The sequence below is a fragment of the Saccharibacillus deserti genome (assembly GCF_013618475.1).
Taxonomy (GTDB): domain Bacteria; phylum Bacillota; class Bacilli; order Paenibacillales; family Paenibacillaceae; genus Saccharibacillus; species Saccharibacillus deserti.
Map to the genome: position 1 here is coordinate 576,428 of NZ_JABJVN010000001.1, position 115,343 is coordinate 691,770.

116 protein-coding genes, 1 pseudogene and 1 riboswitch (2 of these 118 running past the window's edge) are annotated in these 115,343 nt (G+C 55.4%); of the genes and pseudogenes, 100 read left to right on the top strand and 17 right to left on the bottom strand.

Annotation, left to right across the window (positions count from 1 at the left end):
- The 5 genes from HOP44_RS02540 to HOP44_RS02560 all read left to right on the top strand — a co-directional run.
- A protein-coding gene (locus tag HOP44_RS02540; protein ID WP_172250266.1) for a TIM barrel protein crosses the window boundary here: on the top strand, positions 1-682 show its 3' portion. It extends 287 nt beyond the left edge of the window; the window shows 682 of its 969 coding nt (coding positions 288-969); the start codon falls outside the window, past its left edge; it ends in the stop codon at positions 680-682.
- A 55-nt stretch (positions 683-737) separates the two neighbouring features.
- On the top strand, positions 738-1,469 hold the full coding sequence (locus tag HOP44_RS02545; protein WP_172250268.1) for a ThuA domain-containing protein: 732 nt from the start codon (positions 738-740) through the stop codon (positions 1,467-1,469).
- Between the two features lie 250 nt (positions 1,470-1,719).
- The gene (locus HOP44_RS02550; protein ID WP_172250270.1) at positions 1,720-2,403 is read left to right on the top strand and encodes a uracil-DNA glycosylase; all 684 of its coding nucleotides are present in this window, start codon (positions 1,720-1,722) and stop codon (positions 2,401-2,403) included.
- A gap of 95 nt (positions 2,404-2,498) precedes the next feature.
- Positions 2,499-2,828 carry a winged helix-turn-helix transcriptional regulator gene (locus HOP44_RS02555; protein WP_216667449.1) on the top strand — a complete coding sequence of 110 codons (330 nt, stop codon included), beginning with the start codon at positions 2,499-2,501 and terminating at the stop codon, positions 2,826-2,828.
- 135 nt (positions 2,829-2,963) lie between these two features.
- Positions 2,964-3,701 (top strand): hypothetical protein, encoded by a 738-nt coding sequence (locus HOP44_RS02560; RefSeq protein WP_172250272.1) that lies wholly within the window; start codon positions 2,964-2,966, stop codon positions 3,699-3,701.
- Between the two features lie 51 nt (positions 3,702-3,752).
- Here the strand turns inward: HOP44_RS02560 and HOP44_RS02565 are convergent, their stop codons facing one another.
- A complete protein-coding gene (locus HOP44_RS02565) occupies positions 3,753-4,469 on the bottom strand; it encodes a Crp/Fnr family transcriptional regulator (protein ID WP_172250274.1) in 717 nt (238 codons plus the stop codon).
- Between the two features lie 584 nt (positions 4,470-5,053).
- Between HOP44_RS02565 and adhE the strand changes: the two genes are divergently transcribed.
- The 12 genes and pseudogenes from adhE to HOP44_RS02625 all read left to right on the top strand — a co-directional run bounded on the left by adhE (position 5,054) and on the right by HOP44_RS02625 (position 22,549).
- A complete protein-coding gene (gene adhE, locus HOP44_RS02570; protein WP_172250276.1) occupies positions 5,054-7,669 on the top strand; it encodes a bifunctional acetaldehyde-CoA/alcohol dehydrogenase in 2,616 nt (871 codons plus the stop codon).
- A gap of 443 nt (positions 7,670-8,112) precedes the next feature.
- Positions 8,113-10,377: a formate C-acetyltransferase gene (pflB, locus tag HOP44_RS02575; RefSeq protein ID WP_172250278.1), complete on the top strand. Its 2,265-nt coding sequence runs from the start codon at positions 8,113-8,115 to the stop codon at positions 10,375-10,377.
- 115 nt (positions 10,378-10,492) lie between these two features.
- The gene (gene pflA / locus HOP44_RS02580; RefSeq protein ID WP_172250280.1) at positions 10,493-11,230 is read left to right on the top strand and encodes a pyruvate formate-lyase-activating protein; all 738 of its coding nucleotides are present in this window, start codon (positions 10,493-10,495) and stop codon (positions 11,228-11,230) included.
- A gap of 212 nt (positions 11,231-11,442) precedes the next feature.
- Positions 11,443-13,851 (top strand): copper amine oxidase N-terminal domain-containing protein, encoded by a 2,409-nt coding sequence (locus HOP44_RS02585; RefSeq protein WP_172250282.1) that lies wholly within the window; start codon positions 11,443-11,445, stop codon positions 13,849-13,851.
- A gap of 198 nt (positions 13,852-14,049) precedes the next feature.
- Positions 14,050-14,514 carry a Fur family transcriptional regulator gene (locus HOP44_RS02590; protein WP_172251527.1) on the top strand — a complete coding sequence of 155 codons (465 nt, stop codon included), beginning with the start codon at positions 14,050-14,052 and terminating at the stop codon, positions 14,512-14,514.
- Positions 14,511-14,804, top strand: a complete 294-nt coding sequence (yidD, locus tag HOP44_RS02595; protein ID WP_172250284.1) for a membrane protein insertion efficiency factor YidD — start codon at positions 14,511-14,513, stop codon at positions 14,802-14,804. The genes HOP44_RS02590 and yidD overlap by 4 nt, the downstream gene beginning before the upstream one ends.
- 387 nt (positions 14,805-15,191) lie before the next feature.
- Positions 15,192-17,291, top strand: coding sequence for a methionine--tRNA ligase (gene metG / locus HOP44_RS02600; protein ID WP_281367773.1), 2,100 nt, complete (start codon positions 15,192-15,194; stop codon positions 17,289-17,291).
- Positions 17,292-17,486: 195 nt separating this feature from the next.
- Entirely contained in the window at positions 17,487-18,503 is a 1,017-nt protein-coding gene (locus tag HOP44_RS02605; RefSeq protein WP_172250288.1) for a metal ABC transporter substrate-binding protein, read from the top strand.
- 39 nt (positions 18,504-18,542) lie between these two features.
- The gene (locus HOP44_RS02610) at positions 18,543-19,313 is read left to right on the top strand and encodes a metal ABC transporter ATP-binding protein (RefSeq protein WP_172250290.1); all 771 of its coding nucleotides are present in this window, start codon (positions 18,543-18,545) and stop codon (positions 19,311-19,313) included.
- Positions 19,314-19,331: 18 nt separating this feature from the next.
- Positions 19,332-20,135 (top strand): metal ABC transporter permease, encoded by an 804-nt coding sequence (locus HOP44_RS02615; protein WP_172250292.1) that lies wholly within the window; start codon positions 19,332-19,334, stop codon positions 20,133-20,135.
- Positions 20,136-20,328: 193 nt separating this feature from the next.
- Positions 20,329-20,754, top strand: a pseudogene (gene mntR / locus HOP44_RS02620) (transcriptional regulator MntR).
- Between the two features lie 208 nt (positions 20,755-20,962).
- On the top strand, positions 20,963-22,549 hold the full coding sequence (locus HOP44_RS02625) for a family 10 glycosylhydrolase (protein WP_172250294.1): 1,587 nt from the start codon (positions 20,963-20,965) through the stop codon (positions 22,547-22,549).
- A 109-nt stretch (positions 22,550-22,658) separates the two neighbouring features.
- Here HOP44_RS02625 and HOP44_RS02630 read toward each other — a convergent pair whose 3' ends face one another.
- Positions 22,659-23,051 carry a hypothetical protein gene (locus HOP44_RS02630; RefSeq protein WP_172250296.1) on the bottom strand — a complete coding sequence of 131 codons (393 nt, stop codon included), beginning with the start codon at positions 23,049-23,051 and terminating at the stop codon, positions 22,659-22,661.
- Between the two features lie 6 nt (positions 23,052-23,057).
- Positions 23,058-24,059: a DUF1385 domain-containing protein gene (locus HOP44_RS02635; RefSeq protein ID WP_172250298.1), complete on the bottom strand. Its 1,002-nt coding sequence runs from the start codon at positions 24,057-24,059 to the stop codon at positions 23,058-23,060.
- Positions 24,060-24,318: 259 nt separating this feature from the next.
- Between HOP44_RS02635 and HOP44_RS02640 the strand changes: the two genes are divergently transcribed.
- The 23 genes from HOP44_RS02640 to HOP44_RS02750 all read left to right on the top strand — a co-directional run bounded on the left by HOP44_RS02640 (position 24,319) and on the right by HOP44_RS02750 (position 45,334).
- A complete protein-coding gene (locus tag HOP44_RS02640; protein WP_172250300.1) occupies positions 24,319-25,389 on the top strand; it encodes a M24 family metallopeptidase in 1,071 nt (356 codons plus the stop codon).
- 52 nt (positions 25,390-25,441) lie between these two features.
- Positions 25,442-25,999, top strand: coding sequence for an elongation factor P (efp, locus tag HOP44_RS02645; RefSeq protein WP_172250302.1), 558 nt, complete (start codon positions 25,442-25,444; stop codon positions 25,997-25,999).
- A gap of 247 nt (positions 26,000-26,246) precedes the next feature.
- The gene (locus tag HOP44_RS02650; RefSeq protein WP_172250304.1) at positions 26,247-27,500 is read left to right on the top strand and encodes an aspartate kinase; all 1,254 of its coding nucleotides are present in this window, start codon (positions 26,247-26,249) and stop codon (positions 27,498-27,500) included.
- A gap of 185 nt (positions 27,501-27,685) precedes the next feature.
- The gene (accB, locus tag HOP44_RS02655; protein WP_172250306.1) at positions 27,686-28,156 is read left to right on the top strand and encodes an acetyl-CoA carboxylase biotin carboxyl carrier protein; all 471 of its coding nucleotides are present in this window, start codon (positions 27,686-27,688) and stop codon (positions 28,154-28,156) included.
- A 32-nt stretch (positions 28,157-28,188) separates the two neighbouring features.
- Positions 28,189-29,541, top strand: coding sequence for an acetyl-CoA carboxylase biotin carboxylase subunit (gene accC, locus HOP44_RS02660; RefSeq protein ID WP_172250308.1), 1,353 nt, complete (start codon positions 28,189-28,191; stop codon positions 29,539-29,541).
- Between the two features lie 83 nt (positions 29,542-29,624).
- Entirely contained in the window at positions 29,625-30,044 is a 420-nt protein-coding gene (locus HOP44_RS02665) for an Asp23/Gls24 family envelope stress response protein (protein WP_172250310.1), read from the top strand.
- 67 nt (positions 30,045-30,111) lie between these two features.
- Positions 30,112-30,651, top strand: coding sequence for an alkaline shock response membrane anchor protein AmaP (gene amaP, locus HOP44_RS02670; RefSeq protein WP_172200332.1), 540 nt, complete (start codon positions 30,112-30,114; stop codon positions 30,649-30,651).
- Positions 30,652-30,663: 12 nt separating this feature from the next.
- Positions 30,664-30,897, top strand: coding sequence for a DUF2273 domain-containing protein (locus HOP44_RS02675; protein ID WP_172250312.1), 234 nt, complete (start codon positions 30,664-30,666; stop codon positions 30,895-30,897).
- A 281-nt stretch (positions 30,898-31,178) separates the two neighbouring features.
- Positions 31,179-31,631: a transcription antitermination factor NusB gene (gene nusB / locus HOP44_RS02680; protein ID WP_172200326.1), complete on the top strand. Its 453-nt coding sequence runs from the start codon at positions 31,179-31,181 to the stop codon at positions 31,629-31,631.
- Between the two features lie 62 nt (positions 31,632-31,693).
- Positions 31,694-32,554 carry a bifunctional methylenetetrahydrofolate dehydrogenase/methenyltetrahydrofolate cyclohydrolase FolD gene (folD, locus tag HOP44_RS02685; RefSeq protein WP_172250314.1) on the top strand — a complete coding sequence of 287 codons (861 nt, stop codon included), beginning with the start codon at positions 31,694-31,696 and terminating at the stop codon, positions 32,552-32,554.
- A 15-nt stretch (positions 32,555-32,569) separates the two neighbouring features.
- The gene (gene xseA / locus HOP44_RS02690) at positions 32,570-33,931 is read left to right on the top strand and encodes an exodeoxyribonuclease VII large subunit (RefSeq protein ID WP_172250316.1); all 1,362 of its coding nucleotides are present in this window, start codon (positions 32,570-32,572) and stop codon (positions 33,929-33,931) included.
- 7 nt (positions 33,932-33,938) lie between these two features.
- Positions 33,939-34,217, top strand: coding sequence for an exodeoxyribonuclease VII small subunit (gene xseB, locus HOP44_RS02695; RefSeq protein ID WP_216667478.1), 279 nt, complete (start codon positions 33,939-33,941; stop codon positions 34,215-34,217).
- The gene (locus HOP44_RS02700; protein ID WP_425501791.1) at positions 34,214-35,119 is read left to right on the top strand and encodes a polyprenyl synthetase family protein; all 906 of its coding nucleotides are present in this window, start codon (positions 34,214-34,216) and stop codon (positions 35,117-35,119) included. Before xseB ends, HOP44_RS02700 begins: the two co-directional genes overlap by 4 nt.
- Before the next feature lie 219 nt (positions 35,120-35,338).
- Positions 35,339-37,243 (top strand): 1-deoxy-D-xylulose-5-phosphate synthase, encoded by a 1,905-nt coding sequence (gene dxs / locus HOP44_RS02705; RefSeq protein WP_172250318.1) that lies wholly within the window; start codon positions 35,339-35,341, stop codon positions 37,241-37,243.
- Positions 37,244-37,305: 62 nt separating this feature from the next.
- Positions 37,306-38,169 (top strand): TlyA family RNA methyltransferase, encoded by an 864-nt coding sequence (locus HOP44_RS02710; RefSeq protein WP_172250320.1) that lies wholly within the window; start codon positions 37,306-37,308, stop codon positions 38,167-38,169.
- Positions 38,170-38,222: 53 nt separating this feature from the next.
- Positions 38,223-38,672, top strand: coding sequence for a transcriptional regulator AhrC/ArgR (gene ahrC / locus HOP44_RS02715; RefSeq protein ID WP_172200315.1), 450 nt, complete (start codon positions 38,223-38,225; stop codon positions 38,670-38,672).
- A 19-nt stretch (positions 38,673-38,691) separates the two neighbouring features.
- A complete protein-coding gene (gene recN, locus HOP44_RS02720) occupies positions 38,692-40,422 on the top strand; it encodes a DNA repair protein RecN (protein WP_172250322.1) in 1,731 nt (576 codons plus the stop codon).
- A 323-nt stretch (positions 40,423-40,745) separates the two neighbouring features.
- Complete coding sequence (spo0A, locus tag HOP44_RS02725) at positions 40,746-41,552, top strand: sporulation transcription factor Spo0A (protein WP_172250324.1); 807 nt, start codon at positions 40,746-40,748, stop codon at positions 41,550-41,552.
- 208 nt (positions 41,553-41,760) lie between these two features.
- Positions 41,761-42,285, top strand: a complete 525-nt coding sequence (locus tag HOP44_RS02730; protein WP_172251533.1) for a YdhK family protein — start codon at positions 41,761-41,763, stop codon at positions 42,283-42,285.
- Positions 42,286-42,416: 131 nt separating this feature from the next.
- Entirely contained in the window at positions 42,417-42,665 is a 249-nt protein-coding gene (locus HOP44_RS02735) for a hypothetical protein (RefSeq protein WP_172250326.1), read from the top strand.
- 64 nt (positions 42,666-42,729) lie between these two features.
- On the top strand, positions 42,730-43,371 hold the full coding sequence (locus tag HOP44_RS02740; protein WP_172250328.1) for an SDR family oxidoreductase: 642 nt from the start codon (positions 42,730-42,732) through the stop codon (positions 43,369-43,371).
- 109 nt (positions 43,372-43,480) lie between these two features.
- Complete coding sequence (locus HOP44_RS02745) at positions 43,481-44,542, top strand: YcjF family protein (protein WP_172250330.1); 1,062 nt, start codon at positions 43,481-43,483, stop codon at positions 44,540-44,542.
- A gap of 162 nt (positions 44,543-44,704) precedes the next feature.
- Positions 44,705-45,334 (top strand): GNAT family N-acetyltransferase, encoded by a 630-nt coding sequence (locus tag HOP44_RS02750; RefSeq protein ID WP_172250332.1) that lies wholly within the window; start codon positions 44,705-44,707, stop codon positions 45,332-45,334.
- A 121-nt stretch (positions 45,335-45,455) separates the two neighbouring features.
- On the opposite strand, the gene HOP44_RS02755 is transcribed toward HOP44_RS02750, so the two are convergent.
- Both HOP44_RS02755 and HOP44_RS02760 read right to left on the bottom strand, forming a co-directional pair.
- A complete protein-coding gene (locus HOP44_RS02755) occupies positions 45,456-45,659 on the bottom strand; it encodes a hypothetical protein (RefSeq protein ID WP_172250334.1) in 204 nt (67 codons plus the stop codon).
- 137 nt (positions 45,660-45,796) lie between these two features.
- Positions 45,797-46,261: a stalk domain-containing protein gene (locus HOP44_RS02760; protein WP_172250336.1), complete on the bottom strand. Its 465-nt coding sequence runs from the start codon at positions 46,259-46,261 to the stop codon at positions 45,797-45,799.
- A 289-nt stretch (positions 46,262-46,550) separates the two neighbouring features.
- Here HOP44_RS02760 and HOP44_RS02765 point away from each other — a divergent pair, with 289 nt between their 5' ends.
- A complete protein-coding gene (locus HOP44_RS02765) occupies positions 46,551-47,471 on the top strand; it encodes a hypothetical protein (RefSeq protein WP_172250338.1) in 921 nt (306 codons plus the stop codon).
- Between the two features lie 177 nt (positions 47,472-47,648).
- Complete coding sequence (locus tag HOP44_RS02770) at positions 47,649-47,789, top strand: hypothetical protein (protein WP_172250340.1); 141 nt, start codon at positions 47,649-47,651, stop codon at positions 47,787-47,789.
- A 98-nt stretch (positions 47,790-47,887) separates the two neighbouring features.
- Here HOP44_RS02770 and HOP44_RS02775 read toward each other — a convergent pair whose 3' ends face one another.
- The 9 genes from HOP44_RS02775 to HOP44_RS02815 all read right to left on the bottom strand — a co-directional run bounded on the left by HOP44_RS02775 (position 47,888) and on the right by HOP44_RS02815 (position 56,786).
- Positions 47,888-49,030 (bottom strand): DNA alkylation repair protein, encoded by a 1,143-nt coding sequence (locus HOP44_RS02775; RefSeq protein WP_172250342.1) that lies wholly within the window; start codon positions 49,028-49,030, stop codon positions 47,888-47,890.
- A 152-nt stretch (positions 49,031-49,182) separates the two neighbouring features.
- Positions 49,183-49,782: an adenylyl-sulfate kinase gene (gene cysC / locus HOP44_RS02780; protein ID WP_172250344.1), complete on the bottom strand. Its 600-nt coding sequence runs from the start codon at positions 49,780-49,782 to the stop codon at positions 49,183-49,185.
- Positions 49,779-50,669, bottom strand: a complete 891-nt coding sequence (locus tag HOP44_RS02785) for an STM4011 family radical SAM protein (protein WP_172250346.1) — start codon at positions 50,667-50,669, stop codon at positions 49,779-49,781. Before HOP44_RS02785 ends, cysC begins: the two co-directional genes overlap by 4 nt.
- The gene (locus HOP44_RS02790) at positions 50,666-52,030 is read right to left on the bottom strand and encodes an STM4012 family radical SAM protein (protein WP_172250348.1); all 1,365 of its coding nucleotides are present in this window, start codon (positions 52,028-52,030) and stop codon (positions 50,666-50,668) included. Before HOP44_RS02790 ends, HOP44_RS02785 begins: the two co-directional genes overlap by 4 nt.
- Before the next feature lie 40 nt (positions 52,031-52,070).
- On the bottom strand, positions 52,071-52,898 hold the full coding sequence (locus tag HOP44_RS02795) for an STM4013/SEN3800 family hydrolase (RefSeq protein ID WP_172250350.1): 828 nt from the start codon (positions 52,896-52,898) through the stop codon (positions 52,071-52,073).
- A gap of 5 nt (positions 52,899-52,903) precedes the next feature.
- Positions 52,904-54,214, bottom strand: coding sequence for an STM4014 family protein (locus HOP44_RS02800; RefSeq protein WP_246369548.1), 1,311 nt, complete (start codon positions 54,212-54,214; stop codon positions 52,904-52,906).
- Positions 54,215-54,255: 41 nt separating this feature from the next.
- A complete protein-coding gene (locus HOP44_RS02805) occupies positions 54,256-55,107 on the bottom strand; it encodes an STM4015 family protein (protein ID WP_172250352.1) in 852 nt (283 codons plus the stop codon).
- Between the two features lie 174 nt (positions 55,108-55,281).
- Positions 55,282-56,382, bottom strand: a complete 1,101-nt coding sequence (locus tag HOP44_RS02810) for a DUF1648 domain-containing protein (RefSeq protein ID WP_172250354.1) — start codon at positions 56,380-56,382, stop codon at positions 55,282-55,284.
- Positions 56,379-56,786, bottom strand: coding sequence for a GntR family transcriptional regulator (locus HOP44_RS02815; RefSeq protein ID WP_172250356.1), 408 nt, complete (start codon positions 56,784-56,786; stop codon positions 56,379-56,381). The genes HOP44_RS02810 and HOP44_RS02815 overlap by 4 nt, the downstream gene beginning before the upstream one ends.
- 210 nt (positions 56,787-56,996) lie before the next feature.
- Between HOP44_RS02815 and HOP44_RS02820 the strand changes: the two genes are divergently transcribed.
- The 5 genes from HOP44_RS02820 to HOP44_RS02840 all read left to right on the top strand — a co-directional run bounded on the left by HOP44_RS02820 (position 56,997) and on the right by HOP44_RS02840 (position 62,498).
- Positions 56,997-57,209 carry a hypothetical protein gene (locus HOP44_RS02820; RefSeq protein ID WP_172250358.1) on the top strand — a complete coding sequence of 71 codons (213 nt, stop codon included), beginning with the start codon at positions 56,997-56,999 and terminating at the stop codon, positions 57,207-57,209.
- Between the two features lie 68 nt (positions 57,210-57,277).
- On the top strand, positions 57,278-58,699 hold the full coding sequence (lpdA, locus tag HOP44_RS02825) for a dihydrolipoyl dehydrogenase (protein ID WP_172250360.1): 1,422 nt from the start codon (positions 57,278-57,280) through the stop codon (positions 58,697-58,699).
- A 357-nt stretch (positions 58,700-59,056) separates the two neighbouring features.
- On the top strand, positions 59,057-60,094 hold the full coding sequence (locus HOP44_RS02830) for a thiamine pyrophosphate-dependent dehydrogenase E1 component subunit alpha (protein WP_172250362.1): 1,038 nt from the start codon (positions 59,057-59,059) through the stop codon (positions 60,092-60,094).
- 1 nt (position 60,095) lies between these two features.
- Positions 60,096-61,079 (top strand): alpha-ketoacid dehydrogenase subunit beta, encoded by a 984-nt coding sequence (locus HOP44_RS02835; protein WP_172250364.1) that lies wholly within the window; start codon positions 60,096-60,098, stop codon positions 61,077-61,079.
- Positions 61,080-61,106: 27 nt separating this feature from the next.
- Complete coding sequence (locus HOP44_RS02840; RefSeq protein ID WP_172250366.1) at positions 61,107-62,498, top strand: dihydrolipoamide acetyltransferase family protein; 1,392 nt, start codon at positions 61,107-61,109, stop codon at positions 62,496-62,498.
- A 154-nt stretch (positions 62,499-62,652) separates the two neighbouring features.
- On the opposite strand, the gene prli42 is transcribed toward HOP44_RS02840, so the two are convergent.
- Entirely contained in the window at positions 62,653-62,748 is a 96-nt protein-coding gene (gene prli42, locus HOP44_RS02845) for a stressosome-associated protein Prli42 (RefSeq protein ID WP_172250368.1), read from the bottom strand.
- Between the two features lie 267 nt (positions 62,749-63,015).
- On the opposite strand from prli42, the gene HOP44_RS02850 reads away from it, so the two are divergent.
- The 18 genes from HOP44_RS02850 (at position 63,016) to glpK (ending at position 81,408) form a co-directional block, all read left to right on the top strand.
- Positions 63,016-64,143, top strand: a complete 1,128-nt coding sequence (locus HOP44_RS02850; RefSeq protein ID WP_172250370.1) for a M20/M25/M40 family metallo-hydrolase — start codon at positions 63,016-63,018, stop codon at positions 64,141-64,143.
- Between the two features lie 29 nt (positions 64,144-64,172).
- Entirely contained in the window at positions 64,173-64,736 is a 564-nt protein-coding gene (locus tag HOP44_RS02855) for an NUDIX domain-containing protein (protein ID WP_172250372.1), read from the top strand.
- A gap of 109 nt (positions 64,737-64,845) precedes the next feature.
- Positions 64,846-65,301, top strand: coding sequence for a ferric iron uptake transcriptional regulator (gene fur / locus HOP44_RS02860; RefSeq protein WP_172196199.1), 456 nt, complete (start codon positions 64,846-64,848; stop codon positions 65,299-65,301).
- 521 nt (positions 65,302-65,822) lie between these two features.
- On the top strand, positions 65,823-66,707 hold the full coding sequence (gene xerD, locus HOP44_RS02865) for a site-specific tyrosine recombinase XerD (protein ID WP_172250374.1): 885 nt from the start codon (positions 65,823-65,825) through the stop codon (positions 66,705-66,707).
- Between the two features lie 54 nt (positions 66,708-66,761).
- Complete coding sequence (locus HOP44_RS02870; RefSeq protein WP_172250376.1) at positions 66,762-67,592, top strand: purine-nucleoside phosphorylase; 831 nt, start codon at positions 66,762-66,764, stop codon at positions 67,590-67,592.
- 152 nt (positions 67,593-67,744) lie between these two features.
- A complete protein-coding gene (gene lysA / locus HOP44_RS02875) occupies positions 67,745-69,079 on the top strand; it encodes a diaminopimelate decarboxylase (RefSeq protein WP_172250378.1) in 1,335 nt (444 codons plus the stop codon).
- A 251-nt stretch (positions 69,080-69,330) separates the two neighbouring features.
- On the top strand, positions 69,331-69,765 hold the full coding sequence (locus tag HOP44_RS02880) for a peptidylprolyl isomerase (protein WP_141450258.1): 435 nt from the start codon (positions 69,331-69,333) through the stop codon (positions 69,763-69,765).
- A gap of 202 nt (positions 69,766-69,967) precedes the next feature.
- The gene (locus HOP44_RS02885; RefSeq protein WP_172250380.1) at positions 69,968-71,080 is read left to right on the top strand and encodes a hypothetical protein; all 1,113 of its coding nucleotides are present in this window, start codon (positions 69,968-69,970) and stop codon (positions 71,078-71,080) included.
- Between the two features lie 168 nt (positions 71,081-71,248).
- The gene (locus HOP44_RS02890; RefSeq protein WP_172250382.1) at positions 71,249-71,512 is read left to right on the top strand and encodes a hypothetical protein; all 264 of its coding nucleotides are present in this window, start codon (positions 71,249-71,251) and stop codon (positions 71,510-71,512) included.
- 368 nt (positions 71,513-71,880) lie between these two features.
- Positions 71,881-72,047, top strand: a riboswitch (FMN riboswitch).
- 421 nt (positions 72,048-72,468) lie between these two features.
- On the top strand, positions 72,469-73,134 hold the full coding sequence (gene ribE, locus HOP44_RS02895) for a riboflavin synthase (protein WP_172250384.1): 666 nt from the start codon (positions 72,469-72,471) through the stop codon (positions 73,132-73,134).
- Positions 73,135-73,195: 61 nt separating this feature from the next.
- Entirely contained in the window at positions 73,196-74,500 is a 1,305-nt protein-coding gene (locus HOP44_RS02900) for a bifunctional 3,4-dihydroxy-2-butanone-4-phosphate synthase/GTP cyclohydrolase II (protein ID WP_172250386.1), read from the top strand.
- Between the two features lie 112 nt (positions 74,501-74,612).
- Positions 74,613-75,083 carry a 6,7-dimethyl-8-ribityllumazine synthase gene (gene ribH / locus HOP44_RS02905; protein ID WP_172250388.1) on the top strand — a complete coding sequence of 157 codons (471 nt, stop codon included), beginning with the start codon at positions 74,613-74,615 and terminating at the stop codon, positions 75,081-75,083.
- Between the two features lie 31 nt (positions 75,084-75,114).
- Positions 75,115-75,906 (top strand): segregation and condensation protein A, encoded by a 792-nt coding sequence (locus HOP44_RS02910; protein WP_172250390.1) that lies wholly within the window; start codon positions 75,115-75,117, stop codon positions 75,904-75,906.
- Positions 75,875-76,534 carry an SMC-Scp complex subunit ScpB gene (gene scpB / locus HOP44_RS02915; protein WP_246369549.1) on the top strand — a complete coding sequence of 220 codons (660 nt, stop codon included), beginning with the start codon at positions 75,875-75,877 and terminating at the stop codon, positions 76,532-76,534. The genes HOP44_RS02910 and scpB overlap by 32 nt, the downstream gene beginning before the upstream one ends.
- 264 nt (positions 76,535-76,798) lie before the next feature.
- Positions 76,799-77,548, top strand: coding sequence for a pseudouridine synthase (locus HOP44_RS02920; protein ID WP_172250392.1), 750 nt, complete (start codon positions 76,799-76,801; stop codon positions 77,546-77,548).
- Positions 77,549-77,588: 40 nt separating this feature from the next.
- Positions 77,589-78,305, top strand: a complete 717-nt coding sequence (locus HOP44_RS02925; RefSeq protein WP_172250394.1) for a response regulator — start codon at positions 77,589-77,591, stop codon at positions 78,303-78,305.
- A gap of 1 nt (position 78,306) precedes the next feature.
- Positions 78,307-79,764 (top strand): HAMP domain-containing sensor histidine kinase, encoded by a 1,458-nt coding sequence (locus tag HOP44_RS02930; protein ID WP_172250396.1) that lies wholly within the window; start codon positions 78,307-78,309, stop codon positions 79,762-79,764.
- Positions 79,765-79,905: 141 nt separating this feature from the next.
- Positions 79,906-81,408, top strand: a complete 1,503-nt coding sequence (glpK, locus tag HOP44_RS02935; RefSeq protein ID WP_172250398.1) for a glycerol kinase GlpK — start codon at positions 79,906-79,908, stop codon at positions 81,406-81,408.
- Positions 81,409-81,584: 176 nt separating this feature from the next.
- Here glpK and serA read toward each other — a convergent pair whose 3' ends face one another.
- Positions 81,585-83,171 (bottom strand): phosphoglycerate dehydrogenase, encoded by a 1,587-nt coding sequence (gene serA, locus HOP44_RS02940; protein ID WP_172250400.1) that lies wholly within the window; start codon positions 83,169-83,171, stop codon positions 81,585-81,587.
- Between the two features lie 832 nt (positions 83,172-84,003).
- On the opposite strand from serA, the gene HOP44_RS02945 reads away from it, so the two are divergent.
- The 3 genes from HOP44_RS02945 to HOP44_RS02955 are packed head-to-tail and all read left to right on the top strand — an operon-like array spanning position 84,004 to position 85,867.
- Positions 84,004-84,594 (top strand): CPBP family intramembrane glutamic endopeptidase, encoded by a 591-nt coding sequence (locus HOP44_RS02945; RefSeq protein WP_172250402.1) that lies wholly within the window; start codon positions 84,004-84,006, stop codon positions 84,592-84,594.
- Positions 84,591-85,040 carry a hypothetical protein gene (locus tag HOP44_RS02950; protein ID WP_172250404.1) on the top strand — a complete coding sequence of 150 codons (450 nt, stop codon included), beginning with the start codon at positions 84,591-84,593 and terminating at the stop codon, positions 85,038-85,040. Before HOP44_RS02945 ends, HOP44_RS02950 begins: the two co-directional genes overlap by 4 nt.
- Complete coding sequence (locus HOP44_RS02955) at positions 85,031-85,867, top strand: metallophosphoesterase (RefSeq protein ID WP_172250406.1); 837 nt, start codon at positions 85,031-85,033, stop codon at positions 85,865-85,867. The genes HOP44_RS02950 and HOP44_RS02955 overlap by 10 nt, the downstream gene beginning before the upstream one ends.
- 110 nt (positions 85,868-85,977) lie before the next feature.
- Here HOP44_RS02955 and HOP44_RS02960 read toward each other — a convergent pair whose 3' ends face one another.
- The gene (locus HOP44_RS02960; RefSeq protein WP_172250408.1) at positions 85,978-86,964 is read right to left on the bottom strand and encodes a polysaccharide deacetylase family protein; all 987 of its coding nucleotides are present in this window, start codon (positions 86,962-86,964) and stop codon (positions 85,978-85,980) included.
- Between the two features lie 385 nt (positions 86,965-87,349).
- Between HOP44_RS02960 and HOP44_RS02965 the strand changes: the two genes are divergently transcribed.
- From HOP44_RS02965 to HOP44_RS03120, 32 genes are all read left to right on the top strand, one after another.
- Complete coding sequence (locus HOP44_RS02965; RefSeq protein WP_172250410.1) at positions 87,350-87,961, top strand: genetic competence negative regulator; 612 nt, start codon at positions 87,350-87,352, stop codon at positions 87,959-87,961.
- Positions 87,962-88,069: 108 nt separating this feature from the next.
- Entirely contained in the window at positions 88,070-88,819 is a 750-nt protein-coding gene (gene prsW, locus HOP44_RS02970) for a glutamic-type intramembrane protease PrsW (protein ID WP_172250412.1), read from the top strand.
- Positions 88,820-89,034: 215 nt separating this feature from the next.
- Positions 89,035-89,676, top strand: a complete 642-nt coding sequence (locus tag HOP44_RS02975) for a flagellar brake protein (RefSeq protein ID WP_172250414.1) — start codon at positions 89,035-89,037, stop codon at positions 89,674-89,676.
- A gap of 191 nt (positions 89,677-89,867) precedes the next feature.
- Positions 89,868-90,572 (top strand): (d)CMP kinase, encoded by a 705-nt coding sequence (cmk, locus tag HOP44_RS02980; RefSeq protein ID WP_172250416.1) that lies wholly within the window; start codon positions 89,868-89,870, stop codon positions 90,570-90,572.
- A gap of 86 nt (positions 90,573-90,658) precedes the next feature.
- Positions 90,659-91,948, top strand: coding sequence for a 30S ribosomal protein S1 (gene rpsA, locus HOP44_RS02985; RefSeq protein WP_172250418.1), 1,290 nt, complete (start codon positions 90,659-90,661; stop codon positions 91,946-91,948).
- Between the two features lie 255 nt (positions 91,949-92,203).
- Complete coding sequence (gene der / locus HOP44_RS02990) at positions 92,204-93,526, top strand: ribosome biogenesis GTPase Der (protein ID WP_172196225.1); 1,323 nt, start codon at positions 92,204-92,206, stop codon at positions 93,524-93,526.
- Positions 93,527-93,580: 54 nt separating this feature from the next.
- Positions 93,581-94,219, top strand: a complete 639-nt coding sequence (plsY, locus tag HOP44_RS02995; RefSeq protein ID WP_172250420.1) for a glycerol-3-phosphate 1-O-acyltransferase PlsY — start codon at positions 93,581-93,583, stop codon at positions 94,217-94,219.
- Positions 94,212-95,252 carry an NAD(P)H-dependent glycerol-3-phosphate dehydrogenase gene (locus HOP44_RS03000; protein WP_172250422.1) on the top strand — a complete coding sequence of 347 codons (1,041 nt, stop codon included), beginning with the start codon at positions 94,212-94,214 and terminating at the stop codon, positions 95,250-95,252. The genes plsY and HOP44_RS03000 overlap by 8 nt, the downstream gene beginning before the upstream one ends.
- A 74-nt stretch (positions 95,253-95,326) precedes the next feature.
- Positions 95,327-95,686: a 2Fe-2S iron-sulfur cluster-binding protein gene (locus HOP44_RS03005; protein WP_172250424.1), complete on the top strand. Its 360-nt coding sequence runs from the start codon at positions 95,327-95,329 to the stop codon at positions 95,684-95,686.
- Between the two features lie 235 nt (positions 95,687-95,921).
- Positions 95,922-96,194 (top strand): HU family DNA-binding protein, encoded by a 273-nt coding sequence (locus tag HOP44_RS03010; RefSeq protein WP_172250426.1) that lies wholly within the window; start codon positions 95,922-95,924, stop codon positions 96,192-96,194.
- 189 nt (positions 96,195-96,383) lie between these two features.
- Positions 96,384-96,608: a trp RNA-binding attenuation protein MtrB gene (gene mtrB / locus HOP44_RS03015; RefSeq protein WP_172196230.1), complete on the top strand. Its 225-nt coding sequence runs from the start codon at positions 96,384-96,386 to the stop codon at positions 96,606-96,608.
- Between the two features lie 94 nt (positions 96,609-96,702).
- Positions 96,703-97,488 (top strand): heptaprenyl diphosphate synthase component 1, encoded by a 786-nt coding sequence (locus tag HOP44_RS03020; protein ID WP_172250428.1) that lies wholly within the window; start codon positions 96,703-96,705, stop codon positions 97,486-97,488.
- Entirely contained in the window at positions 97,488-98,204 is a 717-nt protein-coding gene (locus tag HOP44_RS03025; protein WP_172196232.1) for a demethylmenaquinone methyltransferase, read from the top strand. Before HOP44_RS03020 ends, HOP44_RS03025 begins: the two co-directional genes overlap by 1 nt.
- Position 98,205: 1 nt before the next feature.
- A complete protein-coding gene (locus HOP44_RS03030; protein WP_172250430.1) occupies positions 98,206-99,078 on the top strand; it encodes a UbiA-like polyprenyltransferase in 873 nt (290 codons plus the stop codon).
- Positions 99,072-99,689, top strand: a complete 618-nt coding sequence (locus HOP44_RS03035) for a UbiX family flavin prenyltransferase (RefSeq protein WP_172250432.1) — start codon at positions 99,072-99,074, stop codon at positions 99,687-99,689. The genes HOP44_RS03030 and HOP44_RS03035 overlap by 7 nt, the downstream gene beginning before the upstream one ends.
- Positions 99,671-100,546 (top strand): menaquinone biosynthetic enzyme MqnA/MqnD family protein, encoded by an 876-nt coding sequence (locus tag HOP44_RS03040; RefSeq protein WP_172250434.1) that lies wholly within the window; start codon positions 99,671-99,673, stop codon positions 100,544-100,546. Before HOP44_RS03035 ends, HOP44_RS03040 begins: the two co-directional genes overlap by 19 nt.
- The gene (locus HOP44_RS03045; RefSeq protein ID WP_172250436.1) at positions 100,543-101,517 is read left to right on the top strand and encodes a polyprenyl synthetase family protein; all 975 of its coding nucleotides are present in this window, start codon (positions 100,543-100,545) and stop codon (positions 101,515-101,517) included. Before HOP44_RS03040 ends, HOP44_RS03045 begins: the two co-directional genes overlap by 4 nt.
- Positions 101,518-101,671: 154 nt before the next feature.
- Positions 101,672-102,115: a nucleoside-diphosphate kinase gene (ndk, locus tag HOP44_RS03050; protein WP_172196237.1), complete on the top strand. Its 444-nt coding sequence runs from the start codon at positions 101,672-101,674 to the stop codon at positions 102,113-102,115.
- Entirely contained in the window at positions 102,106-102,933 is an 828-nt protein-coding gene (locus tag HOP44_RS03055) for a CheR family methyltransferase (RefSeq protein ID WP_216667450.1), read from the top strand. Before ndk ends, HOP44_RS03055 begins: the two co-directional genes overlap by 10 nt.
- A gap of 202 nt (positions 102,934-103,135) precedes the next feature.
- Positions 103,136-104,305: a chorismate synthase gene (gene aroC / locus HOP44_RS03060; RefSeq protein WP_172250438.1), complete on the top strand. Its 1,170-nt coding sequence runs from the start codon at positions 103,136-103,138 to the stop codon at positions 104,303-104,305.
- A 1-nt stretch (position 104,306) separates the two neighbouring features.
- Positions 104,307-105,404: a 3-dehydroquinate synthase gene (aroB, locus tag HOP44_RS03065; protein WP_172250440.1), complete on the top strand. Its 1,098-nt coding sequence runs from the start codon at positions 104,307-104,309 to the stop codon at positions 105,402-105,404.
- A gap of 21 nt (positions 105,405-105,425) precedes the next feature.
- Entirely contained in the window at positions 105,426-105,797 is a 372-nt protein-coding gene (aroH, locus tag HOP44_RS03070) for a chorismate mutase (RefSeq protein WP_172251539.1), read from the top strand.
- 476 nt (positions 105,798-106,273) lie between these two features.
- Positions 106,274-107,359, top strand: coding sequence for an anthranilate phosphoribosyltransferase (gene trpD, locus HOP44_RS03075; protein WP_172250442.1), 1,086 nt, complete (start codon positions 106,274-106,276; stop codon positions 107,357-107,359).
- On the top strand, positions 107,349-108,215 hold the full coding sequence (gene trpC / locus HOP44_RS03080) for an indole-3-glycerol phosphate synthase TrpC (RefSeq protein WP_172250444.1): 867 nt from the start codon (positions 107,349-107,351) through the stop codon (positions 108,213-108,215). The genes trpD and trpC overlap by 11 nt, the downstream gene beginning before the upstream one ends.
- Positions 108,212-108,934, top strand: a complete 723-nt coding sequence (locus HOP44_RS03085) for a phosphoribosylanthranilate isomerase (protein ID WP_172250446.1) — start codon at positions 108,212-108,214, stop codon at positions 108,932-108,934. The genes trpC and HOP44_RS03085 overlap by 4 nt, the downstream gene beginning before the upstream one ends.
- Entirely contained in the window at positions 108,934-110,136 is a 1,203-nt protein-coding gene (gene trpB / locus HOP44_RS03090) for a tryptophan synthase subunit beta (protein WP_172196296.1), read from the top strand. Before HOP44_RS03085 ends, trpB begins: the two co-directional genes overlap by 1 nt.
- Positions 110,133-111,053, top strand: a complete 921-nt coding sequence (trpA, locus tag HOP44_RS03095) for a tryptophan synthase subunit alpha (RefSeq protein WP_246369550.1) — start codon at positions 110,133-110,135, stop codon at positions 111,051-111,053. Before trpB ends, trpA begins: the two co-directional genes overlap by 4 nt.
- 163 nt (positions 111,054-111,216) lie before the next feature.
- Positions 111,217-112,314, top strand: coding sequence for a histidinol-phosphate transaminase (gene hisC / locus HOP44_RS03100; RefSeq protein ID WP_172250448.1), 1,098 nt, complete (start codon positions 111,217-111,219; stop codon positions 112,312-112,314).
- 121 nt (positions 112,315-112,435) lie between these two features.
- On the top strand, positions 112,436-113,527 hold the full coding sequence (locus tag HOP44_RS03105; protein WP_172250450.1) for a prephenate dehydrogenase: 1,092 nt from the start codon (positions 112,436-112,438) through the stop codon (positions 113,525-113,527).
- A gap of 467 nt (positions 113,528-113,994) precedes the next feature.
- Positions 113,995-114,342: a hypothetical protein gene (locus tag HOP44_RS03110; protein ID WP_172250452.1), complete on the top strand. Its 348-nt coding sequence runs from the start codon at positions 113,995-113,997 to the stop codon at positions 114,340-114,342.
- Between the two features lie 167 nt (positions 114,343-114,509).
- Complete coding sequence (locus HOP44_RS03115) at positions 114,510-115,235, top strand: DUF4274 domain-containing protein (protein ID WP_172250454.1); 726 nt, start codon at positions 114,510-114,512, stop codon at positions 115,233-115,235.
- Between the two features lie 46 nt (positions 115,236-115,281).
- On the top strand, positions 115,282-115,343 hold the beginning of the coding sequence (locus HOP44_RS03120; RefSeq protein WP_216667452.1) for an immunity protein Imm33 domain-containing protein. Its footprint extends 562 nt past the window's final position; 62 of the gene's 624 nt are visible here — the first part of the coding sequence; the start codon lies at positions 115,282-115,284; its stop codon lies off the right edge, out of view.

The window sequence follows — 115,343 nt, forward strand, 5'->3', positions numbered from 1 at the left end:
TGTAGAACTGGCGCAGCGGTTGGGAATTCCGGTTGTCAATACCTTTTCCGGCTGCCCGGGCGACCACGAGGATGCCAAATATCCGAATTGGCCGGTAGCTCCGTGGCCGAACGATTATCAGGAGATTCTGAAATGGCAGTGGGAAGAGAAAGTCATTCCCTACTGGAAAGAAGCCGGTAAATTCGCGGAAGATCACGGCGTCAAAGTCGGGATCGAACTGCACGGCGGATTCTCGGCCCACACGCCGGCCACCCTGCTTCGTCTGCGCGAAGCGACCTGCGAAGCCGTCGGAGCCAACCTGGATCCCAGCCACATGTGGTGGCAGGGGATCGATCCGATCCAGGCCATCCGTATCCTCGGACGCGCCGGAGCCATTCACCATTTCCATGCCAAAGACATCACGATCGACCGGAACAATGTCAATATGCACGGTTTGACCGATATGCAGTCTTACACGCTTATGCAGGAACGGGCCTGGAACTTCCGCAGCGTAGGCTACGGCCACGAGCTGAAGATCTGGTCCGATATGATCAGCGAACTTCGCCTGCAGAACTACGATTATGTAGTCAGTATCGAACATGAAGACGGTCTGATGTCCGTCGACGAAGGATTCGGAAAAGCCGTTCGAAATCTTCAGCAGATCCTTATCGAAGAGCCTGCAGGAGAGATGTGGTGGGTTTAAAATAAGCGAGCGTATCGCATAAAACAATACAGGAACAACTAAGGGGATGCCGACGATGATCAACGTAACCATCTGGAACGAATTCGTACATGAACGCAGAGATGAAGATGTAAAAGCCGTTTACCCGGACGGTATTCACAAGCAGTTGGAACGCGCATTGACGCCTGAAGGATTTGCTATTCGCACCTGCACGCTCGAAGAAGACGACCACGGTTTGACAAGAGACGTGCTCGATTCGACGGATGTCATGATCTGGTGGGGACATATGGCGCACGAGCTTGTTGACGATTCGATCGCCGAAGCGGTTGCGCAGCGTGTACGCGAAGGCATGGGCCTGATCGTGCTGCATTCGGGTCACTTCTCCAAACCGTTCAAGAATCTGATGGGAACGGGCTGCGATCTGAAATGGCGCGAAGCCGGCGAGCAGGAAATTCTGTGGGCCGTAAATCCTTCGCACCCGATTGCGGAAGGCATAGGCGAGAACATCGTTCTCGAACACGAAGAGATGTACGGGGAGTTCTTCGATATTCCGACTCCCGACGAGATCGTCTTTATCAGCAACTTCTCGGGCGGCGAAGTGTTCCGCAGCGGCTGCACGTTCCGCCGCGGATCCGGCAAGATCTTCTACTTCCGTCCGGGGCACGAGACTTATCCGACTTACTACAACCCGGATATTATCCGCGTTATCTCCAATTCCATTCGGTGGGCTTATCCGGCCGCAGCAGCCAAACCGGTATACGGCAATGCACAGCCGATTCGTTCGCTGCATGCCCGCGAATTGGTATAAGTCCAAGTTTTCTCTGCAAAGTTCACACGAATTCGGGAAACGTTGATGGAAGCCGTCGGATAGACCGCTTTCGAAAAGCCGCTTTTCGCTTTATGCGAAAAAGCGGCTTTTCTCTATAGGATGAAGAGAGCGTTCACAAAATACGGAAACGGCCGTCCGAATGGTTGGCGGCCTATCGATTTTGGGGTAAAATAATAGAAATACCCGTTAACCCTTATCCAAGGCAGGGTTTCAAGAAAGGGGGATGGCGATGAAAGTAGAGTTCGGCAGCGCACCGGTGGCGGAAGAAGTCATCAAAGAATGTCTGCACAGATCCGAAGGGTACGATCTGGAAGGATTTTTGCTGGGGCAAGGTGCCATCCCGGCCCGAATCATGTTTGTCGGCGAAGCTCCCGGTGCCACGGAGATTGTGGAAGGAAGGCCGTTTACGGGACAGGCGGGCAAAGTATTGGAAGAGTATCTGGAAAAGCTCGGTTTGACGCGGCAGGATATTTATATCTCGAGTGCCGTTCGCAGCCGTCCTTTCAAGGACAAAGTCGTCGCAGGCGCAGCAATCGGGGTAATCCCGCGAATCAGCCGTTCGAACCGGACGCCTACCAAGAACGAAGTGCTCGCCCATGCGGCCATCTTGGATGCGGAGATCGAATACGTCCAGCCCGAGGTCATCGTCCCGATGGGCAATATCGGTCTTCATCGGTTGATCGGCAGTCACGAGACTATCTCTTCCCTGCACGGCAGAGCGATCGAAGGTCCGATTCAGCGTTTGGAGGATCCCGAAGATCCCCAGTCCCGCTACATTTTCGGAGAGCGTTCGTATTCGATTTTTCCTTTGTACCATCCGGCCGCCGTCATCTATAACCGTTCGCTCCAAGAGGTGATCGAGCGGGATTTACAGGCACTCAAACATTTTTTGGCGGCAAAAAATAATTCGTAAAAGCATTTTCTTTTTTCGGGAAATGTGTTAATATGAAATAAGCTAACAAATCGTAAGTTTCTCTTCAGAGGGAATCTTCTAAGAGGTGATCATCTATGATAGAGCAAAAAAACGAAATTCCCATGCAGCTTTGTCCCCGATTCGAAAGTGCTTTTTCGTTTTTGGGCAAGCGCTGGAACGGCCTGATCATTCAGACATTGATGAGCGGCGCCAAGCGGTTCAAAGATATTTCCAACCAGATCCCGATGATGAGCGACAAGATGTTGTCGGAGCGGATGAAAGATCTGGAAAGCGAAGGCATCTTGGTACGTCATGTTTATCCGGAAACCCCGGTGCGTATCGAATATGAACTGACTGAGAAGGGCCGCGCGCTTCAGCCGGTAATGCAGCAAATTCAAATGTGGGCGGAATGCTGGGTCGATTGACCGGTGATCCGCCAAGAACCCCTTTGCCGGCAAAGGGGTTCTTTTTTATTTTCCGTACGCCTCGGCGATTTGAGAAAGGCTTCCTCGTTTTGGTATAATAAGAGTGATTACGCTCAATGAAGGGAACGGAAGCCCATGCGGACAAAAATCAAACTTCCCGATCAGCGGGTTTTGCTGTTTGTGCTTGCCATCCTGCTCATTACCGCGGTAGCTGCGATGGCTGTTCTGCTGCGCTCGCCTTCGGCAGATACGGCGGCGGAAGAGGTTGGCAGCGAAAATTTCAAATTGGTGGTGGATGGGGGCATCTACATGCCGAACGAGAATCGTTCGCTTGTCAGTACGTACCGGAAAGAAGACACTATCCGTGACGCCCTGGAACGCAGCAGTATCGTCCGTTTCGACAATGAAGGACGGATTGCTTCGGTCGACGACACGGAGCTTCATTCGGAGCTGAACTGGGCGGTGAAGCAAAACGGCAAAGAGATCCCCGAAAGCGGGTTTGTGACGCGGATTCAGCCGGGAGACGAAATCATGCTGTATATAGAAGCGCCCGGTAACGGCGGCAAGCCGGTCAATACGCTTCTGATTAGCGGCGGCGAAGTGAATTCGTCTCTGGGCGGCTCTTATGCCCATCCCTACAAAGAAGGAACCATGGTCCGGGATGTGCTCAAAGCCAGCGGACTCGTAACCTTGTCGGAGAACGGGCGGACGATTCGTTTCGTTCAGGCGAGTCCCGATAGCCAGGAAGGGTATATGACGAAACCGAGCGAACGCTGGGTATTGAAAGTGAACGGAAAAGAACTCAATGATCGGGGATTCGATATGCAGCTGCAGCCGGGCGATTACGTGGAACTGACGCTTGAAAAGGCCTGACGCGGAAGTCGCAGCCCCGGTAGAACAAAGAACGACAAAAAGGCCGGATCCTCAGATCCGGCATATTTCATTTGGACAAAGTTCGCAGTGGCAGATTTCCTGCAGCATGGAGAGATTGGTAATCACGATCATGCCGTTTTCGTATTCGACCGCGCCTTTTTTACGCAGATCGCTCAGCATGCGGTTGACACTTTCGCGTGTGGCTCCGATCATGTTCGACAAATCGGTATGCGTAATCTTTTTGTTAATGAGCGTAGTGTCCCCGTGTTTCTCGCCGTAGGTGTTGCCCAGACGAATCAGGGTCGAGCAGAGAGCGCCGGGTTTGCCGTACATCATCAGGTCGCGGAATTTGGTCTGCGTCAGACGGTGATGAATCCCCATCCATTTCATGAAATCGATCGCGAAATCGCAGTGCTGGCAGATCAGAACTTCGAGATCCTTATGTTCGATAACCCCGACTTCCGTATCTTCGATCACTTCTGCGGTAAAACTGTGTTTGGTGCTGAAAAAAGGATCCGCTTGTCCAACCATGTCGTCGGATTGGTACATGTAAAGGATGAGTTCCTTGCCTTCATCGGTCGACTTGGTCAGTTTGACCCGGCCCCGTTTAATGTAATAGAGCTTGTCGGCGAGATCCCCTTCCCAGAACAAGTGAGAGCCTTCCGGAATATGACGTTCTTTCATGACGACTTCCAGACGCTTCATGTTTTGGTCCGAGAAACAACCGGTATTGCCTCGATGATTGGTGGCATGGTGGTATACACTCATCATTAACATCTCCTTTGCGCAAGCGCACACTTCGAATAGGTACTTGTTCCGCGAGGCTCCCTTTTCGCAGAGAGCTGCGCCCAAGGTGCGTTTCGCTTCTTTCTTGGGGTGGATCAGAATCAGCGTATTTGAGTTAAGCAAATTTCAGATTAATTATAACCGAAATTTCAAGTTATTGGAGCTTGAGTAAAAGAAAAGATGGCGAAACTTTGAACTTTGTGACTTTTTTCACTTTACTTCTTTATCATGAAGGAAACCGAGAACTTTGTCAATTCTTATTACGAAAATTTTTGTATAAATTTTTAGCTTAATTTAGGAAGAGGGGCTCTGGTGAAAGCTGTTGAAAAAAGACGCGGGAAGCAAAAGAGAAGCGCTTGAGGAAGGAGAATCCGGATGGACAGGAGAAAAGCAAAAGTTTTTTAGGAAGCCGAAAATAGGGCATTAATGAAGGAAAAGCGCCCGAAAGCAAAGGAAAAAAAGAGCGGATTATTTTGTGAAATTTTTCACTTTAAAAAGTGAAAAGCATATGCTATGATCATTCACGTAGAGAAAACAACGCAAACATCTTGAGGAGGATGAGGGAAATGGCAGTGAAAAATGAAGCCGCCCGTACTGTTGAACCAACCGCTGAGCAGGACATTCAAAAGCTGATTGACAACGCGAAAAAAGCGCAGGAAGCTTTCATGCAAATGGATCAACAACAAATCGATACCGTCGTGCAAGCGATGGCCCTGGCCGGCCTGGACAAGCACATGTATCTCGCAAAGATCGCGATTGAAGAAACCAAACGCGGCGTATACGAAGACAAGATCACGAAAAACCTCTTCGCTACAGAGTACATTTATCACAGCATCAAGAATGATAAAACGGTAGGCATTATTGAAGACAATGAGTATGACAGCTTCCAGAAGATCGCTGAGCCTGTCGGCATCGTGATGGGGATCACGCCTGTAACGAACCCGACCTCCACAACCATGTTCAAAGCGCTGATTTCGATTAAGACACGTAACCCTATTATATTCGGTTTCCACCCTTCTGCGCAATACTGCAGTTCCGAAGCCGCAAGAATCCTGCAGGAAGCAGCGGTTAAAGCCGGTGCTCCGGAAGGCTGTATCCAATGGATCGACAAGCCTTCGATGGATAAGACGAACATCCTGATGAACCACCCCGACGTTGCCCTGATTCTTGCAACAGGCGGCGGCGCAATGGTTCGCGCAGCTTACAGCTGCGGCAAACCGGCTCTCGGCGTAGGCCCGGGCAACGTACCGGCATTTATCGAGAAAACAGCCGATATCGATCAAGCCGTAACCGACCTGATTTTGTCGAAATCGTTCGATAACGGTATGATCTGCGCGTCCGAGCAAGCGGTTATTATTGAAGAACCGATCTTCGACCGCGTCAAAAAGAAAATGATTGCAAACGGCTGTTACTTCCTGAACAAAGATGAAATCGCCAAGCTGACTCCAAGCGCAATGAACGTCGAAAAATGCGCGGTCAACCCGGCAATCGTCGGACAGTCGGCTTTCAAGATTGCGGAAATGGCCGGTATTGCCGTTCCGGCAGCGACCAAAATCCTGGTTGCCGAAATCGAAGGCGTAGGTCCGAAATTCCCGCTGTCGGCCGAAAAGCTCAGCCCGGTTCTGGCCTGCTACAAAGTCAAAACGGCGGACGAAGGTATTGCACGCGCTGCAGAGATCGTCGAATTCGGCGGCATGGGTCACTCGTCGGCGATCCACTCCAACGACGACGCCGTCATTCAACGCTTTGCGAATCGTCTGCAAACCGGCCGTATCATTGTAAACTCCCCGTCGACGCACGGTGCAATCGGCGATATCTACAATACGAACCTGCCTTCGCTGACGCTGGGCTGCGGATCTTACGGCCGCAACTCGACTTCTTCGAACGTAACCGCAGTAAACTTGATCAACGTGAAAAGGGTGGCGCGTCGTACCGTGAATATGCAGTGGTTTAAAGTGCCGGACAAGATCTATTTCGAGAAAAACTCCACGCAGTATCTGACAAAAATGCCGGATATCACTCGTGTCGCAATCATTACCGATCCGATGATGGTACAGCTCGGCTACGTGGAAAGAGTTCAGCATTACCTGCGTCAGCGTCAAACGCCGGTTGCCATCGAAGTCTTCTCCGAGGTGGAGCCGGATCCTTCGACAGCGACCGTTGAACGCGGCCGCGCCATGATGGAACGCTTCCAGCCCGACTGTATCATCGCTCTGGGCGGCGGTTCGCCGATGGATGCCGCGAAAGGCATGTGGTTGTTCTACGAATATCCGGATACCGACTTCAACAACCTGAAGCAAAAATTCATGGATATCCGCAAACGGATCTACAAATACCCGCGTCTGGGCAAAAAGGCGAAATTTGTTGCGATCCCAACCACTTCGGGTACCGGTTCGGAAGTCACTTCGTTCGCGGTTATTACCGACAAGGAAAACGGCAATACCAAATATCCGCTGGCCGATTACGAGCTGACTCCCGACGTCGCGATTGTCGATCCGGTATTCGTATACTCGCTGCCTAAAGTTGCCGTAGCCGATACCGGCATGGACGTTCTGACTCACGCTATCGAAGCTTACGTTTCGGTTATGGCAAGCGATTATACCGATGGTCTGGCTATCAAAGCGATCCAACTCGTATTCGCAAACCTGGAAAAATCGGCTTTGACCGGGGACAAATTGGCCCGCGAAAAAATGCATAACGCTTCTACGCTTGCCGGTATGGCTTTCGCAAATGCTTTCCTGGGCATCAACCACAGCTTGGCGCACAAATGGGGCGGGGAATACCACACCGCTCACGGCCGTACCAATGCAATCCTGATGCCGCACGTCATCCGCTACAATGCGAAAAAGCCGACGAAGTTTGCTTCGTTCCCTAAATATTCGCACTTTATCGCCGACGAACGGTATGCCGAAATCGCCCGTATCCTGGGACTGCCTGCCAGAACGACGGAAGAAGGCGTGAAGAGCCTGATCAACGCCATTCGCGACTTGAACCGCAAACTGGGCGTTCCGGAAACGTTCCAAGAACTCGGTTTCGATGCCAAACAGTTCGAAAGCCGCGTCGACTACCTGGCCGACCGCGCATTCGAAGACCAATGTACAACGGCTAACCCTAAGCTGCCGCTGGTTACCGAACTGGCCGATGTTTACCGTGACGCGTTTTACGGCAGATTCGAGGAATAAGAATCGGATCGAAGCTTCGCCTGCAAGATCGAATGTGTTTCTCCTGCTTGGTTTGAACGGCGTCTCCACCTGGTGGGGGCGCCGTTTTTTATAGGCAGCCGGATAAATCAAGAAAAGCTGCTTGGTTGCAAGATTTGAAAAACAGTCATAAAATGATGTGTTATTCAGAAAGCGGGCTTAAAAGTGATAAACATCATAAAAAAATGCGTTTCAGTGATATATGTCACAGTAACTCGCGAAGGAGGGGCGCATAATAAGGACATGAAGATCCCCCAAGACATCGAGAGGCTAATCCGAAGATGGCAATCCTCTACTTTTTCGGTGAATGTGATATTTTTCACCTTGTCGGCACGGCTGCCGGCATCCAGGGATCTTGCAGTGAGATACGGACGCCTCTTCCACCGTATTCTCCGTCAAACACATACAAAAATGGAGGTAATCACATGTCGGTTATCGAAAAAGAAATCACAGGCGCAAACTCGGAAGCATGGAGAGGTTTTAAAGCGGGTAAATGGACGAATCATGTGGACACCAAGAACTTCATCGATGAGAACATCACGCCTTATACAGGCAACGAAGAGTTCCTGGAAGGACCTACACAAAATACAAACGATCTCTGGAAAATCGTATCCCAGCTGTCGAAAGAAGAAAGAGAAAGAGGCGGAGTGTGGGACGTAGACGTCAACACCCCGGGATCGATCACTTCCCACGGCGCAGGTTATCTCGATAAGGCAAAAGAACAAATCGTCGGCGTGCAGACGGATGCTCCTTTCAAACGTGCCATCCAACCTTACGGCGGGATCCGAATGGTTATCGACGCTTGTAAAGCTTACGGCTTCGAAGTGCCGGATGCGATTGTAGATACATTTACCAATATTCGCAAAACCCACAACCAAGGCGTATTCGACGCTTACACATCGGAGATCCGCGCAGCGCGCAAATCGGGGATCGTCACCGGTCTGCCGGATGCTTACGGCCGCGGACGCATCATCGGCGATTATCGCCGCGTCGCTCTGTACGGCGTAGACTTCCTGATGAAGCAAAAACAACGGGAACACAACGAAACGGTCGGAGACGGCATGGATGAGAATACGATTCGGCTGCGGGAAGAAATTTCCGAACAATACCGTGCTCTCGGCGAACTGAAAGAAATGGCGAAAATGCACGGCATGGATATTTCCAAACCGGCATCCAACGCCAAAGAAGCTTTCCAATGGCTGTACTTCGGTTATCTGGCAGCGGTCAAAGAACAAAACGGCGCGGCGATGTCGCTCGGACGCGTATCTTCGTTCCTGGACATTTATGTGCAGCGCGATCTGGCCGAAGGCACATTGACCGAACAAACGGCACAAGAATTGGTCGATCACTTTGTCATGAAGCTTCGTATCGTGAAATTCCTGCGCACACCGGATTACAATGAACTGTTCAGCGGCGACCCTACCTGGGTAACCGAATCGATCGGCGGGATGTCGGTAGACGGAACAACCCGAGTAACCAAGAGCAGTTTCCGTTTCCTGCATACCCTGTACAATCTGGGACCTGCACCGGAACCTAACCTCACCGTTTTGTGGTCCGAACAGCTTCCGGAAGGCTTCAAGAAATACTGTGCCAAAGTTTCGATCGAAACAAGTTCCATCCAGTACGAGAACGATGACCTGATGCGTCCGATCTACGGCGACGATTACGGTATCGCGTGCTGCGTATCCGCTATGCGTATCGGCAAACAAATGCAGTTCTTCGGCGCTCGTGCCAACCTGGCCAAAACGCTGCTGTATGCAATCAACGGCGGTAAAGACGAAAAATCCGGCGAACAGATCGGACCTGAATATCCGGCGATCACTTCCGAGTATCTCGATTACGACGAAGTGATGAAACGCTACACGCCGATGATGGAATGGCTGTCCAAAGTATACCTGAACGCCCTGAACATCATTCACTACATGCATGATAAATACAGCTACGAACGGATCGAGATGGCGCTGCACGACCGCGACATTCTGCGTACGATGGCCTGCGGCATCGCCGGTCTGTCGGTAACAGCCGATTCCCTGAGCGCAATCAAATATGCCAAAGTTAAACCGATCCGCAACGAACAAGGTATCGCGATCGATTTCGAAATCGAAGGCGAATATCCTAGCTACGGCAACAATGACGATCGTGTCGACCAAATTGCCGTACAGCTCGTCGAGAAATTCATGGGCATGATCCGCAAACACAAAACGTACCGCGATTCGATGCCGACCCAATCGGTACTGACGATCACTTCGAACGTAGTATACGGCAAGAAAACCGGTACGACGCCGGATGGACGCAAAGCGGGCGAACCGTTCGCACCGGGTGCAAACCCTATGCACGGACGCGACAAAAAAGGCGCTTTGGCTTCGCTGAGTTCCGTTGCCAAACTTCCTTATGAAGAAAGCCTCGACGGGATCTCGAATACATTCTCCATCGTGCCTAAAGCGCTTGGCAAAGAAGAAGACACACGCAAATCCAACCTGGTTGCCATGCTGGACGGATATTTCGGCAGCAACGCCCATCACCTGAACGTCAACGTATTCGATCGCGAACAGTTGATGGACGCTATGGAACATCCGGAAAACTATCCGCAGCTGACAATCCGCGTATCGGGTTATGCGGTTAACTTCATCAAATTGACTCGCGAACAACAAATGGACGTAATCAACCGTACGTTCCACTCGAACATGTAAACAAGCAAGACCGAAGCGCCGGGCGGTTTTTCGGACCGGATACCTGTTCATTCATAATCAAACATGCGGCGCTCGCGGAACGTGAGCGCCGTTATTATTGAAAGGGTGAAAACGAATGAGTCACAAAGGACGCATACACTCGCTGGAAACATTCGGGACGGTAGACGGCCCGGGAATTCGCTTCGTATTATTTTTGCAAGGGTGTCTCATGAAATGCCAATACTGCCATAACCCGGATACCTGGAATTTCGACGGCGGCAAAGAAATGACCGTTGAAGAAGTGCTGAGCGAAATCGAGCCTTACCTGAATTACTATCGTTCTTCGGGCGGCGGATTGACCATTTCCGGCGGAGAACCGACACTGCAGGCCGCTTTTGTAGCCGAAATCTTCAGGGCAGTCAAAAAGCGCTGGGGACTGCACACGACACTCGACAGCAACGGTTTCAATAATCCCGAGAAGATTCAATACTTGATGGATGTGACCGATCTCGTTCTGCTTGATATCAAACATATCGATAACGGCAAACATAAAGTGCTGACCGGAGTGAGCAACGAGCAAACGCTGCGTACGGCCCGGTGGCTGTCGGAGCACGGCAAGAAAATGTGGATTCGGCATGTGTTCGTACCGGGCATCCATGAAGACGAGAACAATCTGCGGGATCTGGGAAGCTTTATCGGAACCCTGCAAGGTGTCGAGAAATTCGAAATTCTTCCTTACCATCAAATGGGTATTTATAAATGGAAGGAACTTGGCAGAGAGTACCCACTCGAAGGCGTGCCTTCACCGACCGACGAACAAGTTCAGCGGGCCTATAAGCTGATTGAAGAAGGCCGCAGTATGCAGACAATTTGACTTTTTTTCGGATCAAATGCATTAAATTACGAATGTCTTAATTTAAAATGAAGACGATGTAAATGTTATCATATTGTAAACAAAGCGGTTCTTCCTTATATGAGGAAGGCCGCTTTTTTAATAAGTTACAGAAACTTTTAAGGAGTGTTTGCGTCTAATACTATGTGCTTAGTGAGAGAAGGACCAAATTCAGTTATAAAGGGAGTCGTAGAATGAATCTGAAGAAAATCACGATCATCGCTTTGCTTGTTGTCATGCAGACGGCAGCCGTACTGCCGACAGCATCGGCACAAACGGGATCGCCAAGCGAAACGCCGATCGTTGTGCAAGGTGAAGTCATGCAGCAAGAAGGCGCGGCGAAAGAATATACGAAGAAGCTTGCCGCTCCAACGCAAAATGCAGCAGGCCAGACCGAATCCGTAAATCCTGCCAATTCGGCACCGACGCCGAACGCGCAGCCTGCACCTACCCAACCCGCAGCCGATCAGCCGGCAGATCCAACCCTTCCGGAAGGCGAGGAGAACGACGTTCCGCCAACGACGCCTCCGACCGAAGAAGTGCCGACCGACGAAGAAGTGCCGGCAGAAGGAACGGTCGAGCCGGGCAACGTGACACCTTCGGTGAGTCCGAGTACCACTCCGGTGCCGACCAAGCCGGTTACACCAACCAAGCCAACTACACCCGTAGTGAGCATCGATCCCGCTTCCACGCTGGGAACGGATAAACTGATTCTTGTAATCAATGGAAATCAGATGTACCAGAACGGCCAGGCCTATACGGCCGCGCAGCCGATGACCGCCAAGAACGGCGTCTCGTATATTGCGGTGCGTTCGTTCGTCAATCGTGTAGGACTGAAAGTTACATACGATGCGAAAACGAAAGAGACCGTGATTACCAAAGGAGCCGACGAACTGCGCTTCAAGCTGGATAAAGACGTGTATACGGTCAATGGCGTTCCAACCAAAATGAAGGGAACTTCGTTCCAGCAAAAAAACACCTTCATGGTGCCGCTGACTTCGATCACGCAGGCGCTCGGGATTCCTTACAAAATCGACTATAAAGCCAAAACGATTACGCTGAACATTTCTTCGAAACCGACGGCTTCGTTTACGATCGAACCGAAAGAAATCGTGGCGGGCGAGACGAATGTCGTGTATACGACCAAGTCGGAATCGCCAAGCGGATACCAGATCGTGGATGAGCGTTGGGAAGGACGCCAGGATATCTTTACGGATCCGGGCACGTATACCATCACGTATTCCGTACAGGATTCTACGGGACAATGGAGTGATCCATTCAGCCAGACCATTACGGTCGAAGCACCGAACGTAGCTCCGGTTGCACAGTTCACGACCGAAAAAGAGACTTACCGTATGGGTGAGCCGGTCGTTTACACCGATCAGAGTTATGATCCGGACGGCACACTGCCGGAAGCCAACAGCCGGGTATGGGAAAATCAAAAAGGAGCTTACTTCACACCGGGACCGCAAACGATCACGTTGACCGTTACGGATGAAGATGGCGCAACCAATACGTTTACCAAAACGATTACCGTTACGGACGAAGTGCTGTATACGCAGGACGAGTATAACGCTTTGTTCGTACCGATCGGAAGCAAGTTCCTGTTTGACGGGGGCAGCGTGCCTTCGATGCGCAAAGTCGAACGTTTCAATACGTCCGAAGATGTTACGCTTTACCGCAGCAACAGTCCGGAATCCGTATTCAGTACAGGCAAAATGTACGAAGACACGCTGTCGGGCAAAGTTCGTTTCATGGTCCATCATGCCAACTATACCGGTAAAAAAGTAACGATGTATGTGGTGGCCACGAACAACAATGCGACGCCGACGACAATCAAGACGCTGGACAGCGGCTTTGGAGGACCAAGCCCGTTTGCGACTGCGGCAGGCAAAGTGTCCGTACAGCGTTACCACCAATCCGTGATCGACGGAACCAAGAGAGCGGACGTAACTCTGCAGCCGGGCGAGAGCAAAGTGATTCTGACGGAACTGAACGCGATTCCGATGCCGAACAAGTCGGTTATTTCCCTAATCGCGGATGTGACTTCTTCCCAACCGATCACTTACAGCACGCTGATGATCGATCCGGGTCTGGATCCGCTTCAAGAAACGAAGACTCTGACCTCCGCTCCGCGCGATGGCGTGCACAACCGGGGAACTTATCCGCTGGCAACCAAAATCGTCGACGTGTTTGAACCGGTCGGCGGTCCTACGCCAAGCAAACTGATTATTGGCGACAACAACGATGATCCGAACCTCACCGGTATGGATACGCCAAACAACAAAGTGGAATCGAACGCAGGCAACTTCGGCGTTCTGTACAAAATCCATCTGGACAAGGTAGCGCCGAATACGCTGATTACGTTCAACGGACGCGGCGGCAAATATGCCGGCTGGATCCTGGTAAACGGACAGTTGGTCGAATTGTCCGCACAAAGTATGGGCCTTGTCGGTTCCGCGCTTAACACGTCCAGCGAAGCGGGCGTCGTATACCGGACCGGCAGTTCGTCGGAAAGTGTGGATCTTGAATTCACGCCGGCCCCGGGCAGCAACTTGTCCGTTAACCTGATCTTTACGCAGATGCCGGAACTCAAGCAGTAAACGGATTGGCCTCACGGCTGAAAATAACCAAAAAAGCCCGATTTCCCAAAAAGGGGATCGGGCTTTCTGCCGTTGAACCGCGGGTTCGCTTCATTGACTCCGTGTCCGTTTTGGGGCATTATTAATGAAGGGCATTACGAATAACCGAACAATAACCGCAAGGAATAAGCCGGGAACGGCAGGAGGCGAGGGTTGCCGATGCTTTCTATGGAACGCATTATCGAGATTATGGCGGAGCAGGGACTTCGAATTACGGATCAGCGCAAGACGCTGGCGAGATTGTTCGCCGAAGCGCCTGGCTATCTTTCCGCCAAAGACGTTTATGATTATATGGGACAAAAATACAAAGGACTCAGCTTCGATACCGTTTATCGCAATCTGCGCGTCATGCAGGAACTGGGCGTGCTGGAGCAAATCGTGTTCGAAGAAGGCGTCAAGTTCAAGCTGCACTGCAGCGAGAATCATCATCACCATCATATGATCTGCCTGCAGTGCGAGAAAACGTATCCGATTACGTTTTGTCCGATGCAGTTGACGGAATCGCCGGACGATTTCCAGGTCGTCAAACATAAATTCGAAGTGTTCGGCTACTGCAAAAACTGCCAGGAAGAAGCCGCGCAGGAGCCTGTCCAGGCAGCTGCCGGAAAGCGTGAGGCGCGATGAAAATAGCCCGGCGGACGGTTCAGGGGCCGATCCGCTTTTACCGCAAATTCATTTCTCCGCTGACTCCTCCAAGCTGCCGATTCGTGCCGACCTGTTCGGCTTACGCTTTGGAAGCGATCGAGGTGCACGGAGCGGCCAAAGGCAGCTGGCTGGCCGCCAAAAGGATCGCCAAATGCCATCCGCTGCATGCGGGAGGTTACGATCCCGTTCCTCCGCGCCTGCAGCGCGGCCGTCAAACCGCGGGAATAGACAACCAAGAACAAGAAGAAGTCCGCAGCACGCAGGCCTGAGGCTTGACACTGCGGGCTTTTTTTCGGTATATTTTGGTGTATCAATCGATTGATGGTTTGATGCACGATTCAAATGAAAATCCGAGGAACGGATGAGTAGAAGGAAGAACCAGCAGCAGAGAACCGGGTAAGACGCTGCAAACCGGTCTGGAGACTCCTTCGAAGATGGTCCGGGAGGAACTTTGTGCAAGCCGCAGCGCGGCCGGTCCGATACGAGGGGCACCCCAGGGTGCGCGGATGATCGGAAGATGCCGGATCGTGGATGGGTGAGTGCAGAGCGTGTTCCAGCGTTAATGGACGGTCGAATAGGACCGGCAGAGCCTTCGATTCGTGAGAACGAAGGGAATGTGGGTGGTACCGCGCGAGCTTCCGGCTCTCGTCCCATTGATGGGGCGGGGGTCTTTTTGTTGTCTTCCGCTCCGCTGCGCCGTGTGCGGCAAGCTGCGGCAGTATTTTTTTATAAGGAGAGAAGAACACATGACAGAGAAAAAAACGTTCTACATCACGACGCCGATCTATTATCCGAGCGGCAAGCTGCATATCGGACATACGTATACGACGGTGGCGGCCGACGCGATGTCCCGCTATAAGCGGCTTCGCGGCTACGACGTGCGTTTTCTGACGGGAACGGATGAGCACGGTCAGAAAATCGAGCAGAAAGCGGCGGAAGCCGGGCAGACGCCGATTCAATTTATCGACGGAATCGTTGAAGGCATCCGCAGTTTGTGGGACAAGCTCGATATTTCGTATGACGATTTTATTCGTACGACGGAAAGACGCCATATTGACGTCGTTCAGGAGATTTTTGAGCGTCTGCTGAAACAGGGCGATATCTACAAAGGCGAATACGAAGGTTGGTACAGTATTCCGGACGAGACGTATTATACGGAGTCGCAGCTGGTCGACGTCGTGCGCGACGACCAGAACAAAGTGACCGGCGGCAAAAGTCCGGAAAGCGGTCACCCGGTCGAATTGGTCAAAGAAGAATGTTATTTCTTCAAAATGAGCAAATACGCCGATCGGCTGCTGAGCTATTACGAAGCGAATCCGGAGTTTATCCAGCCGGAATCCCGCAAAAACGAAATGGTCAACAACTTCATCAAGCCGGGGCTTGAAGACCTTGCCGTATCGCGGACCACATTCAAATGGGGAGTTCCGGTCAAAAGCGATCCGAAGCATGTCGTGTATGTCTGGATCGATGCGCTGTCGAACTATATTACGGCACTCGGCTACGGTTCGAAAGATCCGGCGCTGTTCGAGAAATTCTGGCCGGCGGATGTGCATCTGGTGGGCAAAGACATTCTGCGCTTCCATACGATCTACTGGCCGATCATGCTGATGGCACTGGATCTGCCGCTGCCCAAAAAAGTATTCGGCCACGGCTGGTTCCTGACCCGCGAAGGCAAAATGTCCAAGTCCAAAGGCAACGTGATCGATCCGGTGAAACTGATCGACCGCTACGGCCTGGACGCGCTGCGTTATTACGTGCTGCGCGAAGTGCCGTTCGGTTCGGACGGACAATTCACGCCGGAAAGCTTCGTCGAACGGATCAATTCGGATCTTGCGAACGATCTGGGCAATCTGCTCAATCGGACCGTTGCCATGGTCGACAAATATGTCGGCGGCGAAGTTCCCGCTTATCGCGGGCAGGTAACGCCGTTTGACGCGACGCTTCAAGAAGCGGCTGCGGCAGCCGTGGACAAGGTAGAGAAAGCGATGGACGGCATGGAATTCTCCGTAGCGCTGACCGCGATCAGCCAATTCGTCAGCCGGACCAACAAATACATCGACGAAACGCAGCCTTGGGTGATCGCCAAAGACGAGAGCCGCAAAAACGAACTGGAATCGGTAATGCTGCACCTGATCGAAAGCCTGCGTATTGCTTCGCTTCTGCTCCAGCCGTTCCTGACCCGGGCACCCAAGCTTATCTGGACGCAGCTGGGGATTACCGGAGACGAAGCGGCCGAGTGGAGAACCTGGGATTCGCTCCGGACGTTCGGCGTGATCGCAGCCGGAACCAAGCTGCAAAAAGGCGATCCGATCTTCCCGCGCCTCGATCCGGAGGTCGAAGTGGCAAATATCGTCGAAGCAATGAGCGGCGGTACACCGGCGGCGGAACAAGCCAAGCCCGCTTCCGAACCGGTCGAAGCTCCCGAAGCCAAAGAAGAGATCGGAATCGAAGACTTCGGCAAAGTCGAACTTCGCGTTGCCCAGGTTATTGCCTGCGAACCGGTGAAGAAAGCCGACAAGCTGTTGAAACTTCAGCTGGACCTGGGCTTCGAGCAGCGGCAGGTCGTCTCGGGCATTGCCAAGTTCTATACGCCGGAAGAACTGATCGGACGCAAAGTGATCTGCGTAACCAATCTGAAGCCGGTCAAGCTGCGCGGCGAAGAGTCGCGCGGAATGATCCTGGCCGCTTCGCACGGCGATCAGCTTACGCTTGCCACGGTGCCGGATTCCATGCCAAACGGCGCGCTCGTCAAGTAATCCGCCATTTCTTGCCGTCTTCCCGGCAAGGGTTCAAACCGCAGCGGGATTCCTTCGGGAATCCCGTTTTTGGTCTGGGTGACTTTAATCGTAAATGTGCCGAAAAAGGTTGACAACATGCAGGCGGACTCCTATAATCGGTAAGGTTACGATTTGAGAAGCCGATATTTTCAATAGGAAACGGAGTGGAGCCCTATGCGAAGTTCCAACAAATACGCCGGACGACTGATGTTCGTACTGGCTTTGGGTGCAATGCTCGTTCTGTCCGCCTGCGGGCGCAGCACGGCAGGCACAATTGTCGAAGATAAAGTGAATGTTGTCACGACTTTTTATCCGATTTACGAATTTGCGTCCGAGATCGGCGGGGAAGATGCGAATGTCATCAACCTTCTCCCTACCGGCGTAGAACCGCATGACTGGACGCCGCGCGGCCAGGATATCGTGAATACGTCAAAAGCCCAGCTTTTTTTCTATAACGGTGCGGGTCTGGAAGGCTGGGTACCTGATTTCCTCAAAGGCCTCGATTCGGAGACGAAAGTCAAAGCGGTCGAGATCAGCAAAGGCGTCGACTTGATTACCACGACCGAGGATGACGGACACGATCACGGAGGCGCCGCGGAAGACGAGCATAACCATGAAGGCGAAGAACACGCGGAAGAAGAACATGCCGAAGAAGCGGCGGACGCCAAGCATATCGATCCGCATACGTGGGTCAGTCCGAAATCGGCTCTGACCATGGCGGGCAATATTCGCGACAGCCTGATCGAAGCCGATCCGGCACACAAAGCGGGTTACGAAGAACGTTATGAGACGCTGATCGGCAAACTGAAGCAGCTCGATGAAGACTTCACCGCGAAATTGGCGGCCGTGCCGAATAAGGAAATCGTCGTATCGCACCAGGCCTTCGGCTATCTGGCCCGCGACTACGGGTTGGACCAGCATGCGATCATGGGACTGTCCCCGGATGCGGAACCGCGTGCCCAGGATATGCTGAATCTTGCCAAACTGGTCAAAGAAGAAAACATTCGCTACATTTTCTTCGAAGAACTGGTATCCGACAAGCTGGCCAAAACATTGGCGGGCGAAGCGGGCGTAGAGACGCTGGTCCTGAATCCGGTCGAAGGATTAACGAAAGAACAGGCGGAAAAAGGCGACGATTACTTCAGTTTGATGCAAAAGAATTTGCAAAATCTGCTGCTCGCCTTACAATAAGAAGAGAAACGAACCGCTTATCAAAAAGGAGGGATCGCCATGTCTGCTATCCCAACCGTAGACTGCCACCAGCCGATGATCGAATTGAAGGATGTTTCTTTTTCCTACAAAGATCAGCACGTGCTGAAAGATTTAAACTTTAACGTGAAGGAGCGGGACTTCGTCGGGATTGTCGGTTCCAACGGTGCCGGCAAAACGACGCTGCTCAAAATGCTGGTAGGATTGATGCCGCCGACAAGCGGAGAGATCCGGATGTTCGGAGAGCCGATCCGCCGTTTCCGCGACTGGGAGCGTATCGGATACGTCCCGCAAAAAAATGCGCTGAACATGCTGTTTCCGGCGACGGTGCGCGAAGTGGTCACATCGGGGCTGTTTACGAACAAGAATCTGTTCCGCCGATTAAACCGGGAAGCCAAAGCCAAACTGGACGACGCGCTGCAGGTGATGCGGATCGAAGATATCGCCGACAAACGGATCGGCCGATTGTCGGGCGGTCAGCAGCAGCGTGTATTTCTGGCGCGTGCCATGATCAACCGTCCGGATCTGCTGGTGCTCGACGAGCCGACAGTGGGGATCGATGCGGAGACGCAGGACGGGTTCTTCGAATTGATCCGTCATATGCATCGGCACCACAATATTACTTTCCTGATGGTCTCGCACGATATCGATCGTCTGGAAGACTATCTGGGCAAAGAACCGCGGCAGCAGAACGGCAAGATCAAATTCTTCGTGCGCCATTCGCATGACGATTTGAACTGCGTGGAAACGGACCTGCAGCATTCGATGCCGCTTGTCCATTCGGCGGAATGAACGTAAGGAGACGGTAACTTGGAAATTTTATTCAGCGACTTTTTTCAGCGCGCACTGCTTGGCGGACTTCTGATCGGATTGACGGCGCCGCTGATCGGCATCTTCCTCGTCCTGCGGCGGCTGTCCATGATCGGCGATACACTGGCGCATGTGACGATCGCGGGCGTGGCACTCGGCTTTCTGATCAATGTCTATCCGCTTGTGGTCGGGCTTGTTTTTGCCGTCGTGTCATCGTTCGGGATCGAGAAGCTGCGCAGAGCGTACAAAGGCTACGCCGAATTGTCGATTGCGGTCATCATGTCGGGCGGGGTAGCCATGGCCTCCTTCTTGTTCACGCTTGGACAGGGCTACAATACCGATGTGACCAGCTATTTGTTCGGCAGTATCTATACCCTCGGCCGTACCGATCTGTATCTGGTTGGCGGAGTGACGGTTGTGGTCGTGGCCGTTGTCATCCTTTTCTACAAAGAGCTGTTCCTGCTTACTTTTGAAGAAGATGCGGCAGCGGTCAGCGGCCTTCCCGTCAAGATGCTCAATATGCTGATCACCGTTCTGGCGGCACTCGTCATCAGTACGGCAATCAAGATTGTCGGCGCGCTGCTCGTCTCGGCGCTGCTGACCATACCGGTCGCCTGCAGCTTGTTTTTGGCCAAAAGTTTCCGCATGTCCATTCTGCTGTCGGTTGCCGTAGCGGAAATTGCCGTGATCGCCGGGTTGGTCGTTGCGGGGATCTGGAACTTCGCGCCGGGAGCCACGATTGTGCTGCTGCTTATTCTGATGCTGCTGCTGACACTGGTTGCGCGCAGGGGATATACCGTCTGACGGGTATCCTCTTTTTTGTGCCGCAAACTTGCCAATAGACGACGAATAAAGGTATCATAGTAAGAGCTGTTTTTTGACGGGCCTATACATATTCGGGCTTTCGTCGGCAGGCGGGATGTCCGTTCATCATCGCCATTCACGGAAAGAACCGACGGTACGGTTTTTCTAAGTCAAGGAAAAGAGGGAAAAGCGGATGCCAACGCCCAGTATGGAAGATTATTTGGAGCGCATCTACCAGTTGATCGATGAAAAAGGCTATGCCCGGGTATCGGATATCGCCGAAGGGCTTGAAGTTCATCCTTCTTCAGTAACCAAAATGATCCAAAAGCTCGACAAGGACGAATATTTGGTTTACGAAAAATATCGGGGCCTGATCCTTACCAGCAAAGGCAAAAAAATCGGCAAGCGCTTGGTGGACCGCCATCAGCTTCTTGAAGAATTTTTGCGTTTGATCGGCGTTGAAGAAAGCCGCATTTATCAGGATGTAGAAGGAATCTAGCATCATCTGAGTTGGGATTCGATTACGCGGATCGAGTCGCTCGTCGAATACTTCGGCCGCGATCCGAAACGTCTGGAAGAACTCAAAATCGTCCAGGACGAAGGAATAAGCGAATTTTAGGAAAGGCGTCTGTGGCCCCGGGGCACAGATGCCTTTTTGTTTGCCGATCGAGCGCTACAATTGCACCCCGGGAAGCGTATAACCGTTAGAAGGCGGGAGGTGGGTAACGAAATCGGCGGTTTGCCCGTCAAAGAGGAGCCATGCAAAATCCGGTTCGCGATCGGTACGGCCGGACGAAATCAAACGGGAAATGAGGGAACACGTAAACATGAAATGGCGTCAAGGATTAATGGTACTGCTGGCAGTGATGCTGCTGCTCCCCGCGTGGAGCGGACTTGCAGGAGGCCGGGCAAATGCGGCTTCCGTGATCTCGATCGTTCTCGACGGACAACGGATTCAAGGAGACGTCGATCCTTATATCGTGTCCAACACGACGCTTGTGCCTATGCGGCTCGTCAGCGAAAATCTCGGCGCGCAGATCCAATGGTCCCAGAGCGAAAAGGTGGTCAAGATCAATCAGGGCGGAACACTGCTGTCTATCCCTCTGGGTTCGAAAACCGCTTTTGTCAACGGAAACTCCGTAGACCTGGAAGCTCCGGTTACCAGTCTGAACGGTCGGATCATGGTTCCGCTGCGTTTTGTGGGACAAGGATTGGGATTAAGCGTCAACTGGAATCAAGCGACGCAGACGATTACGCTGACCACGCCGGACGGTTCGATCAGGGTTCCCGTTCCGGGTGTGCCGGATAACGAAGGAAAACTGACCGCACTTCGGGGCGTATGGATTGCGACCGTGTCGAGTCTCGACTGGCCGGCCTCGAAAAGCGCTTCGACGCAGCAGGCCCAGTTCTCCGCCATGCTGGACCAGCTCCAGGAAACCGGCGTCAACGCCGTATTCGTGCAGGTGCGTCCAAGCGCGGATGCGCTGTACAAATCGTCGCTTGTCCCGTGGTCGAACGTGCTGACCGGAACGCAGGGCAAAGACCCCGGTTACGACCCGCTTGCTTTTATGATCGAAGAAGCCCATAAGCGCGGGATGGAATTCCATGCCTGGTTCAATCCGTTCCGTGCCAGCACGGGCAGCTCGACGGCGAATCTGGTTTCAAGCCATGTCGCCAAGGCCCATCCCGACTGGATGGTGAACTTCGACGGCAAACTGTATATCAATCCGGGGATCCCGGCCGCCCGTCAGTCCGTGATCGACAATGTGATGGAAGTCGTGAACAACTATGATATCGATGGGGTGCACCTGGACGATTACTTCTATCCGTACGGAGAATCATCTTCGAAGAAATTCGGCGATGACGGTACTTACAGCGTGTACAACACCGCCGCTTACAAAAACAAAGGCGACTGGCGCCGCGCGAACATCAATAGTTTCGTGCAGACGCTGGGCAGTTCGATTCATTCCGTCAAACCGGATGTCCGTTACGGAGTCAGTCCGTTCGGCGTATGGCGCAACGGTTCAAGCGATTCGCTCGGCTCTTCGACACGCGCCGGCGTAACGGCTTACGATTCGACGTATGCGGATGCCCGAACCTGGATCAAGAACGAATGGATCGATTACGTGGTGCCGCAAATCTACTGGAGCAGCGCGAACACGGCCGCCAATTACAAGACGCTTGTAGACTGGTGGGCCGACACGGTAGAAGGAACCGATGTCGACCTGTATATCGGAGAAGCCGCTTATAAAGTGGGTACGTCCGAAGCCGGCTGGAGCAGCGCTTCGGAACTGACCGACCATTTGGCTTATACGATTGGACGCAGCAACGTGGACGGCAACATCTTTTTCCGTGCCCAGAACATCCTTTCTTCCAAAGTGAAAAGCACCCTGCAGCAGTACTGGGCGAATTAATCCGGAAGAAAAGAATTTTTCCACAAACAAAGGACATGAAAAAGAGAGAGCGGAAATTCCGCTCTCTCTTTTTGTCGGTCTTTGCTGTAGGGCTCTGCATGAAACTCCTCTAATGGAATTTCGGAATATCGTCCTCGTCTTTGCCTTTTCGCCCTTCGATCACCTGGAACGGATAGTTTTTCCGCTTTTTTGCAGGGGCAGCCGGCGTTTTGCTTTTGCTGCCGCGAGAAGCGGCAGCCTTGGAGGAAGCGGACGAAGACATGCGGGACATCTTCTCCTGGGTACGGGCGGAAGGTTTGATCTTCGGCCGCTGGCCGCCGCTCCCGGAAGAACGGGTACCGCCTGCACGCCGGGTGTTTGGCAGCAGGAAGTACAGCAGGGCAACGACCGCGATAATGCCGATCGGAATCAGCCAGGTCATGGACGGGTTCATCAGGATATTAACGATGCCCAGCGCGGCAAGCGCCAGGATTACGAAACCGGCAACGCCCGGTTTTCTCATAAAGCATCAACCCTCCAGCGGATCGAGTATGGCGTCCGGCACCGAAGCGGGGGCGCCTTGCTTGGCATAAACGGCATCGAGTTCGCGCATCCGGTTGAACGACGCGATCGAAACTTCAACCTGCTCGTCGGTCGGTTCTTTGGTCGTCAGCAGCTGCAGCCACAGGCCCGGATATCCAAGGTAGCGCAGCACCGGCACGTCGCGCAGGGCATTCGTGAACTTCAGAAACTCGAACGATACGCCCATGACGACCGGCAGAAGCAGCAGACGCTGCACCACGCGTTCGATCAGGGAGTCCCAACTGAACAGCGAGTAGATCAGAATCCCGATGATGACCGTCAGCATAATAAAGCTGCTGCCGCATCGGTAATGGAGCCGGGTGTATTTCTGCACGTTTTTCGGAGTCAGCTCTTCGCCGGCTTCGAACGCGCTGATGACTTTGTGTTCGGCTCCGTGATACTGGAACAACCGCTTCACGATCGGCGTCAGCGAGATCAGGTAGAGGTACAGAAGAAGGAGGACCAGCTTGATGCCGCCTTCGGTGAGATTATGGTAGATTTGGTGCGAAAAACTGCCTCTGAACAAAAAGTCTTCGACAAACACCGGGACGAGCGTAAAGACCAGCTTGCCGGCGATAAAGGAAACGATCGCCGCCGCCGTTACGCCGATAATGGCGCCCAGGCCAAGTTTGGCTTCGCCTTTTTTGTTCTTCGCTTTCAATTCTTCGCGTTCTTCCGGCGTCATTTCGTCGTCGGCGTAGGCGTCGAACGAATAGTTGAGATGCTTGGAACCTTTGACGCTGGAATCGATCAGGCTGACCAGGCCGCGAAGCAGCGGAACTTTGCGCAGCGAGCGTACCCAGCCTTTTTCTTCGCGGGGCACTTCGAGAAAAGTGATCTCCCCGCTCTTGCGGCGCACCGCGGTAACGTTGACGTGCCTGCCGCCGAACATGACTCCTTCGATTACGGCTTGTCCGCCGTAGGCGACGGGAGCGGATTTTTCAGACAAAACCTTCACCTTCCTAAACGTTTTAAAGTACCTCTGCGCAGACCGGGCGCGAGCAAATGCCGGTCCGGAGACATTTCTTTTCATTGTATCGGATTTTTCCGGCAAATACCAGCGAACAGGCGGCGTCGGCGCGAAGCCTGCCCGTGCGGGAAAAGGCTTCTCAGAGGGGGTGCCCGTATGATAGAATGTACTGTGGTAATTTCGCTTGAGGTTCTGGAAAATACGAACTGAATAGGTTCACCGGGAAAGAGGAGAAAATATGCAGCAGCGTGTAAACAAATTGCGCGAAGCGATGGCCGCCAAAGGCATCGGCGCGATGTTTGTGGCCAGTGACATTAATCGTCGTTACCTGACCGGATTTACAGGTTCCGCCGGCTATGTGTTAATTACCGAAACGGACAGCTACCTGCTGACCGATTTCCGTTATATGACGCAGGCGCCGCAGCAGGCCAAAGATTTCAAAGTGGTCGAGCATGCGCCGAAAGTGATGGAAACGGTTAAAGAACTGTTGGGCTCTTCGTCCAAACTCGCTTTCGAACAGGAACATGTCACATTTGCGACGTACCAAAATTACCGGGAAGCGCTGGAAGGCGTCGAACTCGTTCCGGTGTCGGGTCTTGTGGAAGGCCTGCGCATTTTCAAAGACGAGGGCGAACTTAACATCATGCGTGAAGCGGCGGCTTTGGCCGACCGGACTTTCAGTCATATTCTGACGAAGATCCGTTCGGGCGTTACCGAGCGCGAGCTCGATTTGCAGATGGAAATGTTCATGCGCGAAAATGGGGCAACTTCGTCGTCGTTCGACACGATCGTCGCTTCGGGCGAACGTTCGGCTCTGCCGCACGGCGTAGCCAGTTCCCGCGTTCTTCAAGGAAACGAATTTATTACGTTCGATTTCGGCGCCCTGCTGAACGGATACTGCTCCGATGTGACCCGTACCGTCGTTCTCGGCGAAGCAAGCGACCGGCACCGCGAAGTTTACGGCATCGTGCTGGAAGCCCAGCTGAACGCCCTCGACAAGATTCGCCCGGGCATGACTGGCCGCGAAGCGGACGCGCTTACCCGCGATATCATTGCATCGTACGGGTACGGCGATAACTACGGTCACAGTACGGGGCACGGGCTCGGCATGGAAGTCCACGAGAGTCCGCGTTTGTCGAAGCTCAGCGACGACATTCTCAAACCGGGTATGGTCGTTACCGTGGAACCGGGCATTTATATTCCGGGCTTCGGCGGCGTACGGATCGAAGACGATATCGTGATTACCGAAACGGGAATCGAGATTATCACTTCTTCGACCAAAGATCTTCTCCTTCTGCCCCTGGCATAAGGCAAACCAGAATCGGCATCAACCAGGCAACTATTCCAAGGAGGAATCCTCTATGATCTCAGTCAACGATTTTAAAACAGGCCTTACCGTCGAAGTCGACGGCGACATCTTTACCGTTATCGAATTCCAGCACGTAAAACCGGGCAAAGGCGCGGCATTCGTTCGCTCCAAGCTCAAAAACCTGCGCAACGGCAATACCGTTGAGCGTACTTTCCGTGCCGGCGAAACGATCGGCCGCGCGCAGATCGAAAACCGCGGCGTACAGTATCTGTATGCAAGCGCCCAGGAACATACGTTCATGGATAACGAAACCTACGATCAGTTCACGCTGAACAGCGACCAGCTCGAATGGGAACTCAAATTCCTGCGCGAGAACATGAACGTGCACATCATCAGCTACAAAGGCGAAATCCTCGGGATCAACCTGCCGACGAGCGTTGAGCTGAAAGTCATCGAAACCGAGCCGGGCATCAAAGGCAATACGGCAACGGGCGCTTCCAAAAGCGCGAAGCTCGAGACGGGTCACAGCGTTCAGGTTCCTTTGTTCATCAACGAAGGCGACGTTCTGCTGATCGATACGCGCGAAGGCAAATACATTTCCCGCGCATAACGTTTTTTTTCGAATACGAATGCTGCCGGAGCCTGCGGGCTTCCGGCAAAACTCTCCGACCGCATCCGCGGCCCGGAGAGTTTTTTTATGCAAAGGAACGTCGGAAAATCTAAACAATGCACGGAAAAAACAATGGAAGCCAGGGGCGTTTTCGTATTATACTCATTTAAAGCGATAAAATAGACCGGAGCCGTCCTATTGCAGGACCAAGCGAATTTCCGGAAACATGCGGGGGAGTGAACACGTTTTGTCATTATTCGTCATGAAATTCGGCGGCAGTTCCGTCGGCGATACCGAGCGGATGCAGAGGGTCGCAAAGCGGGTGGCCGAGAAAAAAGAAGAAGGACACCGCTGCGTCGTCGTGGTATCGGCCATGGGCGATACGACCGACGATCTGATCGATACGGCCAAAAGGTTGAGCGACAATCTTCCGGCACGGGAAATGGATATGCTGATGACAACCGGGGAGCAGATTTCGATCTCGCTGCTGTCGATCGCGATCCAGGCGATCGGGCACGAGGCGGTTTCGTTTACCGGCTGGCAGGCCGGCTTCGAAACGGAAGCCGATCACGGCCGCGCCCGTATTCTCAATATCCGTCCGGATCGCGTCTTGAAGGCGCTCGATGCAGGCAAAATCGTGATTGTAGCCGGCTTCCAGGGGATGAGCGAAGAAGGCGAGATCACGACGCTTGGCCGCGGCGGCTCCGATACGACGGCCGTTGCTTTGGCCGCGGCGGTTCAAGCCGACGCCTGTGAAATTTATACCGATGTGGACGGCATCTATTCGACCGATCCGCGAATCGTCAAATGCGCACGCAAGCTGCCGTCGATCTCGTACGACGAAATGCTGGAACTTGCGAACCTGGGTGCGGCTGTCCTGCATCCCCGGGCCGTGGAGTATGCCAAGCACAACAACGTCCGTCTGATCGTGCGTTCGAGCTTTAATTATAATGAAGGAACCGTAGTGGAGGAGGAGTCGAGCATGGAACAGGGAGTGGTGGTAAGCGGGATCGCTTACGATAAAAATGTGGCGCGGATCAGTATTCTGGGCGTATCCGACGTGCCGGGCGTGCTGGCCGGGGTCTTCGGTTCGCTGGCCTCGGAACGGGTCGACGTCGATATCATCGTACAGAGCGGATCGCAGGACGGCAAAGCCGATTTCTCGTTTACCGTGAACGGTTCGGAAGTCGAACGTGCCCTTCAGGTGATCGAAAACAACCGCGAACGCGTGCCTTACCGCGAGCTGACTTCGGAGTCGGATCTGGTCAAAGTATCGATCGTAGGCGCCGGTATGGTCAGCCATCCGGGCGTAGCGGCGGAAATGTTCCGCGTGATCTCCGACCAGGGAGTCAGCATCAAAATGGTCAGCACTTCGGAGATCAAAGTGTCGTGCGTGATCGAAGGCGAGAAAGTCAAAGACATCATTGCGGCGCTGCATACGGCCTACAATCTGGATACCCAAGAGCAGGTGTTTGTCGGCGGTCCCCAGGATCGGCGGTAAAAATCCCCGAAGCGGGTTTGCCGCAGGGCGAAAAGGGCGGGACTCCCTCCGGGGAGCCCGCTCTTTTTATTTTGTAAGGTTGTGATATAATACATAACGTTAGTTAAACGGCTTGCCTCGCGTTTTTACAAAACGCTGCATGATCTTGCCCGCACAAGCCTGAAAATGTTAAGGAGCGTGCCCGAATGTTTAAAATAAGCGAAATTAAAGAACTTATCGAACTGCTGGACCGGACGTCGGTTCAGGAACTGGAATTGGAAGAGGAAGGCGCGCGTGTCGTGATCCGCAAAGGCGGACGCGTCGAAGCGTCGGCCATGCAGGCTCCGGTATGGGTACAACAGCCGCAGGCACAACCCGCTTCCGCGCCGAATACGGCCGCTCCTGCGGTTTCCGCTCCAGCGGCACCGGATGAGTCTTTACATAAAATCGTCTCCCCGATGGTGGGTACGTTCTATTCGTCACCGTCGCCGGATGCCGATGTTTATGTAAACGCAGGCAGCCGCGTCAACGAGAAATCCGTCGTCTGCATCATCGAAGCGATGAAGCTCATGAACGAGCTGCTGGCCGAAGTCAAAGGCGAGATCGTGGAAGTGCTGGTCGAAAACGGTCAGCTGGTCGAATATGGACAACCGCTGTTCCTGGTTAAAGCGGAATAAGCGAGCCCGAAAGGAAAGGAGGACGTTTCAATTTGGAGACAACGAAATTCAATAAAATTCTGATCGCCAACCGCGGCGAAATCGCTGTGCGGATTATTCGCGCGTGCCGCGAAATGGGCATCTCGACGGTCGCGGTATATTCCGAAGCCGACCGGGATTCCCTGCATGTCCGTCTGGCCGACGAAGCCTACTGCATCGGCCCCACAGCTTCCAAAGACAGCTATCTGAACTTCACCAACCTGATGAGTATCGCGACGCTGACCGAATGCGATGCGGTACACCCGGGTTACGGATTCCTCGCGGAAAACGCGGACTTCGCGGAAATTTGCGAATCGTGCAACATTACCTTTATCGGTCCTTCGCCGGACAGCATCACCAAGATGGGCGACAAAGCAGTAGCCAAATTGACGATGCAAAGCGCGGGCGTTCCGGTTATTCCGGGTTCCGACGGCCTGGTCGAAGATCTGGACGAAGCGATTCAAATCGCACGCGGCATCGGCTATCCGGTCATCATCAAAGCGACAGCGGGCGGCGGCGGCAAAGGCATTCGCCTGGCCGAAGACGAAGACACGCTGCGCCAGCAGATCGTGGCTGCCCAGCAGGAAGCGGAGAAAGCGTTCGGCAACGCCGGCGTCTATCTGGAGAAATTCCTGACCGGGATGAAGCACGTGGAGATCCAGCTGATCGCCGACAAGCACGGCAACGCGGTGCACTTGGGCGAACGGGACTGTTCCGTACAGCGCCGCCGCCAGAAGCTGGTGGAAGAAGCGCCTTGTTCGATCATCTCCGAAGAAGTGCGGACGGCGATGGGCGCGGCGGCGGTACGTGCCGCCCACGCGGTTAACTATTCCGGCGCGGGCACGCTCGAGTTCCTGCTCAGCCCCGACGGAAACTTCTATTTCATGGAGATGAATACCCGAATCCAGGTGGAACATCCGGTAACGGAAATGGTGACCGGCGTGGATCTGATTCAGGAAATGATCTCGGTTGCCGAAGGCAATCCGCTCTCGTTCACCCAGGAAGAAGTAAAGATCAACGGCTGGTCGATCGAATGCCGGATCAACGCCGAAGATCCGGACCGCAATTTCATGCCGGCTCCGGGCAAAATCAGCTTTTATCTGCCTCCGGGCGGACCGGGCGTACGGGTAGACAGCGCGGCTTACCAGGGCTATACCATTCCGCCGTTCTATGATTCCATGATCGCCAAGCTGATCGTCTGGGCGCCGACGCGCACGCAGGCTATCGCCAAAATGAAGCGGGCTTTGGCGGAATTCGCCGTCGAAGGCATCGCGACTACCATCCCGTTCCATCAGCGCCTGCTGAATCACGACACGTTCGTACGCGGCGATTTCGACATCAAATTCCTTGAGGAAAACGAAGTCTGAACGTGACAAACGCCGTTTGTCACATCGGGCGGCAAATGCTATATTTAAGGAATAAATAATCCATAAGGTGGATGGTATCGAATATGAGCAGCTTACCTACAGAATTTGAACGGACGGAGATTGGCGAGATCCAGATCGCGCCCGAAGTGATCGAAGTGATCGCGGGACTGGCTACGATCGAAGTGGAAGGGATCGCGGGCATGAGCGGCGGATTTGCCGGCGGTATCGCCGAGCTGCTGGGACGCAAAAACCTGTCGAAAGGCGTTAAAGTGGAAGTCGGCCAGCGCGAAGCGGCAGTCGACGTATCCGTGATCGTCGAATACGGTTCCCGTCTGCCGGAAGTGGCCGGTGCGGTTCAGCGCAACGTCAAGCGTTCGATCGAAATGATGACGGGATTGTCCGTGATCGAAGTCAATGTGCATGTCCATGACGTGCAGTTCAAGACCAGAACGGTGGAACACCGGTCCGAAGAGCTCGAACTGGGTACGCCCCGGGTGAAATAACGTTCTTTTCCAACCCCCGACCCGAAAAGTCGGGGTTTACTACCGTTTTGAGGGGGCTTGGCTGTACGTGGCAAAAATTGTGGACCGACTGCTGCTGTTCGTATACAGCATAACGATTTTGATTCTGAGTATTTTCGCCATCCTCCTGCTCAGCCGCTCGATCCGGATGCCGGTCGATTTCCGCTTCGATCTGCCGACCCTGTCGGCGGTCATCGCCGGATTGGCCGTGCTGATCCTGATCAGCCTGCGCATGCTGTTCGTCTCGCTGCGGCGCAGCCGCGGCAATCTTCATTCCGTCGATCAGCGGACCGATCTGGGCGATATCCAGATCTCCGTGGAAACGATCGAGAACTTATGCCTGAAGGCGGCTTCCCGCGTACGCGGCGTCAAAGAGCCTCGTACGCGAATCCGCATGACCGAGCCCGGGCTGGATGTCCGGATCCGCACGGTCGTCGACGGCGAATATCCGATCCCGGCGCTGACGGAAGAAGTGCAGCGGGGCGTCAAGGAATTCGTGCAGGAAATCACCGGTATTCCGGTGGCTTCGGTTTCTGTCTATATTGCGGGAGTCGTGCAGCCCCAGGCATTCAAAAGCCGGGTGGAATAGGAGTGAGCGCCGATGAATTGGAGTGAAATCTGGGCCGTGTACGGAGGCCGTTTGGCCTGGACGGCCTGGGGATTGTTTTTCGGCCTCCTGTATCTGCTGGCCGGATTCGGACCCATGCTTGTGGTCCTGCTGCTGACGCTGCTCGGGTATGGGATCGGAAGGCGCAAAGATCTGCGCGCCGGACCGCTTCTCCCCTGGAGCGAGATTCGCGATCGGCTCGTGCAGCGCTGGCGTCCGTTTCGGTAACCGAACCTGAACGGACTGCCGGGCTTACTGCCAAATGGAGCGAAAGCCTGTGAGACGTTTTTACGCCGGGCATAACAAAGGGCTTGCGTCCGTCTTGAGAGCAAGACAGGCGGCGTTTCTCGCCGGAACACGAGGGCGGTACGGCCTGAAAAAAGGCCGGCCGGCCCGTTTTTCGCGAGCAGCGGAGCTTTTGCCGGCGGGAGAAGCGTTTCACAGGTTTTTGCATGTGCAAGAACAGTTGGATTGATCAAAGAACGAACAACAGATTGCGGGAGGGACCCATGAAAAGAAGACTGGGAAGAGAACTTGCGGTACAGAGCTTGTACCAAATGGAAATGAACGAAGTAGCGGCATTCGATGCCGTGTCGATGCTGATTTCGGAAGCCGGGGACGAAAACGAAGGCGAAGTCAAACTGGAAGATGCCGACCGTCTGGCCGAGTATGTGCTGGAACTGGTCAACGGAACGTGGACGCACAAAGCGGCGATCGACGATCTGCTCGGCACGTATCTCAAAGGGTGGCAGATCAGCCGCCTGTCGCGCGTAGACCGCCAGATTCTGCGTCTGGCCGCTTACGAAATGATCTTTGCCGAAGATGTTCCGGCCAAGGTAGCCGTCAACGAAGCGATCGAATTGTCCAAACACTTCGGTACCGACGAGTCCGGCAAGTTCGTCAACGGCGTACTCGGCAAAATGATTCAGGACGCCGAAGAACTGAAAACGAAATTGAAATAAACGTTTGCTTCTTTTTTCATTCGGCATTTTATATAGACTTTTATATTAAAGGAGAGAAAAACATGACGACAGCCCAAATTATCAGCGGAAAACAAGTATCGGACGAAATTCGCCTAAACCTGAAAGCCGAGGTCGAAGCGCTTGTCGCCCAAGGCTGCGTGCCTGGACTCGCCGTCGTGCTCGTCGGAGAAGATCCGGCCTCCCAAGTCTATGTACGCAACAAAGCCAAAGCGTGCGAAGACCTCGGCTATTATTCCGAAGTTCATCGCCTCGAAGCCGATACCTCGCAGGAAGATCTGCTTGCGCTTGTAGAAAAGCTCAATGAACAAGAGAACATCAACGGCATTCTCGTGCAGCTTCCGCTGCCGGGCCATATCGAAGAAAAAGCGGTAATTAACGCCATTTCTCCGGAAAAAGACGTGGACGGCTTCCATCCGGTCAATGTCGGCAATCTAATGATCGGCGATGACAGCCTGCTTCCTTGTACGCCGGCAGGCGTGATCGAACTGATCAAGCATACCGGTATTGAAATGTCCGGCAAACATGCCGTGGTCATCGGCCGCAGCAATATCGTCGGCAAGCCGGTCTCGATGCTGCTTCAGCGCGAGGACGCTACGGTAACGATGTGCCACTCGCGGACAGCGAACATGAAAGAACTGACCCGCCAGGCGGACATTCTGGTCGTTGCCGTAGGCCGCGCCAACTTCGTCGACGCTTCGTACATCAAGCCGGGCGCTGTGGTGATCGATGTCGGCATCAACCGTCTGGAAACAGGCAAACTGGCCGGCGACGTGGATTTCGAATCGGCCAGCTCCGTATCGGGTCCGATTACGCCGGTACCGGGCGGCGTCGGTCCGATGACGATCACGATGTTGATGAAAAATACGCTGCTTGCGGCCAAGCGCGCGCACGGCCTTTCGTAAGCGGGAGGTTCGGGTATGGAGCAGCGCATACTGTCGATCCAGGAGCTGAACCGGTATATCCGCCAGAAGTTCGAAGCGGACCCGCTGCTGCCTGAAGTGTGGGTGCGCGGCGAGATTTCGAATTTCACGCATCATTCGAGCGGGCATATGTATTTTACGCTAAAAGATGCCGGAAGCCGCGTGCGGGCGATCATGTTCGCTTCGCACAACAAACGCCTGCCGTTTATTCCGCGCGAAGGCACACGCGTCATCGCGCAGGGCAGCGTCTCGGTGTTCGAACGCGACGGACAATACCAGATTTATTTGACCCAGATGCAGCCCGACGGTGTCGGCAGCCTCTATCTGGCTTACGAGCAGCTCAAGAAAAAGCTCGAGACCGAAGGGCTGTTCGACGAAAGCGGCAAGCGGAAGATTCCGGTCATGCCCAAAGCGATCGGAGTAATTACGTCGCCGACAGGTGCGGCCGTTCGGGATATTCTGACCACGCTCGGCCGCCGGTTCCCCGGCGTGCCCGTTATGCTGTATCCGGCTTTGGTGCAGGGCAAAGAAGCCGCCGCGTCGATCGTGCGCGGGATTCGCATCCTGAACCGTCTGGGCGAAGCGGACGTGTTGATCATCGGCCGCGGCGGAGGCTCGCTAGAAGAACTGTGGGCTTTTAACGAAGAGATCGTGGCCCGGGCCATCTACGATTCGGCGATCCCGGTCATCTCGGCCGTGGGACACGAGACCGACTTTACGATCTCCGATTTTGCCGCCGATCTGCGGGCGGCTACCCCAACGGCCGCCGCGGAACTTGCGGTGCCGGACCGGCGCGAGCTGCAGCAGCGGCTCGCCGTGCTGCAGCAGCGCCTGCGCGGCGCCCTGCTGCGCCGGGCTGCGCAGGAACGCGAGCGCCTCGCGCGCCTGCAGCGTTCCGCCGTGCTGCGGCAGCCGCAGCGCGCCCTGCAGCCGCACGCGCAGCGGCTCGACGGGCTGACGCGCCGCCTGACGGCGCGGACCGAAGCCCGCTTCGCCTCGGGCCGCGACAAGCATGCGCGCCTGCACGGCAGGCTGTCGCGCTTCTATCCGGGCGCGCAGCTGCAGCTGGCTTCGCGCCAGCTGGGCGGCCTGGACGGCCGTTTGGACGCCGCCATGAACGCCGCTGTCAAAGACCGGCGCCAGCGTCTGCTCGGCAGCGTGAGACAGCTTGATGCGCTCAGTCCCCTCAAGGTCATGGCGCGCGGATACAGCCTGGTCTACGACGAGAGCCAGCAGCGGCTGATCAAGTCCGCACATGAAGTAAGCGAAGGCGACCGGATTGTCGTCCGGGTAAACGACGGAAGCCTGGACTGCCGGGTGATTCAAACGACGGAGGAGGCCAATCGAAGTGGACAATAAGACCGGAATGCAAGCCGATGGAGGGCAATCCCCTCAGGCGGTGAACGCCGAACTGAACTTTGAGCAGGCGATGGACCAGCTCGAGCGAATCGTTTCCGAACTGGAACAAGGCGATGTGCCGCTCGAGAAAGCGATCGATTTGTTCCAGCGCGGCATGCAGCTGTCTCAGCTGTGCGGCCAGAAGCTCGAACAGGTGGAGCGCAAGATCGAAACGATCGTGGAAGAAGACGGTCAGCTCCGGCGCCGGAATTTTGCGGGTGAAGCGGAAAGCGGGGAAGACTTTTGAACAGCGCATTCGAGCTTGAGCCCTATATCAAACAAGTCGCTTCCGACTTGGATCGGTATTTTGCCGAAGCGTTTCCGGGCGAATGGGATATGCCGGCCGCACTGCTGGAGTCCATGCGCTATTCGCTGGATGCCGGCGGCAAACGCCTGCGTCCGCTGCTGGTCGTAGCGGCCTGCGAGAGCCTGGGCGGAAGCCGCCAAGCGGCGATCCGAGTAGCCGCTGCCGTCGAGATGGTCCATACGTATTCGCTGATCCACGACGATCTGCCTGCGATGGACGACGACGATCTGCGCCGCGGCAAACCGACCAACCATAAAGTGTTCGGGGAAGCGATGGCGATTTTGGCCGGGGACGGACTGCTGACGCATGCTTTTTATGTAGTCACGACCCTTGCCAAAGACGGACTGCTGTCTGCGGAAGCGGCGGTATCGATCGTATCCGATCTGGCCGAGTACGCGGGACCCCGCGGCATGGTCGGCGGCCAGGTGGCCGATATGGAAGGCGAACAAGGCACGACCGATCTTGCGCGGCTCGAATATATCCACCTGCACAAGACGAGCGATCTGATCATGTTTTCGCTGCTTGCGGGCGGACGCTGCGCCGGAGCGACTCAAGCGCAGCTGGACGCTCTGCAGACGTTCGGCCGGGGAATCGGGTTGGCTTTCCAGATCCAAGACGATATTCTCGATCTGATCGGCGACGAGAACAAACTGGGCAAAAAAACGCAGAGCGACGTCAAGATGGAAAAAGTGACCTATCCATATTTCCTGGGGATCGATTCGTCGAAGGAAGAAGTGCGGAGGCTCAGCGAGGAAGCCAAATCGGCTGTCCTCGGAGCGGGCCTGCACACGTCCGAGACGCTGATTGCCATCGCCGATTATTTGGTGGAACGGGACCGTTAAATCGGCTCGAACACCAACGATCCGGTTTCGACGCTCGCTTGCTCGGGTATTGAAGAACAGCAGAATCGGCAGCGGGCAGGATCGGAGCCGAAGCTTCGAATTGGCTTTGTTTCCTGAAAAACGATATAATAACCCATACTACGGCGTTCACCGAGATGCCACAATTCAAAATCGTTCGAGACCGAATTCAGGAAAATGAAGGAAAGCGGGGAATAACATATGCTGCTTCCGCAAATTAATCAACCCGGCGATCTGAAGAAGCTGCCGTCCGATCAACTGGCGCCGCTTGCCCAGGAGATCCGTCAGTTTTTGATCGAAAAGCTGTCGGTTACGGGAGGCCATCTGGCTTCCAACCTTGGCGTAGTCGAGTTGACGTTGGCGCTGCATTATTGCTACGAAAGTCCGAAAGACAAGTTTATTTTTGATGTGGGCCACCAGGCTTATGTGCACAAGATTTTGACCGGCAGACAGGACCGTTTCGATACCCTGCGCAAATACAAAGGCCTCTGCGGTTTCGTCAAACGCGTGGAAAGCGAACACGACGTTTGGGAAGCCGGCCACAGCAGTACGTCGCTGTCCGCGGCGATGGGCATGGCGATGGCGCGCGATCTCAAAGGCGAAAGCAACAAAGTGGTAGCGGTGATCGGCGACGGCGCATTGACCGGCGGCATGGCGTTCGAAGCGCTGAACCATATCGGTCATGAGAAGAAAAACCTGCTCGTCGTCCTCAACGACAACGAGATGTCGATCGCGCCGAACGTAGGCGCCATGCACAACTATCTCAGCCGCGTCCGTTCGGACCGTCATTATCTGCGGGCCAAAGACGACGTGGAATCCCTGATCAAAAAGATTCCGGCAATCGGGGGCAAGCTTGCCCGGACAGCCGAAAAAGTCAAAGATAGTCTCAAATACATGATGGTTCCGGGCGTTTTGTTCGAAGAACTGGGCTTCAAATATATCGGGCCGATCGACGGGCACGACCTGCCGACCTTGATGGAGACATTCCGCCAGTCGGATCATATCGACGGACCGGTACTCGTTCATATCGTAACGACCAAAGGCAAAGGCTACAAACCCGCCGAAACGGATTCGCACAAATGGCACGGTATTTCTCCGTACAAGATCGAATCCGGCCAGACGCTCAAATCGGCCGGCAATCCGATGTATACGGAAGTATTCGGCCGCACGCTGATCGAACTCGCGGAACAGGACGAGCGGATCGTCGCCGTTACGCCGGCTATGCCGGGCGGTTCGGGATTGATGGAATTTGCCGCAAGATTCCCGAAACGGATGATCGATGTCGGGATCGCCGAGCAGCATGCCGCAACCCTGTGTGCCGCCATGGCCATGGAAGGCATGAAACCGGTCTTCGCCGTATACTCGACCTTTATGCAGCGCGCCTACGACCAGATCGTGCACGACATCTGCCGTCATAACGCGAACGTCATGTTTGCGATCGATCGGGCCGGATTTGTCGGAGCGGACGGAGAAACGCATCAAGGCGTCTATGATATTGCCTTCCTGCGCCATATCCCGAACATGGTGCTGATGATGCCAAAAGACGAGAATGAACTGCGCCATATGATGAAAACGGCGCTTGATTACGATAAAGGGCCGATCGGCTTCCGTTATCCGCGGGTCAACGGTCTTGGCGTTCCGCTTGACCAGACGCTCAAAAGCATTCCGATCGGAAGCTGGGAAACGGTTCGCGAAGGCGAGAACTGCGCGATTTTGGCTGTAGGTCCCATGGTGCAAACCGCTCTTGCGGCTGCCGAACTGTTGAAGTCGTCGGGAATCCAGGCAAGTGTCGTCAATGCACGCTTCCTGAAGCCGCTCGATGAGCGGATGCTGACCGATCTGGCCGACCGCGGCGTCAAACTTCTGGTTATGGAAGAAGCTTCGCAGGCCGGCGGCCTGGGCGGAGCGGTGCTGGAGTTCTATGCGTCCCGCGGAATCGCCCATGCCGACGTACGCATTCTGGGTGTGCCGGACTGCTTTATCGAGCATGGCAGCATCAAAGAGCAGCAGGAAGAAGCCGGCTTGACAGCCGAACATGCGGCGGACCTCGTACGCGAGAGCGTAACGGGAAGCCGCCTGGCCCTCAAAACGGGACTGCCTTCGTAATTCTTCGTTTCAAGCGAAGCGGCTGCTGACGTGCGTATTTCATACAGAAAGAGAGCCTGATTATGGCCGAGCCAAAAGAGAAAATCGAAAAAGAACGAATCGACGTTCTGCTCGTGGAGCAGGCGTATTACGAAAGCAGGGAAAAAGCGAAGGCCGCCATTATGGCGGGCCTTGTTTTTGCCGATAACGAACGCATCGAAAAGCCGGGCATGAAAGTATCACGGGAGGCCGCACTGCATGTCAAGGGTGCGGTCCATCCGTATGTAAGCCGGGGCGGGTTGAAGCTTGCAAAAGCGCTGACCACGTTCGGAATCGATATGAAAGACCGGGTGATGCTGGATATCGGTTCTTCGACCGGAGGTTTTACCGATTGTGCGCTGCAAAACGGAGCCTCTTACGTCTACGCGATCGATGTGGGTTACAATCAGCTCGACTGGTCGCTGCGAAACGACGAGCGGGTAAACGTGATGGAGCGCACCAATTTCCGGTATATGACCCCGGGAGAATTGACGGGGCCCCAGCCGGATTTTGCAAGTATCGACGTTTCGTTTATTTCGCTCAGACTGATTCTGCCTCCGCTCGTCCAGCTGCTTCGGCGTCCGGCCGAAGTGGCCGCGCTGATTAAGCCGCAGTTTGAAGCGGGCCGGGAAAAGGTCGGCAAATCCGGAGTGGTGCGCGATCGCAAAGTTCATGAAGACGTGCTGAATCAGGTGCTGACTTTTGCCAATGCGCTGGGCTTTGAGATCGGCGGACTGACTTTTTCTCCGATTACCGGGGGAGAAGGCAACGTCGAATTTCTCGCTTACCTGAAACTGCCGGAAGGAGAAAGCGTCCCGCTCGGCGAAGAAAGTATTCGGGAACTGGCGTCAAATACGGCGGCGGAAGCCGCTCGAACTTTTCAAAGAAACTCATCCACCGACCGGTGAGTTTCTTTGTGTTGGATACGTTTAATAACTATTGCTGACCGAGGGGGAGTCCTATGAAGGGACAACGACATATCAAAATCCGGGAGATTATCTCGAGCCGGGATATCGAAACGCAGGATGAATTGGTAGCCGCGCTTCGTACGGCGGGCTTTCAGGTTACGCAGGCCACCGTATCGCGAGATATCAAGGAGCTGCTTCTGATCAAGGTTCCGCTCGACGACGGCCGGTACAAATATTCAATGCCGACCGATCAGCGCTATAATCCGGTACAGAAGCTCAAACGTGCGTTGGTAGACAATTTTGTCCATATCGACCATTCCGGCAATCTCGTCGTCATGAAGTGTCTGCCGGGAACGGCAAACTCGATTGCGGCGCTGCTCGACAATATGGAATGGTCGGAAATCATGGGAACGATCTCGGGTGACGATACGATTCTCCTGATCTGCCGCCAGCCCGAGAACAGCCAGACGGTGATCGGTCAAATTATGGGATTCATTTCCTAAACTCTATTGAGGTGAGTGCATGCTAGTTGCATTGTCCATTCGGAATCTCGCCGTCGTCGAAGCTGTCGACGTTCATTTTTATCAAGGATTCCATGTGCTGTCCGGAGAAACGGGAGCCGGCAAATCGATCGTGATCGACGCGCTGGGACTGATCTCGGGCGGACGCGGTTCTTCGGATCTGATTCGTTACGGAGCCGACAAAGCGGAAATGGAAGCGCTGTTTGAACTTCCGGATGAGCATCCGGTCTGGAAAACGCTCGAGCAGCTCGGTATTTCCGCTTCTTCGGAAGAGCATCTGGTTATCCGGCGCGAAGTGACCGCACAAGGCAAAAGTACCTCGCGCATCAACGGACAGCTGGTCAACCTGACCATGCTGCGGGAAGTGGGCGAGCAGCTGATCAATATCCACGGCCAGCATGAACACCAATCGCTGCTGCGGCCGGAAAGCCATCTGGGCCTACTCGACTCTTACGGAGGCGAGACGATCGCTCCTGCCAAAGCGGCGTATCAGCAGGAGTATTCGGCGCTGGCCAAGCTGGAGAGAGAACTGCGCGAACTGCGCGAGACCAGTCAGAAATCGCTGCAAATGCTCGATATGTACCGTTTTCAGCTCGAAGAAATTCAAGCCGCCAAGCTTAAAGTGGGCGAAGATCTAGAGCTGGCGGACGAACGTTCCAAACTTGCACACAGTGAAAAGCTGATGGAGTCCGTCTCCGAAGGATATAATCTGCTGTACGGAGATCGGGGGATCGAAGCGATCGGTTCCGCTATTTCCAGTCTGGAAGACGTCGAGAATTACGATCCGAAAGCGATGCAGCCGATTCTGGAACAGCTGCGCAATGCTTTTTACCAGCTTGAAGACGCGGCGTTCCAACTTCGGGACTACCGCGAGAATATCGAATTCAACCCGGGACGTCTGGAAGAAGTGGAAGACCGGCTTAATCTGCTGTCGGGACTGCGGCGGAAATACGGAGAAAGCGTCGAGCAAATTCTGGCGTATTACGATCAGATTCACCGGGAGACCGATATGCTGGAAAACAAAGACGAGCGTCTTGAGCTGCTGACCGCCAAGCGCGACAAGCAGCTCGAGAAGACGCTGCGTCTGGCGCGGGAGCTCAGCGCGCTGAGGCGGGAGTGTTCGCGCGATCTGGCCCGCCAGATCGAAGGCGAGCTCAAGGATCTCCAGATGCAGCGGACCTCGATCGAGGTTAAGCTGGAACCGATCCAGGACGCCCGTGGTTTCGAGTTCGAAGGCCGGCGGGTACGCCTGACCCGTCAGGGTGTCGACAATGCGGAATTCCTGATTTCGCCGAATCCCGGCGAGCCGCTGCGTCCGCTGGGCAAGATTGCCTCGGGCGGCGAACTGTCGCGGATCATGCTGGCTCTCAAAAGTATTTTTGCCCGCCACGATAAAGTGCCGGTTCTGGTCTTCGACGAAGTGGATACCGGAGTCAGCGGACGCGCGGCCCAATCGATCGCCGAGAAGCTCGTCAAGCTCTCCCGCGACTGCCAGGTCTTCTCGATCACCCACCTTCCGCAGGTCGCCTGTATGGCGGATCGGCAGTATCTGATCGAAAAGCGGGTAGAAGGCGAGCGTACGATGACACGGGTTGAAGCCTTGGACGAAGAAGGCCGTGTGACGGAACTTGCGCGGATGCTCGGCGGTGTCGAAATTACGGAAAAAACGCTGCATCATGCGCAGGAAATGCTGAAACTTGCAGAAGAAAGCAAAAACGGCCGCGCTTCTTAAGCCGGTCTTCATCTTCCCGAAACCGTATGCAGATCCCGAAAACCGGAGCCCCTCGGCTCCGCTTCGGATCTGAAAAAGTACGATAAACGGCGAATTTCGAAAAGGGATTCGTTCATCGTACTCATTTACGGTTTTGGGATTTTTTGTTTGAATTCGGCCGCTAACCCGATATACTGGTAAAGAGCAAAGATTTGGCGCCGCGGCAGGGATCGGTTCGAACGGTGTCGAATTTTATGTAAGAGATCTGTTGAAGTAAAACAGAAGCGGTTCTGTGAATGACAGAGGATCCGGCTTTGCCGCCGGATGAGGAGGAGGAACAGGCTTTGCCAAACATCGAAGTTATGCTTGCGGACGATAACCGGGATTTCGTTCATATGCTCCAGGAGCATATTTCCGCCCAGGAAGACATGACGGTAACAGGAGTCGCTTTTAACGGGGAAGAAGTGCTGGGACTGCTGCGTACGGCCGAGCGGGCTCCGGATATTCTGATCCTGGATATTATTATGCCGCATCTGGACGGGCTGGGCGTGCTGGAGAAACTGCAGAGCATGAACTTGAACCCCCGTCCCAAAGTGATTATGCTGACGGCATTCGGGCAGGAGAATATTACCCAGCGTGCGGTGGAATTGGGCGCTGCTTATTATATTCTGAAGCCGTTCGATATTGAAGTACTGGTCAACCGGGTGCGGCAGATGCTGAATATTCCGTCTTCGCCGATCACGCAGGCCCAACCGGCGCCTACGCCGAAGCCAAGTATCGGATCGCTGTCCAAAGGCAAAAGCCTGGATGCGAGCATTACGTCCATCATCAACGAAATCGGGATTCCCGTGCATGTCAGAGGCTACAAGTACCTGCGCGAAGCCATTACGATGGTGTATCACAATATCGAAATTCTCGGTTCGATCACGAAGACGTTGTATCCGTCGATTGCCGAGAAATACGCGACGACCCCATCCCGAGTGGAACGTGCGATCCGCCATGCGATCGAGCTGGCTTGGGCACGCGGTTCGGTGCAAAATATCAGCGATCTGTTCGGCTACACCGTCAGCATCAACAAATCCAAGCCAACCAACAGCGAATTTATCGCGATGATCGCGGACAAGCTGCGGATCGAGCATACGGTGAGCTGAAGCAGCGGAGTTATGCGGGTTTGAGATCGTTTAAGCTAAAACAAGTTTGGCTATAAATATCGGAAATTCTCTATTTTAAGCCAACAAACTTCCATGGATCGTACCAACTAATGCCGTTGTTTATTGGATGTGCGATAATCCGGTAAACGGCGGTATTTTTATCTTCCATACTTTAAGCGGAATCGGACAGGAGGAACAAGCGATGAAAATGACAGCAGCGATAAGGGCGGCCTTCCTGGCAGCGATCGTTCTTCTAGCCGGTTGTTCGCAGCCGGCGGACGAAGCCGGTGGACATGCAATGAACCACAGTTCGACGGGCAAACTGCCCGATGGGCTGACAGAAGCGAAAGACGCGGCGTATCCGGTCGGCACGAAGATTACCGTTCATTCCGATCATATGGCCGGGATGGACGGGGCGGAAGGCACAGTGACAGGAGCTTATGATACGGTCATCTACTCCGTCTCGTATACGCCGACCGATGGCGGAGAGCCGGTTGTCGGACACAAATGGGTGATTCGGGAAGAACTCGAAGACGCCGGGGATCAAACGCCGGGGCAAGGCGATACCGTTACGATCGAAGCTGATCATATGGAGGGGATGAAAGGGGCCAAAGCCACGATCGATACCGCCAGTGAAGGAGTGATCTATCAAGTGGATTATGTGCCGACCGACGGCGGAGAACCGGTAAAAAATCATAGATGGGTCACTGAAGACGAGCTGTCGGCGAATTGATCGCCGGCAGCTTATTTTTTGAAGAAGAGAATCGGCGTGTATAAATTTGGTTTCCCCGTGTCGGTTTGAGATAATAGAGAAGCGGGCCGGTTATCGGGATTCCCGCAGAGCCGAAAGGGAGAGACACACTCATGAGAAAGATCCACATCCGAATTTTATACGACAATGGAATCGAGAAAGAATATGCGTTCGACTCGAGCGAAGAACTGACGGCAGCGGAGATGGAAATCGCCATCCGCGAAATCAAGGAAGCTTACATCATTCCCGCTTTTCGCGGCGAAAAATTCGAAAGCGTCGGCTGCCTGACATTCGAGAGTGGAGAACGCGAGATCAGTATCAATTTGGCCAAGGTGGCGGAAATCGCTTTTGCGATCCGGTAGAAAGCAGGGGCATAAAGCGAAGCAAACCCACATACAAGATCACCCAGACCGAGGAGGAACCTTTATGAACGTATTGATTATTGGAGCGAACGGACAAATTGGAAGCCGGCTCATTCGGCAGCTCAAGCAGGAAGGCCGCCATACGGTCAAGGCGATGATCCGCAAAGCCGAGCAGGAAAACGAGCTGCGCGCGGCGGGAGTCGAGCCGGTGCTGGCGAATCTGGAAGACAGCGTAGAGACTCTGGCACAGGCCATGCAAGGCTGCGATGCCCTTGTATTTACCGCAGGTTCGGGAGGTTCGACCGGCCTGGACAAGACGCTGCTGATCGATCTCGACGGCGCGGTCAAAACGATGGAAGCAGCCGAAAAAGCGGGCGTCAAGCGTTATGTGATCGTCAGCGCCATGCAGGCCCACAATCGCGAGAACTGGTCCGAACAGATTAAACCGTATTACGCGGCCAAACATTATGCGGACCGGATGCTGGAATCGACGGGACTCGATTATACGATTGTGCGCCCGGGAGGGCTGACCAACGATCCGGGTACCGGCAGCATCTCGGCGGCGGAAAATCTTGAACCGGGTTCCATTTCCCGCGACGACGTCGCTGCCGTTATTGCGGCACTGCTGGAAGACCGTCGTACGTATCGCCGGGCGTTTGACCTGACCTCGGGCAAGACTCCGATCGGAGAAGCGTTCGGCGTCTAATCCCGGTTTGGCCGGGCGCTCGTTTCAGCGGCGAAACATTCCGGTTAACGTTACCTTAGATACGCAAAGCCTGCGATAAGCAGATGCAGACGGAAAGGGCGGTTGCCAGATGAAAAGCGGAACGGGAAATTATACCGAACTCCAGAAAAACGAAATGAAGCGCCAAATCCGCGCAGCCGCGGATGAAGCTTTCGACAAAGAAATGGCGGAGATCAACGGACAGCTGCAGCAGGAAATTCTGATCGCCATGATCGGGGATGTCAATGCCGGGAAATCTTCGACCATCAACCGGATTGTAGGCGAAGAAGTAGCGGGTGTCGGCGCGGAGCCGGGCGAGACGACCGCTATTCATCCGCATGCTTACAAAGACAAAATCTTTTTTATCGATACGCCGGGATTGAATGATGTGAATACGGAAAATTCGGCGACGACGCTTGATTATTTCCGGAAAACCGATGTGGTACTATTCTTCTTGAACGCAGCGGGAACCGTCTTTTCGGAGAGTGAGCAGCGTTCATTCCGAATCGTGGAAAAAGCCAATCCGAATATCCTGATCGTGCTGAACAAGATCGATGCGGCGGACGAGGTCGATCGGCTGGTGGCCAGAGTGCGGAAGGAAACGGGCGAAAAGTATGAAGTGATTCCTATTTCTTCGCGTACGGGCGAGAATATCGACGGTCTGCGCGATGCCATTCTTGACTTGTTAAAAAAAAACAACAAGGATATTCTGTTCGCACGTACGATCAAAGCCAAATCTTCGACCGCCAATAAATGGATTATCGGAGCGGCCACGTCCGCGGGAGCGATCGGAGCGGTACCGATGCCCGGCGCGGACATTGTACCGTTGACCGCGCTGCAGATCGGACTGCTGACAAGGCTTGCCGTGCTGTACGAACGTCCGATCAGCCGGGAAGCGGCCAAAGAGATCGTCATAACCGCAATCGTGGGCAATCTGGGCCGGACCCTGTTTTCGCAGATCATGAAAATCTTTCCCGGAGCGGGAAGCGTTGCGGGTGCCGGTGTTGCGGGAACGGTAACGCTTGCGCTCGGTTACTCGGTCAAATACGCCTATGAACGGGGAATCGATGTGACTCCCGAATCCGTATCCAAATTGTACAAGACTTTCCGCGAGCGAAAAAACAAAGGCAAGAAACTGCCCGGCGAAGAATAAAAAAATCGACCCGGTATTTGGACCGGAGGCTCCGCGAATGCGGAGTCTTTTTGCTTTGTTTTGCGTTAATCCGCCTGTTCGGCATAACGGTTCAGGTTCTGATATAATGAAAAATGCGAAAAAGGGTACTCTTGAAGCGGTACCGAAAAGGGAGGGGATCGAATGTTTACCGAACGGCTGGAACTCAAGTTTTTTGCAGTGGAAGAAGCGGAAGAGCTTCTGGCGCTTCGATTGGCGAACCGGGAGTTTCTGGAACCGTTGGAACCGATTCGTTCCGACGGTTATTTGACGCTTGCCGGACAGAGAACGGAGATCATGCAGAGCGATCAAGGGCGAATCCGGGACCAAGGCTATATTTACGGTGTGCGGCTGCGGGAAAACGGACATCTGATCGGACGCGCGGCGCTGACAGGCCTTGCACGCGGCCCTTTCCAGAATGCGAACCTGGGTTATTTTCTGGATGAATCGCATAACGGACAAGGGTATATGACGGAAGCGGTAACCGCCGTACTGGAATTGGCTTTTGGCAAACACGGCCTGCACCGCGTTCAGGCGGGAGTCATGCCGCGGAACAGGTCTTCGCAGAGAGTATTGGAAAAAGCCGGTTTCCGGCGAGAAGGGTTGGCGGAACGTTATTTGAAAATCAACGGCGTATGGGAAGACCACGTGCTGTTTGGCATCACAGTCGAGGATCGGGAACAGCTCCAGGGCCGCTCGCAGGGCGCCGCGGCAGAAATTTTGGACGAACAGGCGCAAAAGCTGTCAGCGGCTGAAAAGGTGCGAACGTTTTAAACGGAGCGTGGGGCGCGGGCAGGCGTATCGGCCGAACCGGAAGGTAGACGAAAAAGGCGGACCGCCGGATGCGGACCGCCTTTTTTTGCGACTTCATGCCAGAATCGGTGCGGAGAGCGGCTTACAGCGCCCCGAGGACTTTGCCTTTCAAGAAAGCGACGCCCTGCCAGGTAAGCCCGCCTCTCATGTAGACCCAGACTTCGGCCGGTTCGCCCCATGACAGCAGCACATGTTCCCTATTCATGCAGCTGGAGACGATATGGCCGCGGATGTTGTTCCAAACTTTGCTGCTTCCGGCGGCGTTTTTGAACACGGTCGTGTACAAAACGGCCGGAAGGACTCTCTGTCGCTTTGATACCGGCGACGGTCAGTTTGCTGAAGCGGACGCCGGCTCCGCTGCAGCCGTTGATCCAGTACGATTTGCCGAGCTGCCGGGCAAGACTGCCGAGCTGCTGCTTTTTCTTAAGCCGAGCGGTTTCTTTGGATTCGATCTGCAGCGTAGCAGGACCGAACGCGATGACGGCCTGCCGGAGCTTGGCATCCCAGTTGACGACAGCGCCCGGAACGACCGTCGGCGGGAAAGACCGCCTGGCCGTCGAGCGTCTGGACTTTGCCTTTCAGCGCCACGTCGAGGCCGTTGACGGAAGCAGTGGCACTGCCTTTTTGCAGTTGAATCTTCGTATCCCCGTACTGGATGTTCCAACTGCTGCCGGCGTTCGTTACGGTTGCGCCGAGCGCGGCGAAAACGGAGCGAATCGGCAGATAGGAGCCGCCTCCAATCCGGCCGGCCCCGGTCAAGGGCGTTTTCGATTGGATCATCAACGTCGCTTGGGCAGAGATGCCGTCCGAGGTGAACGTGACGGCCGCGGCGCCGAGTCCGTTGGCCTTGAGACTGCCGTCCTTTTGCACGGAGTAACGCTTCGTCACAACCCTGCTCCCGGCGTTCCGCTCTAAGCATTCGACCCGGCATTCCCGAAATTCTTTTTTACCCTCAAAAAGGATGTAGACATCCTTTATGGAAAAAGCCGGATGAGTTGAAACGCCGACGTCAAAACCGTTACAATGAAAAGAATGCGACGGGAGTCCAAGAAGACAAAATCGGGCCGTAACCACGGCAGATTCGGACGGCGATTATCGCGTTCCAGGTCAAACGGTATCTCCGCGAACGCGGTCAGGACGGTGCGGCTTACGTTTTGGTAAGGAAGGAGGAATCTCGATGATGCATAAGGATGAACGCTCCAAGCCCGATACGGCGGCGGCGGGGATCGAAGAAACCGTTAATTCCGATTGGCGGCCTTCGTCGCTCACGGAAGCGCCCGAACATGCCGGTTCCGTCCGCGACGAGACTCTTGGCTATATGCACGAATTGATCGAAATCGCACGCGACTACGCGGAAACGGAAGAAGATTTCTATGAGGGTGCGCTGCTTCAGCGAATCGCAAATTCTTTGTCGGCCGCCGTTCTGCTGCGCGAAGGGGGATTGGTCGTCGAAGCGCCGGTACAAATCCGGGTCGCTTTCGAACATTCGGCGCGCCTGTTTCAGTACCGGACGGCTCCCGAAACGATCGATCCCGACGCGGCACAAGAAGTGATGGGCAGCAACTTGGGCGTCATGAAATACGCTTATGAACAAATTTCGTTCGAGCTGACGGATGTGTACGGATTTCTGAATATCTTTACCCATCCGGACCGGGCTTCGCTGGAATGGACAAGTCGCGTCAGCGCGGACTCGGTCGATCTGGCGGATATGCTGGCCCTTTACGGAGTCGGCGGTATTTTTCTTATTTTTTCCCATACGTATCCCCGAGACGAGCGGCTGGACGAAGATCGGATGCAGCAGCAGGCGGAGCGGATCGCTTCACGGATTCTCCGGGTCCTGTCGGATTTTGATACGTTAAAAAAGACCGGGGATCCGCATCGGCTGCTTGAAACCTTCCTGCGCGAGAACGGCCGTGTGTTCGGCAAAGACAAATATAATGAACATTTGAAGAAATTTATGCGCTTTGCGTCGGAACATCCGGAAAATACGATGGAACTGTACTTGAAAAGGGAAATGGAATTGGAACAAAGACGCCAGCTTCGGGCCGCGGCCAAGCAAAAAGAGAAAAAAAACCGCCCAAAAAGAAAAAAGAAATAAAAGGATATTATGGAACGCCTACTCAAAACCGATACTTATCAAGGCGGCTCTTCCAAACTTCAGAAATGTATCCGGAACCGCTTCTCCGAAAGCTTAAAAACGGTTTCAGCTTTTGGTTAAAGGTTTAATAATAAAATGGATACGTTATATTAGACTGAAGTAAGGTGAGGAAGAATCATGCAAAATAATCAAAGGCTTCCGCAATTTTCCGATGTGCTGGAAGAAGTCAATTTCATCCTGTACGGTTCGAAGTCCGGCAAGCCCGAAGAAGAAAACGGGGCCGAACGCGAAGAACAAGCGGAAATCTCCATGACGTAACGATAATTGTCCTTGATCCGAATTCCATAGATTTCCGTTTGAACACAAAGCCGCCTCCGATTTTCGGGGCGGCTTTGTCCGTTAGTCTAACCTTTTGTTTATCCTTTTGCGTATGAATCGGAAACCGGAGACGGGGCATGCAGAGTCAGCGAAGTCTGTGCATATTCGGCTCCGTTCACGGTCAGCGAGATCCGGTGCACACCGGGATAATGGCGGCGGGTTGTAAGATCGGCGAAACGGTGTCTGCGAACGATAGAGAACCGTTCTCCTCCGGCGATCGTTTTGTCGCTCAGCCGGAATAGTTTGCGCGAAGTCCGTCCCGAAGCTTTGACGAAGTCGATCGCATATTCAAGCCGGATCCGGTATGGTCCTCCGAGGCGCATCTGCCCTTCGATACGGAGTTCGACGCTGCCGCCTATCGCGATCGAATCCGGTGAGACGGAGATCGAGGCAGCTTCGATCAGCGGGACCGCTTCTTCGCTGCCTGCGGCGGTATAACCGAACAGCGAGAGAACAGCCGGATCGGCTGCACGCAGCAGACCCCGACAGCCATGCCGGACGATCCAGTCGGTCCGCGGATCGCTGCCGTACCAGCGCAGAGCCGTTTCTTTGATCCGATCCGGATGATCTTTGGCTATATCGTTAAGGTTGTTGGCCACGCTCTTGCGGACGTAGAGCGCCGGATCGGCTTTGAGCGTCTCCAGCAGTTCAAGGACCGGCGCCGGATTGCGTTTGAATACCGGAAGGGCCTGTCCCCAGGGCAGACGCGGCCGGCAGCCTTCGCTGGCCAGACGGCGGACATGTTCGCTGCTGCTGCCCGCCCACAAACGCATGCGCCGAAGCGTCCGCTCCGGTTCCCGCAGCAGGAAGAACCGGATAGCAAATTCGGACGACGATTTGGAAGTGAACCGCTCCAGGGCATCCAATGCAAGTTCGAAGTCGGCCTCCGAAGTGCCATGTACTTCGACGAAGTCGGGGAAAAAGAGATAGGGGAAGCCTGTGCACGCCTCGTCGATCCGATAAAGAATACCTAGGGCTTCCGCAAAAGGCAGCGGCAGAAAGCGCCCGAGTACAGACGAGATCCGCCGGATACGCGCTTTCAGTTCAAGAGTCTCCCAGCCTTCGCCCAGAACCTCGTCGACAAATTGCCGGCTCTCAAAAGGCGGATAGACGGATTGAAGCCTGGCTGCGAAAGTCTGCAGAAAAGTTTCGGTGTACATCAATTTCAAAGGTTCAGCCATCGGATTTCCTCCTTGAGCCGCTTAAGCGCTGCAGCTCCTGATACGAATGATTGCTTTTCCAGCCTAACACGCCCAACCGGACAGCTGAATGTCCGGTTGGGCGTGTTTGTTGCGGAGATATTCGTTTTCAAATCGGGCACCGCAGACCTCTTTTATTGGGCGGACGGGGCGAATACATGGATCAGCCGGTTCACGTTTGCCTCGAGCGAAGCCGTATCGGTACGAATCGTGAGCCGGGGAGAGAGCGGAGGTTCATAAAGGTCGGACACGCCTGTAAAAGCGGCGATTTCGCCCCGCCTTGCCCTTGCGTACAACCCTTTGACATCGCGCCGTTCGCATTCTTCGAGAGGACACTCCACATAAATCTCGGCAAATCCCGGAAGCATGCTGCGCGCATAATCGCGCATCCGTGCATAAGGACTGATCATGGAGACCAACGCCGTTACGCCGTGCTTGTTCAGCAGTCCCGCCACATAAACGGCCCGGCGTACATTTTCCATCCGTTCTTCGCGGCTGAAGCCCAGGCCTCCGCCGATCTGTCTGCGCAGCTCGTCGCCGTCCAGCACTTCGACAGGCATTCGCCGCTCCATCATAGCTTCCGCGAGCGCGAGCGCTGTAGTCGTTTTGCCGGAACAGGGAAGGCCTGTCAGCCAAAGCGTACGTGCCGGTGGCTGCGGATTCGAAGAAAACTGCGATTCCGGAAAAAGCTGCGGCTTCAAGAATGCGGGTTGAACCGGATCGGGATGGTTCATCGGACACCTCCTGCATGGGCGGAAGGACGCTGATCCGGCAGTCTCCGCCGTTCCAGCAGACCTTCGCCGTAATAACGGCCGAGATCGAGCTCCGGCATATGCGCATACCCGATATAACAGCCGCAGGTCTTCATGCCGCAGGGGCGCACTTGGGCCAGTTCTTCGAGCTCGCTGCGGTACAAATGCCCGATCACGCGCCGGTCGCTGTAACAGCGTTTGATGATCCCGGGTCCCTGTACGAAAAATACCGATTCCCCGGTCCGACAAGCGCTGCCGAGGCTGGCATAATCCGGAAGGTTAAGCTCGAACAAAGGGTCTACAGCGCGCATACGCTCTATTTCGCCGTCGGTATAATAATTTTTGCGGTCTTTGAAAGCATTGATCCACAGATACACTTCTTCGGGGAGTCCGCGCCGCAGCGATTCGATCGATTCGAAAGCGCTGCGTACCCCGACGCTTCCGACGCTGAACGGAATTCCGCGTCGATAGAGATCCAGGCAGCGCCCAAGAAACCGTTCTTCGCTCGTTTCTCCGGGATGGTAAGTCGCCCAGAAAGCGGACGTGTCGGGATTCAGCCGTTCCGTCCAATCCAGCTTCGCCGACAAATTCGTTTGAATCGCGACTTTGTCCACATGAGCCATATGCGACAATTCGATCATCGCTTCCCGATACCAGCGGTGAACGAGTCCTTCGCCGTACGGATTGAAAAATATGGACAGACGGTGTCCGAGGGCTTCCTGGTCGGCGGCCCATTCGACAAAACGCCGAACCTGAATCCGGTCTTTCGCGAGTGTCTCCGAACTGTCGACCGTCTTGCTGAAGGGGCAGTAAGGGCACGAATAATTGCAGGACGACAAAGAACCGCGGAAATACAAGGTCGCTCTCATGGCAGCACGAATTCTTGCATCCGCCCGCGTACCGGTTCCGAAATCAACCAGTCGCCGATCGAATCGGAGTAACCGAGTCCTTCCCGTCCCATGCGCAGTACCCCGTCTTCGACTGCGGCCAGACCCGACTGGGTCAGCAGGTTCAACTGCGGGAGTTCTTCGAAAGCTCCGGCTCCAAAACGCTCGGCATATTCGTCAAGGTGGAGTCCTTCGCTGTGCAGAATACCTTTGAGCACAAAGCGCAGACGCTGCTCGGCCCGGTCCAGCTCGAAACCGTAGTCGGCATGGTCGTACCGTTCCGCGGCCACATAATCGGCGATAATGCTTTCCGTTGCCCGGCGGCTGACGCCATAACGCGAGGCATAATGCACGTTTCGGGTATAGGAACGGGCTCCGCAGCCGAGACCCATCATGCCTTCTTCCTGACAGCCGTAAGCGATCGGACTTTTGGACGGCGAATGCCCGACCGTACCTTTGCGGGCAAACCGGCGCATGGAGAACTGCTGATAGCCGCATTCTTCCAAACGTTCGCAGGCCGTAAGATAGAGATCCATACGGGGATCGTCCGCGCCGGCAGCCGGCATGTCGCCCGGTTTGAGAATCGTATGCTCCCGTGTATAAAGCGGATAGATGAAGATTTCGCCCGGCTCGTAATGAAGGGCTTCGTTAAGCGAATACAGCCAGGATTCCCGCGTTTGTCCCGGCAGGCCGTAGATAAGATCCAGATTGAGCAGGGGGAAATCGAACTTCTGCAGCAGATTCAGCGCCCGCCGTACTTCGTCTGGATTCTGCGGGCGATAGATCGCCGCCGCCTCCGCTTCGATAAAGCTCTGGATGCCCATGCTCACCCGGTCGACGCGGTGTGCCTGAAGTACGCCAAGCCGCTCGGAATCGATCGTTTCGGGCGATGTTTCTACGGAAATCGAAGCTTGGGCCGGATCCAGTCCCATTATATTTTCGGCGATACCGAACAAACGCTCCAGCTGATCCGGACGCAGCAGGGTCGGTGTTCCGCCGCCGATCGCAAATCGGGCAAAAGGGCGGTTTGCCAGCTCGGCCCACTGCCTTGCCTGACGCTCCAGAGCGTCGACATAACGTTTGTGCACATCTTCCCGTTTGTCCGGCAGCGTGAACAGATTGCAGAATCCGCAGCGCGCTCCGCAGAACGGGATATGCATATACAGGAAGTAACTTTCCGCAGGCTCGTTCTTCCAGAGTTCGGACAGTCGTTTCGGCTGCTCGAACGTACGGTAAGCGGTCTTATGCGGATACGAATATAAATAGGAACGATAAGGAGCGGCGGCCAATTCCTTTTTCCAGGTCTGGACGCGCTCTTTGGGATAGAGGGCCGTTTCGGTCATGGACAATACACTCCTTTCGGGAGGGATTTGGAGAACTGCGTCAAAGCATGAATTCCCGGTACGGGACGGTCCAGACCGTCTCGTGCGCCAAGCGGTGTCCTTCGTAGCCGTCTTCGCCGTAGGCGGTTCCGTGATCCGAGAAAGCCATGCAGAATGCCGGATTGCTGCGGCGCCGCACCGCATCGAACAGGCGGCCCAGTTCCGCATCGGCATAACGCAGCGCGGCGCGCTGGCTGTCGACGGAATCGCGTTTGGCACCGGGCAGGAAAATATGGTTCGGACCGTGCATCGCGGAGACGTTGACAAACAGGAAGAACCGTTCATCCGTCGGAATTCCGTCGAGAATTTTCAGTGCATGATCCACTTGGTGCTTCGTGGACTGCGGATTGGTCACGCCGAAATTCATCCGCCAGAAGCTTCGCTGGAAGTAGCCGGGCAGCACGCGGGCGAGCGGTACTTTTTTGGTGAAAAAGATAACCCCGCCGATACACAGCGTGCGGTATCCTTCGGTGGCCAGCCCGGATACGAGATCCGGTGTATCGAACAGCCACGTATGCGGATGCGTCTTCATGCCGGTATTGCGGGAATGGAACAAGCGGACATGGGAAGATTTGTCCGTATCGGCCGGCGTCGGCAGAAATCCGCCAAAGAACGCATGATGCGCCGCATAAGTGAAGCTGCCGGGCGAATGCCGTTTCTCCCACGGGCCGCTGCCGCACAGATTCGGACAGTTTTCCTGCTCGAGCACGGCGGTATCGTAGCGCAGCGTATCGAGCGTAATCATCAGAATATCGTGCGTACCGACGACTTGGTTCATATCGACGGAGTGTTTGACCGGTATTTTGTTACTTGCGGGGCTGAAGTTCATGGTTCCTATCCTCCTTGAATCATTCCGGCGCCGCGCTTCGAGATGCCGAGCCAGCGGCGCATCTGCCAGGCGTACGGATCGTCTCCGTTTACCTGTACGCGGCGCAGCAGATCGCCGAACGGATTGACGTCGACGACATAGGGACTGCCGGTATTGCGGTCGGTCAGCACATCGATGCCCGCCGAAACCGAGCCGGGAAAGGTCCGCATGGCTGCCAGCGCTTCGCGGGTCGCCGCGGTCAGCGAGCTTTGCGGCAGTCCCGATTGTGCAAGGGAGAGGCGCCGACTGCGCAGATGCAGATTCGTGATCGGCGTCTCTCCCGCCCGAATCACCGAGTGTCCGGCTTCGCCGAACGCGACAAGCTGCCTCAAGTCGAGAGGGCTTCCGTCCAGCGAAACTTTGGGGATCCAGCGCTCCGCGTGGACGCCGTGTCCGCACAGATAGCCGATCAGCGTCCGGATTTTCACGGGATCGTCGAGGGTACGGACCTGCTTCGAATTGTAGAAAATTCCCGGACGCTGAATATAGACTTCGGCATCCAGCGTGGTGGTCGCCCGCTCGGCGCCGGTGCGGGGATTGATCTGATACGCGATCACGCCGGAAGCCGCCGAGCCGAAAGCCAGCTTCAGAAAGACCCGGTGCATCCGCCGATTCAGCATGGCTTCCCGCACGGCTTCGTAGCTGCTTAAGGTTTCCGGTTCGGCCAGCAGATCAGGAACGCGTACTCCCGCTTCGGTCAGCCGGCGATGACAAGCCCGTTTGTCGAACATGACGGCGACCTCCGCCGGGTCGTTCCAGAACGACGCCGTCGGCCAAGATTCGGCCGCTTCCGAACGTATTCGCGCCAGCAGTCGGCAGAAGCCGCGGAACCACTGCGACGGATGCATCAGCCGTATCGGCCGCTCTTCGAGCGCCAGTGCCTGCCGCTCCGGCATCCGGTACGGATCGCGGCGTTCGCGCAGCGGCAGCAGCTCGTCGCCGTCGTCCTGTTCGGGAGAGCCAAGCGCGATCAGCGCGCGTTCCGCGCCGAAATGTTCGCCGGGAGCATCAAGCCGGATTACCGGCACGGTTCCCGCCGGAAGTCCGGCTTCCCGTGCCGCTTCGCCGAGCGGCACGCCCGAGAGAAGCCGCATATACGGAACGACGACCGGCTCGGACAGCCCCGCTGCACGCCGGGCCAGCCGCATGCCTTCGGTGCGTTCGTTTCCGGGGTGGCCGATCAGAATAAGCGGAGCGGTCGAAGGATCGGGAAGAGGGGAATTCCCGCTCATTCGGTCAAAGCTGGCTTCGGCCGGCTTCGTATTGGACTCGCTCATTCGGTCAAAGCTGGCTCTGACCGAGTTCGCGTTAATTCCGCTCATTCGGTCAGAGCGGGATAGCGGTATTCCTCGCCGTTGTACTTATCCGTCTCCTCGCGATCGCTCACGTCGGCCTGCGGCAGCAGCTCGGCGACTTTGCGCGTCATCGCTTCGGACATGAAATGATGATGCAGATCAAGCGCCTGGAGTCGGCGGATTTTCTCGCTTGCCAGCAGGGCTTCCGCGCCCGTGTCGGTGAGCGTGCCTTCGGACAGGTCCAGCGTTTCGAGCTGGTCCAGAATATCGGACTGGGCCAGCGCGGCCGCAATCTCGTCCTGGAGTTCGCTGTTCTTGAGTCCGAGATAGACCAGCTTCGGGAACAGACCCGGCTTAGCGACCGCGAGGATGTATTCAAGGTTCCCATTGAAGCCGTAATTTTCCACGCCTATGTAGAGTTCGAGTTTGCGAAGGGCGGGCAGTTTGGCCTGTGCGACCGAAGCCAATACTTCCGAGGGAAGGCCTCCGCAGATGATAATCAGCTCTTCCAGTTTGGCATGTTCGACTTGGCCGAGCGCAAGGTCGGTACTGCCTTTGATCGTCAGCGACTGCAGATCCGGAAAAGCCGCAAACAGCGGATTCAGGTCGGACTGCATGATCCAGGACACTTCGCATTCTTCGGAGTCCATATCGCCGATAAACAGACTTCTCAGCGCAGGAAAACGGTCTTTCAAGCGAACGAGCGTTTCGACGATGTGCTCCGACGAGTTCTCGTACGTGCCGCCCCAATCGCCGATCACCAGCTTCGAGAGCTGCGCCGCTTCAGGCGTATTCGCCAATTCCTCCAACTTTTGATCCATTTGCTGCCCCGCTTCATACTCGTCGTACCCGATGCTCAATTTGATTTCCGTCATGCCGATCCCTCCCGCAAATAAGTAATCGAATCTAAAAACAACCTAACATCAGCGGCAGCAGCGAGTCAAGTTAAAAACGGGAACGCAGGTTCCCTTTTTCCGTTTTCCAAAAAGGTTGAGGAACGCGAAAAAAGCTGTCCATCCCGCAAAGGGACGGACAGCGCAGGGAACTTGTCAGCTTCCTGCCGTAAAAGCGATCGCGATCGCAGCCGCAGGCAGAAGCAGGACACCCGCCAGGATCAGCCAGCTTGCCGGCCGCGCAAAGTTGAAAGTCCAACCGAGGCCGATTCTTTTTTCCACCATAACGGCGGGATCCTGCGGGTTGCAGTAAAAAGCTCCGCCGCGCCAATACCGGTCTTCGCCGTGATATCGATTGGTTCCCACGTCGTCGAGGCCCCGCTTTTTCAGATAGATGAAGAATGCGGCGAGCATCACCGTGAGCAGCAGCAGAAAAGCGAGTGCGTATCCGATCGGCAGCGTGCCGCGGAAATCGTAGGTGCTGCGAGCCTGAATCCAGCCAAACATCAAGACGACGACCAGGGACAGCGTGTACAGAATGTAAGCGTTGGCCCCGCGAAAAAGTTTTTGCTTGCGCAGAGATCCCTGGGGATCGGCCGGATCGAGATTCTGGCGCGTACGCCCCATAGAGAAATGAATACCGGCAAACAGCCCCGTGAGCAAGATCTGGAACAGATTCAAGGTGAAGACACTCCCCAGCGACTTGGCCGCGTAACGGTCCGGCAGGCCCGAGGCGTCGAAATGCATCGGGACAAGATCGGGAATACGGTCCCAGCTGAGCACGGTCAGCAGGGCGCAAAGAGCGATAATCGCCACATGCAGCAGATAAGCCCAAGCGCGGATACCGGAAGTCTTCCGCATTGGGTCCGTTCCGATATAAGCGGTCCGTTTGGAAGACTCGGGAGCTTTCCAGCCGCGCTGCGCTTTGAGAGCCAGCGCTTGGCGGCGGGAGAAAGCCCAGGCGGCGAGCACGGCGGCGGCTTGGAGAAGAAGCAGGGAAGACAGCGTCCAGCCTTCCGAGCCGTCCGACAAGCGGTAAGCGGCGAATGACAGCAGGCCGCCAAGCAAAGCGCCGGACAAGCTGATCATCAGAAAGCGCAGGCGGATAGTCCGGAGCTGCGGCAGACTGCGCTCCCGCGGCGGAACGTACACGCCCATGAGCATGGCAGTCATCAAGAAAGGCAGGCCAATCAGCGACAGCAGCCAGATCAGGTCGATCACGACCGTAATCCATACGAAAGCGGTTGTGGAATTCATAGGGAAGTGCCTCCTTCGGACGGGGGATTTTGAATACTTCGGTACAAGGTTTGCATCAGTTCGGTCAATTCCTGCTCGTTCATGCCGCGAACCAAAGCTTCGGCCGCCAGCGGACGCAGATCCCGGCGCAGACGGGCCTTGAAAGTCTCATCTGCGGTCGGGAGCGGTCCGGGCTGGACGATTACGCCTTTTTTGCGATGGATTTCGAGAAACCCTTCCTGCTTCAGCGCCTGGTAAGCTTTGTTGACCGTATGGAGATTGATGCCGAGATCGGCTGCCAGCGTGCGGACGGACGGAAGCGCCTGACCCGGAGCGAGCATGCCCGAAGCGATACCTTCCACCAATTGGTCGGCCAACTGCTCGTAGATCGGAACCTCGGACTGCAAATCGAGCTCGACGAACATGCGATCCCTCCCTTATCTATATGTTATATTCATAGTATAACAGATAGAACGATTGGTCAACAGTTTGGAGAAAGAATAAGCGAAACGTGCCCAAGGGCTGCGGAAGAAAAATGCGCGAACTCGTGGTATGCTAGAAAAGACGAGTCGGAAGCCGGGGAGTGAAACCTGCCCGCAGGCGGCTTGAAGCGGGAAACGGAAGGATGAACGTTAATGAAAGAACATATGGGGGACGATTCGGAATATTTGAAACGTCTGCGCGAACGCGGTGTGCTGGAAGCCGGTGAAACCGAGTGGATCGAAAGTCTGCTGCGAAGGTTGGAAGAATCGGAAGCGCGAAACAAGCGTCTGCGCGAAGCTTTGTTAAAAGTGAGCGGGAACAAGCCGAACATGTCGACCAAGCTTCGGGACGCTCTGTACGAATAAGCAGGAATCGGGCAGCAAGAACGGCGGCCGGACGGCCAATACGAATATAAATGGAGGGGAAACAGCGGATGACCATTACATGCGATGTCGCCGTACTCGGCGGAGGAACAGGCGGATACGTGGCCGCAATCAGGGCGGCGCAGCTCGGCAAGGACGTCGTTATCATCGAACGAGGGAAACTGGGAGGCACCTGCCTGCACCGGGGCTGTATCCCGACCAAAGCGCTGCTGCGCAGTGCGGAAGTCTATGCGCTGCTCAATCAGGCGGAAGCCTACGGCATCGAGACGGACGGAGGACGGCTTGTATTTCCGAAAGTCCAGGCTCGCAAGCGCGAGATCGTCGACAAGCTTCACCAGGGCGTTCAGTATCTGATGCGCAAAAACAAAATCCGCGTGATCGAGGGCAGCGGCCGGATCATCGGTCCTTCGATCTTCTCGCCGCGCAGCGGAGCGGTGGCGGTCGAATTTCCGGACGGCGAGATGGAGACGGTCGTCTCGGACAATCTGGTTATCGCGACCGGTTCCCGTCCGCGCGTCATTCCGGGCCTGGAACCTGACGGCAAACTCATTCTCAGCAGCGACGAAGCGGTGGACCTGGACAAACTGCCGGAATCGATTCTGATCGTCGGAGGCGGCGTGATCGGCGTGGAATGGGCATCGATGCTGTGCGACTTCGGCGTCAAGGTCACACTGGTCGAAATGGCCAAGCAGATTCTGCCGGGCGAAGACGAAGAAGCGGCACGGGAACTTGCGCAGCTGCTCAAAAAACGCGGAGTAACGATTTTGACGGAAATCGAACTGAAGCCCGATACGTATGTGCCGGGAGACGGCGGGATTTCGATCTCGGCTGCGCACCGTGGAGAAGAAGTCACATTGGAAGCTTCGCAGATGTTCGTATCGATCGGACGCGCAGCGAATGTCGAAGGCATCGGTCTGGAAAATACGGATATACGCGTCGCGAACGGCGCGATCGCGGTCAATCCGCATTTCCAAACCGGAGAATCGCATATTTATGCGGTAGGCGACTGTATCGGCGGGCTGCAGTTGGCCCACGCGGCGAGTCATGAAGGACTGGCCGCGGTCAATCACCTGGCCGGTCAGGAGAGCCATATTTACGATCCGACTTTCGTTCCCCGCTGCGTGTATACGCATCCGCAGATCGGCAGTATCGGCTTGACCGAGGCTCGTGCCCGCGAAATGGGCCGAAGCGTAAAATCGGCGAAAGTGCCGTTCTCCGCGATCGCCAAAGCGCTTGTCGAAGGTCATTCCGACGGATTCGCGAAAGTGGTTGTCGATACGGAAACGAACGACCTGGTCGGCGTGCAAATTATCGGTCCGCAGGCAACCGAACTGATTGCCGAAGCCTCGCTTGCAGCCGTGCTGGACGCGACGCCCTGGGAAGTGGGCAGCGCCGTCCATGCGCATCCGACGCTGGCCGAAGCGCTTGGCGAAGCCATGCTCGCGATCGACGGAAACGCGATCAACGTCTGAGTCCAACCGAATAGGGCGGCGGGCCGTGCAGGTGTGCGCCGGCTGCCGAATGTTCCGCCGTTTACACTCGCTTCGCTCCGGGCTTCCTGCCGGCGTCGAAGCGGGTTTTCGGCGTATCCGGCCGGCTTTTTGCGTGGATGCGGTAAAGCGGCGCTTTTCTTTTTTGCGGGAAAAGGATTATAATAGGTTCGGGTTCGGAATTAGTACCTGGTTTTAAGACGTTGTGTTAGACAGCGAACGGACAGCCTTTCGACCGAAGAGAAATACGGCCGGACGGGGTAAGTATAGACCGGGGAAAATCCCGAAGAAGGCCGAACAGGCCGAGTACCGTTTAAGACTTTTAAGGAGGTTCACACCATGAACCAGAAAGCAACAGCCGCACCGAACAAGCTGCACCGCGAGGTGGGTCTGGACGACAGCCGCGCAGTCGATCTGTATAAATGTATGCTGCTCGCCCGGAAATTCGACGAACGCTGCCATCTGCTGCAGCGGGCGGGCAAGATCAACTTCCACGTCTCGGGGATCGGACAGGAAACGGCGCAGGTCGCCGCGGCATTCGCCCTCGATACGGGTAAGGATTACTTCCTGCCGTATTACCGCGATTACGGTTTTATGCTCGGGGTAGGCATGACGACGCGCGAATTGATGCTTTCGGCTTTTGCCAAAGCGGAAGATCCGAACAGCGGCGGACGCCAAATGCCCGGACATTTCGGCAGCAAACGGCTGCGCGTTCTGACCGGATCGAGTCCGGTTACGACCCAGGTTCCCCACGCGGTGGGCGCGGCGCTGGCTTCCAAAATGCGCGGCGAAGGCGCGGTATCGTTCGTAACGTTCGGCGAAGGCTCGAGCAACCAGGGCGATTTCCACGAAGGCGCGAACTTTGCCGGGGTACAGAAGCTTCCGGTGATTATGATGTGCGAAAACAACCAGTATGCGATCTCGGTGCCGATTGCCAAGCAGCTGGCCGGCAAAGTGAGCGACCGTGCGCTCGGCTACGGTTTCCCGGGACTGCGCGTGGACGGCAACGATGCGCTGGAAATGTTCCGTGCGGTCAGCGAAGCGCGGCAGCGCGGCGTAGACGGCGAAGGGCCGACCTTGATCGAAGCGATGATGTACCGTCTGTCGCCGCATTCGACTTCGGATAACGACCTGGCTTACCGTACCCAGGAAGAAGTCGATGCCAACTGGAAAAAGGATGGACTTCCGCGCTACAAACAGTACCTGATCGAAGCGGAACTGTGGAGCGAAGAACAGGAAGCGGAATATGTAAAAGAAATCGCCCAGGAACTGAAAGAAGCGACGGAATATGCGGACAAAGCGCCGTATCCGCGTGCGGAAGACACGCTGCTGCACGTCTATGCGGGCGATGGAGACGGACAGGGAGGACTGAACTGATATGCCGATGATGGAATATATCGACGCGATTCGCCTGGCCATGAAAGAAGAGATGGAGAACGATCCGTCCGTCTTCATTCTTGGCGAGGACGTAGGCGTCAAAGGCGGCGTCTTCACGACGACCAAAGGACTCCAGCAACAGTTCGGCGAAGACCGGGTGATCGATACGCCGCTGGCGGAATCCGCGATTGCCGGCGTTGCGATCGGCGCGGCCATGGTCGGCATGAAGCCGATTGCGGAGATGCAGTATTCGGACTTTATGCTGCCCGCGACCAACCAGATTATCAGCGAAGCGGCCAAAATCCGCTACCGTTCGAATAACGACTGGGACTGCCCGATTGTCGTGCGCGCGCCGATCGGCGGCGGCATCTTCGGCGGTCTGTATCATTCCCAGTGTCCCGAATCGATCTTTTTCGGAACGCCGGGCCTCAAGATTATCGCGCCTTACTCGGCATACGATGCCAAAGGGCTGCTCAAAGCGGCGATCCGCGATCCCGATCCGGTCCTCTTTTTCGAGAACAAAAAGTGCTACAAACTGATCAAGGAAGATGTGCCGGATGACGATTATATCGTTCCGATCGGCAAAGCGAACCTGCTGCGCGAAGGCGACGACATTACCGTAATCAGCTACAGTCTGCCGCTGCATTTCGCCATGCAGGCAGCCGAAGAGTTGGAGCAGGAAGGCATCACCAGCCATATCCTTGACCTGCGTACGATCCAGCCGCTCGACCGCGAAGCGATCATCGAAGCGGTTCGCCGAACGGGCAAAGTGCTGATCGTGCACGAAGACAACAAGACCGGAGGCGTAGGCGCCGAAGTGGCCGCCATCATCGCCGAGGAATGTCTATATGACCTGGACGCGCCGATCCGCCGCCTGTGCGGTCCGGACGCCCCGGCCATGCCGATCAATCCGCCGCAGGAGAAGTTTTTCATGCTCAGCAAAGACAAATTGCTGGACGCCATGCGGGAACTGGCTCTTTACTAGTCCCGGACGAATAGAGGAGTGAACGCAATGAGCACAACGAATTCCGCGCAAAAAAATATCACGATGCCCCAGCTCGCCGAATCGCTGGTGTCCGCGACAATCGCCAAATGGCTGAAGCGTCCGGGCGATACCGTCGACCTGTACGAGCCGATCTGCGAAGTGATTACCGATAAAGTCAACGCCGAGATCCCTTCGACGGAAGAAGGGGTAATGGGCGAGCTGCTGGCCGCCGAAGGCCAGGAGATCGCCGTAGGCGAGATCATCTGCCGCATCGTGACCGAAGGCGAAGCTTCCGCGCCGGCCGCGCAGAGCCCGGCCGTGCGCCCGGCTTCGCCGGCAGGCGGTTCCGCCGCGCCGCAGGCCGCGTCCGGCGTCGAAGCGGGCGGCATGCGCGCCCGCTACTCGCCGGCCGTACAGGCGCTGGCCGCGCAGCACGGTCTCGATCCGGCCGTGATTCCCGGCAGCGGCATGGGCGGCCGGGTCACGCGCAAAGACGTGCTTCGGCATCTGGAGCACGGAGGCGCGTCCCAGGCGGCCGCGTCGGCCGCTTCCGCCGCGCCTTCCGCGCCGCAGCCCGCCGCGGCCTCGTTCGCCGCACCGCAACCGCCGATGTTCGCGTCTTCGTCGCTGTCTTCGCAAAACGAAGTGCGGCATTCGGGTCTTCACCTCAGCGAAAATCCGAAGCTGCCGAAGATCGAGATCGAAGAAGGCGGCCGCGGAGCCAACGAGACGTATATCGATATCACGCCGATCCGCAATACGATTGCGACCCGGATGCGCCAGAGCGTATCGGAGATTCCGCACGGCTGGATGATGATCGAAGTCGATATGACCAATCTGGTCAAACTGCGCAATAAACACAAAGACGAGTTCAAACGAAACGAAGGCGTCAACCTGACGTATCCGGCATTCGTGATCAAAGCGGTCGTCAATGCCATCAAAGATTATCCGATCATGAACTCCGTTTGGGCGGTCGACAAGATTATCGTCAAACGGGATATCAATATCTCGCTGGCCGTTGGAACGGAAGATTCGGTTCTGACACCGGTCATCAAAAAAGCCGACCAAAAAAATATCGCGGGTCTCGCGATGGAAATCGACGATCTGGCTCGCCGTACGCGCGAACGCACCTTGAAGATCGACGATATGCAGGGCGGTACGTTTACCGTGAACAACACGGGATCGTTCGGTTCCATCTTGTCCCAGCCGATCATCAATTATCCGCAGGCCGCGCAGCTGACGTTCGAATCGATCGTCAAGCGTCCGGTCGTGATCAACGATATGGTCGGCGTCCGGTCGATGGCGAATTTCTGTCTGTCGCTGGATCACCGGATTCTGGACGGACTGATCTGCGGCCGTTTCCTTCAACGGGTCAAAGAAAATCTGGAAAGTTACTCTCCGGATACGAAGCTGTATTAAGACGGGCCGGCCGGCATCGCAGATTCCGGTTCGGGCCGCCTATTCGCAGAAAGCTTTTCGGTTCAAATCGACAAAAAAGAGCTTCGGCCTGCCCGGTTTCCCGGGTAAGGTCAAAGCTCTTTTTTGTCGGTTCCGGAAGCGGTGGTGTCCGCTTTTATACAAATACCTGCAGCAGACCCAGGAATACCGAACCGACCATTGCGATAATCATCAGCCAGATAAAAATTTTGAACCATCTTTTGTTCTGCATGAAGCCGTCAAACCTCTTTTCGTAAATTGATGAGATGAAGATGCCGGAAAAAGCGTTTGGGGAAACGGCCTGGAGAGTGGACTGTCCCTGCCTGGTCCGCTTCGCTTCGGAGCACTCGGTTGAATCCGCCCGAACGCACCCGGTGCTGCCGCTTTCTCGGCGTCCTTTTTGGATTTTCGCGCAATTCCTTGTAAGATAGAAAAGGGAAAACGGAATAATCCGTTATCAAGTCTATTTTAGCTTATCGGGAAAGCGGAGGGAAGTTTTATGATCGATACACAACGTTTGGTGCATGAATTTCTGGAATTGGTACAGATCGACAGCGAGACCCGAAACGAGCGGCTGATCGCCGATGTGCTTGCGAACAAGTTCAAGCTGCACGGCCTGGAAGTCGTGGAAGACGATTCGGCATCCCGCTCGGGTCACGGGGCGGGCAACCTGATCGCGCTGCTGCCGGCAACCGAAGGAGTAAACGCGCCGAAGCTGTTCTTTACCTGCCATATGGATACGGTCGTTCCGGGACGAGGCATCAAGCCGGTGATCGGCGAAGACGGCTGGATCCGCAGCTCGGGCGACACGATCCTCGGCGCCGACGACAAAGCCGGCGTAGCCGCGCTGCTGGAACTGATCCGCGTGCTGCGCGAGCAGGAGATTCCGCATGGACAGATCCAGTTCGTCATTACGGCAGGAGAGGAATCCGGACTGATGGGCGCGCGGGCGATGGAAGCTTCGCTGCTCGATGCGGATCTCGGGTTTGCGGTCGATTCGAACGGGGAAGTGGGAGCTATCGCTGTATCGGCACCGACCCAGGCCAAGATTACGATGGAAGTCCATGGGAAAGCGGCGCATGCGGGCGTCAATCCGGAAGACGGAATCAGTGCGATTCAGGTGGCGGGCAAAGCGATTTCGCGGATGAAGCTCGGTCGGATCGACAAAGATACAACAGCGAATATCGGCAGCTTCTCGGGCAGCGGCGCAACCAATGTCGTGATCGATTATGCCAAGCTCGAAGCCGAAGCGCGCAGCGTCGTACAGGAAAAAGTAGACGCGCAGATCGCTTCGATGAAAGAAGCGCTTGAATCTGCCTGCGCGGAATTCGGCGCCCGGCCGGTATTCGAGAGCCGGGTCGTGTATCCCGCGTTCAGCCATACCGACGACTCCGAAGTGGTACAGCTTGCGAAAAAAGCGGCTGCGCAGTTGGGTCTCAGCGGCCGGACCTTCCAATCCGGCGGCGGCAGCGATGCCAACGTGTTCAACGGTTTCGGCGTGCCTACGGTCAATCTGTCGGTCGGCTACGAAGATATTCATACGACTTCGGAAAAGATCAAAGTCGAAGATCTGGGCAAACTGGCCGGATTTATCGTCGAAATCGTGCGTCAATCGGTACGCTCTTAACATTCAAAGTACGGGAGGCGGAAACGAACATGGAACCGGGCAAAGAAAAACTATGGGAAACGACGGTCGGCAGCGAGCCGATTTTTGACGGTAAAATTATCAAGGTGCAGATCGATACGGTGGAGCTGTCCGACGGTACCCAGGCCAAGCGCGAGATCGTCAAGCATCCGGGCGCCGTGGCGGTACTTGCGATCAAAGACGGCAAACTGCTTGTCGTCGAGCAGTTCCGCCAGCCGCTCGGCCGTACGGAAATCGAGATCCCGGCAGGGAAGCTTGAGCCGGGCGAAGACCCGCGGGAAGCGGCCGCACGGGAGCTTGAAGAAGAAACGGGTTATCGCGCGCCCGAGCTGCTGCATCTGTCTTCCTTTTACACGTCGCCGGGATTTGCGGATGAGATCATCCATTTCTATGCCGCAGAGAACCTGACCGAAGGCACGCTGCATCCCGATGAAGACGAATTTCTGGAACTGACGGAAATTACGCTGGACGAGGCTTTCGAGCATATCCGCGCCGGCCGGATCAGCGACGCCAAAACGCTCATGGCCGTATACGCGTGGCAGATCCGTACGCTGACGGGAAACTGGCCGATTTGAGCGCCTGAAATGTTTGACTTTAAACCCTGGTAACTTCTATAATAGGGAACGTGAGTTTGACTGGAGAACGGCCGGCAAGAACGGGCATGCTCCGAGGGGGAGGAGAAGCATGGAAGCGCGGATCGACAATATCAAACAGCAGCTGCAGTCCAAGGGTTACAAATTGACGCCCCAGCGGGAAGCCACCGTTCGCGTTTTGCTGGAAAATGAAGAAGACCATCTGAGCGCGGAAGATGTGTTCATGCTGGTCAAGGAAAAGGCTCCGGAGATCGGTCTTGCGACCGTATACCGTACGCTGGAACTGCTCAGCGAAATGCATGTGGTGGAAAAGCTCAATTTCGGCGACGGGGTATCCCGTTACGACCTTCGGGGCGAGTCGAACAAGCATCACCATCACCATTTGATCTGCGTGCAGTGCGGCAGTATGGACGAGATTCGCGAAGACTGGCTGCTGCCGCTTGAGGAGCGTCTGGAGAAGGAATACCATTTTACCGTATTGGATCACAGACTCGACTTTCAGGGAATCTGCCACCGCTGCAGAGCAAAAGAAGACGACAACGCGTAAGCGGCGAAGCAGGACGGAATTCTTTCTTTTTCTATGGCGTACAGGCAGCAGAAGTGTCCGGTCCTTCCGACCGCATACTTGGCCTGTGCGCATAGCCCGGCTCCGGCGGATCGAAAGCGATCCTTCCGGAGCCTTTTTGATGGGCGGGAATAACCTTCTTGTACCGGCAAGTTTCCCGATTCTTGCCTAAGGCTTCGAATACGGAAATTTGCCTATTTGCCCGGCAAGTTTCCCGATTCTTGCCTATGGCTTCGAATACGGAAATTTGCCTTTTTGCCCGGCAAGTTTCCCGATTCTCGCCTATGGCTTCGAATACGGCTCGCCTATGGCTTCGAATACGGAAATTTGCCTTTTTGCCCGGCAAGTTTCCCGATTCTCGCCTATGGCTTCGAATACGGAAATTTGCCTTTAAAGAAGGAGTTTGGGAGGGGTTGTGGAATCTTTAGTCAAACGGGATTCGGCGGCCCGCCCGAACGGGCAGTAAGCGGCTTTCCTGAGGAAAGTTGGGAGGGGGTCCACCAGTGAATACGCATTTGGACGCGTTTATCACCTATATGTCGGATGAAAAAGGGCGTACCGCAAGTACGCTCGAATCGTATCGGCGCGATCTGGTCCAATTTCTCGAGTTCGTGGGCGGAAGAGGATTGACCGCCGTGGACGAAATCCGCAAATCGCATATCGCCGCGTATCTGAACGAGATGAAGCGTTCGGGCAAAGCGTCCTCCACGGTCATTCGCGCTTCGGTCTCGATCCGTTCCTTTTTCCATTATCTGATCCGGCGTTCGCTGATCGTTCAGGACCCGTCCATGGATCTGGAAACGCCGAAACCGGAGAAAAAACTGCCGACCGTGCTGTCGGTAACCGAAGTGGAGCGTCTGCTCGGCGCAGCGGATCGTTCGAACGCGCAGGGCGCAAGAGACAAAGCCATGCTCGAAGTGCTGTATGCGACAGGAATCCGGGTCTCCGAATTGATTGCACTCAATCTGGGAGATATCGATCTGGAGCTGAAATTTCTGCGCTGCGGGGCAGCGGGCAAAGAACGGATCGTACCGATCGGCAGAATGACGGCGGAAGCGGTAACGGCTTATCTGGGGTCGATGCGCGACCAGCTCGTCAAGCGGACCGAAGAACAGGCGTTGTTCCTGAATCAGCTTGGCACCAGACTGACGCGGCAGGGGTTCTGGAAAATCATCAAAAAGTACGCCGTCGCCGCGCAGATCGAAACGGATATTACGCCGCACACGCTGCGCCATTCGTTTGCCGCGCATCTGCTGGAGAACGGCGCCGATCTGCGTTCGGTTCAGGAAATGCTCGGCCATTCGGACATTTCGACCACGCAGATCTATACGCACGTGATGAAACGCAACATGAAAGAAGTCTACGAGTTGCATCATCCCCGCGCTTAACACGCAGGCGGAAGATGGAGCGGCCCGATATTATCCAAACGGAGTGTGCATCCCATGACAACATCGACAACAAACGCAGCCAACATTCAGGAAGCGGCGGATTATATCCGCTCCCAAACGCAACTTCAACCCGAAATCGGATTGATTCTCGGTTCCGGTCTCGGTATTCTGGCGAATCTGATCGAAAATCCCGTCTCGATTCCTTACGAAAAAATTCCGCATTTTCCGGTATCGACGGTCGAAGGCCACGAAGGGGAACTGCTGATCGGCACGATTCAGGGGCGTCCGGTCGTCTTGATGAAAGGCCGTTTCCATATGTATGAAGGCTATGGTCCGGAAGTGACGGCATTCCCGGTACGCGTCATGAAGAACCTCGGCGTATCCGGTCTGCTCGTCACCAATGCGGCAGGCGGCGTGAATACGTCGTTTACGCCGGGCGATCTTATGCTGCTGTCAGACCATCTTAACCTGACTGGCAAAAGTCCGCTGATCGGACCGAACGACTCGGCTCTCGGCGTGCGTTTCCCGGACATGTCCGAAGCGTACAGCCGCAGACTGCGCGCCGTGGCGAAAGAAGCGGCGGCCGGGCAGAACTTTACGTTCAAGGAAGGCGTATACGCCGGCCTGCTCGGACCTTCCTACGAGACGCCGGCCGAGATCCGGATGCTGCGTACCCTCGGCGCGGATGCGGTCGGCATGTCCACCGTTTCCGAAACGATTGTGGCGCGCCACGCCGGTCTTGAAGTACTGGGCATTTCCTGCATCACGAACATGGCCGCCGGCATTTTGGACCAACCGCTGTCGCATGACGAAGTGATGGAAACCGCCGATTTGGTCAAAGAAAAATTCCTCGGACTGGTGCTGGGTATCATTCCGAAGATGTAACCTTGTCCGTCAAGTGACAAAAACACAAATCTCCTGCGCTTTAGTCCATTCAGCGCGCATTCGAGGGTCTGCTATACTGGGTACAAATCCCGGGGCAGGCCCTCTTTGTGCAAGCCGGAGCGGCCGGGCCGGAACCTATCGGAGGAATTCACATGTATCTGCACGGAACCAGCAAGATCAATGCCGCAGGGCATTTGGAAATCGGAGGCTGCGACGTCGTCGAACTGAAACAGACGTACGGCACACCGCTGTATATCATGGATGAGGAACTGATCCGCCGCCGCGCCCGCGAATACCGCCAGGCGTTCGAAGCATCCGGCCTGACGTTCCAGGTCGCTTATGCAAGCAAAGCGTTCAGCACGCTGGCCATGTGCCGCATCGCGGACGAAGAAGGGATGTCGCTCGACGTCGTATCGGACGGCGAACTGTTCACGGCACTGCAGGCCGGTTTCCCGGCTCACCGGATTCATTTCCACGGCAACAACAAGACGCCGAATGAGATCGAAATGGCGCTGGACGCCAAAATCGGCTGCTTCGTGGCGGACAACTTCGTCGAACTGCAGATGCTGCAGGCCATTGCGGCGGATCGCGGCGACAAAGTCAACATCCTGCTGCGCGTAACGCCGGGCGTCGAAGCGCATACGCATGAATATATTTCCACGGGGCAGACGGATTCCAAGTTCGGTTTTGATATCCAGAACGGAACGGCGATCGAAGCGGTCCGCACGGCGGCGCAGCTTCCGAACCTGGAACTGCTCGGTTTGCATTCGCATATCGGGTCGCAAATTTTCGAGACGGACGGGTTCGAGATGGCGGTCGAACGCGTAGCCGGTTTCGCGCGCAGCGTGAAAGAACAGCTGAACGTCGAGTTCAAAGTCGTTAACCTGGGCGGAGGTTTCGGTATTCGTTACACGGAAGGCGATACGCCGCTTGAAGTGGCCGAGTACGTCAAAGCGATCACCGACGGCGTGAAAAAGCACTTCGCAGGTATCGGCGCCGAACTGCCTGAGATCTGGGTCGAGCCGGGCCGCAGCATCGTCGGCGATGCCGGCACGACGCTGTATACGGTCGGCACGAGCAAAGACATTCCGGGCGTACGCAAATACGTTGCGGTAGACGGCGGCATGACCGACAACCCGCGTCCGGCGCTGTATGAATCGCAGTACGAAGCGATGCTGGCGAACCGGGCCGGCGACGCGAACGAAGAAACCGTCTCGATCGCGGGCAAATGCTGCGAGAGCGGCGATATGCTCATCTGGGACGTCGAGCTGCCGAAGCCGAACACCGGCGACCTGCTGGCTGTAGCCTGCACCGGCGCGTACAATTATGCGATGGCGAGCAACTACAACCGGATCCGCCGTCCGGCTGTCGTCTTTGTCAAGAACGGCGCAAGCGATCTGGTTGTCCGCCGCGAAAGCCTGGATAACATCACGGGCAACGATGTCATTCCGGCGCGTCTGGCCAAGCAGGGGGTACAGGTGAAATAAAGCGGAGTCGGTTTATCGAAATCGAATAGTGGAATCGAATAACGGAAAGGGGCAGCTTGCGCTGTCCCTTTTTAGCATCCGTCCCTGGCTTTTCGCAAAGCGTACGTCCCGTTTTTTTCGCGTCAAGTGTTTCGGGTTTTGCTTTGTGCGCTAATTTCGGGTACACTGGTTAAGGTTGCCGAGGCGTCTTTCGAGGCGGAGTTCGGCCGAATCATACAGATATTCATAGAAAACCAAGGGAGATGACTATGATGAAAAAAGGATATATCGAGCTTGAAAACGGCGGCAACGTCGAAATCGAATTTTTGCCGGAAGAAGCACCGAACACGGTAGCGAACTTCGAGAAACTGGCCAACTCCGGTTTCTATAACGGCCTGTCTTTCCACCGCGTTATTCCGGGTTTCGTCGCGCAGGGCGGCTGCCCGAACGGCACCGGCACAGGCGGTCCAGGCTGGCAGATCGACTGCGAAACTTCGACGAACGTAACCAAGCATGCCAAAGGCGTTCTGTCGATGGCGCACGCGGGCAAGAACACCGGCGGAAGCCAGTTCTTCGTATGCTACGGCCCACAGCCGCACCTCGACGGCGTGCACACGGTCTTCGGCAAAGTCACCAAAGGCATGGAATTGATCGATGCCGTTAAACCGGGCGACAAAATGAAAGAAGTCAAAGTCGTAACGGAATAGTATCGTAACGGAATAGTAAATGAACAAACCAAACAGCGGTCAGAGGCTTAAGTGCTCTGGTCGCTGTTTTTTTGTTGTTCACAATGAAGCCGGCATCACGCTAGATCACTGATTTCAAAAATAAAGAATTTATACAAAATATGTAGTATAGTTACTTAGGTCAAAACTCATTATAAATAGAAATAGGGGTTGAATGGAGTTCATGTCAAACGCAAAATCAAGAGGTTTCCTGCTTTTTATTTCGATGCTTGTGTTCCTTTTTGCTTGGAATGCAAAGAGCCATGCATCCAACAACGCATTGGAAGCATCAAAGTATCCGCAAGAAGTCGCTGTATTCGTAAACAAAAAAGTAAGTATCGTTACGCCGAAAGCTTATTGGGCAGATAATGACAAAGTTTACGTGCCCATCAAACAAATCATCAAAATGAAAGGTGTCACCCTTTCGACGAATAACGGAATTACCGTCAAATCTTCCAACGGTTCGTTCAAATTGGATAGATCGAATTCGATCGTTTATAAAAATGCGACATACGTTACTTTTGAAAAGTTCCTAAAAATAACGGGGTATTCAGGACGATTCGAATGGCGTGGGTCTTCTATATTTCTCTGGAACGATTACGCAAATTATGAGGCGACCGTTAAAAAAATAAACGCTTTAAAACCATTGCCGGCCATGATGTATAACTTTATGGGAAGCAAGGTATACCTGTACGAAGGCGATCGCATCGGATGGGTCTCAGGGATAAAGAAAACAGGTTATGGCAGCACGGAGTTTTCGATTCAGATGCAAGACGGAAGCGTGGTTGTAGAAGATGTGTTTGACGAAAGTCCGAACACTTTTTGCGAGTATGCGGATTACCAGGAATTTATGAGCAAGGGCTTTATCAACGACTATGTTTGGGCCAATAAAAACGTGTTACCCGAGTCGAACCCTTTATATAATTTAGAAAAGATAAAAATTTTGAGTGTTAAGGTGAAAAACAAAGAAATCACCTTTATGGTAAGAAGAGCCAGTGGAAAAACGGGATCTTTTAAACTCCCAATTCAATCGTATTTAAACGGAACAGTGTTTAACAATTTTTATACGAACGATCCCAAAAAAGCATACCCTGCCTGGAAAGCCCGAGCATGGGAATTGATTGCGGAACAAAGTATATCCAAAGGCATGACCAAAGATATGGTGCTGATGTCTTGGGGTTCTCCAGACGATACTAGCAGTTACAGTGGCACGTACATCTCGACCGATACTTGGACTTACGGAGATACGTATTTGTATTTCACGAATGGCATTCTCGATTCATGGATGGATCTTTAACATGAAAAAAGGCATTCTCGCATTTGTGCGGGCGTGCCTTTTTTGAACAATGTTTTTCCGATAAAAAGCCGCTTCCTTTCAAAATTAACCGTTTTCGCCGAGCATGGTGTATAGTGAAAGCACTTGAATTTTCGCTGCCGCGATCAATAACCGAAAAGGAGTTTTGATATGCACCGGTTTTTCCAAATCGGCTACGCCGTATTCTTCGTTCTTGTTCTGCTGATGCTGCTGGTTCTGCCATGGCCCAACGGAACCGCCATGTATCCGTTTATGATTCTCGTGATCTGCGCGTGGGGGTTCTGGTATTCGGGGAAAAAGCACAAGCGGAGAGCCGATCCCAAATCGCTTCCGAAGACGCGGCCTTATGCCGGATCGAAACCCCAAGCCAAGTCCAATACCAAATCCAAACCGAATTCCAAATCCAGGCGGTAGATTAGCGCTCCCGTAGAAGCGGAACTGCCGTTTTGTACAAAAAAAGCTTGTCAGGCCGAAGCCGATAAGCTTTTTTGCGTATGGGATTCGGTGCTGCGGATCGGCCGTGCTGCTGCATCCGGCAATGAGGATCCCGATCAGGACCACGGCGGTTTGATACACAGATTTCAATTCGACATCCCCTGTCTGCTGTAGAATAATCTGCTTTTCAGCCGATTCTTTATTTCAAGCATTTTCTTGATTCCTATTTTATCTTGAAATGCAGAAAATGTTTCGCCGTATTTGTTTCACCCCGCCGTTGCATTTCTTTTCCCGCCATGCTACCATCATAAGCAATACCGTATTCCGGTCACTTGCCGGATACACACATACTCTTTCGGGGCGGGGCGCAATTCCCCACCGGCGGTGACGGCACGCGATTCTTTGGAATCGCCGGCCGAAGTCCGTGACCCGAGCCGTTTCCTGTGCGAGACGGCCGGTTGACCCGGTGCAATTCCGGGACCGACAGTTACAGTCTGGATGGGAGAAAGAGAAAACGAACCGTTGTGTTTGCCTTGCATGCGGTTGGAAGCGGCTGGCTGTGCCGGTCGTCTTCGAACATGGCATGCGTATGCGGAACCTGATATTCATCGCAGTCAAAACTGCGGGTCCATGCTTTTTGCGAAGCGGCTCGTTTGTTTTTTCACAGGTGAAAATCGGTTTCCTTGTACCTGGATTCAGGCAGATGCATCCGGCAGGCCGGTGCTGTTTGGCATACCTGTTGGCTGCGCTGCGTAGTTCCGGCAGAGACGCACTTTTTCGCTTTTTAATCCCAGGCCCCGTTTTCGGATAAGTATCCGAGCACGGGGATTTTTTGCATGTGCAGCTTGGACATGTACCGGACGGAGCATACCGGAACGGTAGGCATCTTCAGAATAAGACCAAGATAAGGCCAAGAAAGCAAGGAGGCGGCTCTCATGTTTACCGGCTTGATCGAAGAAGTAGGCAGCCTGCGGCGAGCCGAACGCCGCGGGGAAGCGATGGTGCTCACCCTCGGGGCCAAAAAAGTGCTGGAGCATGTCGCGATCGGAGACAGTATCGCCGTGAACGGCGTATGCCTGACCGTCACCAGCTACGAACGCGATTCGTTTACCGTCGACGTGATGCCGCAGACGTACCGCAGCAGCAATCTGAGCACGCTCGGCAGCGGCAGTCCGGTCAATCTGGAGCGGGCGTTGGCGGCAAACGGGCGCTTCGGCGGACATATCGTGCAGGGGCATGTCGACGGAACCGCTTCGATTGTCTCGGTCGAGCAGGATCAGAATGCCGTCGTGTTCACGTTGAAAGCGGACGATCCGCATCTGATGCGCTATGTGATCGGCAAAGGGTCCATCGCGATCGACGGGATCAGCCTGACCGTGACGCACGCGGAGAACGGCCATTTCGGCGTATCGATTATCCCCCACACGCTGGGAGAGACCGCGCTGAGCCGCAAAAAGGCAGGCAGTTTCGTCAACGTCGAATGCGATATTTTGGGCAAGTACGTTGAACACCTGCTGGGTTTCGGGCAAAAAGATGGAGCGGGAGCGAAGACGTTCTCCGCAATCGACGAAAGCTTTCTGTCGCGCCACGGATTCGCCTGAACGGAGCAGTTCGGCGGCGAATCCGAAGCAGAGCGAAGCCGGAAATCAAGGAGGAAATCAAATGGACGAACGATTTGTATTTGACAAGATCGACGATGCGCTGGCGGACCTCATATCCGGGAAAATCGTGCTGGTCGTCGACGACGAAGACCGCGAGAACGAAGGCGATTTTATTGCGCTGGCCGACCGCGTGACGCCCGAAGTCATCAATTTCATGATTACGGAAGGACGGGGGCTGGTCTGCCTGCCGATCACGAGGGAACGCGCGGCGCTACTGGAACTGGAACCGATGACGACGCGCAACACCGACTTTCACGGGACGGCGTTTACGGTGTCTGTCGATCATATGGAGACCACGACAGGCATTTCGGCACATGAGCGTGCGGTAACGGCCCGGGCGATTACGCGTCTGGAGACCCGGGCGGACGACTTCCGTCGTCCTGGCCACATGTTCCCCCTGATCGCCAAAGACGGCGGGGTGCTGCGCCGGGCCGGCCACACGGAAGCGGCGGTCGACCTGGCACGTCTGAGCGGGGCCGAGCCGGCCGGCGTGATCTGCGAAGTCATCAAGGAAGACGGCACGATGGCGCGTCTGCCCGACCTGATCGAACTCGCCCGCAAATGGAACATGAAGCTGATCAGCATCAAAGACCTGATCCAGTACCGCAGCGAACGCGAACAGTTGGTCCGGCGCGAAGTGGAAGTCCGGATGCCGACGGATTACGGCGAGTTCCAGGTAGTGGCCTACAGCAACAAGGTCGACGACAAAGAGCATCTGGCGCTGGTCAAAGGAACGATCGATCCGCAGTCGCCGGTTCTGGTGCGCGTGCACTCCGAATGCCTGACCGGCGACGTGTTCCATTCGCACCGCTGCGACTGCGGGCCCCAGTTCGAAGCGGCGATGCGCCAGATCGAAGCGGAAGGCTCCGGCGTGCTGCTGTACATGCGCCAGGAAGGCCGGGGCATCGGGCTGATCAACAAACTGAAGGCCTATAAGCTGCAGGAAGAAGGCCTGGATACGGTCGATGCGAATCTTGCGCTCGGGTTTGCCGCCGATCTGAGGGAATACGGTATCGGAGCGCAGATTCTCGCCGATCTCGGGGTACGGCAGATCCGGTTATTGACCAATAACCCGCGCAAAATCAAAGGACTGCGGGGACACGGATTGGAAGTTGTCGAACGTGTCCCGATCCAGATGGCGGAGAATGCCGACAATACCGGATATCTGCATACCAAACAGAACAAACTTGGACATTTCCTGAACTTCGGAACGCCGCTGCAGGGCGAAGAAATACGGACGGGAGAGCTTGAACCGCTGGAGCAGAACGAGCCGCCGATCACGCCGCGGAACGGGCCGCAGCTGTAAAGGCCGAAGAAGCGGCTGCGTGACGGCTGTATGATTCATGAGGAAATTTGTAAAACGAAGGCTACAAACCGGTCAATCTGGTATACAATAGACAAAGGATGGTTGATGACAAATGGCAAATGTATACGAAGGACACTTGGTATCGCAGGGATATAAATTCGGGATCGTCGTCGGCAGATTCAACGAGTTCATCACGTCGAAGCTGCTGTCGGGCGCGCTCGATGCTTTGAAGCGCCACGGTGCGGAAGACGACGATGTGGATGTCGCCTGGGTTCCGGGCGCGTTCGAGATTCCGCTTATTGCGCAGAAAATGGCGGAGAGCGGCAGATACGATGCCGTGATTACGCTTGGAACGGTAATTCGCGGCTCGACGACGCATTACGATTATGTCTGCAACGAAGTGGCGAAGGGCGTATCCGCAATCAATCTGAAAACGGGCGTTCCGACAATCTTCGGCCTCGTCACCACCGAAAATATCGAACAGGCGATCGAGCGTGCGGGAACCAAAGCCGGTAACAAAGGCTGGGATTCGGGGCTTGCGGCGCTTGAAATGGCCAGCCTGAGCCGTCAATTCAAAGGCTGACCGTTCGCAATACGGGCGGAGGGGAAACGGCTTGACTGTACTATACAAACTGGAAACGTTCGAAGGTCCGCTCGACCTGCTGCTGCACCTGATCGACAAGGCGGAGATCGATATCCAGCAGATTTCCATCAGCACGATCACGGAACAGTACCTGCAGTATCTGCGCACCATGCAGGAACTCGAGCTGGAAATAACGAGCGAATTCCTCGTGATGGCGGCGACGCTGCTCGCGATCAAGAGCAAACTGCTGCTCCCCAAACCTCCGGTCATGGATATGGACGAGTACGATTTCTACGAAGAGGAAGAACCCGATCCGAGGGAAGACCTGATTCGCAGGCTGACCGAGTATCGGAAGTATAAGAGCATTGCGGGTCTGCTGCACGAGAAAGAGCACGAGCGAGGCCGCATCTATATCCGCGAGCCGGACGATCTGGCGCCGTTTCTGCCCGAAGAAGACGATAATCCGCTGGAAGGGCTGCATATGTCCGATCTGGTATCGGCTCTGCAGCGCGCTCTTCTGCGGGCGGAACGCAAGCCTGTTGTCGCCCGGATCCGCCGCGACGAAATTTCCGTCCGGGACCGGATGCGGGAGCTGGAAGATGCGCTTCGCGGCGCGGGTGCCGGAGGCAGAATCCTGTTTTCGAGCGTACTGAACGAACGGATGTACAGACAGGAGATCGTCGTGACGTTCCTCGCCGTACTCGAACTGATGAAGATGAAGCAGGTGAGCTGCTATCAGGATCGGCTGTTCGACGACATCGTAATGGAGTGGAGAGGGGAAACGGCGTCAAATGGATTTGCAGACGTTGAAGTCGATTATTGAAGGCCTCCTGTTTTTGGCGGGAGATGAAGGCTTGACCGTGCGGCAGATTGCCGAGATTACGGAGAGCAAACCGGGCGAAGCCCAAAAAGCGGTGGAAAGCCTGCAGCGCGATCTGCGCAAATCGGGACGCGGCGTGCGGGTGACCAAGCTTGCGGGGGCGTACCATCTGGCTACACTGCCGGAACATTCGGAGTATTTCGAACGGTTGGCTTATTCGCCGTCGCGGGCGACCCTGTCGCAGGCTGCGCTCGAGACGCTGGCGATTGTGGCTTACCGGCAGCCGATCACACGCATCGAGATTGAAGAGATCCGCGGAGTCAAGTCCGAACGGGCGATTCACACGCTTACGAACAAGAGCCTGATCGTCGAGACGGGCCGTGCAGAAGCGATCGGGCGTCCGATCCTGTACGGGACAACCAAAGCTTTTCTTGATCACTTCGGGCTGGGCGGTCTGGAAGAGCTGCCGGACGCTTCGGCGTTTGAAGCCCTGATCGTTTCCGAAGAAGAAGAGCCGCTGCTGTTCGGTTCTGCGGCCTCTTCGGCGCCGGAAGCCGGCACAGAGGAAGCGTCCGTGGATTGGAATCCGGACGAAGCGGGAGCGGAGCCGGGCGAACCGCAAGACGAATAGGGCAAGAGCACCGTTCGGATGACCGCGGGGCCGCTTGTGGAGCGGTTCTCCAGCTTGCGGGCGGCGGCTCGGGTTTTCGTTCAGGGCTCTTCCCGGAGGGGAAGGGCCCTGTTTTTCGTTCGAGGCGGCGGATGCGTAGCGGCAGGTACGGACTTGGCATCGGAGCGTACGCAAAAGGTGGCGGAAGCGTGAAAACAGAGCGCGGTTGCGCTTGTGATTTTACGTGTCTATAGGTATGATGAAAGGTGAGGTGACTGGATGACTATGGAACGATTACAGAAAATTTTGGCCCAGGCAGGCGTGGCTTCGAGACGGAAATGCGAGGAGCTCATTCTGGCGGGCAAGGTCGAGGTGAACGGCGAAGTCGTAACGACGCTGGGAACAAAGGCCGACCCGAACGCGGACGAGATTACCGTCAGCGGCCGGGCGATCAAAGCGCAGCAGAAGCTGTACCTGATGTTCAACAAGCCCAAGGGCGTTATTACGAGTGCGACCGATCCCGAAGGACGCAAGGTCGTAACCGATTACATCAAAGGAATCAAAGAACGCGTCTACCCGGTAGGGCGTTTGGACTACGATTCGGAAGGCCTGCTGCTGCTGACCAACGACGGCGATTTGGCCCAGAAGCTTACGCACCCGAGCCATCACGTCCCGAAGACCTATCTGGCTACGGTGGAAGGTATTCCGCACGGCGATTCGCTCGAGAAACTGAGACGGGGCATCCAGCTTGAAGACGGCATGACCGCTCCGGCCCAACTTGAATATTACGATGTGGATCAGCAGAAGAAACAAGCGACGATCCGAATCACGATCTATGAAGGCAAAAACCGCCAGGTTCGGCGGATGTTCGACGCGATCTCGCATCCGGTCAAACGGCTTAAGCGGATCTCGATGGGCAATTTGTATTTGCAGAACCTGAAGCGCGGCCTGCATCGCCCGCTGACGGCAAGCGAAATCAATGAGCTGAAGCATCTTTCGGAAATTAAGCATGAGAGAGAAACGCCGGATAAGTAAGTTCTCCGCGCCATATCGTTGACGAAAGGATTGTTGCATCGTGGCTGATCAAAAAGAGCGAATTCTCGTAGTGGACGACGAAGAACGGATCCGGCGTTTGCTCCGTATGTATTTGGAAAAAGAAGGCTATGAGATCGAAGAAGCGGAGGACGGCGAGAGCGCTTTGCAAAAAGCGACGGAAGGCGATTACACGCTGGTCATTCTCGACGTGATGCTGCCCGGCATCGACGGGGTGGAAGTCTGCGCGCGGCTGCGCCAGGTCAAGTCGACGCCCGTTCTGATGCTGACCGCCAAAGGCGAAGAAGTCAACCGGGTGCAGGGCTTTGAAGTGGGAGCGGACGATTATGTCGTCAAACCGTTCAGTCCGCGCGAAGTGATCTATCGGGTTAAGGCGATTCTTCGCCGTTCTTCTGCGACCGCTTATTTGACCAAGGAGAGCGGAACGAGCAACAACATCGTATTCCCGCACCTGACGATCGAACACGATGCGCACCGCGTCCTGGCCGGAGGACACGAAGTCGGCCTGACGCCGAAAGAATACGAACTGCTGCACTATTTGGCTACTTCTCCGGACAAAGTGTTTTCCCGCGAAGAACTGCTGAAAGACGTATGGAACTATGAATTTTTCGGCGATCTGCGTACGGTGGACACCCATGTGAAGCGTCTGCGCGAGAAGCTCAACAAAGTATCGCCCGATTCCGCTTCGATGATTACGACCGTATGGGGCGTCGGCTACAAACTCGAGGTCCCGAAGTAAGATGACGGTATGGAAAGAACGGGTCGGCAAACTGTGGCAGACGCTGGTCGGCAAGCTCTGGCTGACGATTATCGGGCTCGTCGCCTGCGTGCTGCTGACGTTGGGTTTTTTCCTGCTCCCTTATGTCGATATCGCTTTTGCCAATTCGGCGGCCGTCAAGCGGATGCTCATCTATGTGGGGATCATCGGCTTTTCCATGACGACCGTCTTTGCGCTGTTTCTGCTCAAAAAAATCACCCAGCCGATGCGACAGCTGATCGACGCCGCGGATTCCGTGCGGCAGGGCGATTACGGTACACGCGTCCATCTGGAAGGGCATGACGAGATCGGCGAGCTGGCCAGCACCTTCAACCTGATGGCGGCCAGACTCGAAGAAAATATCCGGGATCTGAATATTGAAAAAGAACAGTTGGCCGGCGTACTGCGCAGTATGAGCGATGCGATGATCACGTTCGACCGGGAAGGCGCCGTACAGCTTACCAACCCGGGCGGAGAACGTCTGTTGGAAGACTGGAAGGAAATCAGCTGGATGGAAGAGGAACCCGGCGAATCGCCCGATTCCCGTTCCCTGATTCCCGAACCGCTGTATCCGCTGTTCGAAGAAGTTCGCAGGACGCTCGAAGACCGGAGTGCCAATGTGCTGGTCCGTCAGAGCGTATGGGAAGTCAATATGGCCCCGCTTTTTCTGGACAATGAAGTGCGCGGAGCGGTCGCCGTGCTTCGCAATGTGACCGATGCCGTCAACATGGAGAAAATGCGCAAAGATTTCGTCGCGAACGTCTCGCACGAGATCCGTACGCCGCTGTCCATGATGCAGGGATACAGCGAGGCGCTGCTCGACGGATTTGCCGCTTCGCCGGAGGAACAAAGCGAACTGCTCCATGTCATACACGACGAGTCGCTTCGAATGGGACGGCTGGTCAAAGACCTGCTGGATCTGGCACGGATGGAGGCCGGACATACCGATATTGGAAGGTCCCGCGTCGATATCGGGGAGTTGGTCGAACGCGTCTATCGCAAATTCGCGGTGCGGGCCAAAGACGGCGAATTGGATTTCCGACTTGAACGCGATGAAGGATCGCTTGTCTTGGATCAGGCCGATGAAGACCGTCTGGAACAGGTCGTCACCAATCTGCTGGACAACGCGTTCCGCCATACGCCGGCCGGCCGCCTTGTGACCATTGCGGTCAAACCCACGATTGCGGAACAAGAAACGCTGACGATCTACGTGTCCGATGAAGGTCTCGGTATTCCCGCCGAAGACGTGCCTTATATTTTCGACCGGTTTTACAAAGCGGACAAAGCGCGGACACGCGCGGTATCCAGCGGAACAGGGCTGGGTCTTGCGATTGTCAAAAATATCGTCGACGCGCACGGCGGCCGTATCCACGTGGAAAGCGTGCTCGGAGAAGGAACCAAATTCCGTGTCATTCTGCCGAAGAACGGCCGGCCCGTGTAAGATTCGGCTGCGGGATCTCCTGCGGCAAACGGCTTGAATACGAACATGCCGGAGCATTCCGGCATGTTTTATTTTGATTATTTTGTCCAAATGAAAGGATAACGCTTTCTTCCCGGAAGCGAATGAAAAGGAGGAGCCAGCATGAGCGGCACCTATATTCTGGCGTTGGATCAGGGAACAACCAGTTCCCGTGCCATCGTCTTCGACAAAGAGGCGCGTCCGATCGCTTCGGGGCAGCGGCTTTTCGCCCAGCACTTCCCTATTCCCGGTCGGGTCGAGCACGATCCGGAAGAGATTTGGAGCAGCCAGTTGGAAGCGGCGCGCGAAGCGATCTCCGTGTCCGGCATCGATCCGCAGCAGCTGGCTGCGATCGGAATCACCAATCAGCGGGAAACGACGCTGGTCTGGGAACGGGCGACCGGACGGCCGATCGGGCCGGCTCTTGTCTGGCAGGATCGCAGAACGGCTCCGCTGTGCGAGGAACTGAAGAAGCGAGGGCTCGAAGATTATATTCGGCAAACGACGGGTCTGGTGGTGGATGCCTATTTCTCCGCAACAAAGATTGCCTGGATGCTGGAACATATTCCGGGGGCAAGGCAACGGGCCGAAGCCGGAGAGCTGCTGGCGGGCACGGTCGATACCTGGCTGATCTGGAAACTGACAGGCGGGAAGTCGCATGTCACCGATGTGACCAACGCCTCGCGGACCATGCTGTTCGACATCGGCCGGCTGGTTTGGGATGAGCGTCTGCTGCGGGAACTCGATATTCCGGTTTCGATGCTGCCGAACGTGCTGATGTCCGGCGCCCATTTCGGCGTGACCGATCCCCAATGGTTCGGCGGAACCGAGATTCCGATCGCTTCCGTACTCGGCGACCAGCAGGCCGCGTTATTCGGCCATGCTTGTGTCGAAGCCGGACATGCTAAAAACACGTACGGCACGGGATGCTTCATCCTGCTCAATACGGGCAGCGAACGCGTCGAGTCGACTCACGGACTGCTGTCCACCATCGCCTGGGGATGGAAAGACGAGCTCCATTATGCGCTGGAGGGCAGCGTATTCGTTGCCGGTGCGGCCGTGGAATGGCTGCGCGACGGATTGAATCTGATCGAGGACGCTTCCGAATCGGAGCGCTTGGCCGCAAGCGTGGAAGACTCCGGAGGCGTTGTCATTGTACCGGCATTTACCGGTCTTGGGGCTCCGCATTGGGATATGTACGCGCGAGGGGCGGTATTCGGTTTGACCCGCGGAACACAGCCGGGACATATCGTACGGGCCACGTTGGAGTCTCTTGCGTTTCAGACCCGCGATGTGACCCAGGCGATGGAAAAAGATTCCGGTATTCCGCTGCGCGAGCTGCGGGTCGACGGAGGAGCTGTCCGCAACAGCATCCTGATGCAGTTTCAGGCCGATATCCTCGGCCTTGATGTGGTCCGCACCGAGCAGACGGAGACTACCGCTTTGGGAGCGGCGATGCTTGCCGGACTGCAGTGCGGCATATGGGATCGCAGTCAATTCCGTTCGTTCAATCCGCCGGGAGCCCATTTCCGCCCCCGGATGGATGCGGAGCTGCGGGAGAAGAAGTACCGCCGCTGGGGAAGTGCGATCGAGCGTACCCGCGGTTGGGAACAGCCGGAAGAATAATGCCGGGCATTCAAGGTTGCCGGACGAGGCGGAGAAAAGTGAATATAAAAAAAGGGAAACACCTGGACGGGTGCTTCCCTTTTTTTTATATTGCATACGGATATCGATCCAGGATATAGAAAGAATCGATTTTTCGATCGACTGGCCAAGCCAGTTCCGACTGTCGATTCGTCGAATTACAGTGTGATTTCCTGGGCCGAATTGATCGCTTCCAGCGCGACCAGCTCGGTCAACACGATTTTTGGAACTTCTTTGTCCACGCTGAGCAGCATGACCGCTTCGCCGCCTACGACTTTACGGCCGACCTGCATCGTGGCGATATTGACCTGATTGCGTCCGAGCAGCGTGCCGACGTTGCCGATGATTCCCGGCTGGTCGTTGTGCGAGATCAGGATCTGGTGGTTATCCGGCGCCGAATCGATCGGGAATTCATTGACCTGCACGATCCGCTCGCCGTATCCGTACAGCAGTGTGCCGGCTACGGAGCGCCGGGTTTCGTTTTGTTCGATCAGCGTTACCGTAATCAGGTTTGTAAAGCCTTTGGTGGCCGACGAGCTGCTGACCTGAACGTTCAGATCGCGGATCTTGGTCAGATGCAGGGAATTTACGATATTGACTTCGCTGCCCAGATGGCGGGAGAGCACACCTTTGACGATATAACGGGTCAGCGGCTGCGTATCGACTTCCGACAATTCGCCCGCGTAATCGATCCGGATCTCTTTGACTGCCGCACCCGTCAATTGGGAAGCGAAGCTGCCGAGCTTCTCGCCGAGAGCGAAGTACGGCTGCAGCTTGTTCATGACGCTGCTGGCCACCGGAGGCATGTTGACCGCATTCTTGAACGGCTCGTCGCGCAGAATATGAAGAACCTGCTCGGATACGTCGATCGCGACGTTCTCCTGGGCTTCCACCGTCGAGGCACCCAAGTGGGGAGTGACGATGACTTTCGGATTGTTCAGGAACGGATGATCGGGGGCGGGAGGTTCGACTTCGAACACGTCGAATGCCGCTCCGGCTACCGTCCCGTTATCGAGCGCCACCACGAGCGCCGCTTCGTCGACTACGCCGCCGCGGGCACAGTTGATGATCCGCATGCCTTTTTTCATCACGGCGAACTGGCTGGTGGAGATCATATGCTTGGTTTCCGGCGTCAGCGGAGTATGGACCGTGATAAAGTCGGCGTTCTTGACGATATCGTCGACACTGGACAGTTTGACTCCGATTTTCTCCGCGCGTTCTTCGGTCAGGAACGGATCGTAACCGAGAATATCCATACCGAACGCTTTGGCGCGTTTGGCCACTTCGCTGCCGATCCGGCCCATGCCGAGTACGCCGAGTTTTTTGTTGCGCAGTTCAACGCCCAGGAACTTGCGATCCCATTCGCCGCTGATCGTTTTGGCATAAGCCTGCGGAATATGGCGTGCCAGGGCCATCATCATGGCAAAAGCGTGTTCGCATGTCGTGATCGTGTTGCCGTCCGGCGCATTGATCACGATGATGCCGCGTCCGGTGGCGGCGGGAAGGTCGATGTTATCGACGCCTACGCCGGCCCGTCCAACCACTTTGAGGCGGGATCCCGCATTCATGATCGCCGCGGTCACTTTAGTTTGGCTGCGCACGAGGAGTGCGTCGTATTCGCCGATAATTTCGATCAGTTCGTCTTCGGACAATCCTGTTTTCTTGTCCACCTGTACATCTGCCGCTTCCACCAGCTGTTGAATCCCCAGATCGCTGATCGGGTCGGATACCAATACTTTAAACATCGTCTTATTTCCTCCCTTATTCGGTGCGCTATACGCTGCAAGTCAAATATGTTCCAGAACGGCGCCGCAGCTGCAGGCCGTCCGAAAAACCGATGATGCGGTCGGACTGGATTAATTGCGATGCTGCAATGACGGAAAGACGCGTTGCTGTGGCAGAGGACGGACCTGGACGGAATCGGAGGCTCGCCAAACATTTCCGCAAAAAAAGACTCTTATCCTCATACCGCTCGCGCGGTAAAGGGACGAGAGTCTCGCGGTGCCACCCTAATTCGCCGAACCCTTGCGGGCCTCGGCCTTAGCGGGTCGGGAAAAACCGACCCTTCACGGTAACGGCGTGACACCGGCTGTGCCTACTCCGCGCAAAGCGGATCGGACAGACGCTCAGGAGTGCTCGGGAAGGGGATGCACAACCGGTTTGCACCAACCACCGGCTCTCTGTATATGCATCCTCCAATCGTTCTCCTTCAAAGCGTTTCGCTTAAGTTGAATTTTTCATACTTTAACACAAGGTGACAAGAAGTGTCAACGACTAAAATAAATTCGGGTTTCATAAATGAATAAACGGAAATTTTGCTTTGTTCTTGAACAAAGACTGCTTATTTCCGATCATTCTAATAGGGGAAGAGAAATGGCGTCCGTCTTTTATGAAGAGACATACACCGGTATAGCTTAGAAGCAAAACAGCGGAATAAGGCCGATCGGGCAGGCAAAACTTGATTAAAACCGGGCTTTTCGTTATCATTTGATTATAATTAAGCTTTCTAAATTGTAGCGGCTGTGGGGGATGCATGCCGGGCAACCGATCGAAATTCTCCCCAAAGGAAACGAAACCATGACAAACAAGAAGAAAAACAAAAGTCGGCGCGGTGCCGTAAGGCTTACCGATGGAATGCTTCTCGCCAATCTCTACCTGACCCAGGGGCTCACGCTGCTGGTGGGAACAGCATGGATCCTGCTGCAGGGACGCAATCCGCTGCATCTGCTGGATTTGCCGTCCGGTCCGGAATTTTTGTATTGGGGATTCGGCTTTGCGACGATTATGTTTTTCGTTGATTTTCTGATGACCGTCTGGGGCCGCGAAGAAGATCTGGACGATGGCGGAATCAATGCGATGCTGTTTCGCAGCCGTCCTCTTTGGCATATTTTTGTGATTGCGGCGATGGTTTCGATCTGCGAAGAACTGCTGTTCCGCGGAGCGATTCAGTATCATCTGGGTCCTTACTGGACCAGCATTCTGTTCGCGCTGATTCATATTCGATATTTGAAACATTGGCTGCCGACCGCGTGGGTATTCGCCAGCAGTTACGGCCTCGGCTGGATCTATCTGCAGTCGGGCACACTGTGGGCCCCGATCGTCTGCCATTTCTTGATCGACTTCATTTCGGGCATCATGATCAAACGGAGGGAACAGAAGGAACAATGAGCGAACGTTTAAGCCGTATGGATCGGCATCCGAGCAACAGGAAGAAGCGCCGCAAGCGCCAGACGTTCAAGCAGGAGTGGCAGGATAACCAAATGAAGCTGTCGGATACGACCGTGATGAGACTTTCCATTCCGGAGAACCGTGAAGTTCTGCCCGTCCTCCCGAAGGAAACGGTATCCGCAGCCCCGTTCGCAGATACCGCTTCTGCCGTGGGACGATCGAGAAAAGAGCGAATCGCTTACGCGGAACCCGAAATCGTATCCGACAAACAGGAAGAAGAAGATCCGGATTCCGAACTTCCGCCGCGCAGCGTTTTGTACCCGTCCAGTCGGATCAGGCTGACCAAATGGTTTTACGAGACCCTGGTCCTTCTGTTCCTGATCCTGCTCGGGACGCTGCTGTGGTGGGGAACCCAGGCGACAGGAGTGAAATGGCCATGGCAATAAAGTTGGGTTGGAAACAGGCGCTCGCTGCCGCGGCAGGCGCCGCGGCCGGTCTGGGCGTGCATATGGTAAAAGAAGCGATGGCTTTCCGGGTGCTGCACGAAGATGTGCACGTTCCCGGACTGCCGAAAGCGTTCGACGGTTACCGGATCTATTTTATCTCGGATATTCACCGGAGAGCACTTCCGGAGAACGAAATCGCCGCCCTGCAGGGTAAAGCGGATATCGTATGGATCGGGGGAGACCTGACCGACCGGGGCGTACCCGAAGAACGCACCCGCGCGAATATGCGGATGCTGCGTACACTGGGGCCGTCCTATGCGGTATACGGGAACCATGATTATGAAGCCTACATGCCGAATATGGAGAAGCTGGACCGTCTGCTCGAAGAATGCGGCGTCAAGCCGCTCGGCAGCAAGAATGTGCCGCTGCATCGCGGCGGCAGTACGGTCTGGCTGGCCGGAATCGACGATCTCGGACCGGCGGGGTTGTGGAGAGGAGATCCGCGTATTCGCCGCGAAGACTGCGTGCTGGTGCTGATGCATGATCCCAAATGGATCGTGGCGCTGCGCCGCACCTCGGCCAACTACGCATTCGCCGGGCATACCCACGGCGGACAAATCAGTCTGCCGGTAGTCGGCCCGGCTGCGTCCAAGCCTTTTTACAAAACGTATCTGGACGGAACGCACTTTATTGAAGCCGAAGACGGAGGGACGACCGGACTTCGCATCAGCCGGGGAATCGGGACCAGTCATTTTCCGCTGCGGCTCGGTTCGCCCGCCGAAACACATCTGCTCACGCTGCGCAGCGCGCCGGCACTTGCAAAATAGCCGCCCGAAGACTGCCAAACGGGTTTTGCCCCAAAAGAAAGACCGCTTCCCCCGAGGGGGAGCGGTCTTTCTTTTGGGCGGCGAAGCGAAAAGCTTGGCCGCATAAGCATTTAAGGCTGTTTGGCCGTATCGATACTGCGCGGATCGACGAAACTGTAGCCTTTTTTCTCAAGCCGGGTTAGCAGGTCGTCGAGAGCTTCGACTGTCCATGGCAGTTCGTGCATCAGGATATTGCTTCCCGCATGCAGCTGATCGAAGACATTGTCGATCACGGCCTGCGGATCATCTTTGTTGACCCAATCCAGGGAACCGACGGACCAGGTCATGTACAGAAGGCCGTTCTCGGCTGCCACCTGATGGGCGTAATCATTGCCGGCCGCATTGGGCGGACGGAAAAATTCGGGCTTCTCGCCGATCGTTTTCTCGACGATGGTCTGCACGTCTTCGATTTGTTTCTTGATTTCTTCGTTGCTCTGTTCGTTCAGATAAATGTGGTCGTAACTGTGATTGCCGACAATGCCGCCGCGTTCTTGAATCAGCTTAAGCAGTTCCGGATGTTCTTTGACCCGGTAGCCGTTGACGAAGAAAATGGCTTTGGCTTTATGCTTGTCGAGCGTATCGAACATGCTGTTTAGCATCGCGGCTTCTTTCGGGCCGTCGTCGAAAGTCAGCAGAACGACTTTTTTTGGGGCCTTGCTGCCTTCGTTCGGTACGATGTCGTAGTTGGCGTTCATATGGTACTCGACCGGGACTTCTTCCGCGGCCGCCGCCTGTATCGGGTCCGAACCGTCCTTTTTGTCTTTCGCCGTTTTCGGCTCCGCCGCCGGGTCGTCGGCCTTTTGCATTCCCGCATCCGCAGTTTCGCCTGCGGTTTCCGATGCGGCGTCTTCGGTTTTCGGAGCGTCCTTGCCTTGCTCTTCGGCTGCCGGGGCCGTACTGTCCGCCGGAGCGGTCTCATCCGTCTGTTTGCTGCCCGGGTTCGAGGCTTCCGCCGTCTGCGGCTTGGCATCCTTCGTTCCCGCTTCTTCGGCAGTGTTCCCGCAGGCGCCGAGCACAAGTCCGGCGGCCAACCAGAACAGGGCCGTTTTTTTCCACATCTGTGACTCATCTCGCTTTCTTCCATACATTTGTGCCTTTATGTAACGATTAAAGCTTAGCATAATCGACTCCGCATTTGCGGCACATAACGGGATTGTAACCTTTTCATTTCGACCTGAAACCTTTCATGCTATCGCAGATCCGGGCGTGCATTTGATAGAAAGAAGTGATAACATTAATATGTGGTTATATAATATAAAACATACCACATTCGGCGTGTCTTCAAAGGATGCGCCGTCCCGATCGACCGCCGGCCTCGTTCCCTACGTTGCAGAACGGGCAGCCGGACCGATTCGGAACGGAATCCGCAAGAAAGAGCATGATTTGAAGACACGCCCAGGGATGCCTTTGCTAAAAAACTGACTCCAAAAGGAGGGTCCTGTCGTGAAAATTGAACGATTAAGCCCGGATAAAATCCGTATTTTTCTGACTTCCGACGATCTGAACGAACGCGGAATTCAGCGGGAAGATATGTGGCAGGAGATTCCGAGAGTCCATGAGTTGTTTACCGAAATGATGGACCAAGCCTACACCGAACTCGGTTTCGACGCGACTGGCCCTCTGGCCGTAGAAGTGTTTGCGCTTCCGGCGCAAGGGATGATTGTCGTCGTAACGAAAGGCAAATACGATCCACTCCATTCGGATACGGGAGACGAAGAAATGCCGGATGAAGTTTATGAAATGGAAGTGACCATGGAGGCAAGCGATACGATCGTTTACTCTTTCCAAGATATCGAGCCCCTGATCGAAGCGGCGCACGTGCTGCAGGATCGGGTACCCGAAGCCGGTTCGCTTTACCATTATAATAATGCCTGGTTCCTGCATTTTTCCGCAGAGGATCTCGAAGATTCGCAGCACGATTCCCTCGTTGCTGTGCTTGCCGAGTTCGGCACTTCCTCGACGATCACTACCTCCGTACTCCAGGAGTACGGCAAGACCGTCATGGCCGACCGGGCGATTGCCCAGATCTGCACGCATTTCGACCGTCGGGCCTGATGTCCGTGGGAAACGCCGCCGTCCCGACCGTTCGGGGCGGCCGTTTTCGTTCGAGCTCCCGGAAGAAGCCGGGATTTTCGCCGCAAGCGGGCGAGGAAGGGGGACACGATGCTCTTTTTAACCGTCCTGGTCGCGGCCATTACGCCGGGCATAGCCCTGCTGTTCTATTTTTATTTAAAAGACAAATATGATGCCGAACCGCTGCATATGGTCATGCGCATGTTTCTGCTCGGTTTTTTGGTGGTTCTGCCGATTACGATTGTCCAACAAGGGCTGCTGCGGGGATTCGGCGACAATCCGTACCTGTTTGCGTTTGGCATCTCTTCCGCCGTGGAAGAACTTTTCAAATGGTACGTCCTGTTCCAATTCATCTACAACCATACCGAATTCGACGAACCGTATGACGGAATTCTGTATGCGGTCGCGGTATCGCTCGGATTTGCCACGCTCGAGAACGTCCTTTACGCCTTCACGCTCAAAGCTTCGTTCGGGTCGCTGCTGCTGCGGGGGCTGCTGCCCGTATCCGGCCATGCGATGTTCGGCGTGGTGATGGGCTATTATATGGGACGGGCCAAATTCGCGCCTCTGTCGCAAAGAAGAAAGTTCCTGGTCCTGTCTTTCCTGATGCCGCTGATCTGGCACGGGTTCTACGATCTTATTCTGAATCTGTCGGGTCACTACTGGTTATGGTACATCGTACCTTTCATGGTATTGATGTGGTACGGCGGCATGGACAAAGTGGTCAAAGCGAACAACCGCTCCCCGTTCCGTTTTCTGAAAAAAGAAGAACCGCCGGGCGGCGCATCCTCCGATGCCCCCGCCAAAACGGCATCCTTGTCGAAAAAAAAAGAAGCCTAGAATCCTGAGTCCAAAGAACCGGTTCGCTTGATTGGAGCGGCGGTACGGAATCGGAATTCCGGGCTTTCTTTGCGCTTTTTAGGGAGTTTGGGCTTACGTGAATATTCTTCCATGGTATACTGGGAAAGGCGATGGCCCCGAGCGAAATCCGGATACGGAGCACGCAGAAGCGGACAGGCGCCGAGTACCAGTATAATGAAGGCGGGCGATCAAAAATGTATCCGAAAACCAACGACATGCTGTTTATGCAGCCCGTATCCATGGAAGCGACACCCGAAAACGAACACCGATCGAGAATTTCCGAAATCGAGGAAAATTCGCTGCTGACCGAGCTTCCGATCCGCGGCGGCCGGATGAGCCGTCTTCGCCTGGGCGAAGAACTTTCGGTTTATCATATGACGGAAGACGGAGTGAAGTATTATTTCACGGCGCATGTTCTCGGGTATCAGGACGACTCGGTTCCTCTTATGCGAATCAGCAAGCCGATGCCGGAAGATATTTCGAAAGTGCAGCGGCGCCATTATTTGCGGGTTCCCGCACAGGTGGAGATCGCCGTACAGGCGCCGGATTTTCATTTTACCGCCATGACGTCCGATTTGAGCGGGGGAGGACTGTCTTTTACCGACACGCTCGATCATTCGATCCAAATGAATCAGCAGGTGGACGGCTGGATTCTTTTGGCTTACAAAAGCGGGAATGTCGACCATGTTTCGTTCGGCGGGGAAGTGACGCGCGTGAAAGAACCGGGAACGGGACGCAACACGATCAGCGTACAGTTTACCCGGATGGTCGATACGGAACGGCAGAAAGTCATCCGCTACTGCTTCGAACGCCAGCTGGATTTCCGGAACCGCTGAACGCTTCGGACACCGGCGGCGTCCGTAGTTCGCAGGCAGGGGCGTTTTTTGTTTTCATGCGTACACGTTTTGCAAATTAAAGATCGTTATGCTATAATTTTATTGTCGCAGGCACAGCCTGCTTTTTTATTGATTGAGAAGCCTGCCCGACAGAACCATGGCGGGCGGCGGTTTCGAGGAGGAGTGTCCCCTTGTCCAGCTTGAACGGGGAACGGGAGTTCAGAATCAACATTGCGATCGACGGGCCTGCGGGAGCGGGTAAAAGTACGGTCGCACGCAAAGTAGCCAGACAGCTGTCCTATGTTTATGTGGATACCGGTGCCATGTATCGGGCCGTAACTTGGGATATGCTCAACCAGGCGATCGATGCGGAGAATGAGACAGCGGTTCTTGAACGCATGGCAGCCCTTGAAGTCGAGCTGGTGCCCGGAGAAGACGGTCAGCGAGTACGGCTTTCCGGGGTCGACGTGACGGACGAGATACGTTCGCTTGCGGTCAGCCGGACGGTTTCCCGATATGCGCAAATCGAGGGGCTGCGTGCGAAGTTATCTTCTGCACAGCGGCAAATGGCTTTACGCAAAGGCGTCGTCATGGATGGACGCGATATCGGAACGACCGTGCTGCCTGATGCCGAGGTCAAGATTTTTATGACCGCTACGGTCGAAGAACGCGCTCGCCGAAGATTCCGGGAACTTCCGCAGTCGGGCGAGACCATTACGCTGGAACAGCTTGAACGCGAGATTGCGGAACGGGACAGTCTTGACCGCAGCCGCGAGGTGTCGCCGCTTGTATGTGCGGATGATGCCACGGTGCTCGATACGACGCATATGACCATCGACGAGGTGGCCGATGCGATCGCGCACCTGGCCGAACGCGAAATTGCCCAATTGGGTTGAAGCGGCGTCGGCCGAAGCAGTATTGTTTTGAACTCTGCGCACGCGGGTTTAAATATGAGGGTTTTGAATCGAGGAGGGTATTTAACATGTCGGAAGAGACAAGAAATCAAAATGAAGAAGCAGTAAACCAGGAAGTAAACGAAGAAACGGCTACGCAGGACCAGCTGGAACAGGTTGTCAGCGTCAAAAAAGGCGACACGGTTACCGGTACTATCGTGAAATTGGACGATGACCAAGCGTATGTCAGCATCGGTTATAAATACGACGGCGTAATCGCGACAAGCGAGCTTGAAGAAGGCGCCGAAATCGGCCAAGAAGTCGTTGCCAAAGTTGTCAGCCTGAACGACAACAAAGAGCAAATGGTTCTGTCGAAAAAAGCGATCCAAGGCGCAAAAGCATGGGAAGAACTCGACGCGAAATTCGCGAGCAAAGAGATCTTCGAAGTTAAAATCACGGACGTCGTAAAAGGCGGAATCGTGACGGACGTAAGCGGCGTACGCGCTTTCATCCCGGCTTCGATGGTTGAGCGTCATTTCGTAGAAGATTTCAGCGACTACAAAGGCCGCACTATCCGTGTTCGCGTCAAAGAACTTGACCGCGAAAACAACAAAGTTATCCTGTCCGCAAAAGACGTTCTTGAACAAGAATTCGAAGCCAACAAGCACAAAGTGATGGCTGAACTTCAAGAAGGCCAAGTCATCGAAGGCAAAGTTCAGCGTTTGACGCAGTTCGGCGCATTCGTAGACGTAGGCGGCGTCGACGGTCTGGTGCACGTTTCCGAAATGGCTTGGCATCACGTCGGAAAACCATCGGACGCGGTATCCGAGGGCGAAACCGTTAAGGTGAAAGTTCTCAAAGTCGATCCGGAAAAAGGCAAAATCAGCCTGAGCATCAAAGCGGCGACTCCGGGTCCTTGGGAAACGGCTTCCGAGAAGTTCAGCCAAGGCGAAATCATCAGCGGCGAAGTTAAACGTCTCGTGCCTTTCGGCGCTTTCGTTGAAATCGCTCCTGGCGTAGAAGGCCTGGTTCACATCTCGCAAATTTCCCACAAGCACATCGGTACGCCTCAGGAAGTTCTGGAAGAAGGACAAACGGTTCAAGTGAAAGTTCTGGACGTAAACCCTTCCGAAAAACGCATCAGCCTGAGCATCAAAGAAACCGAAGAAGCGCCTGCCGGCGAAGCTCGTTCGGAAAGACCGGAGAGATCCGACAGACCGGAAAGATCGGGATCGAGCAGAGGCCGCGACAAAGGCCCTCGCGTTGAGAAAATCGACAACCCTAACGTTTCGTTGAGCAACCAAGGAATGAACGTTTCGCTGGGCGAACGTTTCGACCTGGCTGCACTCAAAGAAAAATTGGGTCAATCGGAAGAATAATCGTACCCGAAGCATAGCTACGAGCAAACGGCGGACCCGCTGCGGGTTCGCCGTTTCTGCAATATCGGGATGAATCGGCTGTGAAATAGGCTGTGTTCTTCGACTGCAACCACAAACGGGATTCGGTCAAAAGACTTGATCGCGTTTTATATGCCGACGGGAAACGGGGGCCGATCCAGGATGGAACGGTTTGTCCGTTTCTTGTCGCGTAAAGGGAATTTTTTTCAGCTGAAGCTGACAGAGAGGAATGATCAAATGGCAAGAGCGGTAGTCGCGATCGTAGGGCGCCCGAACGTGGGCAAATCGACGATCTTCAATCGTATCATCGGCGACAGACTGTCTATCGTCGAAGATAAACCGGGCGTCACGCGCGACCGGATCTATGGAGTCGGCGAATGGAACGGCAGATCTTTCAGTATTATCGATACCGGAGGGATTGAGCTCAATGACGAGCAGATCCTCAAATCGATCAAAGCGCAGGCGGAACTGGCAATCGAAGAAGCGGACGTGATTGTCCTGATGTGCGACGCGAAAGCGGGCCTGACCCAGTCGGATTCGGAAGTGGCGGAAATGCTGTACCGCTCCAAGAAACCGATTATTCTCGCAGTCAATAAAGTCGACAATATGACGCGCATGGATGACACCTACGAATTTTACAATTTGGGTCTCGGCGATCCGATCGGCGTTTCGGGTGCCCACGGCAGCGGCGTCGGCGATCTGCTGGATGTGATTGTGGAGAAACTGCCGGATACGGAAGACGACGCTTATGAAGATGACGTGATCCGGGTCGCGCTGATCGGACGTCCGAATGTCGGCAAATCTTCGTTGGTCAATGCCCTGCTTGGCGAGCAGCGCGTAATTGTCAGCGATGTGGCGGGAACGACGCGCGATGCGATCGACACCGAATTCGAACGCGACGGGCAGCGCTACGTGCTGATCGATACGGCCGGCATGCGCAAACGCGGCAAAGTGTACGAGAACCTGGAAAAGTACAGTGTCATGCGTGCCATGCGGGCGATCGAACGCGCCGATGTGGTAGCCGTGGTGATCAACGGCGAAGAAGGCATCATCGAGCAGGATAAGCATATTGCGGGTTACGCGCTGGAAGCCGGCAAAGCCTCGGTATTCGTGGTCAACAAATGGGATGCTGTAGAAAAAGACGACAAAACGATGCAGCATTTCGAAAAAAGTATCCGCGATCATTTCCTGTTCATGACTTATGCGCCGGTCGTTTTCCTGTCGGCTCTGACCGGACAGCGGGTTCAGAAACTGCTTCCTGCCGTAAATCTGGTCGCCGAGCAGCATTCCCGCCGGATTCCGACGGGTCTTCTGAATGATGTGATCTCCGATGCGGTGGCAATCAATCCTCCGCCGACCGACAAAGGACGCCGTATGCGTATCAACTATGCGACGCAGGTCGCGGTCAAGCCTCCGACGATCGTCGTGTTCGTCAATGCGCCGGAACTGATGCACTTCTCTTACGAGCGCTACCTGGAAAACAAGATCCGGGCGGCTTTCGACTTCGAAGGAACGCCGATCCGTATCTTTACCAGACGCAAATCCGAAGATAAAGACTAAGAAGTAAGAGAACGTATCCGTATACAAGTTCCGTTGCGCGAAGGAGAGCGAATCATGATATTATCGATAATCGCGATCGCGGCCGCCTATCTGCTCGGCTCGGTCAGTTTCAGCGTACTATTTGCCAAGTTGTTGAAAGGGATCGATATCCGCAACCACGGAAGCGGCAATGCCGGGGCGACCAACACGCTTCGGGTGTTGGGCAAAGGACCGGCTGTGCTCGTTCTTGTGCTCGATATCTGCAAAGGTATTCTTGCCGTATGGCTGGGCCGCTGGCTCGCGCCGGACATGGAGTGGGCGCCGGCTCTTGCCGGACTGGCTGCGGTAATCGGGCATAACTGGCCGCTTTATTTCCATTTCAAAGGCGGCAAAGGGATAGCGACAACGATCGGCATGCTGGCAACCCTTTGTTTCCTGCCTGCTTTGTCTGCCGGTATCATCGGCATTCTGGCGATCGTTTTCACCCGCTACGTGTCTCTGGGCTCGCTGCTGTTTGTCACGCTGACACCGGTATTTCTTCTTGTTTACGATGCGGCAGGCTGGCATGACTACGGAACCGCCGTACTGGTGGTCAGTGTAGTCATCTGGGCTCTCGCCGTCTGGCGGCACCGGGGCAACCTCGTGAAGCTGAAAAACGGAACAGAGAACAAGCTGGGCTCGAAGTCCGGCGGGAAGGAGCACAGCCTTGGCTAAAAAAGTGTGCGTATTGGTAGCGGGGAGCTGGGGGACGGCCTTGGCGATGGTACTGGCCGACAACGGCCATGATGTGCGGCTGTGGGCACGCAGCGAAGAGCATGTCAGAGAAATCAATGAACAGCGGGAAAATTCGCGTTTTCTGCCCGGGGTTCCTATCCCGACAGGAATCCGGGCTACCGCCGATATGCAAGAAGCGCTTCATGAGGCGGAAGCGGTTGTTATTGCGGCTCCTTCCAAAGCGATGCGGGAAGTGGCCCGGGCCCTCAAACCTTACTGGAATGAGAAGATGCTCTGTGTACATGCAACCAAAGGCATGGAAACCGGGACGCTGAAACGGATGTCTACGGTCATTGCGGAAGAACTGGGCTGCGAAGAATCGCATATCGGCGTAATTTGCGGTCCGAGCCATGCCGAAGAAGTGGCCCGCCGGCTTCCGACCACGATCGTGGTCGCTTCCGCCAACGAAGAAGCGGCGCAGCGTGCGCAGAATCTGCTGATGAATGCGTATTTCCGCGTGTATACCAACCGCGATGTGCTTGGAGCCGAACTTGCGGGAGCGCTCAAAAACATCATTGCGCTCGGAGCCGGGATGTCGGACGGTTTGCAGAACGGCGACAACGCCAAAGCGGCCTTGTTGACGCGCGGTCTGGCGGAGATTACAAGAATCGGTACGGAAATGGGAGCCAATCCCCTGACGTTCTCGGGACTTGCCGGGGTAGGCGATCTGGTCGTAACCGCAACCAGCAAGCACAGCCGGAATTGGCGGGCGGGATACATGCTGGGCCAGGGCAAACCTCTCCAGGAAGTGCTGGACTCCATGGGGATGGTAGTCGAAGGAATTCGGACGACGGAAGCGGCGCACTTTATCTCGCAGAAATACAAGGTACAGATGCCGATTGCCGAGCAGCTGTACCGGGTGCTGTTTGACGGACTCGATCCGAAGACCGCTGTCGAAGCCTTGATGGGCCGCGGCCCCAAAACCGAAATGGAAATGATCTCCCAGGAAACCTGGGAGCAGTGGCATACCTGATCCAAAGATTTGAACGATACAAATCGGCCGGCGCCTCCTATACAGGAAGCGCCTTTTCGAGAGGAGGCGTTAACATGTCGACAGAGCGATATACCGTATCGTTTACCCCGGAAGGCAAAAGTGCCCGGGTGCGTTCGGGGACGTCCCTGCTTGCGGCGGCCCGTACGGCCGGCGTGCATATCCCGGTTCGCTGCGAAGGCAAGATGGGCTGTCTGATGTGCAAAGTGACGCTCGAACCCGGAAGCGGCGGCGTTCTGCCGCCCGCCGAAGCGGAACGCCGAAAACTGGGGGCAGCTTTGGATCATGGGGTTCGCCTCGCCTGCCAAGCCAAAGTGTGCGGGGAAATTTCGGTTGAGACACCCGAAGATCCGCTCAAGCGGGCAGTCCGCCTGCAGTTGGAAAAACAGCGGGAAGAGGATGACTTTTGGCGGTGAGTAGGCAAAGCCTGCTTGGTTAAATGTCGCCTGAGACTTACGAAACGCTTGAAATTATAAGGCCGGTGTATTACTATATGGATGTTGCCTACAGAACGCAAGTTCTGGCAGTTTGAGAATTCCGGCCTTACACCGCTCGGCGGTTCGTGATCAGGCTTATCGGAAAGACCAAATACGCCTTTTCGGCGGGCACTCGGACGAGTGCCGGGTATGACTGTAACAGGAGGTGAAACGCATGAACAAATCTGATCTGATCAGCCACGTAGCAGAAGCTTCGGAGCTTGGCAAGAAAGAAGCAACCAAAGCGGTTGACTCCGTTTTCGAAGCCATTGCTGCCGCTCTGCAAAACGGCGAGAAAGTACAACTCGTCGGATTCGGAAACTTCGAGATTCGCGAACGTTCCGCCCGTAAAGGACGCAACCCGCAAACCGGCGAAGAGATCGAAATCCCGGCAAGCAAGATTCCTGCTTTCAAACCGGGCAAAGCCCTGAAAGACGGAATTAAATAAAATCTACATAATCCCCAGGGATTGAAGATTTTGCATCGCCCGGCCCAGGTTTGGGAGATCGGAAAGAAGCCGTGAATACATATTCACGGCTTTTTTCTTTTTCATCCCGGCTGGGCGGTTGACAATACAGGCCGGCATTTGCCATCATAAATAGACTGTACCAAAGAACGAAAAAAAGGGGGAACAATTGTGGAACATTCGGAAAAAGCGGATTATATCGTCATCAAAGCCCATGAAAACGGTGTGCATGTGATCGGATTGACGCGCGGCCAAGATACCCGGTTTCATCATACGGAGAAGCTGGACAAAGGCGAAGTGCTGATCGCGCAGTTTACCGATCACACGTCGGCGATCAAGGTTCGCGGCAGAGCTACGGTATTCACCAAACACGGAAATATCGAAACGGAAACCTGAGTGTTTGCGTTAGTCGTTTGAAAAGGCGTATGTTATAATAGAAAAGATTGTGACAAAAATAGCGTTGAACGTTGTAAAAGTCGGAGGCTATGAGATGAAACCCTACTGCGTACCGGAAAAAACCGAAAAATACACCGGGTATGACATGATCCGGAAGCATACGGACGTTCCGGCGCTGCCGGATGCGCGGCTTCGCCTGCTGCATACTTTCCTCGAAGCTTCCGACTTGGCCGCAAAAAGCGAAGTCTACGGCACCGTAACCGCGCTGCTTCAGAACGGGCTCGATATTCACGACCGTGTCGAGCCGGGAGACGACAGCGAAGAAGAAGAAGCGATGCGCTCGCGGCAGCTCAAAGTGCTGGCGGGCGATTACTACAGCAGCCGCTTTTACCAGCTGTTGGCCGCCGCCGGAGAAATTGGCATGATCGCCGAATTGAGCCGGGCTATTGCAGACGTCAATCGCAGCAAAATGGAGCTTTACCTGCGCATTCAAAGCGGACAGGCACCGGAACTTCGCGAATATCTGGACGAGGCGGCCGCGATCAAGGCACGCCTGTTTGAGGGCTTCGATGTGCTGCTTGACGGTCCGCTGCTGCCTTACTGGCGGACTCTTCTGCCTCTCGTCGGCCTGTGCGAAGCGGCGGTAGACGAACTTGCGGCAGCCGAACCGGGCAGCGCAGGATCGACGTTCCGGCGGGATCTCGAAGTCCAGGGCACAAGTGAGTCTCGCGAGACGCTGGCTGCCCTGCTGCTGGAGTTCACGGAACGTTTGGACTCGGAAATCAAGGCGCTGCCGGGCGAAGTGAACCGCGAAGCGCTGCTTCCTCTTGCCGCACGGTTTCGTAATGCGGCCGAAATAAAAGGCGAGGTGAACGGATAATGGCGGATTCGCCGAAACCGAAAGAAGAGTTCGTCCATGACGTTTTTCAGCAAATTGCGCCGAAATACGATCGGATGAACAATATTATCAGCTTCAACCGCCACAAGTCCTGGCGTAAATTCGCCATGCGCAAAATGGCCATGTCGGAAGGCCAAAGCGCGATCGACTTATGCTGCGGAACCTGCGACTGGACCATCAGCCTGGCCGAGACAAGCAAAAGCGGGGCGATTACCGGGCTGGACTTCAGCGCTGCCATGCTTGATGTAGGACGTACCAAATTGGCCCGCATGCCGCACGGCAGTCAAATCTCGCTGATCCAGGGCAATGCGATGCAGCTGCCGTTCGCCGACAATTCGTTCGATTACGCAACGATCGGTTTCGGTCTGCGAAATGTGCCGGATCTGGTGCAGGTGCTCAAAGAAATGCAGCGTGTCGTCAAGCCCGGAGGCATGGTGGTCTGTCTGGAAGTATCCAAACCCACTGCACAGCCGTTCAAAGGCATGTATTATTTTTACTTCGATCGGGTGCTTCCGTTATTCGGAAAAGTGTTCGCCAAAAGCTACGAGCAGTACAAATGGCTGCCCGAGTCGTTGAAGCCGTTTCCCGGCCGCAAAGAACTGGCGAACATTTTCCGCGAGGTTGGCCTGCAGCAGGTGGAAGATTATCCGCTGACCGGCGGAGTAGCCGCGCTGCATATCGGAATTAAGGAGAAATAGAATGTTCGGGAAAATCCGTGTTTTTTTGGAAATGATCAAGATTGAACATACTTTGTTTGCACTCCCTTTCGCGTTTATGGGAATGCTGCTTGGCTCCGTGGTCATTAACGGACATCTGCCTTCCTGGGCACAGGCGGGCTGGATTCTGCTGGCGATGGTCGGAGCCAGAAGCGCGGCGATGGGGCTGAACCGCCTGATCGACCGTTATATCGATGCCAAGAATCCGCGTACGGAAAAGCGCGCGATTCCGGCCGGACTGTTGAAGACGAGCGAAGTGATTATTTTCGTTGCCGTATTCCTTGGCTTGTTCCTGTGGGCGACGTTCGAATTGTCCCGTTTTGCTTTGACTTTGTTCCCGGTCGCTCTCGTGCTGATCGTCGCGTACTCGTATACGAAGCGCTTTACATGGCTCTGCCATCTGGTGCTGGGCGCCACGATCGCACTTGCCCCGCTGGGCGGATGGGCGGCGGTAACCGACAGCTTCAGCTGGTCGTCGCTTGTCTTTTATATCGCGATCGCTTTTTGGACAGCCGGCTTCGATGTGATCTATGCCTGCGACGATATCGACTTCGACCGCCGCGAAGGCATCTACTCTATTCCGAGCCGTTTCGGTCTGGAAAAAGCATTGAAGATTGCGCAGGGATTCCACGCGGTAACAGCCGCGGGGCTTATTCTTCTGGCCGTGATCTCTCCGCTCGGCTGGTGGTACGTGGCGGGCGTCGTGATCGCCTGCTCGATTCTGTTCTATCAGCACCGCATTGTGAAGCCGAATGATCTCAGCCGTGTACAGACCGCTTTTTTCACGATGAACAGCTGGCTTAGCAGTATCGTTTTCGTGTTCACTCTGATCGATTTGGTGGTGAAATTTTGGTAAACGAACTCGCAGGCGCCGGCAGGCACTGGGTATTGGGCATCACCGGGGCCAGCGGCAGCGTTTACGGCATCCGATTGGCGGAAGAACTGCTGGATAACGGTTTTTCGGTGCATCTGGTCGTTTCCAATGCCGGCTGGCGCGTATTGAAGGAAGAAATGGATTTCGACGCGTCCAAACGCGAAGAAGAGCTGGAGCGCCGTTTGGGCGGTCGTCCGGGCCGGTTGGTCTATCATCCGGTAGCGGATATCGGGGCGTCGATCGCCAGCGGTTCTTTTCGGGCCGAGGGGATGATCGTCGCCCCGTGTTCGATGGGAACCCTCTCTTCGATCGCGCACGGAACGTCGGACAATCTGATGACGCGCGCGGCCGATGTGATGGTCAAGGAAGGTCGCCCGCTTGTGCTTGTCCCAAGAGAAACGCCGCTGCATGCGATCCATTTGGAAAATATGCTGAAACTGTCCCGCCTGGGCGTCAAGATGGTCCCGGCCATGCCCGCTTTTTACCACCGTCCCCGGACACTGGAAGAAGCCGTGGACTTTCTGGTCGGAAAAGTGCTGGACAGTGTTGGAATCGGACACAACTTGTTTAAAAGATGGGGGGAGGAAACGTGAAGGAGAGCGATACGCTGCGTCTGGGACGCATCCTCTACACCAACGTTTGGCCGGTCTATCACTACTTCGATCCTTCCGCGCTCGATTTTCCGGCTGAGAGCCGGACGGAACTGCCGGCTGCCTTGAATCGTCTGCTGCTGGAAGGGGAGCTGGATATGAGTCCGGTCTCTTCGTTTGCTTACGCCATGGCGGCGGACCGTTTCCTGCTGCTCCCGGATTTGTCGGTGAGTGCGGACGGACCGGTCCGGTCGATTCTCTGCTTTTCCAAAAAACCGTTTGCCGAAGCGGTTCAGGGCCGGATCGCATTAACCAATACGTCGGCGACTTCCGTCAATCTGCTGAAGATTATTGCGGAAAAAGCATACGGCGCAAAGCCGGAGTACGTCACCTGCGAGCCCCATCTCGAAGACATGCTGGAACATGCGGATGCGGCGCTGTTGATCGGCGATCATGCCATCCGGGCCGACTGGGCGAATACGGAGTATACGGTGACCGACCTCGGCGCGGAATGGAAAAGCTGGACGGGTCTCAGTATGACTTTTGCGGTCTGGGCGGTTTCGAAGCAGGCGGCGGAACGTTATCCGGACCGGATCGGCGAACTGGCCGCGGCTTTGGCCGCAAGCAAGAACAGAAGTCTCGACGATCTGACGCCGGTTGCGGCAAAAGCGCAGGCCGAGCTGGGCGGGCACCTTCGTTACTGGCAGGGGTACTTCGAGAATCTTCGTTACGACTTGACTCCGGAGCGCCTGGACGGACTGAACCTTTACTTCCGCCATGCCCGGGAGATGGGACTGCTGCCGCAGGAAGCGCAAATTCAAATTTGGACCGACAAAACGCGGATATGGGTGAACGAATGAAACGAATGGAGATCTTCGGAACGTTAAAAAAAGATATGGACGCCGTCGAACGTTCGCTTTATGCCTGCATTGAAGTCGAAAGCGAAGCACTGGGCGAAGCGGCGATGCATCTGCTGAAAGCCGGCGGCAAACGCCTGCGCCCGGCTTTTGTCCTGCTGGGCGGCAAATTCGGCACGTACGAGCTCGAACGGCTGCAGCTTATTGCCGTGCCGCTGGAACTGATTCATATGGCGTCGCTGGTCCATGACGATGTGATCGACAACGCGCAGACGCGGCGGGGCCAACTGACCGTCAAAGCCAAATGGGATAACCGGATCGCCATGTACACGGGTGATTACATTTATGCCAAGGCGCTGGAGATGGTCGCAGGGTTGGAAGATCCGCGGATTCACCGGGTATTAGCCAAAGCGATGGTTGAAATGTCGATCGGCGAGATGGAGCAAATCCGCGACTTTTTCAATTCAAACCAAAGTATTCGCCGTTATCTGCTGCGGATCCGCCGCAAAACGGCGCTGTTGATCGCAGTCAGCTGCCAGCTCGGCGCGCTGGCCGCCGGAGCTTCGGAGAAAGAAGCGCACGAACTGTACAACTACGGCTACAATGTAGGGATGGCGTTCCAGATTCGCGACGATCTGCTGGATCTGTGCGGAACGGAGAAGCAGATCGGCAAACCGCCGGGCAGCGATATTCGCCAAGGCAATATCACGATTCCGGTGCTGTATGCGCTGCAGGAAGAACGGCTGCGCGCTCCGCTGCTGGAGGAAATCGTCCGTATCCATGCGGCAAACGGACATACGGACGTTACCGCCGCCGTAACGATGATCCGCAGCAGCGGAGGAATCGCGCGTGCGGAAGAACTGGCTGACCGGTATACGCAAAAAGCGCTGGACGCGCTGGGCCGCCTGCCCGATATCCGGGCACGCCGCCATCTGCGCGATATCGCGAATTTTGTGTCCAGACGAACCTATTGAACGCCAAGCAAATACCGCGGCAAAAAAGGGAGATTCCGAGGAATCTCCCTTTTTTCGCAAGATGATGCAGGATTATTGCATTAACTCGTTTAACTCTATAAAAAGCAAGCGTCTCAGCCGATAATAAATCATATGCCGAAAGTGGGAGATTGCGATGGAACGCACTTTTATGATGGTTAAACCCGATGGAGTACAACGCGGACTGGTCGGACGGATCGTCAGCCGATTCGAAGACAAAGGATTCAAGCTGGTTGCGGGGAAATTCATGCAGATCTCGGAAGAACAGGCCAAGCGTCATTATGCCGAGCACGAGGGCAAACCGTTCTTCGGGGATCTGGTGGAATTCATTACGTCCGGTCCGGTATTCGCCATGGTATGGGAAGGCGACGATGTCATCGCGCTGTCCCGGATCCTGATGGGCAAGACCAAAGTCACGGAAGCGCTGCCGGGGACGATTCGAGGGGATTTTGCGGCACACACGCCGTTTAACCTGATTCACGGATCGGACGGAACGGAAAGCGCCAAACGGGAAATCGCCAACTTTTTCACTGAAGCGGAACAGCATGATTACGACAAGGCGGTGGCGCGATGGATCTGATCAGAAGCGGCGCGGGGCGCGAAGAAGTATCTGCCCCGGGAAGCGACCCGGACTACAGCGGGTTTATTAAAAACGTAAATGCGAGCACAGGAATCGACTTGTCCCAATATAAGGAAGCGCAGATGAAGCGTCGTTTGACCACGCTGCGCAGCAAGCACGGCTATGACACGTTTGCCCAGTTTTTTGAAGCGATGAAAAAGGACAAAACCCTGTTCTTCGAATTCCTCGACCGGATGACGATCAACGTATCGGAATTCTGGCGCAACCCGAACCGCTGGGAAGTGCTGCGCGATACGATTATTCCGGAACTGCGCACAGGCGGCAAAAAAGGGCTGAAAGTATGGAGCGCGGCGTGTTCGACAGGCGAAGAGCCTTACACGCTGGCGATGATTCTCGACGGACACGGCATTCTGGGCGATTCCAAGCTGGTTGCTGCGGATCTGGACGAAGGCGCGCTTGCCAAAGCGAAACAAGGACAGTACCTGGAGCGCTCGCTCAAGGATGTGCCTTCGAAAGTCGCGGAAAAGTATTTCAAAGCCGACGGTTTGATATACAAAGTCGACGACAAGCTTAAGCGGGCCGTCAATTTCCAAAAGCTGAATCTGCTGACCGACAAATTCGACGACGGCTACGATCTGATCGTCTGCCGCAACGTCATGATTTATTTCACGGAAGAAGCGAAATCGACTCTCTATCACAAGTTCGCGTCCAGCCTGCGCAAAGGCGGCGTGCTGTTCGTAGGCAGTACGGAACAGATCTTCTCGCCCGGACAGTACGGACTGGAGCCATGCGACACGTTTTTCTACAAGAAAATCTAAACGGGTTCCCGTTCGCACAAAAGCCGAAAAAGTCGTCATACTCCGCCTCGGGGCGGAAATGGCGGCTTTTTTGCATGTAATTCGCCGATCTTACGCAAAATGTAAAGGCTCTTGGACAAGCTGCGGACAGATGGTATAATGGGCGAAGACATTTACGGATTTTAGCCGTTTACAGTTTAAAAGTTTAAAGGGGGAACGCGTTATGAGTTTACGTTACTTGACCGCCGGGGAGACCCACGGACCGCAGCTGACCGCGATCGTTGAAGGAATGCCGAGCAATCTGCGGATCGATTTCGAGGCTTTGAACTTTCAACTGCTGCGCAGGCAAAAAGGGTACGGCCGAGGCCGCCGTATGCAGATCGAGCAGGATCAAGCGGATATCGTAGGCGGCGTTCGCCATGGACAAACGACGGGAGCGCCGATCGCTCTGGTCGTCGCCAACAACGACTGGAAGCACTGGACCAAGATCATGAACGTCGAGCCGATGGAAGGCACGGACGAAGAGAAACGCCGCGTGCACCGTCCGCGTCCGGGCCATGCCGATCTTAACGGCGGGCTAAAATACGACCTCAAAGACCTGCGCAACGTCCTGGAACGTTCGAGTGCCCGCGAGACGGCTGTCCGCGTCGCCGTCGGCGCGCTGGCCCGCCAACTGCTCGAAGTGTTCGGTATCCGTATCGGCGGACAAGTGCTGCGAATCGGCGAGATCGTCGCTCCGGCCAACAATCTGCCGCTCGATGAACTCGTTGCCCGCACGGAAGCGTCTTCCGTACGTGTCGCCGACGAAGAAACCGAGAAGAAGATGGAAGCCTACATCGACCTGATCAAAAAAGAAGGCGATTCGGTCGGCGGCGTAGTCGAATGTATCGTCGAAGGCCTGCCAGTCGGTCTCGGCAGTTACGTGCAGTACGACCGCAAGCTCGACGCGCGTATCGCCCAAGCCGTTATGTCGATCAATGCCTTCAAAGGCGTCGAAATCGGCATCGGCTTCGAAGCGGGAGAACTGCGGGGCTCGCAGGTGCACGACGAGATTCTGTACACGGAAGAAACCGGTTATACGCGGGCTTCCAATCGTCTGGGCGGTTTCGAAGGCGGGATTACGAACGGGATGCCAATCGTCGTACGCGGCGTCATGAAGCCGATCCCGACGCTCTACAAGCCGCTGCGCAGTGTCGATATCGACACCAAGGAAGCGTTCAATGCCCAGGTGGAGCGTTCCGACGCCTGCGCCGTTCCGGCAGCGAGCGTCGTGATGGAGAGCGTCGTCGCCTGGGAAGTCGCCAAAGCGTTCCTCGAAAAATTCGGCGGCGATTCGATGGAGGAAATCAAAGCGAACTACGAAAATTACAAGCGTCAGCTGGAGAACTACTAAGATGGCGGGGACGCCAAAGACGCTGACGGTCGAGCTGGGCGAGCGCTCGTATCCGATCGTGATCGGCGAAGGGCTGCTGGATCAAGCGGCCGAGTATCTGAAACAGGTCGGAGTACCGAGCAAAAGTCCGCTGCTGATCGTGACCGACGATCATGTGGCTCCGTTATATCTGGACAAGTTGGTCGACGTTTTGACAGCGGGCGGATACCGCGTCGCAAGCGCGGTTGTTCCGGCCGGCGAATCTTCCAAGTCGCTTGCCGCATACGACCAGCTTATTACGCGGGCGATTGAAGAAGGGTTGGACCGTTCTTCGGCGATTCTGGCGCTTGGCGGCGGCGTAGTCGGCGACCTCGCCGGCTTCGTAGCCGCAACCTATATGCGCGGGATTCGTTTCGTGCAGGTACCGACGACCATTCTCGCGCACGACAGCAGCGTAGGCGGCAAAGTGGCGGTCAACCATCCGCTTGCCAAGAACATGATCGGCGTATTTCACCAGCCGGAACTTGTGCTGTACGACGTGGAGACGCTCAGGACCCTGCCTCCGCGCGAAGTGCGCGCGGGATTGTCGGAGATGGTCAAGCACGGGCTGATCTGGGACCGGGATTTCGCTTACTGGTGCCAAGAGCATGCGCCGCGTCTGTTGGATCTCGATTCCGAAGCGCTGGCTTACGGCCTGGAAAAAGGCTGCGCCATCAAAGCCCAGATCGTCTCGCGCGACGAGCGGGAGAACGATTTGCGTGCGATATTGAATCTGGGGCATACGCTCGGTCACGCGATCGAGGCCGTCGCGGGCTACGGACAATTTTTGCACGGTGAAGCGATCTCCGTCGGTATGGCCGCCGCGGCAAGGCTTGGCGAAGAACGCGGCGCGGCGGGACTGTACGCGGAGACGACAGCGATGCTGGAAGCGCTGGAACTTCCCGTGACGCTGCCGGCCGATATGGATACCGACGCACTGATGGCTGCCATGCAGCGCGACAAGAAGTTCAGGGAAGGCCAGATGATCTTTGTCGTGCCTCTGGAGGTCGGCCGAGTCGAAATCGCGGGCGATGTGAAAGCGGAAGCGGTGCAAAGCGTTATAGAACGCCTAAAAGCCTGAAAAGGAGTGGGAACCATCGTCATTTACAACCGGGGTATTCGCGGAGCGACAACGGTCGAACACAACGACAAAGAAGAAATTTACGCGGCTACGGAAGAATTGGTCGCGGAGATGATTCGCTGTAATGGAATCGATCCGGAAATGGTCAGCAATATCTGGATTACGGTCACCGGCGATCTGAATGCCGCTTTTCCGGCGGTCGCCGTGCGCCGTCAGCCGGGCTGGGATTTCGTTCCGCTGATGTGCGCGCTGGAAATCCCGGTCGAAGGCAGTCTGCCGCGCTGTATCCGTTTGATGATTCAGGTCAATACGGAAAAGTCCCAGCGGGAGATCGGACATGTCTATCAGCGCGGAGCGACGGTACTTCGTCCGGATCTTGCCGGCCGCAAGTAACGGGATCGGCAAAGACGGCGGAGGCGCTTGCTATCGGCTTCGCGATCGGGTATAGTAGGGAACAAAGTTAAGGATTCGCGCTGCCGCGCCGGGAACAGGAGTGTTACCGGGCGGGGGCGGAGAATCGTGAGGCCCGCAGGGGCCAAGGCGGCGCAGGCCGCCAGACAGAGCAGAGTCAGGCTGAGCAGAGTTTACGTATGGAACGATTCGGGGTCGAACGGCTACGGGTTTTTTTACCATACATCGACGAATGCAATCCATCGGAGCACGGAATTTTCTATCCCGCATACGGATGAAGATTTTCGAAGCCGAAGACCTCTGCTGCGAAGCGGAGGTCTTTTTGTATCATCTCCGCCATACCGGATTATCCTCTGACGCTTCCGGCGTCGGACCGGCGGCACCCGCAGCGGAAGACGGCTTCCCGAAGGACGGTCTCGAGGCGCTCGAACCTATTCGACCTCGAAGGAGAGATATTCATGTACACTTCGCATTCACCCGAACCGACAGATAACGTTTATCCGATCCAACCGCTTATCGGCGCCAAAGAAGCGCTTGCGCTGGCTTCCGAAGGATCTTCGCTGACCCGGGAGCAGGCCAGAACCGCTATGGAAAGTATCATGACCGGTGCGGCCACTCCTGCGCAGATCGGCGGCCTGCTGCTGGCGCTGCGGATGAAAGGCGAGACGACCGAGGAGATCACCGGATTTGCCGAAGCGATGCGCAGCTTCTCCGGGACGGTCGGCGCTTCCCGCGAAGATCTGCTCGATACGTGCGGTACAGGCGGCTCGGGCATCCACAAGTTCAATATCTCGACCGCTTCCGCGCTGATTGCCGCTTCCGCTTCCGTCCGCGTCGCCAAACACGGTAACCGCTCGGCCAGCGGCCGGGCGGGAAGTGCCGATGTGCTGGAAGCGCTCGGCGTCAATATCGGGCTCAGCGGCACCCAAGCCGCCGAATGCCTGGACCGGATCGGCATCTGCTTCCTGTTTGCCCAGACCTATCATCCTTCCATGAAACATGCGGCCGGGCCGCGCCGGGAACTGGGCATTCGCACGGTATTCAACCTGCTCGGCCCACTGACCAATCCGGCAGGCGCCGACCGCCAGCTGCTTGGCCTCTACGATGCCGACCGCACCGCGCAGATCGCCTCCGTACTCGGCAATCTGGGAACACGGCGCGCCATGGTCGTCGCGGGTCTCGACGGTCTGGACGAGATCAGCGTTTCCGGTCCGACCCGCGTGTCGGAACTTGCGGACGGAGTCGTTCGCACTTATGACATTGCGCCGGAAGAACTTGGACTTTCCCGCTATCCGCTTGAAGACATTCTCGGCGGAGATGCGGCGGACAACGCGCGGATTATACGCGGCGTGCTCTCCGGCGAACGCGGTGCCCGCCGCGACATCGTGCTTGCGAACGCGGGAGCCTGTATCTATACGGCCGGATCGGCTGCCGATCTGGCGGAAGGCGTACGGATGGCGGCGAAGATCGTGGACTCGGGTCTCGCCCTTAACAAACTCGAGCAGCTTATACGGATAACGGAGGAATGCGGATATGTATCTTGATCGAATCGTCGAAACGAAACGCCGGGAAGTCGAACTGCTGAACGAAACGCTGAATAGGGCGGAAGCGGAGCGGCGGATTGCCGGGATGCCGTCCACACGCGGCTTTGAAACGGCGCTGCGCAGCCCCAAACGCCCGGGGATGGCGCTGATCGCCGAAGTGAAAAAGGCTTCGCCGTCCAAAGGGCTGATCCGGGAAGACTTTCATCCCGTGGAGCTTGCGAAAGCTTACGAAGCGGCCGGAGCGGACTGCCTGTCCGTATTGACGGACAAAGACTATTTCCAGGGCAGTACCGACTATCTGACGCAGATTCGCGCATCGGTCGAGCTGCCTCTGCTGCGCAAAGACTTTGTGATCGACGAGTCGCAAATCTATGAAGCGCGTTTAATCGGCGCCGATGCGGTGCTGCTGATCGCGGCGATTCTGCCGGTCAACCGTCTGCGGGAACTGAAAGCTTTGGCCGAAGCTGTGGGCCTCGATACGCTGATCGAAGTGCACAACGAAGAGGAACTTGAAGCGGTCCTTCAGGTGACCGACCGCGGATTGATCGGGGTAAACAACCGGAATCTGCATACGTTCGAGACCCGCCTGTCCGTTACCGCTGATCTTGCACCCCGTATGCCGAAGCAGGCGCTGCTGATCAGCGAGAGTGCGATCCGTACGGCCGAAGACGTCCGGTATGTCGGCTCTAGTGGAGCGGGCGGCGTATTGATCGGCGAGACCTTTATGCGCCGTCCGGATATTGGCGAAGCGGTAGCGGAAGTGATGGGAGCGGTGCATCGGGCATCCGAACGTCCGACGGCAGAAAGCAGCGTTCAGCCGAACGCGGAAGCCGCCGATTCCGGAGCTTCGAGATGAAGGAGCGCGAAGAACGGACGAATAAAGGGCCCGTCATCAAAATATGCGGGATCCGTACGCCGGAAGCTGTACGGAAAGCCGCGGAACTGGGCGTCGATTATATCGGTCTTGTGTTTGCTCCGAGCCGGCGCCGGGTTGATCCTGCCGAGGCGGCAGTTTTGATCGGCGAGCTAAATAAGGCGCCGAAGACATCTTCGACGGAAAGAGTGCGCCCCAAGGTAGCGGGCGTGTTCGTCAATCCGTCCCTGGACGAATTGAAGCGGACACTGGCGGCCGCTCGGTTGGACGTGGTGCAGCTGCACGGACAGGAAAGTCCGGATTTTTGCCGGGAAGTACGCGAACGATTTGGCGGGGAAGTATTCAAATCGATCCCGATCGGCGGCGAAGATGCCGACGAGGGGCATGCGGTGCGCGCCGAGAGAATGTGCGAATCATATCGCGGCGCGGTCGACGCGCTGCTGCTCGATACGCATGATCCGCTGTACGGAGGCGGTTCGGGACGCACGTTTAACTGGGAGATCATTCCGCTGTATCAGCAGGCGGCCGAAGCCTGCGGATTGAAGTTGTTCGTGGCCGGCGGTTTGACCGAGAGCAACGCGGGCGAATTGGTACGAAATTACGCGCCGGACGGCATCGACGTCTCAAGCGGCGTCGAGACCGACGGACATAAAGATATACAAAAAATGACTTTATTCGTGGAAAGGGCGGTTTTATCATGATCGGACAAGTACCGGATGCAAAAGGACGCTACGGCGAATTCGGAGGACGTTTCGTTCCCGAAACGCTGATGAACGCGCTGATCGAACTTGAGGAATCTTACTTGAAGTTTTCGGCGGACGCCGATTTTAACGCGGAATTGAACGATTTGCTCAAGCAGTATTCCGGCCGCGAGACGCCGCTGTATTACGCCAAACGCCTGACGGAACATTTCGGCGGAGCCAAAGTGTATCTCAAGCGCGAAGACCTCAACCACACGGGCGCTCACAAGATCAACAACGCGCTTGGACAAGGATTGCTCGCCGTACGTATGGGCAAAAAGAAAGTCATCGCCGAAACGGGTGCCGGCCAGCACGGCGTGGCGACCGCAACGGTAGCGGCGCTGCTCGGTCTGGAATGCAAAGTGTTCATGGGCGAAGAAGACATGCACCGTCAGCAGCTTAACGTGTTCCGCATGCGCCTGCTCGGCGCGGAAGTCGTTCCTGTCGTATCGGGCACGAAGACGCTCAAGGATGCGGGCAACGAAGCGCTGCGTTATTGGGTCAGCCATGTTCAGGATACGTTCTATATTCTGGGTTCGGCCGTAGGCCCCCATCCGTATCCACTGATCGTACGCAACTTCCAGCGCGTGATCGGCGACGAGACCCGCCGTCAAATCCTCGAGACCGAAGGACGCCTGCCGGACACGATCGTCGCGGCGGTCGGCGGCGGCAGCAACGCGATCGGTATGTTTTATCCGTTCGTCGGCGACGCGGATGTCGACTTTATCGGCGTTGAAGCGGCCGGCAAAGGCATTGATACGCCTCTGCATGCCGCCACCATGAGCCTCGGCACCAAAGGCGTGTTCCAGGGCTCCATGAGCTATCTGCTGCAGGACGAGTACGGGCAGGTACAGCCGGCGCATTCGATATCGGCCGGCCTGGATTATCCCGGCGTGGGACCGGAACATTCCTATCTCAAAGATGTCGGCCGGGCCAAGTATGTCCCGATCACCGACGAAGAAGCCATTACGGCGCTCAAACTGCTCTGCCGCACGGAAGGCATCATTCCGGCGCTGGAATCGGCGCATGCCGTCGCGCATGCCGCCAAGATCGCACCGGAGATGGGGGCCGACCGCATTCTGGTCATCTGCCTGTCGGGACGCGGCGACAAAGATGTCGAGTCGATCATGGCTTACGAGAAGGAAGGAGGAGACGCGCAATGAAGCCGAATTTTTCGATGACCCAACGCCTCTTGATGAATCCCGCTGCCGAAGGCGGGCTGTCCGCGGGAACGCCGCAAGGCGGCGATTCGCCGGCTGCCGCTGCCAAGCGGCCCAATCTGATCGAAGAAACGTTCCGCAAGCTCGGTGAAACAGGAGGCACGGCGCTGATTCCTTTTCTGACGGTCGGCGATCCCGATCTCGATACGACACTCGATATTATCGAGCAGTTGGAACAAGCCGGCGCCGATGTCCTGGAACTCGGCGTGCCGTATTCCGATCCGCTTGCGGACGGACCGGTCATCCAGCGCGCTTCCGCCCGGGCGCTCGAGCAGCTCATCACGGTACGCACCTGTCTGGACGTCGCTCGCCGTGCGAGGGAGCGGGGCGTGAAAATGCCTTTCGTCCTTTTTACCTATTACAATCCGATCCTGCAGACGGGGCTGGATCTCTTTTTCGAAGAAGCGGCCCGGAACGGGATCAGCGGATTGATTATTCCCGATCTGCCTTATGAAGAATCGGAAGACATGCTGCAGCGTGCCGACCGGGTGAATATTGCCCTGATTCCGCTGGTGGCTCCCACTTCGAGCGAGCGGATCGAGAAAATTTTGCGCAGCGGCCGGGGCTTCGTCTACTGCGTGTCTTCGCTTGGCGTAACCGGCGAACGGGCTTCGTTCCACGACGGAGTCGATGCTTTTATCCGCGATGTAAAATCGCGTACCGATCTGCCTGTCGCCGTCGGTTTCGGCATTTCGGGGCGCGATCAGGTACAGCGGTTTTCCGAACTTTGCGACGGTGTGGTAGTGGGCAGCGCGATCGTCCGTACGATCGAAACGTTGATCCCCGACCTGATGAATGCCGATAAACGGGAAGATGCGCTCTTGCAAATTCGCAAATTTGTGGCAGAATTAAAGGTATAAAGACGGATCCCGGAGCAGGCGCAATCGGCAAGGCGCGGCGGTTAACCCGCCTAGCCCTGCCGATGCGGCCTGTTTGGGGGCAGTCATTAACTTTTTGAGCGATGTTGCAGCCCGACACTGTCGCACTGCAACACGCCAAATCAGGAAAGTAGGGGAATCATCCATGCAGCCCAAAGCCCATATTGTCGATCTTCCGGTCTATCAGCCAGGCAAACCGATCGAAGAAGTCCAAAAAGAATACGGTCTCATCGAAGTCGTCAAACTGGCTTCGAACGAAAATCCGTATGGATTTTCCCCTCGCGTCAAAGCCGCGATCGAAGAGGAATTGACCAAATTCAATCTGTATCCGGACGGCGGAGCAGTCCAATTGACGGCTGCCTTGGCCGAACATCTGTCCGTGAACTCGGACCAGATTATTTTCGGATGCGGTTCGGACGAAATTATCGCCCTGATCGCCCGCGCTTTCCTGTCGGAAGGCGATGAGAACATCATGGCCGATGCCACTTTCTCCGTATATAAGAGCAATGCCGATATCGAAAAAGCGACAAGTATCGAAGTTCCGCTTCAGGCCGGCAAACACGATCTCGAAGCGATGCTTGCGGCCGTAACCGACCGGACCAAGATCGTCTGGATCTGCAATCCGAACAACCCGACCGGCACAATCGTCAGCGAAACCGAACTGAAAAGTTTCCTGGATCGCGTTCCTTCTTCCGTCATGGTCGTGCTCGACGAAGCTTATTTCGAATACGTGACCGACAGCGAATACCCGGACGGCACGAAACTGCTGGCCGACTACGGCAACGTGGTCGTTCTGCGCACCTTCTCGAAAATTTACGGGCTTGCCGCACTGCGGATCGGGTACGGCGTAGGCCAGGCCTCCGTCATCCGCTCGATCAATCAGGTACGCGAGCCGTTCAATACGACGCGCATTGCCCAGGCTGCCGCCAAAGCGGCACTGGCCGACCAAGAGTTTGTGGAATCGTGCCGTGCGAAAAATGCCGAAGGCCTCGCGTTCCTGCAGGGCGAATTCGAGCGTTTGGGACTGTCGTATTTCCCGGCCAACGGTAACTTCATCATGGTCGATACGAAGCAGTCCGCCGCGGATCTGTTCCAGCGGATGCTGCGCAAAGGCGTAATCGCCCGTTCGGGATTCAGGCTGCATCCGACGTATCTGCGCGTGACGGTCGGTTCTCCCCGGGAGAACGAGATCTTCATCCGGACGTTCGAAGAAGCTCTTAACGAACAGACAGCGGCCGTATAGGAAGCGGACCGTTTCGAGTTTCGATGGGCGGCACGCTTTTCGCGGCAGCCCATCGGACTTTGTCCGCACACTCACCCGAGCGCTATCTGCAATGAATCCTACGAAGCGAGGCTGACCTTATATGAAAATTGCCGTGATCGGCGTCGGACTGATCGGCGGCTCGTTGGCTTTGTGCTTCCGCGGGAAGCCGGATGTCGAGCTCGTCGGCTATTCCCACCGGCAGGACCTGGCCGATCTGAGCGTGGAACTCGGGGTCGTCGACTCCGCCACCTTGTCGCTGGAAGAAGCTGTGCAAGACGCCGACTTTATTTTTATCTCCACGCCTGTCGGGCTGCTGGAGACCTATCTGGAACAAATTCATGCCCTTCCGCTCAAAAAAGGCTGTGTGGTCACCGATGTGGGCAGCACCAAAGCTTCGATCGCCGCCAAAGCGAGAGAGCTGGAGTGGAAGGATACGTGCTTTATCGGCGGTCATCCGATGGCCGGTTCGGAACGTTCGGGCGTGCAGGCCGCAACTTCGCTGCTGTTCGAGAATGCCTATTACGTATTGACGCCCGAACCGGATACCGATCCGGAGCCTATCCAATCGCTGTCCGAACTGCTGGCTTATACCCGTGCGAAAGTCATCTGCATGGAACCTGGGCAGCATGACGAAATTGTCGGCGCGATCAGCCATCTGCCTCATATTATCGCCGTGGCGCTCGTCAACCAGATCAGCGGTTACCATGACAGCAATCCGCTGTACCGTACCCTGGCGGCAGGCGGTTTCCGGGACATCACCCGAATTGCATCCAGTGACCCTGTCGTCTGGCGGGACATTTTGCTGAACAACCGCTTCAACCTTTTAAAGCTTCTACGCGACTGGAATGCGCAGGTGGAAGGCTTTATCGATCAGTTGGAGCGGGAAGACGGGGAAGGCATTTCGGCCCGTTTCCGTGAAGCCGGCGATTTCCGCGACGAACTGCCGGAACGGCGCAAAGGCGCGATTGCCAAAACGTACGATCTTTATCTCGACGTTCCCGACCATCCGGGCATTATCGGACGCATCACGACCGAACTCGGTTCGCGCGACGTCAACTTGAGCAATCTGCAAATTATCGAGAGCCGCGAAGACGTGCCGGGGCTGATGCGGTTGTCTTTCCGCGACGAAGTGCAGATGGAGCGCGCAAGGGAAGTCCTGAGCAGTCTTGAGTTTGACGTTTACGCTTCCTAGTCCAGCGTATCGGTTTTAGTTCGAAGATCCGCCGGCAGGTTCCGGCGGATCTTTTTTTAGGGCTCATAAGCGCGTGAACAAAAAAGGAAAAGAAAGCGTTGACATTTTGGAAGCGTATACATATAATAAACGTACAGTATGGTTTCTCTCCACTCCTATACTCTAAGTGTACTCGAGTAGTACACGGGCCGCTCACTGTGAGCGGCCTTTTTTTGTGCCCCTATACGCTCATTTCTTTTTCTGGATAGACAGAACAGTCTTTTGGGACAACCGTCCTTTTTTTGTCGCGAAAATTGCCGCTTAGCCGTTCGGGATGTCTTTCCGGTGGGTAAAAGAAAGCAGGCAATTATAAAATGACGGCTTTTCGGCGGATACGCGGAAATTGGAACGGAAAACGCTGCTGCGGCTTGCGTTCGGAATTCACGGCTCCGATCCGGATCGCGAGTTTGCGCGAGGAGGAGAAAGACATGGCGGAAGCGAAGCCAAGGCTGCAGCCGCTGCGAATACCGGGAGGATGGAAAACCGACGTCAACATGCTGTATGAGTTGGAACCGTCCCCCGATACGATGGACCGGTTTTACGGACCTATTTTGTTCAGTGCCACACACCGCAACCTGGGACATGAAATTTATGTGCGCTGGGAGCCGGAAGGCGATCCTTTGGGACGGTTTCTGCTGCAGCGTTATCTGCTTAAATTCGATGAAAAAGGCAGCAGCGTGCTGGAAGGGTATCTGGTCGACAGCGTATATTTTCGAGAACGCCTGCAGTTGGTCGACCGACTGGAAATGTATATGGAACTGTCGAAATGGACTTGACGAACCGCCCTTTGCGGATGAAAAGCGGGAGTTTCCGGGCAATACGGAACTCCCGTTTTTTTGTCCCCAAACAAGGTAGAAACGATTTTGACTTGAACTGAACGCATGACCGTAGGATACTGTAGGATAAGCACTTACCGAGAAGCAAACTGTAAAGGAGCCGTAAAATGACGAATTGGGCGGAAATAGCCAGAACCAAAAATGTACACGCCGTGCGTACCGCAGCCGGAGAGCTGGACGTGAACGAGAAAGACGAACGCGGCCGGACTCCGTTAATGCTGTTCATGACGTACAAGCTGCCGCCGGATGCGGTAGAGATTTTGTTGGAACGCGGAGCGGAACTCGAAATCGAAGACAAGCTTGGCGAAACGGCGCTGCTGAAAGCCATCAAATTTCATCAGTCCGGTGCAGTCAAGCTGCTCCTGAAGTACGGCGCCCGCATCGATTCGCCGCGCGGAATCCGGGCGACGCCCTGGAATGCGGCAGCCGTGCGCGGAGACCGGGCTCTGGCCGATCTGCTGATGGATACCCGGGGAGCGGTAAGACTGACGCTGACTCCGGAAGAACAGCCGGTACTGGACGAACTTTTGGCCGAAGAAGACGCAGGGCGTCTGGTGCAGGCGATCCGCCGGCTCGATTCTCCCGTGCTGCTGCATGCTTTCGTCAACCATTACAACTGGGACGACGGCCCGCAGCCGATGATTGCGGTGATGGAGAATCCGGCCTGCGCCGAAATTACGCTGCTTGATATGTACGACCTGGCCGACGGCGATTACTGGCTGGATCTGCGTCAGGAAGAGTATGCGGACCATGAACAAAAAGCTCTTTTCCGCAAGCTGGCCGAACGGCTGCGCGCACGGCTGGAAGCTTCCATGCCGGAAATGGAGCGTTGAGCGGCCGTTTCAAGCCTATTCAAAATATGCCGAAAGGGGCGGGATCATGTTAGTTACGCTAAGCCAGAAGATCGGATCGCGCACATTTTCGCTCCAATGCGAAGATGC

Excerpts from the sequence above, each read along its gene's own strand:
- HOP44_RS02545 (WP_172250268.1), top strand. The coding sequence starts at position 738 with ATGATCAACGTAACCATCTGGAACGAATTCGTACATGAACGCAGAGAT.
- HOP44_RS02550 (WP_172250270.1), top strand. The coding sequence starts at position 1,720 with ATGAAAGTAGAGTTCGGCAGCGCACCGGTGGCGGAAGAAGTCATCAAA.
- HOP44_RS02555 (WP_216667449.1), top strand. The coding sequence starts at position 2,499 with ATGATAGAGCAAAAAAACGAAATTCCCATGCAGCTTTGTCCCCGATTC.
- HOP44_RS02560 (WP_172250272.1), top strand. The coding sequence starts at position 2,964 with ATGCGGACAAAAATCAAACTTCCCGATCAGCGGGTTTTGCTGTTTGTG.
- HOP44_RS02565 (WP_172250274.1), bottom strand. The coding sequence starts at position 4,469 with ATGAGTGTATACCACCATGCCACCAATCATCGAGGCAATACCGGTTGT.
- adhE (WP_172250276.1), top strand. The coding sequence starts at position 5,054 with ATGGCAGTGAAAAATGAAGCCGCCCGTACTGTTGAACCAACCGCTGAG.
- pflB (WP_172250278.1), top strand. The coding sequence starts at position 8,113 with ATGTCGGTTATCGAAAAAGAAATCACAGGCGCAAACTCGGAAGCATGG.
- pflA (WP_172250280.1), top strand. The coding sequence starts at position 10,493 with ATGAGTCACAAAGGACGCATACACTCGCTGGAAACATTCGGGACGGTA.
- HOP44_RS02585 (WP_172250282.1), top strand. The coding sequence starts at position 11,443 with ATGAATCTGAAGAAAATCACGATCATCGCTTTGCTTGTTGTCATGCAG.
- HOP44_RS02590 (WP_172251527.1), top strand. The coding sequence starts at position 14,050 with ATGCTTTCTATGGAACGCATTATCGAGATTATGGCGGAGCAGGGACTT.
- yidD (WP_172250284.1), top strand. The coding sequence starts at position 14,511 with ATGAAAATAGCCCGGCGGACGGTTCAGGGGCCGATCCGCTTTTACCGC.
- metG (WP_281367773.1), top strand. The coding sequence starts at position 15,192 with ATGGGGCGGGGGTCTTTTTGTTGTCTTCCGCTCCGCTGCGCCGTGTGC.
- HOP44_RS02605 (WP_172250288.1), top strand. The coding sequence starts at position 17,487 with ATGCGAAGTTCCAACAAATACGCCGGACGACTGATGTTCGTACTGGCT.
- HOP44_RS02610 (WP_172250290.1), top strand. The coding sequence starts at position 18,543 with ATGTCTGCTATCCCAACCGTAGACTGCCACCAGCCGATGATCGAATTG.
- HOP44_RS02625 (WP_172250294.1), top strand. The coding sequence starts at position 20,963 with ATGAAATGGCGTCAAGGATTAATGGTACTGCTGGCAGTGATGCTGCTG.
- HOP44_RS02630 (WP_172250296.1), bottom strand. The coding sequence starts at position 23,051 with ATGAGAAAACCGGGCGTTGCCGGTTTCGTAATCCTGGCGCTTGCCGCG.
- HOP44_RS02640 (WP_172250300.1), top strand. The coding sequence starts at position 24,319 with ATGCAGCAGCGTGTAAACAAATTGCGCGAAGCGATGGCCGCCAAAGGC.
- efp (WP_172250302.1), top strand. The coding sequence starts at position 25,442 with ATGATCTCAGTCAACGATTTTAAAACAGGCCTTACCGTCGAAGTCGAC.
- accB (WP_172250306.1), top strand. The coding sequence starts at position 27,686 with ATGTTTAAAATAAGCGAAATTAAAGAACTTATCGAACTGCTGGACCGG.
- HOP44_RS02665 (WP_172250310.1), top strand. The coding sequence starts at position 29,625 with ATGAGCAGCTTACCTACAGAATTTGAACGGACGGAGATTGGCGAGATC.
- HOP44_RS02675 (WP_172250312.1), top strand. The coding sequence starts at position 30,664 with ATGAATTGGAGTGAAATCTGGGCCGTGTACGGAGGCCGTTTGGCCTGG.
- nusB (WP_172200326.1), top strand. The coding sequence starts at position 31,179 with ATGAAAAGAAGACTGGGAAGAGAACTTGCGGTACAGAGCTTGTACCAA.
- folD (WP_172250314.1), top strand. The coding sequence starts at position 31,694 with ATGACGACAGCCCAAATTATCAGCGGAAAACAAGTATCGGACGAAATT.
- xseA (WP_172250316.1), top strand. The coding sequence starts at position 32,570 with ATGGAGCAGCGCATACTGTCGATCCAGGAGCTGAACCGGTATATCCGC.
- xseB (WP_216667478.1), top strand. The coding sequence starts at position 33,939 with ATGCAAGCCGATGGAGGGCAATCCCCTCAGGCGGTGAACGCCGAACTG.
- dxs (WP_172250318.1), top strand. The coding sequence starts at position 35,339 with ATGCTGCTTCCGCAAATTAATCAACCCGGCGATCTGAAGAAGCTGCCG.
- HOP44_RS02710 (WP_172250320.1), top strand. The coding sequence starts at position 37,306 with ATGGCCGAGCCAAAAGAGAAAATCGAAAAAGAACGAATCGACGTTCTG.
- ahrC (WP_172200315.1), top strand. The coding sequence starts at position 38,223 with ATGAAGGGACAACGACATATCAAAATCCGGGAGATTATCTCGAGCCGG.
- recN (WP_172250322.1), top strand. The coding sequence starts at position 38,692 with ATGCTAGTTGCATTGTCCATTCGGAATCTCGCCGTCGTCGAAGCTGTC.
- HOP44_RS02730 (WP_172251533.1), top strand. The coding sequence starts at position 41,761 with ATGACAGCAGCGATAAGGGCGGCCTTCCTGGCAGCGATCGTTCTTCTA.
- HOP44_RS02735 (WP_172250326.1), top strand. The coding sequence starts at position 42,417 with ATGAGAAAGATCCACATCCGAATTTTATACGACAATGGAATCGAGAAA.
- HOP44_RS02740 (WP_172250328.1), top strand. The coding sequence starts at position 42,730 with ATGAACGTATTGATTATTGGAGCGAACGGACAAATTGGAAGCCGGCTC.
- HOP44_RS02745 (WP_172250330.1), top strand. The coding sequence starts at position 43,481 with ATGAAAAGCGGAACGGGAAATTATACCGAACTCCAGAAAAACGAAATG.
- HOP44_RS02750 (WP_172250332.1), top strand. The coding sequence starts at position 44,705 with ATGTTTACCGAACGGCTGGAACTCAAGTTTTTTGCAGTGGAAGAAGCG.
- HOP44_RS02765 (WP_172250338.1), top strand. The coding sequence starts at position 46,551 with ATGATGCATAAGGATGAACGCTCCAAGCCCGATACGGCGGCGGCGGGG.
- HOP44_RS02770 (WP_172250340.1), top strand. The coding sequence starts at position 47,649 with ATGCAAAATAATCAAAGGCTTCCGCAATTTTCCGATGTGCTGGAAGAA.
- HOP44_RS02775 (WP_172250342.1), bottom strand. The coding sequence starts at position 49,030 with ATGGCTGAACCTTTGAAATTGATGTACACCGAAACTTTTCTGCAGACT.
- cysC (WP_172250344.1), bottom strand. The coding sequence starts at position 49,782 with ATGAACCATCCCGATCCGGTTCAACCCGCATTCTTGAAGCCGCAGCTT.
- HOP44_RS02785 (WP_172250346.1), bottom strand. The coding sequence starts at position 50,669 with ATGAGAGCGACCTTGTATTTCCGCGGTTCTTTGTCGTCCTGCAATTAT.
- HOP44_RS02790 (WP_172250348.1), bottom strand. The coding sequence starts at position 52,030 with ATGACCGAAACGGCCCTCTATCCCAAAGAGCGCGTCCAGACCTGGAAA.
- HOP44_RS02795 (WP_172250350.1), bottom strand. The coding sequence starts at position 52,898 with ATGAACTTCAGCCCCGCAAGTAACAAAATACCGGTCAAACACTCCGTC.
- HOP44_RS02800 (WP_246369548.1), bottom strand. The coding sequence starts at position 54,214 with ATGAGCGAGTCCAATACGAAGCCGGCCGAAGCCAGCTTTGACCGAATG.
- HOP44_RS02805 (WP_172250352.1), bottom strand. The coding sequence starts at position 55,107 with ATGACGGAAATCAAATTGAGCATCGGGTACGACGAGTATGAAGCGGGG.
- HOP44_RS02810 (WP_172250354.1), bottom strand. The coding sequence starts at position 56,382 with ATGAATTCCACAACCGCTTTCGTATGGATTACGGTCGTGATCGACCTG.
- HOP44_RS02815 (WP_172250356.1), bottom strand. The coding sequence starts at position 56,786 with ATGTTCGTCGAGCTCGATTTGCAGTCCGAGGTTCCGATCTACGAGCAG.
- HOP44_RS02820 (WP_172250358.1), top strand. The coding sequence starts at position 56,997 with ATGAAAGAACATATGGGGGACGATTCGGAATATTTGAAACGTCTGCGC.
- lpdA (WP_172250360.1), top strand. The coding sequence starts at position 57,278 with ATGACCATTACATGCGATGTCGCCGTACTCGGCGGAGGAACAGGCGGA.
- HOP44_RS02830 (WP_172250362.1), top strand. The coding sequence starts at position 59,057 with ATGAACCAGAAAGCAACAGCCGCACCGAACAAGCTGCACCGCGAGGTG.
- HOP44_RS02835 (WP_172250364.1), top strand. The coding sequence starts at position 60,096 with ATGCCGATGATGGAATATATCGACGCGATTCGCCTGGCCATGAAAGAA.
- HOP44_RS02840 (WP_172250366.1), top strand. The coding sequence starts at position 61,107 with ATGAGCACAACGAATTCCGCGCAAAAAAATATCACGATGCCCCAGCTC.
- prli42 (WP_172250368.1), bottom strand. The coding sequence starts at position 62,748 with ATGCAGAACAAAAGATGGTTCAAAATTTTTATCTGGCTGATGATTATC.
- HOP44_RS02850 (WP_172250370.1), top strand. The coding sequence starts at position 63,016 with ATGATCGATACACAACGTTTGGTGCATGAATTTCTGGAATTGGTACAG.
- HOP44_RS02855 (WP_172250372.1), top strand. The coding sequence starts at position 64,173 with ATGGAACCGGGCAAAGAAAAACTATGGGAAACGACGGTCGGCAGCGAG.
- fur (WP_172196199.1), top strand. The coding sequence starts at position 64,846 with ATGGAAGCGCGGATCGACAATATCAAACAGCAGCTGCAGTCCAAGGGT.
- HOP44_RS02870 (WP_172250376.1), top strand. The coding sequence starts at position 66,762 with ATGACAACATCGACAACAAACGCAGCCAACATTCAGGAAGCGGCGGAT.
- lysA (WP_172250378.1), top strand. The coding sequence starts at position 67,745 with ATGTATCTGCACGGAACCAGCAAGATCAATGCCGCAGGGCATTTGGAA.
- HOP44_RS02880 (WP_141450258.1), top strand. The coding sequence starts at position 69,331 with ATGAAAAAAGGATATATCGAGCTTGAAAACGGCGGCAACGTCGAAATC.
- HOP44_RS02885 (WP_172250380.1), top strand. The coding sequence starts at position 69,968 with ATGTCAAACGCAAAATCAAGAGGTTTCCTGCTTTTTATTTCGATGCTT.
- HOP44_RS02890 (WP_172250382.1), top strand. The coding sequence starts at position 71,249 with ATGCACCGGTTTTTCCAAATCGGCTACGCCGTATTCTTCGTTCTTGTT.
- ribE (WP_172250384.1), top strand. The coding sequence starts at position 72,469 with ATGTTTACCGGCTTGATCGAAGAAGTAGGCAGCCTGCGGCGAGCCGAA.
- HOP44_RS02900 (WP_172250386.1), top strand. The coding sequence starts at position 73,196 with ATGGACGAACGATTTGTATTTGACAAGATCGACGATGCGCTGGCGGAC.
- ribH (WP_172250388.1), top strand. The coding sequence starts at position 74,613 with ATGGCAAATGTATACGAAGGACACTTGGTATCGCAGGGATATAAATTC.
- scpB (WP_246369549.1), top strand. The coding sequence starts at position 75,875 with ATGGATTTGCAGACGTTGAAGTCGATTATTGAAGGCCTCCTGTTTTTG.
- HOP44_RS02920 (WP_172250392.1), top strand. The coding sequence starts at position 76,799 with ATGGAACGATTACAGAAAATTTTGGCCCAGGCAGGCGTGGCTTCGAGA.
- HOP44_RS02930 (WP_172250396.1), top strand. The coding sequence starts at position 78,307 with ATGACGGTATGGAAAGAACGGGTCGGCAAACTGTGGCAGACGCTGGTC.
- glpK (WP_172250398.1), top strand. The coding sequence starts at position 79,906 with ATGAGCGGCACCTATATTCTGGCGTTGGATCAGGGAACAACCAGTTCC.
- serA (WP_172250400.1), bottom strand. The coding sequence starts at position 83,171 with ATGTTTAAAGTATTGGTATCCGACCCGATCAGCGATCTGGGGATTCAA.
- HOP44_RS02945 (WP_172250402.1), top strand. The coding sequence starts at position 84,004 with ATGACAAACAAGAAGAAAAACAAAAGTCGGCGCGGTGCCGTAAGGCTT.
- HOP44_RS02950 (WP_172250404.1), top strand. The coding sequence starts at position 84,591 with ATGAGCGAACGTTTAAGCCGTATGGATCGGCATCCGAGCAACAGGAAG.
- HOP44_RS02955 (WP_172250406.1), top strand. The coding sequence starts at position 85,031 with ATGGCAATAAAGTTGGGTTGGAAACAGGCGCTCGCTGCCGCGGCAGGC.
- HOP44_RS02960 (WP_172250408.1), bottom strand. The coding sequence starts at position 86,964 with ATGTGGAAAAAAACGGCCCTGTTCTGGTTGGCCGCCGGACTTGTGCTC.
- prsW (WP_172250412.1), top strand. The coding sequence starts at position 88,070 with ATGCTCTTTTTAACCGTCCTGGTCGCGGCCATTACGCCGGGCATAGCC.
- HOP44_RS02975 (WP_172250414.1), top strand. The coding sequence starts at position 89,035 with ATGTATCCGAAAACCAACGACATGCTGTTTATGCAGCCCGTATCCATG.
- rpsA (WP_172250418.1), top strand. The coding sequence starts at position 90,659 with ATGTCGGAAGAGACAAGAAATCAAAATGAAGAAGCAGTAAACCAGGAA.
- der (WP_172196225.1), top strand. The coding sequence starts at position 92,204 with ATGGCAAGAGCGGTAGTCGCGATCGTAGGGCGCCCGAACGTGGGCAAA.
- plsY (WP_172250420.1), top strand. The coding sequence starts at position 93,581 with ATGATATTATCGATAATCGCGATCGCGGCCGCCTATCTGCTCGGCTCG.
- HOP44_RS03005 (WP_172250424.1), top strand. The coding sequence starts at position 95,327 with ATGTCGACAGAGCGATATACCGTATCGTTTACCCCGGAAGGCAAAAGT.
- HOP44_RS03010 (WP_172250426.1), top strand. The coding sequence starts at position 95,922 with ATGAACAAATCTGATCTGATCAGCCACGTAGCAGAAGCTTCGGAGCTT.
- HOP44_RS03020 (WP_172250428.1), top strand. The coding sequence starts at position 96,703 with ATGAAACCCTACTGCGTACCGGAAAAAACCGAAAAATACACCGGGTAT.
- HOP44_RS03025 (WP_172196232.1), top strand. The coding sequence starts at position 97,488 with ATGGCGGATTCGCCGAAACCGAAAGAAGAGTTCGTCCATGACGTTTTT.
- HOP44_RS03030 (WP_172250430.1), top strand. The coding sequence starts at position 98,206 with ATGTTCGGGAAAATCCGTGTTTTTTTGGAAATGATCAAGATTGAACAT.
- HOP44_RS03040 (WP_172250434.1), top strand. The coding sequence starts at position 99,671 with ATGGGGGGAGGAAACGTGAAGGAGAGCGATACGCTGCGTCTGGGACGC.
- HOP44_RS03045 (WP_172250436.1), top strand. The coding sequence starts at position 100,543 with ATGAAACGAATGGAGATCTTCGGAACGTTAAAAAAAGATATGGACGCC.
- ndk (WP_172196237.1), top strand. The coding sequence starts at position 101,672 with ATGGAACGCACTTTTATGATGGTTAAACCCGATGGAGTACAACGCGGA.
- HOP44_RS03055 (WP_216667450.1), top strand. The coding sequence starts at position 102,106 with ATGGATCTGATCAGAAGCGGCGCGGGGCGCGAAGAAGTATCTGCCCCG.
- aroC (WP_172250438.1), top strand. The coding sequence starts at position 103,136 with ATGAGTTTACGTTACTTGACCGCCGGGGAGACCCACGGACCGCAGCTG.
- aroB (WP_172250440.1), top strand. The coding sequence starts at position 104,307 with ATGGCGGGGACGCCAAAGACGCTGACGGTCGAGCTGGGCGAGCGCTCG.
- trpD (WP_172250442.1), top strand. The coding sequence starts at position 106,274 with ATGTACACTTCGCATTCACCCGAACCGACAGATAACGTTTATCCGATC.
- trpC (WP_172250444.1), top strand. The coding sequence starts at position 107,349 with ATGTATCTTGATCGAATCGTCGAAACGAAACGCCGGGAAGTCGAACTG.
- HOP44_RS03085 (WP_172250446.1), top strand. The coding sequence starts at position 108,212 with ATGAAGGAGCGCGAAGAACGGACGAATAAAGGGCCCGTCATCAAAATA.
- trpA (WP_246369550.1), top strand. The coding sequence starts at position 110,133 with ATGAAGCCGAATTTTTCGATGACCCAACGCCTCTTGATGAATCCCGCT.
- hisC (WP_172250448.1), top strand. The coding sequence starts at position 111,217 with ATGCAGCCCAAAGCCCATATTGTCGATCTTCCGGTCTATCAGCCAGGC.
- HOP44_RS03105 (WP_172250450.1), top strand. The coding sequence starts at position 112,436 with ATGAAAATTGCCGTGATCGGCGTCGGACTGATCGGCGGCTCGTTGGCT.
- HOP44_RS03110 (WP_172250452.1), top strand. The coding sequence starts at position 113,995 with ATGGCGGAAGCGAAGCCAAGGCTGCAGCCGCTGCGAATACCGGGAGGA.
- HOP44_RS03115 (WP_172250454.1), top strand. The coding sequence starts at position 114,510 with ATGACGAATTGGGCGGAAATAGCCAGAACCAAAAATGTACACGCCGTG.